Source organism: Rhizobium sp. R693 (assembly GCF_002211315.1).
GTDB lineage: Bacteria > Pseudomonadota > Alphaproteobacteria > Rhizobiales > Rhizobiaceae > Rhizobium.
The window spans coordinates 57672-173014 of the sequence record NZ_LOKY01000004.1 but is presented as its reverse complement, the minus strand read 5'-3'; the positions used below and the strand labels follow the sequence as shown (position 1 = coordinate 173014).

The following is a 115343-nucleotide window of genomic DNA, read 5'->3' as shown; positions in this document are numbered from 1 at the left end:
CAAGCATAACCACGATGGCAGCGGCCATCACGGACGAAGTGAAAACGGGTCTGATTCGAGAAGGTATTGTCATTCACTCTGCTCCAATTGATTGCCCTGAAACACCAGGACGGACGAACGGCGTCGGGTCTTGAAGACATCCCATGTCGGCGAGTCAGAGATCGGGGCTGCTTTCTCTGCGGAGTTCTCTGCCACCACTTCGGCGACGACATCAGCCTGGGGAACCTCGGTGGCAACGCCGGTCCCCTTCCCCTCCCCCGTGTCGCTGATCGTCAACTTGGTCATCGTCGGACCGAGCTGCTTGATTTCGCGGTGCACCTGATCGTCGTAGCTGACCATCGCCCCGACGGATGGATCGTCACGTCCGTAATAGGATTGCAGCATGATCTGCTCTGCCCGGGCGGGGTTCGCCCCCGCCTTGGCCGCTAGGCGGTAGTAGCCATCGAGCAAAGTCGCTGTGGCCTTGAGATTGAGGCACGGATCGAAGGCGTCTGATATCGAGAGGTTCAGTCTCTGCAGTTCTTCCAATCCAATCCCGCCGAGACCCAGCTGGATATCCGTGCGCTTTGCCGCCAACGATGTGGCGACTTCGATAGCCTCGGCCTTGGTGCCAGGCTGACGCTTGAGCGGAGCGCCGCTGTTGATCCGAATGTTGAACGGCGCGAACCGACTCTCAAGGCTGACGACGCCAGCCAGGGTTTCCGATGCAACGACGGGGGCACAGGTCTGCGCAAGATCCACGAAAGCGACGGGCATGTTCAGAACCAGACCCTCTGCTTGCCGACCCCATCGATCGTCACATCGACGTAACGTGGTTTCTCGCGCACCAAGGGACGGGCCACGTTATAGGCCATGCACTGATAGCGACCGTTTTCCCTCTGCCAGCGTGGCGATATCGCTGAGCCATCGTTTGAGCCACCGCCGTCTCGATCCCGCTGGCAAAGGCTATTGCTTACGGCCCGTAGCGACGTTGAGATGCACGTCGCCTCACTTCCCCGAGGGCCATAGCCAGCAGATAGACGGTAGCCGGCATTGCAGTAGTATGGCTCGTACCGCGGACGGGAGCTTTGAAATCCGACGCCGGTGCAAGTTGGAAACGAATGCCCTTTTGAAAGCCAGCTCCAGAACTTCTCGATCGGTGGCCTGCACTCGCCATATTGCATCGGGCCGCCCGGATTCGATAAGCATAGAATAACCTGGCAACCCCATTCTTCGGCACGAGCGCTTCGCTCCGAAATAGTGTAGAATGAGGCGAATGCTAACGCTGCTACGAATGTTTGAAAGAAAAGGCCTCGCATGCCCCCTACCCTCCGGTCCGTTCAATATTGGCTGAGACTGAAAAGCGACTCGCTTCAATTCGCTTACTATGCAAATAATAGATAGTTAAACCGATGGCAAGCAATTTGAGCGACCGATGGCAAAGCCAAGCTTTATCTGTCTTTGCGGTGCGTGAAATTCTGGAAAAGCCGATCGACGGTGAATCGGCGCAGTCCCGAATCAAACAAATCGGGATGATGAACATCCTTTACATGATGCACCAGGCCCACGAGAAGCTAACGCTCTCAAATATAATAGAAATCACCGGCATGACCCGCGGCGGCGTTATAGAAACTATGGACCTTCTGGTCGAGCGGGGCATATTACTTGAATCCCTCGGCAAGAACTCGATGGGGCGCGGCACGGCGCGACAGTTCCAGTTCGCACCAGGAGTGTTCGAGAGTCTTCGCATGGTTTCCGGAGATGAAAAACGTTGATTTTAGTAAAAAGATAATGTGCACTATCTGGTGGAGCAAGGCGGTTTGGGTGCCTGATTTCTGGGGAGGAAGGCTTCCGTGCGCCTCAAAAGGCAGGCGAGGCCGACTTCCGCCGTGCGTTTGATGCAGTCAAGCCGCTGACTGCGGACAATCAGGTGCAACAAGCAAGACTGAACGAGATCCAGGGTTGCTAAGGCGTGTAACGCGCATGCTCGCTGTGGGGATCATGATAGCGCAGTTCCCCACATAGATCGCAAGGACGAGGTAGGCGAGATGGCGGCTCCCGTCGAAGTTTTCCGGGAACACGCTATCGAGCGTGTCCGGCTGGAGCAGGCAACCGCGGCTAACCGTTCGATGAGCGACCAGGAGCGTCGTGAACGCGAGGCACAAAAAGCCAAGGAAGCGGCTGACGTGCAGTTCGCTGTCGACAATCTGGCACTTAGCCCTGTCGAAATTGTCTGACGGCGACGTATCGTACCGCATCGGTCATCCGCCTCTGTCTTCGAGGCAAAGGCGACGATCGCTTGGATCACCTTCTAATCAAATCGGTGCCGCGCCGGCATGAACAGCCAATGCACGGATGGAACGCGATACCTCTTGAAAAGATACGCCGCTGAGCCTGCTTGGGTCGAGTCGACGAACCTCACTAGAATGGCGAGGAATTGCTTTCGTCCAGCGCCTTCGTCATTCGAGGTCGAACCGGAGTAACATCGTCTGAAGTGCCCGGTTTTCGTCTCGAAGCTTGGCAATCAGGAGACGCTTGAGGTGGCGGTTTTCTGCATCGAGTGCGCTGAGGTCATCCAGGTGGTTGTCTGGTTGCAGCCTTGCCTGGCGATCATTGACAGGGGTCATCGCCGGGATTGATGCAGGCTCGGTGCGTACCGAAGCAAGCGCAGTCCGCCTCGACACAGAAGCAGTGCGCCGATTCCGAGTCGGCACGACAGACTTCTCGGTTGCCGCAGCCTCTGATGAAAGCTCCTGTTTCGCCACGCCAATTCCGTCGGGCAGGATGCCAGCAGGAGGTTCCTGCGGATTATGTTCGGGTGTGGTAAGAAGATCCGGCGACGGGACGGGTGTTTCAGCCGGTTTCGGCTCGTCGACTGTCGGCCTTGCAACCGAATGTCCGGTATCAGGCAAAATCCCGTCGGCCTCGACCTGTCGGGCCACGGCCTGCAGATCAAGGCTTCCCCAAATGGAAGAAGGGCGCGTGAGGGTTTGCCGCCTGTTTGCCTTGTATTCGACGACGAAGGGGCGTTGTGGTGTTTTCATGTCTCGTCAATTTCATCGACAGCGGCGGCGCAGTAAATCCTGTCCCGCCAGCGTCATCGTCAAAAGAGGTTGATCAGGTGATCCCGAACCGCTTGCGCAGTTCGGCGTTTTCGGCGCGGAGTTTTTCGCCGAGCAGCTTACGCAGCCGGCGATTGTCTTCCTCGAGCTGAATGAATTCGGCAAACTCGTCGTCAACGGCAACTGGGCTGGACGACGTTCCAGCCGCCGGTGCAGCGACGGCTTTCTTCCATATGTAATAGGTCTGGTCGGATATCGAGGCCGTAGCCACGGCATCTTTCAGGGTTGCCCCACCGGCGACTGCTGCCTCAATCTGCCTGATCTTTTCAAGCTTGTCCGCGTCACTCAAGCTGCGTGCCTTCGGCTTGTCGCTCTCTTGAACCCTGCTGGCAACCTTGCCGGCCGCGGCATTCTTGGGGCTCGACCGTTTACGGCGCGCAGCCACCTTAGTCTTCTCGACTCCAGCTTTGGCCTTGGTGCTGTCTGGTTGTGTCGGGACGTCGTCTTCGATCATCGTTGATCCTCGTATCGTTGCACGCGTTTTCGGTCAGGCGCGTGCAAGAGTCAACGTCGTCAGGTCCAGGGTCTCATACCCCGAATGAAATGCCTGCGACAGTGATCGTTGACAAAATCGTTGACTGATCCTATTTGTTATACAACAGGAGAAGCTCATCATGCGTAATCCCTTGTGGAACAGCTTCGATATCGTAAAAGAACTCGTCGCAAAAGATGACTTCAAAACAGTTGCCGAAAAAGTTGACTTGGCTCTGAATGCCTCGATGGAAACCGTCGCTGACGTCCTGCCGACCGCGGCGGCTCCGGTGCTAGGCGAAGGTATCAAAGCAGCGACAGGAGCGCTCAGCACGTTGCGAAGCAAGATCCGGGCTGATCGTTTGTCCTCGGATTACGCTGCCGGGCGGTTGGCAGCGGCCTTAGATATAATGGGATATGCAGCGTCAGCCACAGCCGACGAGGACGCGATCAGGAAGGCAAAGCAGCAGCCGTTCGCGCGCATTCTTGATATGCTAGCCGCAAAATCTCTACGCAATACCGAGATCGCCGCCGCACTTGGCCAAGACAAAGGATATATTTCGCGTCTTCTGGACGAATTGCGAGCGATGGAGATGGTCACCAGCCATCGACACGGACGGGACCTTTATAACGCTCTGACGCCTGTTGGCCGGCTGGTTGTCGATGAAGGTGTCGAGACCGCCCGCCGCGCGCCATTGGCGCAGAGCAAGATTGTCAATCTAGGTTTCAGCCTCGACAACCGGCCGACCCCGCCCGATGTCCGCACGGCTGAGCTCCCCAGAATAAGCGCGACTGGTTAACCATGGCAAAGTCACAGGTTACGACCTTCTACTCTTACAAGGGCGGAAGTGGACGCAGCATGACGCTGGCAAATGTCGCCTGGGCACTGGCTTCCAACGATGAAAGAGTGCTTGCGATCGACTGGGATCTGGAAGCGCCAGGATTGCACCGCTATTTTCATCCGTTCCTGAGCGACCCGGATCAGGGCGAAAGCAAGGGCTTGATCGACCGCGTCTGGGACTATATCGAGCAGCTCGGCGCGCAGCCGGATCGCAAGGACAGATTCAAGCTCGCCGACTGCAGCGACATCGTCCAGCCTCTTGATCTGCCATTGAAGGGATCAGGCTGCCTGGACTTTATCGGCGCCGGTCGCCAGGACGAGCAATACAGCCACAAGGTTGGTGGCCTCGACTGGAATGGTTTCTATCAACGCTTCGACGGTGAGGCATTCATCAATGCCATTCTGAAGTGGGCGCGAAACCGCTACACCCATGTATTGATTGACAGTAGAACGGGTGTTGCCGATACAGCCGGTATTTGCACCTCTCAACTCCCAGACGCTCTCGTTCTTTGCCTTGTCTACAACCGTCAAAGTATCGAGGGGACGGCTGCGATCGCGCGTTCGATCAAGGAGGCGCGCAAAAGTCAGAAGAAGCCGTCGCTTAAGATGGAGTTTGTGCCGAGCCGGGTCGAGGAACGCTCGACGGTAGAGGCGGCGCGACGTCACACCGCACAGCGGTTTATCGACCTTATCGAGGGTGGACCACGCAAAGTCGAGCAAAGTCTCCGGCGGGCGGAAGTGCGCAATTATCCGTGGTGCGCTTTTGAAGAAAAGCTTGCGGTATTTGAAGAGTACCCGGATGAAAGAGGGTCGCTCCTCGATGCCATGCACGATCTCGCTCGTCGCGTTACTGGCTCCAGTAAAATCGCCATTCGGCCAGTCGATGCGGACGTCTTATCGTCATACTGGCGCCGCGCGGCATTCGACGACCCCCGACTGTTCGACCTACGAGCCATCAGCGACCAACCGACTTTGGACGCCTGGAGCCGGGTTCAGGTCTGGCTAGATGATGCGGTGGCAAACGATGGCGAAAGACCCGAATGGCTGATGTCGCTCGCCGAGGCGGCAATGAGTTTTGTTCTGCGGCGCGACAACCGTCTTTCGTTGCGAACTGCGGCAACCTTCGCCGAGACAGCGGAGCACCTTGCCCGCCGCGCCTACAACGAGGAACCGACGACCTATGCCACGCGATATGCGCTGATCCTGGACGATATCGCCGGATTGCTGCAGCGCAACGGCGAGTTCGAAAGAGCACTCGGCTTGAGCCTCAATGCAGAGCGCCTATGGCAGGCAGAAAGGTCGCCGATCGCAAAATGGCGTCATGCGCGACTGCTGGACCGTCGAGCCGCCATCCTCGATACATTGGGCCGCTCGGACGAGGTTATCGAGACGTACAATCAGATAGCCGCCATCTATCGAGCAATTGGCAGACGCGGTCTGCCCGTTGGCAACGAGATCGAACCGGCGAGAACCCAGCGGCTCCTCGCCAGCAAGCTTCTCGAAAGAGGTGACGGAGGTGGTGCCGAGCGCGCGATCGTCGCGGCGGTCAAACTTCTTTCGCAAACGACCTCGACCGCCCGCGACAGGGATGTTGGCGAGATTATCGAAATCCTTATTACGCGCCTCAAGGTCGCGATGGAGATCGGGGATGAACCTTTTGAAAAAGTCGCTCGCCAGGTGTTATTGCTCGCCGACCGCCTCCTGCCGGCAGATGGCGGACGGGACCGCATCCATAACGAGCTCTTCCTGTGCCAGTCGGAACTTTACCGGCGTCACGGCCAATTTGACGAAGCGCTTTTCCGCATTGAAAGCACCTCAGCCGATTTCCAGTTGCTCGCGAGAGTAGCGCTCCAAAAAGCAGAGATCCTTCTCGATGCCGGCCGGGAACAAGAGGCGATGGAGACAATGCTAGCGAATATCCGCAGCGGCGCACCGCTGACGGAGCAAGCGCTTGGCCTTTTCCGACGAGCGATCGGAAGCTCGGAGCATGGCGGTTTGTATTTCGATGAGCTGTTGTCAACGTTGACCGAGAGCGACGAACAAGGCGCGTCGACATTCATTCCGGCCATGCGAGCGCTTACCGAAAAGATGCGACACGACGGCACAGACTTCTCGCAGCTCGTCCCCCTGCTGCAGACCTTCATCCGCAAGCCGACGCCATGAAACCGGGACAACTCTTCGCCGAATTGTGGCAAATAGTCGAACCATATGAGGCTGAGGCGACGCTCGCCCCGTGGTCCGGACGACACGCGGGAGAATTTGGTCGACTCGTCGAGCTTTTGGAGGCAGCGTCAACTGCAGACGTTCCAGCCACGGTGATGGACTATCTCGGCCGGCGGCCGGTCGCGTTCCGATGTGAGGTGGACACGCCTCAGGAACGTGCTTTCGTGGTGATGTGCGCGCTCGACCAGGCAGCAATGCGCATCCATCCCTCTATCAAGACGCGGCTCCCTGGTCGCTCATTGGCAGGCGGACAGATGTTGGCGGCGATGCGGGCCGAGCGGACGATGACAGGCGCCTATGCCGAGCTGTCTGACAAAGGCTTCGTCCTTCCCAAAGGCTTGTTGATGCCTGGTAAGGACCGGACAAAGGGCCTGGAACAAAGTGGGGTTGCGCTCGCTCATCAGTTTTCCTTTCTGAGTTTTGTACCTGCCCTGCGGAAAAATTTGAGATTGCGGCCGATGGCGCCGCCGCCAAGTCAAATCTACGTTTCGGACGACGCGGCTCAAAAAGTAGGCCTTGCTCCAATTGCCGAGGATCGTGAGGACCTCGAATTTTCCGTGTCAGCCCGGGGTCATAGAGCGTATCTGGACACGGTTCTGAACGCGGCCGTAACAGACACCCGGATCGAAAACGAAGTCTCGGCCCTTTTGGATAAAGGTGCGGGCCTCGTCGTCTTGCCTGAACTCGTCACCACCAGCTCAGCGGTTGTAGGCCTTGCCGACACACTCCGCCTGGCCGCCCGTACCGGTCACTCGGTGGTGCTGATGGGAAGCGGACCTTCCGAAGAAAGGTCGAAAGAGCTCGACAGGCCGTTCAACGAGGCCGTCGTCATGACGGGTGCCGGGGAAGTTCTGTTTCGCCAACGTAAGCTGAACGCGTTCAATATGGCCGCGCCCCGTATGAAGCAGTGCGTCCTACCCCGTGCAGATGGTCACGACGATGACTCACACATGGAAGACTGCGCCACCGGATACGAATTGGTGCTTTGCGACATCCTCGGACTTGGCCGTGTGATGGTGCTGATCTGCGAAGATCTTGAACAACAGACGCCGGGCGGAGACACTGCGCTGCAGGCCCAACCCGACTGGATCTTGAGCCCGGTCCTGGATGTCGGCCTCGCATTCGGTCGATGGGAATACCGTCGCGCCGTCGAAATCGGCCGCAAGACCGGCTCGCGTGTTGTCGTCAGTTGTTCTGCGACCCTAGAGGTTCGCAGCCTCGGCAAGAAAAACCTCACGGACACCGGACCGGGCGCCGTCCGCACCGGCTTTTGCTTTGATGGATCGGTCGAGATGCGCGCCCTGCACCTTGAAACTGGCGGTCCAGCCTCAGGCCATCATATGCTGGTCGAGTGGAACCCGATAAGCTGGAAAAAACACAAGCTGGTCGAGGAAAACTGAACGGGCTAACGTGACGGCTGCGCTTTGGTATTTCAGCGCGAGCGCCCCACTTACGATGTTCGCCCGGCAACCGGTGCTTTCGCCCGCAGAAGCGACATCAGCGTCGGCCGCCGATTTGGGACGCTTCATTGCGAATTCCCGTCAGCCGATCTGCCGGAATGTGACCGAATAACAAAACTGCGCTTCCGGCGGAATGGAATGCTCCCATTCGCTGCGGGCAGAACCGGACAGTTCATAGGCGGAACCAGGTTTGGCGATAACGGCAGCGCGCTGCCATTTCTCGCCAGCACGGCGCCTTAGTCCGAAGGTGCAGGGCGACAGCAGTGAGATGCCGACCCCTCTGCCGAACACCTTCTTATCCCGGTGCCAGCCGATCGGCGAACCAGGCGCATATACGATGAGGAGAGCCTGCTGCAGTTGCTCCGGCTCAATGCCAGCAAATGCCGCTGCAATGCTGCGCAACGGTAGGAGGATGGCGGGATATCGCCGATACGGTTTACCCGCTGGGGTGTCAAAATCATATTTCCAGCCATAGGAGATGACCCGTCGCCTACCCCCGAGCCATGAAAATCAAATGGCTCCAACGGCAGGAGCGGTATCTCCTGCAGCAGATTCGTCTGCATGGCCGCGGGAACGATTTCGGGCTCGTAGCGAAAACTATCCGGCAGTGTCTAGGGAACGGCACAACCCGTTCTAGAACGAGCCGTCGACATGTTCCACATCCTTCAGTTTCAAGTCCTGGAACGAGGTCGTCGGATTCGCTCGTACCGACGAGGCGCCCATCTGGTCATGTTCGTCAACGGGGTAGAGAAGCGCGGCGAGAAGCAGTTGATGTGCGCGCTGAACCGCACCTCGGATGAGGAAAAAGCCGACCCAGTCATTTCACCGCCCATAAATCTAAGGCTCGCGAGTGAAAGTTAAATCATTAACTTAGGTTCATTGAAACACTTTCGCCATTTTTTTGAAGGCCGCCGGATTTGTCACAACCCCAATACAAAAACAGCCCGATACTTTTCGGTACCGGGCAGGTGGCACTTGACTGTGCGGGGAAACTTGAATTGACGGCCCGGGTCGGCGGGTCATCGGCGCCCGGTATCCCGAGCGCCGTTAGAAGATCAAGCGGCTTCCTGCTTGTAGTCGAAGACGCAGTAGCTCTGGAGCCGCTCCGCATCAACCTCGGCGCCCAACCCCGGATCGGTGCTGACTTCGAGGTGGCCGTTGCGGATTCGAGCTTCTGGCGCGTTCTTCAGAACCTGAACATAACCGTTGGATTCTGGCAGGTAGGGATAGATTTCCAACGGCATTGCGTTTGCGCATGCTGCCCATACCTGGAGCGATGCCGCGGTGCAGAGCGTCGAGGCGCAGTTGTGTGGCGATACGCGCGCGTTGTAGGCTTCCGCCATCGCAGCAATCTGAACAAGCTCGAAGACGCCGCCGCAGTTCCCGACGTCGGGCATAACGACATCGATCGCGCCCGTTTCAAGAAGGTTGCGGAAGCCGTTTCGTGTATAGACGCGTTCACCAGCAGCGATCGGGAACTTGTAGCGTCCCGCAAGGTTCTTCAGTCCGGTAATATTGAAGGCGTCGAGAGGCTCTTCGACCCACATGACATTGAGTTCTTCACATAGGTCGAGAACCCGGAACAGCTGGTCATTATTGATGCCGCCGGAGAGGTCGATCATGAGTTCTGCCTGATCGCCAACCACTTTCTTGAGAAGCTTGATCCGGTCGATTGCCCTCGTTAGCTCTTCTGGCGAAAGCATCCGCCGTTGGACGTGCGTGAGCGTGCGTCCGGGCTGCTGCGTGGCGAAGGGGTAGCTCTTGAGGATCTTGTAGCCATCCTTCAATGGCCGTTCGGCCGCCTTGGCCCACTCTATGGCGTCATTGCAGTGATAGTTCCAGCCGTTGGCATATACCTGGGCCTGGCCAGCAAACTTTCCGCCTAGCAGTTCGTAGACCGGAACGCCCAGTGCTTTACCCTTGATGTCCCAAAGAGCCTGATCGATAGCGCTGACGGCTGCGAAGGCGATGGCGCCGCCGCCCTTCGTCCAGAAGGAGTTGTCATAAATCTCGTGATAAACCTGTCGCGGATAGCGCGGATCTTGGCCGATTACGCGCGGCGAGTAGTCGGCGATGGCACCAGCGGCTGCGCGGGCGCCCAGACCATAGGCTACAGCTGCTTCGCCCCAGCCCGTGACGCCTTCGTCCGTCGTGACTTCAACGAGCACCGGGCGAACACCGCCCGTTGGGATCCGGTATGCCCGGATGTTTGTAACGCGCATGGCTGCACTCCTTCGAAAGGCAAGATTTCGCTCGCCGGACTGCGCACCTTATTGTGCGAATTTCTCCGGCGGAGCGGCAATCACCTGATTGCCAACCGATAGTCGGCCAAACCGCCCAAGGTCGCAAAATCGAAGTTCTGATGACCTTATAAGATTGGCTTATGGGCTTGTGTATCGATGAGGAAATTCCCCTCTATGCGAAGGGAGTCCCGACACCCGCAGTCTGCGCGGAAGCCGTTGGGGCCTGCGAAAGGCGCGCGTGCGGGCTGGATCTATCGCGCGGTGGTCCCGCCATCGACACTGAGCATCGCACCAGTTGCGAAAGTCGCATCGACTGCCACAAACACCGTGAATTTGGCAATTTCCTCCGGCGAGGCGAACCTTTTTAGTGGAACCTGCGAGACAGCTCCCTGGCGTACGTCATCCGTCCCGCCGAACCATTTTAGTTCCGACTCCATCATGGGAGTATCGACCGGGCCGGGGCAGACGGAGTTGACGCGAACAGTAGGCGCCAGTTCAAGCGCCATTGCTTTCGTGAGGCCCGCCAGCCCGGCTTTGGATGCGCAATAGTGCGCATAGCATTCCAATCCCTTGAACGACAGGTCGGACGCGATGGCTACGATGCTTCCACTACATCTCTCTCGCATCCGGAGAGCGCATTCGCGCATGATGTAGAAGGCCCCGTTCAGGTTGACATCAATGTGTTGTCTCCACAGGCTCGGCGTTAGAGCCTCGAGCCTTGCGGGCGTTATGATGCCTGCCGCATGGACCAGATAGTCAACTCCGCCCAACTTATCCCAAGCGCCCCGAACAGCAAGCGTCGCCTCCTCTTCCTTTCCGACGTCGGCGACGAACCCAATGGCCGCGCCGCCAATCTCGGAAGCGACACTATCTAGCGCCGCTTTTCGTCGGCCGATGAGGGCCACACGGGCGCCTCGCGCCGCCAGCGCAGCAGCCGTCGCCCTTCCGATGCCAGACGACGCTCCCGTTACGATCGCGGTCTTTCCCTTCAAATCGGACAAGGAATCCTCCTAATTTCTGCTGTGCAGTCTCAATGCGCGAGTGCTTCGTGATCCCGTAGCAGCTTCCTGATCTGACCGTGGCAGTGGTCTGAAACCTTGGAACGGGGACGGAATTTTGGTCGGAGAAGGTAGTAGTGTGTCGGCGAGACGTCGGATATCGCCCTACCCTCGACGTGAAGCGTGCCGGAGGTAAGCTTCTGCATTGCCGTCCACGTTATGAAGTCGACGACAGCGACGCTACCCGTCGTGGCCGCATAGCAAGCCATCGGAAAATAGCTGGAGAACTCGACACGTGGAGGTCGGAGCTTTTCCCGTATCTCCTTTGCAGCCAGGTTGCCTTCATAGAGAGTGCATATCTGGTGCCCGATCAGGTCTTCCGTCTTCAGCGTTGACCCGCCCGCACTGAGGAGCCCCCTAGGATAGATGGCGAACGCTGGCACCTGGAATGTCTCGGTCTCAAAGAGACGCGAGTCGGTGGGAATTTCCGATGTGCCTTCGTCTGTGACCGCCAGATCGTGGCGCTGGTTGTCCATCTCGGAAACGATCGTCGCCGCCGACCCGGTCATCAGCCGGAATTCCTGATCCCTCGATGCAATTTCCGAAATAGCGGATGGGATCAGATGCATGCCGACGTTGCTGGACGAAATGATTGATATCCGGGGAACAGCGATGGATCCCAGTCGGCCGAAGCGATACCGGATATCGCCAAGCTGCTGCATCACCGAACTCACCTGCTCGAAGAGCACCTGTGCCTCAGCGCGGGGCGTTATGCGTCCCGCGCGCCTGTCGAACAGAACGGTTCCCAGCTGATCCTCAAGCGTCGCAATCGTCATGCTGACGGCAGGCTGTGTCCGACCGAGGTTCGTGGCAGCCTTTGAGATGCTTCCAGTGAGCATCACCTGATAGAACGCCTCGATCTGATGATACTTCATCTAGCCTCCCCACTCGCCAAGTAGGAGATCCCTGCACCGGAAGCGCCGAGAGGATGAGCGGCACAGCGTTCGCCACTGACGTTGAGCGTTGCTTTAGCGAGCGCCACGCGTGCGTCGGCTTCATCACGCTTCATCTGAGCGACAAGTGCTGGAAGGCCGTCGAATTTCAGCTCCGGCCTCAGGTACTTTACGAAGGTGACGGTACAAGTCTGTCCGTATAGGTCTCCCGAATAGCCGAACACATAAGTCTCGAGCAGCGGCAGACCGTCAGCCGTCACTGTCGGGCGCCTGCCGAAGCTCGCGACTCCGTCATGCTCTTGCCCAGCGCCGTCTCTGAACTTCACGGCATAAATCCCGGCGCAAAGCTTGCTGCCGCCAGCCAGTTCCATGTTGGCTGTGGGAAAGCCGAGCGTCCGTCCAAGCTTAGCGCCGTGAACAACCTTTGCTTCAACACAGTAGCGGTAGCCCAGTAGCTCCGAAGCGTGGTCGACGTCTCCCAACGACAGGGCATTCCTCACCTGCTCCGAGGTGATGGCCTCCCCCTCGCTGTCACGGGATGGATCGATGAGCTTTACAAGCGTTCCGGCTCGCTGGGCGTAATCGCGCAGATAAGAAGGCCCGCCCGCCCGTCGGTTGCCAAAGTGAAAGTCGCAGCCGACTACGACCGCACGTGGCTTGGTCGTCGCCCACAGCCATCCGCAGAACTCTTCAGGAGACATACGAGAAACCGAGGCATCGAAGGTGAGAGGGAACGTCCCGGCGGCGCCCAGCTGACGGAAATGCTTTTCCTTCTGCGGGAGAGAGGTGAGCTCGAAAAAGCCTTCCGAGGGCTGCAAGATATGTTTTGGATGCGGTGAGAAGCAGGCGACGTAGTATTCAAGTCGCATGTCGATGGCCAGATCATACGCAGCTTGGAGCAGTGCCTGGTGACCACGATGAACTCCGTCAAAATTCCCCAGCGCGATGACGTTGCCAGCCACCCTGGTCATTGACGACGCGCCGCGTTCAGCGACAATTTCCTTCATGGTCATCAGCCGTTCTCCCAGTATGGCGCCTCGCCAAAAATCTCAGCCAAGTAGTCGATGAAGATGCGGACCTTCACGGGCAGGAACTGCCTGCTGGGATAGACAGCTGCTATGGAGATGTCGCCGGACCCTTCATATTCGGGCAGAACCTGCACAAGCTGGCCGGATCGGATATCGGCACCAACCTCCCAGGTGGATCGAAGGGCAATACCGATTCCAGACAGCACCGCGGCCCTAACCACCTCGCTGGAGTTGGTCGCCAAGCTTGCGCTGGGTCGGTGCATAGCCTTGCCGCTATCGCTCGCCATCCGCCATGGTTCGCCGTTGTGCGTGGGAAGGCAGCAGTGACCATCCAAGTCTTCGAACGCTGCTGGTTCGCCGTTGTTCGCGATGTATTTCGGCGAAGCGCAAAGGATTCGTCTGACTGCCGCCAGCCGCTTAGCGACGAGTGTCGAGTCGGTAAGCTCGCCGATGCGTACGGCCATGTCGAAACCCTCGCCGACAAGATCGCTGAACTCGTCGGTCAGGATCAGGTTGAGTGAGATTGATGGGTATCGATTGAGGAAGGCAGCCATGTGTGGAGCGATGTGCAAACGGCCAAACGATGTGGGCGCTGACACCTTCAATGTGCCCTGCGCGAGGTCGACTTGTCCGGATATGAAGCCCTCGGCCTCCTGCAATCCTTCCAAAACGCTCAAGATTCTCTGATAGAAGCCTAGTCCTGCCTCTGTCATGGAAACTTTTCGGGTGGTCCTCTGGAGCAACCTCGTACCCAAGCGACTTTCAAGACGCATTATTCGCTTCGAGACCACGGCAGGCGAGTAGCCTAATGCGCGCCCAGCGACGGACATGCTGCCCGTCGCTGCAACTTTCGCAAAGATCTCGAGATCCCCAAGATTGGTCATGGCTTGCTCCAGCGCGGATCTATCAGATCGGGTCTGCCTCGATCGCGGCCAGAGCAGAGCGGCCGACCTCGATGTCCTGGTCGCCCGTGCCCGAGCCCACACCGACGGCTCCAGCGAGCTTGCCGCCGAAGCGTATAGGAAGCCCGCCCGGGAGATTGGTAACCCCGCCGTTGGAAGCAATTCCAGCAGCGACAGCGAACTCAGGTGTCATCGATCCTGTCGGGTTTCTAATCGAAGCTGCTGTTCGCGCTTTCGCGCGAGCAGTATGCATGCTGAGGTATTTCGCCCCCGTCCATCCGAAGGCTCACGATAGTTTGGCCGCTCGGATCGACAATGAAGATGCATTGCGGCACCCCCATTTCCTGAGCCTTCTCCACGGCAGCATGCAGTGCCGTAAGCGCTCCGGACTGAGAAAGCACGACGGTTTCATTGTAGGCTTTCGACACGTATCTTCTCCTGGTTTCGGTTAGTATCCGGCCGCGCCGTCCACGCGGTTTCGCAACGGGCGTCCGGCCAAGTCGTGTTCGACGTTCTCTGCAAAGATGGACAGGCAGCGGTCGACGTAACCGTCCGCGTCATCGCACGAGATATGCGGGAAGATCATGAGGTTTGGGACATCCCAAAGAGGACTTGTGGCTGGCAGCGGCTCCGGATCAAATACGTCGAGCGCAGCGCCACTCAGGTGCCCTGCCTCAAGCGCCGCGCAGAGCGCAACGTTGTCGACAACGGGACCGCGCGCGATGTTGAACAGGGATGCCCCGGCCTTCATCGCCGCGATCTGCTCCATGCCGATCAATCCGAACGTCTGCGGCGTTAACGGACAACTGACAACCAGGCAGTCTGCGATGGGGAGCACCGATTGGAGGTCGGCGACCTCAACCATCTCATTCGCGCTTGGATGAGACCTGCCACTCCGGGTGACGCCAACAATCCGCACGCCAAAATGTCGGAGCCTTGAAGCAATCGCGCTGCCCAGCTCTCCAAACCCGAGAACGACGACCGTCTTGCTGGAAATGTTCGTCGAAAGCTGGTTGTCCCAGCGACGCAAGCGTTGGTTCCGAATATGCCGCGGAACGCCCTCGCAGAGCATCATGACGGTCATCGCCCCGAACGCCCCACCCTTCTCGGCATGCACTCCACTGCTGTTGGTCAAGAATGCCCTGTTCGGCAACCAATCCAACGGCATGTATTTTTCGACGCCAGCACTGGTGCAATGCACGAAGCGCAGCGACCGGCCATGTTCCTGGAGGCGTCGCACATCGAAGCCAGAACCAACGAAATAGGACGCCGAACGCAGTACATTCAGATCCGGTTTCTGTTCGGAATGGGCGACGATCTCAGATCGACTGGCATTGGAGCCAAGTGCGCGAGAGACAGCCTCTTTCGAAACGAAATAGGGTGACTCCGGGCTATGCTTGTTCTCGATGTAAACCAGAAAATCCCGCATTTTCATCCTCATGACAGTGACACGAATGGTACCTGCAAGCTGTGTGCCAGTTGCTTGATTGAAAATTTCTGGAAGGGGATTGCCGTTTCGAACCTTCTATGCCTACCCTAAAGGCGTTCGTAAGCCTTGCAGGAGAGATGGCCCCAGGAGGGTCGCGCCGACGGAGCAACCCCCCAGGAAACTCTCAGGCAAAAAGACTGCCGGGTTTGGACAATCTGGAGAGAGACACGGCTCGCCGCGTCCACCGAAGGGGACCTTCAACAAGAAGGAAAAGCTCTCAGGTACAGAGACAGATTGGGGGCAAGGGACTGGCAAGGTCCCGCACCTACTGTTGGAGAGATTATGTCCCATATCGTGGTTTTGGGCGCCGGCATCACCGGCGTAACGACGGCGTATGCCCTTTTGAAACGCGGTCACGATGTGACCGTCATCGAACGACATCGTTATCCGGCGATGGAAACATCCTTCGCGAATGGCGGTCAACTGTCCGCGAGCAACGCAGAGGTCTGGAACAGTTGGTCGACCGTTGTGAAGGGCATGAAGTGGATGCTCAAGAAGGACGCTCCGCTTCTGATGAATCCCTCGCCAAGCTGGCACAAATACTCGTGGATGGGCGAGTTTCTCGGAAGCATTTCCGGTTACGAGGACAACACCATCGCGACCACCAAGCTTGCCATAGAGGCACGCAAGCACATGTTTGCTATGGCTGAGAGCGAAGGCATTGATTTCGATCTCGAAAAGCGCGGAATTCTCCACGTGTACTACGACCGCAAGAGCTTCGATGGAGCGCAGAAGGTCAACGAACTTCTGCAGGCCGGCGGCCTCGACCGACGAGCGGTTTCCCCCACCGAGATCAAGAGTATCGAACCAGCCCTCGTGGGCGATTTCTTCGGTGGTTTCTTCACGCCGTCGGACTCGACTGGCGACATCCATAAGTTCACTCGCGGTCTGGCCGAGGCCTGCCTTCGACGAGGTGCCAAATTCCTGTTTGACGCAGACGTCCAGAACGTAGTCGCGGGCAACCAGGTGACGGTAACGTGGAGGCCTACTGACGAAGCCGATACCGCCGTTCGCTTGCTAAACGCCGACGCGATTGTTGTCTGCGCTGGCGTAGGTAGTCGCAAATTCGCGTCCATGTTAGGTGACCGGATGAACGTCTATCCGGTGAAGGGATACTCGATCACCGTTCACCTCGATGATGCCGAAAGCCAGAACGGTGCACCCTGGGTCAGCCTGCTCGATGACCGCGCCAAGATTGTCACCAGCCGACTGGGGCCCGATCGCTTCAGGGTAGCTGGAACTGCCGAATTCAACGGTATCAATCGCGATATTCGGTCTGATCGTACGAAACCGTTAGTCGACTGGGTGCGGATGCTATTCCCCAGTGCATCGACCTCTCGCGTGGTTCCCTGGGCGGGACTACGGCCGATGATGCCAAACATGATGCCGCAGGTTCGAAAAGGCAATAGGCCTGGCGTGTTCTACAACACAGGTCATGGGCATCTCGGCTGGACGTTGTCGGCCGCCACGGCCGAACTCCTTTCCGGATTAGTGGACGAATACTCCCACGGGCAGCCGAGGAGAGTTGCCTGATCAACTTGGGCCGGAGATCTTGTCCGGCCTTTTTTTTCGTCTCAATCGCGAGTCTCAAATCACTTGAGATTGATGGACTCGAAGATTCTCACAGTTGAGACTAAACAGCGCTACTGAGATTCATCACAACAAGCCTCTAGGCTACTGTTTTTGAAAGAGTTTCCAACTGGCACGCCAGTTGCAATTCTCCTGATGAGGATCGGACAGGCCGATCTCTACAACAGAGGAGACTCTCATGGACCTCGGTCTTTTCATGATGCCGCTTCATGATCAGCGGCGCAATTTCACGGAGCTGCTGAAACAGGATCGCGAAGCCGTCATTCTCGCCGATCGTCTGAATTTCGCTGAAGTCTGGGTCGGCGAGCATATTACCTGCTCGTGCGAACCGATCGCAGATCCGCTCCAGTTTTTTGGTTCGCTGATCCATGCCACGAAGCAGATCAAGTTCGCCACGGGGGTTCTCAACCTTCCTCAGCACCATCCTGCCCGCCTCGCTGGTCAGATCGCACAGTTCGATCATCTTTCCGAAGGCCGCTTCATCATGGGCGTCGGCCCGGGCGGTCTCGTCACGGACATGGAACTGTTCGGCACCAGCGAAAAGAACCGTGCGGAGATGACGACCGAGTCCATCCGCATCATGCATGAGATCTGGTCCAGCAGCCCGCCCTACAACATCAAGGGCAAGTACTGGGATGTGGTCGTCGAGAAGACCCTGATCCCGAGCCTCGGCTTCGGCCCGATGCTGAAGCCTTATCAGCAGCCATTCCCGGAACTCGCAATCTCCGTCATGAGCCCGTCTTCGAGTAGCGCGCGCCAGGCTGGCGAAAACGGCTGGAGCATCGTGTCGGCGAACTTCACGCCGCTTGCGAACGTCAAGACGCACTGGGAACAGTATGCCGTCGGTTGCGAAAAAGCTGGTCGCCGTCCGGATCGCAACAAGTGGCGCATCGCGCGGTCGATCCTTGTCACGGACTCGGATCAGGAATCAGCTGATTACCTCGCGGACGAGACCTCGTCGTACAACTGGTACTACGAGTACATTGTCGAAGACATGAAGGCCTTCAAGCTGCTCGGCGTTCTGAAGCCATCCATGAACACCCTCGACAGCGACATCACGGTCAAGAATTGCCTCGACTGGATGGTGATGTCCGGCTCGCCGAAGACGGTCCTCGACAAGCTCGCGACATTCGTTGACGAGGTCGGTGGTCCTTTTGGTTCCCTCATGATGACGCAGAAGGATTGGGACCGCCCTGCTCTGCACAAGCGTTCGATGGAGCTTCTGGCGACCGAAGTCATGCCCAAGCTGCGCCAGCACGTTTCCACCCTTCAGGCAGCCGAATAATCAACCGTATCTGATATTGTCACGCGGGACGTCCCGCGTGACCAAAAGCAATAAAAATCGTCAAAGACGGGAATTGATCGCAAACTCAAATTAACTGGGAGCATTGCAATGAGTTCAAATTCTAAAGACCTCTCGAACGTTCCGGCAGCACGCACTGCCGATATCCTTCGCGACTTCGCGATGGACCGTCGCCATTTTATGTTCGGCACGGCTGCGATTGCAGCCGGCGCGACGCTCGGTGCTTGGGTGCCGTCCGCGGAGGCCGTGGTCGGTGGCAATCTCGAAGTAATGGCCTGGGAAGGCTACACGCTCGAGCAGGAGACGGCCGGGTGGCGGAAGGAAAATAACCTGACAATGCGTGCGGCCATCATGAGCAATCAGGATGACGTTACCGCAAAGATCGTCGGCAGCAATGCCGTCCGTCTCGACCTTGCCGAATACTCCAACGGCTACAACGCGATCTACAACGATCTGAAGGTCCTGACGGAACTGGATGTGTCCAAGATCCCCAACTACAACAAGGACGATATCTACCCGCCCTTCTATCAGGGAGAGATGTGGTTCTGGGACGGCAAGCAATGGGCGATGCCGTGGGTCTGGGGACTTGATACCATCGTCGTCAATCCGGAGATGATCAGCTTCGAGGTCAAGAGCTACGAAGACCTTCTTCGCCCTGAGTTCAAGGGCAAGCTCGCATTCCTCGACAATCCGCTCACCGTCTGGCCGCAGATCGCGAAGGTCACTGGGTACGGCGACAAATTCCCGAACCTCACGACCGACGAACTCAAGGATTGTTTCGTCAAGCTCCAACCCTACCGCGATCAGACCAAGGTGTTTGCATCGTCCAACGGCGACGTGATCTCCCTTTTCGCAAACGGTGAGATCGCGGCTTGCTTCTGCGTCTGGTCCGCTGTTCCTCTGGAAACAGCCAAACAGAACGTGAAGACAGTCTCGATCTACCCGAAGGAAGGCGGCGCGGTATGGGCCGACGCCTGGTTCATTCCTAAGACCGCCGAGAATATCGAATCGGCCCACGCGTTCATCAACGAAGCTCTGAAGCCGGATATCCAGGCTTCGATCTCCAAGACCGCGGTAGCGGCGGCCGTTTCGAAGAAGGCGCCTGCGCTCATGGACGCGCAGACCAAGGCTCTCTTCGACTACGACAACTTCGATGAGCAGTTCAAACGGCTCAAGATCTATGGCCAGCCTCCTCGCACCTCGGACAAGTACGCGACCTACGACGATTGGCTCCAGATCTGGTCGGATTTCCGAGCGGGCTTCTAAGCCAAGGCCAGCAGGCGTTATCAGCGTCAAACGCCTGCTGGCAGCCTTCGCGAGCGGTTGCATCAACCGCCGAACGTGCCATTGATTAAGAGACAGGACGAACGCCTATGGCGACCGCTGCCGATTATGTCGACAAGACACCCGAAGAAAGAACAGGGATGCGTTTCCCCACGATTCCCAAAGGCTTTGGACTGGCAACGCCACCCCTCGCCTTCCTCATCTTCTTCTTCCTGATCCCCGTCGCGCTTCTGTTCGTGACCAGCTTCTTCACCGCGCGATCGTTTGTGATCGAGCATGTCTGGAATATCGAAAACTACGCGAAGATCTTCGCAGCGGCTGGTTTTTGGCAGGCGACTTGGGTCGGAATGAAGAATGGCTTCTTCACTGCCGCGTTCTCCGTCATCCTTAGCTTTCCGGTCGCCTACTATCTTGTCTACAAGACGAGAAGCAATGTGGTGCTGTACCTGGTGCTGCTCTCCTGGTTTTCCAGCTATCTTGTTCGTGTTTACGCATGGCGAACGATCCTTGGGACAAACGGAGTGATTAACTCCTTCCTCATGGGCAGCGGGATCATCAAGGAGCCCCTTCAAGTCATCCTTTTCAGCCCATTCGCCGCCGTGCTCACGCTGATCCATATTATGCTTCCCTTCGCACTCCTGATCCTCGTTTCGTCCCTTCGGGACGTGAAGCAGGAGTACCTAGAGGCGGCACGTGATCTCGGAGCGAGCGGCCTCGGCGTGCTCTACAAAGTCATCCTGCCGATGTCCTACAAGGGTATCGTGGGATCTTTCATGTTCACCTTCATCCTGGCCGCTGGCGACTACATCACTCCGCAACTTCTCGGTGGACGCGAGGGGGTAACAAGCGGCCTGCTCATCGCAAACCAGTTCAGAAGCGCCGGAAACTGGCCTTTGGGTTCTGCGATGGCATTCGTTCTGCTCGCAACCTTTGTGGTCGTCTACGTCGTCTTCACGCAGGCCTTAAAGTTCGCAAAACTTGCGCCCGGTCGGCGCTACCACGGGTGATCGCCATGCTTAGAGCTTATCTCTCACTGTATCTGCTTTTCCTGTTCGCTCCGATCGCGATCATCGTGCTCTTCAGCTTCCACAGTTCGCCAGCCCTGACCTTCCCGGTCGAAGGCTTGAGCCTGCGTTGGTACGCACAGCTATTCGACAAGCCGGAATTCGTAACTTCGCTCTGGAACAGCCTGAAAGTCGGCTTCTACACCGCGATAGCTACCACGGTACTCGGCACGCTCGCCGCGCTGGCCCTCATTCGTCTGAAAGGCAAATACAAGCAGACTTTCGAATTGCTGAATTTCGCGCCTATCGGTCTGCCCGGCCTCTTCCTTGGGATTGCGCTCGTCACGCTCTTCGCTGCGATCAACCTGCCGCGCTCGCTTGTCACCGTCACAATCGCACATGTTCTATTCACGCTGCCATTCTTTGTCGAAACGATGCGGTCGCGGATCAACTATTTCGATCATTCGCTCGAAGAGGCAGCACGAGACCTCGGAGCTTCGCAGATCCAGACGTTCCGGCTGGTGACGATCCCCATTCTGGCACCAACGATCGTCGGCGCGGCGATCCTCACGTTCGCACTTTCCTTCGACGAGTTCATCATCACGGTCTTCGTCAGCGGAAATGACACCACGCTGCCGCTTTACATCTGGTCGATGATGCGCCGGACAGTGGATCCTTCGATCAACGCGGCAAGCGTCCTTGCACTTGCACTGTCGATCGTCGTGCTAGGCGCAGGCGGTCTGACCCTTTGGCTCCAGAGAAAAAGAGCTGTCGCCCTGCGCGACGCCATCTAACAGGGGAACATCAATGTCTCAGAACATCGTCGAACTCAGCAATATCACAAAGAAGTGGGGCATCTTCACCGCCCTGGACAACATTAGCCTCAACGTTCGGAAGGGCGAGATCCTTACCCTCCTGGGACCGAGCGGCTGCGGGAAGTCGACGCTCATGCGTATCGCCGCTGGTTTCGAGTCCGCGACCTCGGGAGAGGTCGTCATCGGCGGAAAGAACATGACCGCTGTTCCGCCAGAGAGGCGGCCTGTGAACATGGTTTTCCAGCGTTATGCTCTCTTCCCTCACCTGGACGTCTTCGACAACGTTGCCTTTGGGCTTCGCTTGAAGGGTATCGGGAAGTCGGCCGTCACCGAGCAGGTGAATGCGATGCTGAACCTGGTGCAGCTTCAGGACTTCTCGAACCGTTGGATCGGGGAAATCAGCGGCGGTCAAGCGCAGCGCGTTGCCCTGGCCCGTGCGCTTGTGAATCGTCCCTCGGTGCTACTGCTTGATGAGCCATTGGCGGCGCTCGACCTCAAGATCCGTCATCACATGCTTGAAGAACTCAAGCGTATCCATACAGAGACAGGCACCACCTTCATCTATGTTACGCACGACCAGGACGAGGCGATGATCCTGTCCGACCGCGTCGTTCTGATGAACAAGGGGACGATCGAACAGATCGGCACCCCCGACGAGATGTACGGTGCTCCAAAGACGCTGTTCTGCGCCAAGTTCTTCGGCGAGACCAACCTTCTCGATGGGCGCGTTCAGGATGCAGACGGCAGCGGCGCCGTTCTATCACTTCCCGTCGGTGCGGCGACAGTCGGAACCCGTGGCCTGCGATCCGGTTCCGCTGTGCACGTCTCCATTCGTCCGGAAGCGATCAACATCTCGGCCGCGACGGGTACCTCGGAAAGCTCCAACGAGGCGGTCGGCAAGGTCGAGGACGTGATGTTTATCGGCAGTCGCGTTGTCTACAAGGTTAGACACGCCGAGGGTACGCTCATGAAGTGTCAGGAGCCTCGCGCTGCAGCCGGTATCCGCTTTGGCGTTGGTAGCCCGGTATCTCTCACGTGGGACCCCGCATCCGTGGTTGTCCTCGCAAGTTGAGCCCAAAAAAGAAGGCGAGAAATTGATGTATGATTATATCGTATTGGGCGGCGGCTCGGCGGGTTGCACTATAGCCTCGAGACTGAGTGAGAACCCGGACTCCAAGGTACTCCTGCTTGAACAGGGTGACCGCGACTGGAGCCCCTACATCCACTTGCCCGTGACGTACTACAAAACGTCCCAAAGTGACATGCTGACGCGCTATCGCCTAGAGCCACAGGCTCACCAGGGCGGCATCACTCCGGAGTTTGTACAAGGACGCGTTCTGGGTGGAGGTAGCTCCGTCAATGCGATGGTCTACATGCGAGGCATCCCGCAAGACTACGACCGCTGGGCAGCAGAAGGGTGCGACGGCTGGGCGTACAAGGACGTACTGCCCTACTTCAAGAAGGCAGAGTCGAACGAGCGCTTCTCGGGAGCAGCCCATGGCACGGATGGACCGCTTGCGGTTTCCGACCAGCGCCATACCCACTATCTGACCAAGGCGTGGGTGCGTGCCGCGCAGGAGCTGGGGATCAATTTCAACCCCGACTTCAATTCCGGCAACCAGGCTGGTGTCGGCTTCTATCAGGTGACTATGAAGGACGGGCTGCGCTGCAGTGCCGCCAAGGCCTACCTGAAGCCCGCGCGCAAACGCAAGAACCTCACGGTTCAGACGAAAACCAAAGCCCTTCGCATTCTGATCGAGAACAACCGTGCCGTCGGCGTCGAGTACGTGCAGAACGGGAATGTCGTCAAGGCAATGGCAAGTCAGGAAGTTGTTGTGTGCTCGGGAGCGATCGGTTCTCCCCACCTTCTGCTCCTATCAGGCATCGGCCCGGCGGATCACCTTCGCGAGATCGGCGTTGACGTGAAGCATGACCTCCCGGGGGTTGGCCTGAATCTCCAGGACCATTTCGACATGTTCCTGATCTACGAACTGACCGGCGCCCATAGCTACGACAAGTACAAGAAGCTCCGGTGGCAGGCCTGGGCGGGCTTGCAGTATGCACTCTTCCGCAACGGACCCGTCACCTCCAACGTCTGCGAAGGTGGGCTTTGTTGGTACGGTGCAGAAGACGACAAGCTGCCCACCCTGCAGTATCACTTCCTACCTGGCGCAGGTGTCGAGGAAGGTTCGGATTCCACACCGAGCGGTAACGGTTGCACGACCAACGTCTACCAGTCGCGCCCGCGGTCGCGAGGGTTCGTCAAGCTTCGCAGCTCTGATCCGAACGTGTTTCCGGTCGTCAATCCAAACTATCTGGCTGAAGAATATGATGTCGAGGTACTCGCTGAGGGCGTGAGGATTGGCCAGGAGATCCTGCAGCAGCAGTCCTTGTCGAAGTACGTTTCACATCCTTATCGTCCCGGCGGCGTCCTCAAGACGAAGCAGGAGCGCATGCAGTTCGTCAGGGAGACGGGGCAAGGCGCTTTGCATCCATCGGGCGCGTGCAAAATGGGGACTGACGACATGGCTGTCGTCGATCCGCAATTGCGAGTTCGAGGCATCGATGGCCTCCGCGTTGCAGATACGTCAATCCTTCCTCGCGTTCCGTCCGGAAACCTCAACGGTCCGGCGATCATGGTGGGCGAACGCGCATCCGACTTCATCAAGGGTAACAAGATGTCCATCGAATAACGGATGGCAGGAGAATGACGTGGAACTCCTTTCGGCTGTCCCTGCGAATATTCCCAATGAATTGTCATGGTGGCAGCAGTACGTAAGGTCTGTTTTCACCATCAAGAACCTGCCTCCGTTGATGGGGGAGATCGAGGTCGACGTTCTGATCGTCGGTGGCGGCTTCACGGGCATGTGGACCGCCCTCACCCTCAAAGAGAGGGACCCGCTCTACGCATCGCTATCGTCGACGCCTATCGTTGCGGCGACGGCGCCAGCGCCCGCAACGGCGGCAATGTACACGGTTATTGGGGCGCGCTTCCTACGCTACTTCCCATGTACGGAGCGCAAAAGTCGCTCGAGGCCGCCGAGCTTGGTACGCTTGCCCAACGAAAGCTCCGACGTTTCGCCGAGAGAAATGACGTCTGGTGGACCGAAGAGGGCTACCTACGCGTCGCAACATCGGCAGCTCAACGCAGCAAGCTGGACGACTTCATCAAAGTGGCTGAAGCGCTCGGTGTGCCATCGAGCGTCAGACGGCTCTCCAAGTCCAACCTGTCGGAACTCTGCAACTCCCCAAAGTTCGAAGAGGGACTACTCTTTGAGGAGGGAGCGACCGTCGATCCGGCAAGGCTCGCGCATTTTGTGCGCGAGGACCGTCGCTTCGCGGAACGAAGCTGTGTAGCAAGTTCGATCAAGTCGATTCGCGCGAGTTAGCCTACCAGCAACGGTGCCTTCAGTACCTTGATAAGTGTTTGCCCACCAGCTTCACGAACGCTTCAGGCTCCTCGTACATCGGATAATGTCCGGCGCCTTCCAGGACCTCCACCTCGACATTCTTGTACCAAGCACCCACGGTCTCCCTCGTCTTCTCGATGGAAGATCCTGGGTCGTTGGCTCCGAGGACGACGAACAGGGGAGTTTTGTTTCCTTGAACCTCGCTAGAAAAGTCCGTTCCGGTCCATGAGGCCATGTAGGCGACCAAGGGACGTTCGGATGTACCGGCGAGGCTGGTATCGCGCAACTCTTGGAGCCACTCGTCTTTTCTCCTGTGACCGGTGTTTACATCAATCAGTGTCTTACGGACCTCTGCGTCGGAAATCGCGTCCTGGAGAAGCTTTCGCCGTTCGTCGGTTATCTTGGCGCCAGATGCCGGCAGCGCCGCAACCATAATGATCGACTGCACCTCGTCAGAAGCGTCCACCGTCAGACGCTGGACAGTCATCCCCGTCATGGAATGACCGATCACATGATATTTCCTCCATCCCAAAGATTTCGCCAACTTTCGGACGTCGCGTGCGACCTCTTCGATGGTGTATTCCCCTGTTTCGTCGAGACGCTGGCCGTAGCCGCGGCAATCCAAGAATGCGACCGTGAACTTGGTTCTGTCCCATAGCGGGAAGGTTGGTTCGTAGAGACGGTGATCGCCCATCCAGCCATGAAGAGCAACCACTTGGATCGACCCCTCCCCGATTACCCGGCTCGCCTTAACTTCAATCTCGGTCATTTCAGTAACCGCCCTTCTCATTTTTGGACTTGATCGCATCATCGCTCATTAGTGCCCGGTAGGACCCAACACTTGACGCGGCGGCAGCTGCCAGAAGTCGAACGTCGTTGGAAACCGTCACGAGATCGAAGCCCCACTTTGCAGCCCTGGCGGCATAGGCCGGCGATCCGCAATGGAGTGCAGCCTTGATGCCTGCATCGTGCGATACCCTCAGGATGCGATCGATGGCGTCGATGATTTCGGGCTCTTCGCGGTCGAAGCCGGCAGGATATTTTTTGCCAGTCAAACCGATCGTCAGGTCGGCTGGACCGATGTAGACACCGTCAAGGCCCCGCGTTGTTACAATTTCCTCGAGTTTTTCGAGGGCCTGTGCCGTTTCAATCATGGCAAAGCAGACCACCTCCTCGTCGGCCTCCCCCAGGTAGTCGCCGCCACCGGTCGAAATAATGGCGCGCGAGGGGCCATAACTGCGCACGCCCGTCGGAGGATATCGCACATAGGACACCAGTTGTTCGGCCTCCGCGCGGCTGTTGATCATTGGGCAGATCACCCCGTAGGCGCCCGCATCCAGCGCCTTCATTATATGAACCGGGTCGAGCCATGGCGGCCTCACGAGTGGTGTCGCGTTGCTGGCGCGCATGGCCTGCAGCATTCCGACCGCGTCCTGATAGTCCACGATGCCGTGTTGAAGGTCGATGCCGATGCTGTCGTAGCCCTGGGCGGCCATGATTTCGGCTGAGAACGCATTCGAGATCGACAACCAGCCGTTCAGCACGCAACCGCCCTTCGACCAGATTTCCTTGAGCTTGTTCGCCTTCATAGATTTCTACTCCCGAGGACTCGTCCGAATTTTTTCATGACATCGAGGTCCGGCTCAAAGCCTATCCCTGGTCGATCCGAGACTTTGATCATATCGCCATTCCTAATCCCCTCGACGTCAGCCAGCCATGCGTCGGGCTGAACAAAGTTGTATTCCAGTGCATCAATGCTCGGCCGCGCCGCCGCGACCTGAAGAGAGGCGAAAAAGCCCGGACCGAAGTACGGGGAATGCGGCATCAGAGAAATATCCTGTCGCGCCGCCATGTCGACGATGGAGATATATTCCGAGACGCCTCCGACCTTGGTGATGCTCGGCTGGAGGTAATCGACGGCGCCGACTTCAAGTGCCTGTCCGAACTGGAAGGACGTGCACCAGTTCTCGCCGGCCGCGATCGGCAGTCCTTTTCCACGCAGGGCCTTCAGGCTCACGAAGTCTTCGGGCGGATAGATCGGTTCTTCGAGCCAGGCGAGATCGAGCGAGCGCAATTCCGCAAGATTCATCTCGACGAAATTGTGAGACCAGGCGCAGTTAACGTCGACGCAGATGCTCGCGTCGGGCCCCGTGACGTCTCGGCATGCCCTAATGTTCGGAAGGGTGATTTCGTGCAGTTTGATCCGGTTGAAGCCGGCCTCCAGAACCTCTCTGGAGGACTGCGCGACCAAGTCAGACTCGGCGTAACGGACCAGGCTTGCGTAGAACGGAATCTCGGCTCGCGCTTGCCCCTCGTACAGCAGCTTGTGCAGCGGCTTTCGCTGTCTTTTTGCATAGAGATCCCAGAGCGCCATATCTACGCCCGAGATGGCAAAGATGGTCACACCATATCGCCCGAACATATGCAACTGACGCTGCGTATTGCGGTTCCATGTGGGAATGTCGGTGATGACCTGGCCGATCAAGGAAGGAAAAATCAACCGGTCGATGATCGACTTAGTGGCGTCTATTAGCGAATAGCCGAATCCTTCGCCCCAGCCGATGTTGCCAAGCTCGTCCTCGAGCTTGACGAGCGCGAACTCCAGCGTCTTCCATGCCGTCGGCATGATCCCGACGCCAGTCCCGCGCAGCTTGAACGGAATTTCAACGAGGATGACCTCGCCCCGAACGACTTTCACTGATTTCCTCCCCATGGCTTCGGCAGTTCGTTGACCGCAAAATGACCGCCAACGTAGGCCATCTGTTCGGGCGGCAGTTTATCGCGACCCTTGAAGTTGGCCGCACGATTGTCGCGCGCGTTGTCCTTCGGGCGATAGCCTAACGAACGCGCACGGCGATTATTGAACATCTCGGCAGGGCAGTCGGAGGATGCATACACGATGTCGCAGCGAACATTGGGATGATCCAGTCCCATCTCGACCAACGATGCCAGATCACGCGCACTCGTCCACATCCTCTCGCGCCTGGCGTCGACAACAAGGGGATCGGCATTCCCTATTCGAAGCAGCATCGTGGCGATGCCGAAGCGATGCGCATACATTGCGCACGCGGCCTCGCCAAACGCCTTGCTCAATCCGTAGAAGCTGTCAGGAACGATAGGAGCCTCCTCGTGGACATTTGCGTCTGAAGGAAGCATTCCGACCGCATGGTGGCTACTGGCGAAGACGAAGCGCTTGATGCCGTGGACTCGGCAGCTCTCGAGCAGGTTGAGGACAGCGCGGTAGTTAGGGTCGAGCGTTTGCTCGAAGCTGAATCCCGGCCCTACCAATCCGGCGAGGTGGAGGATGCCATCAACGTCGTGAGCCGCGAAATCGCAGAACTCTCGGTCCGCGAGATCGCCGCGGATGCTTGTTTCACCAGCGTTCGTTTCGAAGTCTGCGATGTCGGTCACCTTCAACGAGTACCGTTCACGCAATAGTGGCCGAAGCAACCGTCCAACGTTACCGCCAGCACCTGTGATCAGGATCGTCTTCATGTCGGTCAGTGCAGAAGTTGGCGAAGGAACGCGCGGGTGCGGGCTTCCTTGGGGTTGTCGAAGAAGTCTGCAGGAGGCGCCGTCTCAACGATCTTTCCATCGGCCATGAAGATCACCCGGTCGGCTACCTGTCGGGCAAAGCCCATTTCGTGCGTCACGCAGATCATCGTCATCCCGCTTTCGGCGAGGTTCACCATCACGTCGAGTACTTCGCGGATCATTTCCGGATCGAGCGCGGACGTGGGTTCGTCGAAAAGCATGATGCGGGGTTTCATCGCCAGTGACCTGGCGATCGCGACACGCTGCTGCTGACCGCCCGACAGTTGACCCGGATACTTGTGCGCCTGCTCCGGAATCCTCACCTTCTCAAGAAAGGACATGGCGACGTCATTGGCTTCAGTCCGCGCAAGTCCGCGGACGGTGCGAAGCGCAATCGTGCAGTTTTCGAGAATCGTTTTATGCGGGAAGAGGTTGAAGTGCTGGAACACCATGCCGACCTCGCGGCGAACAGCTTCGATCTTCTTCCGCTCGCTCGTCAGCTCGACTCCTTCTACGAGGATCTTGCCCTTCTGGTGCTCTTCGAGGTGATTGATACAACGGATCATCGTGGACTTCCCAGAACCAGATGGCCCGGCGACAACGATGCGCTCCCCCTCGCCTACCGTGAGATTGATGTCGGTGAGAACCTGGTGCGCGCCATACCATTTGGAGACGTTCTCGAATTCGACGGCGCGTTTTCTTTCTGTGGTCGCAACCATGAGACTTCCTTGGATCAAGCTTTTTGAAGTGAGGTGGAGGGCTTGTTCACTTGCGTCACTCGGCGCCTTAAATGCTTGGTGAGGTACCATTCCAGAATGCCCCAGACCCTGCGGATGGTCTCGACCATGATGAGGTAGAGCACCGCCGCCCAGATGTAGACCTGGAAGTCGAAGGACCGTGAGAACGCAAGCTTTGTGGCCTGCATCAGCTCTGGGACCGTAATGACGCTGGCCAGGGCGGATGCCTTCAGCGAAAGGATCAGTTCGTTGCCTAGGGGGCGTAGAGCCATGATTAAAGCCTGCGGGAGCATAATCTGAAACAGCGTCGTGACGCGGCTGAGGCCGAGCGAGTTTGCTGCCTCGAGCTGTCCGCGGGGCAGCGAGCTTAGAGCGCCCCGCAAGATCTCCGCCTGATAGGCAGTGGTATTGAGGGTGAAGGCGAAGAGCGCGCACAAATAGGCGTCGCGGAAGAACCACCAGACGCCAAGACTCGTCAGCTCTCCTCGGATCTGGCCGGCGCCGTAGTAGATGAGGAAGATCTGGCCGAGCAGAGGCGTTCCGCGGAAGAAGACGATGTAGGCTTTCGCGAGATGGCGAAAGAAAGCGATCGGGCCATTGCGCAGCAACGCCAGCGGTAGAGCGAACACCGCTCCGATCAAGGCCGACGTCAGCACCAGTTCGAGGGTGACGACCAAGCCCCAAAGGATTTTCGGCCCGTAGTTTGCGAGTAGCTCGGTGTTCATGTGCGCTCCCTCGCAAAGCCGCGATTGGATCGGGCTTCAAGCACGGCAACGATCGATGACGATAGCATCGAGATCACCAGGTAGATCAGACAGGTGACCGCATAGAAGAACAGCGGTTCCTTCGTGTTTGCGACCGCGAGCTGCGTCTGTCGCATAAGGTCGGCAAGCGAAATGATGGAGACGAGCGACGTATCCTTGAGGAGCACGAACCACAGATTGCCAAGGCCAGGCAGCGACAGGCGCCAAAGCTGGGGGGCAATGATGCTGATGAAGGTGCGGGCCCGCGAAAGCCCGAGCGACGCCGCAGCTTCGTGCTGCCCCACGGGGATCGCCCGCAACGCGGCAACAAAAATCTCGGATGCGAAGGCAGAGAACACAATGCCGAGCGCGATCATTCCGGCGACAAAACCGCTGAGCTCGCCGAACGGGGTCCCAAAAGCGGACAGCCAAGCCCATTGGATGAACATCCCGCCACCGTAGTAGATGATGAAGAGCGTCAGCAGTTCGGGCAGAGCGCGGAAGGTGGTAGCAAACAGGGTCGCGAGCTTGGCAAGCCAACGGTTCTTGCCGTTGATCAGAAGAGCCAGGCCGAGGCCGAGCAACAAGCCAAAGGGCAACGTCGCGAGCGCGAGCCTGATCGTGAGCCATAAGCCGTCAAGCAGGGCATGCCCCCAGCCGTCTGGGCGAAAAGAAAGTAGGTCTAGGAGTTCCACCATTCCTCCAATCCGTCGAAGAGCCCGGCCGCGACCGGCCGGGCAAACGACTGCCAGTCCTAGAAAATCGAGAACGGGAAGTACTTCGTGTTGATCTTCTCGTACGTTCCGTCGGCGCGGATGTCGTCGATCGCCTTCTGGAACTTGTTCTTCAGTTCGGTATCGTCCTTGCGGATTCCTACGCCCTTGCCTTCGCCAAAAATGGGGTCGCGAAGATCGTCGCCAACCAGCTCGCAGCAGGACCCATCGCTCGACTTCTTGAGCCACGCGTCAAGCAAGACCTTGTCCGAGAGAACGAAGTCCAGGCGGCCGGCGGCGAGGTCGGCACTGGCATCGTCCACGGTCGTGTACGTCTTGATGGTGGAGTCCTTGTATTTTGCCTCAAGGAAGTTCTGCTGGGTCGTCGATCCCTGAACGCCAATGGTCTTTCCCGCGAGAGCGGCCGGCGAGATATCGGTAACCTTGGCATCCTTGGTCGCCATGAACTTCGCGGGCGTATCGTAATACTTCGTTGTGAAATCGATCTTCTTCTTGCGCTCGGCCGTGATGTTCATCGACGCGATGATGGCGTCGTATTTGCTGGCCATGAGACCAGGGATCATGCCGTCCCATTCCTGGGTAACGATCTCGCACTTGAGCTTCGCTTTTTCGCAGAGCGCATTGGCGATGTCGACGTCAAACCCGGTGAGCTTGCCGTTTTCGACGTAGTTAAACGGAGGGTAGACGCCTTCGGTGGCGATCTTGATTGTCTTGTCTTCGGCGTGAGCCCCGGCAACGAGTGCGAGAACGAGCACCGAAGCGGATGCCAGTACGGAGAGTTTCATGATAGTCATATCCCCTTAGAGAATTGTTGATGACAGCGGAATTGTTCCGTCTTTTGTTGTTGCGTAGGCCCGAAGGCCTACGAGTTTGCAGCCAGCACTTCGTCGAGGCCCGACAAGAAGATGTCGGCGTGCTTGGCGGTGAAAGGAAGTGGCGGCCGGATTTTGAGAACGTTGCCAGATGGGCTCGCCGCGCTGATAAGAATGCGTTTCTCGCGCAGGCCGTTCACGACGTCGAGCGAGAGCTTCGCATCGGGGTTCTTGGACGTACGGTCCGTTACGAACTCCATCGCAAGGAACAGACCAGCGCCGCGTACGTCGCCAACACGCTCGTATTTCTGCTGCAGCTTCTTCATGCCGGCGACCATGTAGTCACCGATCTTGACCGAGTTTGCCATCAGCTCCTCGTCCTTGATCACGTCGAGGACGGCTTGCGCCGCTGCGATGCTTACGGTGTTCGCACCGAACGTATTGAAGTAGCGGATGTCGTTGCCGAAGCGCTCGAGCACTTCGGGTTTCGCGGCGACGCCGGCAATCGGCATCCCATTGCCCATCGGCTTGCCCATGACCACTAGGTCGGGCACGATGCCGTGACGTTGGAAGCCCCACCAATGCGTCCCCGTGCGACCGAACCCAGGCTGCACCTCGTCTGCGATGTAAAGCCCCCCGGCTGCTTGGACGACGTCAGCAGCCTTTTTCAGGAAACCGGGGGGATCGGTCAGGATCCCATCGGTAGAGAAGATACCGTCCGCGATGAACGCGGCGAGCTTGATGCCATGGCGCTCCATCTTCTTGATGGCTTCTTCGACCCGCTGAGCAAATACCTCGCCGATATCTTCGCCATTACCCCGGTAGTCGTCGGGTGCATCGACGACATAGACATGCTGCCCGATTGGAACGTTCGGACCCATCGAGGGGGAGATTTCAGCGACTGCGGTCGTGAGGCCATGGTAGGCGTTAGCAGTAACGATGATGCCGGTGCCGCCCGTGTAGTAGCGAGCGATGCGTAGTGCCAGATCGACCGCTTCGCTGCCGGTGCAGGTGTACATAACGTTGCTGATCTCGTCCGGATAGGTAGAGAGAAGGTCTTCCGAGTACTTGAGGATGTCCTCGTGCAGGTATCTGGTATGCGTATTCAGGACCTTTGACTGCCTCGCGATTGCGTCGACCACACGCGGGTGGCAATGCCCAACAGATGGGACGTTGTTGTAAACATCGAGGAAGGCGTTGCCTTCGGGATCGTAGAGCCAGACGCCCTCGGCCCGGACGACATGAACTGGATGCTCATAGAAGAGCTTGTAGGATGGACCCAACAGCTTGCGACGACGCGCAATCAGATCCTGCTCTTCCCGCGTCAGTCTGTCAGCGGTGTTTGGATCGAAGCCATTGATCATGAAGGCCGTGGCCGATGAAGCCGACATTGCTATTCTCCTATCTGTTTAGTGCTGCGGCGATCGCGGAGGTCGCCTGTTCGTTTGCAATGTCGGCCAGGCGATGAAACTGGCGCCATGCCTGGGGCGTGTTGCGGAGGATGTACTGTCGGTTTTCCGGGAACCGCACGGCGCGCCATTCGGTGATGATGATCCGCATCGCCATTCGTACGACGATGGACCGGAAGAGGAGGTCAATCTCGTCAGCCCTGAGCAGTCGAACAGCATCGAAGCCCTGAAGGAACTCGATGGCCGCCTGCAGCGGGTCGTGCGCCTCCGTCAATTGGTAGGCGGCAGCGACAGCTACGTCGAACAGCACGGGTGTTTTGACCATGTCACCGAAGTCGATGATGCCGGTAACGCGGTCAGTGTCGTGTGGATCAACGATGATGTTATCGCTGTTCAGATCGTTGTGCGCCAGTTGAGCTCGCAGCGAGGCGACATGTGGCTGGATGTCGCTTTCGTACCTCGCAAGCCACGCATAGAGCTCCTCCCTGCCGTCGGACGCGGGCAGATCGTCAACCATCGCGGTGAGCGAGAGGACGTTCTTGAGGTCCCAAGTCGAGAAATGGTCTTCTGCAGGATGCGTGAAGTCTTGAAGGGCTATCTGAAGGCGAGCGAGCATCGCTCCGATGTTCCCTCTCTGCGTCGGCGTCTGCTTCGACTTCCGCTGCAGCAACCCTTTGGAAAAGGTAACGAGGCGCACTGTGCGAACGTCATCCTCCGCCACCGCCATCTGAAATTCGGGAAGACCATCGAGCGTTTTCAGTACGCGCTGAATCGGCATTCCGGGATCCCTGTCTGCGACATGCATCAACGCCAACGTATGGAGATTAGTGACGATGGGCGCTTCACCAGGATTCACGACCTTGAGGAGATACTCCTCGCCGGCAGGCGTCTCGACACGAAAGTTGCTGTCTTTCTCACCAGACAGACGGTGAGCTTCGGCTGAGATGCCGTAGTAGTCTCTTGCGATACGAACCGCCGCCGCCTCTGAAAGAAGCTCGGAGCGCGCGGTGAGCGCGGCATTGATCGAAGCGGCTTGCGGAAGTGCCATAATTGCGGTCGCCTATATTGATATGCCGATATATTGGTATATAAATGAACAGGTCGTCAACTAATTTTTCATCGAAAGTGCGAGGAGCTTGATCATGGACCAAGGAGTTGCGCTGTTTCACCCCGAACAGATGGACACTCGTCTCTCGAAGGCGGCGCAGGTCTATGAACTGCTGCGCGACGCAATCATCTCCTTGCGACTCGCGCCGGACGCGCCAATTCTGGAGCGTGAAATCTCAATGCAGCTCGGCGTTTCCCGAACGCCTTTCCGCGAGGCGCTTCTCCAACTCGCGACCGAGAGTCTTGTCCGCATCGCGCCGAGCGACGGCACGTTTGTGAACCGAATTATCCTGAGCGAGGTTCTGCAGGGGCAACTGGTGCGAGACACGATCGAAATGCGCCTGACCCGGCTTGCTGCGAGAAACTTCAGCGAGTCGTTCGAGAAAGATTTCGAACTAGCTCTGTTCAGGCAAAGCTCGGCGGCCAAGCGGCAGGACGTAGACGAGTTCTTTACGCTCGATAACGAGTTTCACCGCCTTATCTGCAAATGCGCGGGATTTCCTGAAGCTTGGCAGACGATCCATGGGGCGACCGGTCAGCTAGACCGCTGCCGCCGGCTCGCCTTCTCTCTCGAGGCGCACTACTCGGCGGTCTATGACGAGCACGCAGCCATGTACGAGAGGCTCCGGGCTTCTGACGAGGCGGGGGTGGCAGAAATCTTCCAAGTCCAGCTCGACAGCACCTTCCCCTCCATCGACATCCTGCTCCGGGAACGACCAGACGTGGTCGTCGCCGAGGGAAAAGCGGACTTCGACGTCGCGCGCATCCGTTAGAACGCGTTGCACCAATTTTATGAGGAGGTTTTCATGACAACCCGACCACGGATCGAGCGTATCGACTGCTTCCAGGTGCGGTGGCCAATGCCCGAGCCGCTTGCCAATTCCTTAAGTGTCTTCAGGGAACGGGCGGCGTTGATCGTGTCGGTGACCGCGGGCGGAAAGACTGGGTGGGGAGAGACCTGGGCGCAACCTCTGGCCGCCGAGTCGATCATAACGAGCAGTCTAGGCCCGGCTATCCTTGGCGCTGACGCTTCGGCACCACGTGCGATCTGGGATTCGATGATGCGCCTTCTGGGGCGAGACCGCAGCGGGATCACGCATATGGCGATCTCGGCACTCGACATGGCAATTTGGGATGTAAGCGCTCGTATCGAGGACATGAGCCTCGCGCGACGTCTCGGGGGCCCAGTTCACAGCACTCTCCCCACCTATGCGAGCGGGCCGTTCCTGAAAACGGGCGACGATCAGTATCGAGACATGGTGCCCGAGATCGAAGGCTATCTCGCGCGAGGATTCAACGCGGTGAAACTGAGACTTGGCGCCGATTTGCGATCCGATCTCAGGGTACTCGAACAAATCCGTATCAAGTTCGGCGACGCGCTTCCGGTAATGGCGGACTTCAACCAGGGTCTGACTCGATTTGACGCATCCCGCATCTTGGCAGAGCTGCCAGCTTTCGGCGTGCTCTTTGCCGAGGAGCCGCTTCAGCCAGACGATACCGAAGGATATGCAGAACTAGCCTCCCGGAGCACGACCCCCATTGCCGCGGGCGAGTCCTTGGCAGGCCTCCGCCGTTTCAAGGACTTGATCGCAGCGAACGCACTTGATGTCGTCCAGCCTGACGTCGCCCTGTGCGGTGGCGTTACGGAATACATGCGGATCGCTGCGTTGGGTGAGGCCCACGGCCTGCCTGTGATTCCTCACGTGTGGAGCACGTCCGTTATCCACGCCACTTCGCTGCAGCTTGCGGCCGTTGCTCCGACCGGGCGGAGTTACGCGTTGCCTATGCCAGCCTTCGAGATCGATCCGACACCAAACGCCCTCATGGAACTAGGAGGTCCGGTATCGATCAACGCTGACGGAACCATCGACGTCTCCGACCGGCCCGGCATTGGTCTCGACCTCGACCGCGACCTCCTCGCGCCCTTCACCAAGTCCCGAAGCTCCGTCGGCCGTTGATCGCCGGTCACAATAGAGGAAAAAATGGAACTCACCGTAGACAGCGGCACTCGCATACACTTCCTGATCGGCGATCCTATCGCACAGGTCATCGGTCCAACCCTGATATCCCAGAAGATGTCCGATGCCGGCTTCAATGGAGTAATGCTTCCCTTGCACGTCTCAAAAGCGGACTTGCCTGTGGTCCTGCAAGGGTTCAACGGTATCCAGAACCTGGACAGCGTCCTGATCACGGTGCCGCATAAGATAGCCTGTGTTAGCCATTGCTCATCTCTCTCCTCCCGCGCCGAAAAGCTTGGCGTCGTCAACATTATGCGAAAGAAGTCAGACGGCACGTGGCATGGGGACAACTTTGACGGTCCAGGCTTCGTGAAGGGTCTCGAAAACCACGGCCACGTCGTGTCTGGCAAAAAGGTCTATATGGCCGGCGCAGGCGGCGCTGGATCATCGATCGCAGTCAGCCTGCTCGATTCCGGCGTGCAATCTGTCACGATACACGACAAGAACGACACTACACTAGCAACGCTGTGCGAAAGCCTCGATCGGTTCTATCCCGGCCGCGTCAAACCTTCGAGCCCTCAGATGGTCGTCGACTTTGACATCGTCGTCAACGCGACTTCGATAGGCCTCCGGGAAGGAGATCCACTCCCTATCGATCTGGACGGCGTCCGGCCAGGAACTCTTGTAGCGGATGTTATGACCAAGCCCGCAGTTACACCCTTCATGAAAGACGCTCTAAGACGAGGCTGCGTCGTGACCTCGGGTACCGACATGCTTGACGGACAGATCGACTTGCTTTTCCGCTTCGTGAGCGGTGAGGACATTCCCTGATCGGCCAACCATCATCACGGCGAGGGCGCTCACCTCATGGCACCAGCGCCCCTGCCCTCTCTGCCTCTAATATACTGGTATTTCAAATCGACCGTTTCTGACTATAAGTGGTGAGCTTAATCGACACCACCTTCAAGGGCCCGATTCGCCAATGGAACCAGTCTTCAGCCCCGACCAGCTCGACAGTCGGTTCTCCAAATCCTCGCAAGTGTACGAACTTCTGCGCAATGCAATCATCTCATTGCAACTGCTTCCGGAAAGTGCGCTTAACGAAAAAGACATCTGCGCGCAGCTCGGCATCTCACGCACGCCTCTGCGGGAGGCGATCCTGCAACTGGCGAAGGAAAATCTTATAAAAATCGTTCCGAGCGATGGAACTTTCGTCAACAGGATCGTGCTGCGGGAAGTCCTTCAGGGACAGCTTGTGCGCGACACGCTCGAAATGCGGGTGACGCGTCTTGCGGCGAGGAACTTCCAACCTCAATTCGAGAAGGAGTTCGAGCTCGCCCTATTCAAGCAGCGCGCGGCAGCGGAGCGCAAGGAAGTGGATGAGTTTTTCGCGTTGGACAACGAGTTCCACCAAATCATTTGCCGCTGCGCGGGCTTTGGTGAGATTTGGCAAACCATCCATTATTCAACTGGACAACTCGACCGCGTCCGCCGCCAGGCCTTTGCCTTGGAGCAGCAGTTTTTCATGGTCTTCGAGGAGCACCAGCAGATGTACGATCGCTTGCGTGCCGGTGATGAAGATGGTGTCGCCAGAGCTTTTCAGGTTCAGCTCGACAGTACCTTTCCTTCCATCGAAATTCTGCGCCGCGAGAGACCGGAACTGCTTCTTGGCGGAGAAGAGTTCGGGGTGAGCGACATCCGCTAACGGTCGCGGGCTCCCTTCGAGCGTTCACAACTAGGACGACGGGAGGCAAAGGGTCGCGTCTGCCTCCCCGTCTGATCAACTACGGTCGAATTCAATGAGGAGCCCGCCTTCAGCAGTCACGGTAGCGACGCTTCCGTCGGGGACGAAGTTCGACGTCAGCATGTCGGATAGCACGGCGGGTCCGTTCACCTCGAAGCCAACAGGCAGACTCGTCGTCTTGTAGAAGTCGACTTGCGTGAAGCCGCCATCCAGGTAGACGGGGCGCTTCTCCCCTCTCCCTTCGCCGACGGCTCTCATCGCCGGACCCCGCGTTGTTTCGACCAGGCCCACGGCCTGCAATCGCCACTCGAGGAACTCGACAGGCTCTGCCGGCGAGGAAACGGAGTACAGTCGCTCGTGCAGTTCGTGGAACCTGCATACGAGTGTTGCAAGCCTTTCCGGGTCAAGCTCGGGGTGGTCTAAGGGAACTGGAATCTGCCAGACCTGCCCCGCATATCGACTTTCCGCAAAGAGCAGCAGTTGACGATTGGAGGGCGCAATGTCCATTTCGTTGAGAAAACCAGTCCCTTCGGCGACTAGATCACTGAGCACCGCATTAATCTTCGCGAAGCCAAATTGATCGCTGCGGGCGAAGGCGATCTTCCCGAAATCGAATTTGATATCCCAGTGGAAATGCCGTAAGCGCTCAGTACACTGCCGGCTCGCGGAATGAGAACTTTTCGAATTCCCAGCTCCCGCGCCAGGTTAGCTGCATGCAGGCCGCCTGCGGCGCCACCCGAGACAAGAACGAAATCTCGAGGGTCGAAACCTTTCCTCATCGTCATGTCTTCAATTGCGGCGATCATGTTTTGCTCGGCTATCGCGGAGATGAGCGCCGCAGCCGCCTCCACTGTCATACCGAGTGGACCCGCAATTTCCGCCTCTATCGCCTCGCGGCTCGCCATTTCGTCGAGAGTGAGATGGCCGCCGCCGAAGTTCGTCTTATCGAGAAGTCCCCGGACGAGGTTTGCGTCGGTGAGCGTGGGTAGGCTTCCGCCGCGCGAATAACACGCTGGACCGGGCTTCGAACCGGCGCTCGTCGGACCGACATGAACCATCCCGCCGGCATCTACTCGTGCGATCGAACCTCCGCCGGCAGCAATGGTGGAAATCTCGACAGACGTGGCCCGCAATTGTTCCCTGCCTCTGCATTGAAACGTTTCCGTCAATGGCCATGCATACGTCAAGGCTTGTGCCGCCAAGATCAATGGAGATAACGTTGCTGTTCTCCAATCCAGCTTGCTCGACAAGTCGAAGAGCGGCGCCAGGGGCCGCCGATGGTCCTGAAAGGCATAGAAAAACAGGCTTCTCTACGATGACGTCGCTGGAGGTACGTCCTCCGTTCGAGCAGACGAACAATGGCTTGCGTTCGAAGCCGGCAGCGGCCAGGCGGTTCGCCAGGTTCGAGATGTTGTCCTTCATCACAGGCTTGAGGGAGGCGTCCAAGGCAGTTGCGGACGTCCTCCGGTATTCGCCCACAGTTGGATTCACTTCGTGGGACAGGCTGTAAGGTAGTCCAGGCATAACCTCCTCGATGAGACGACCCACCCGGAGTTCGTGTTCTGAGTTCATATTGACCATATGAGAGACACCGCGATCGCTTCAGGCTCAAGTTCGCGGATCCGAAGAAGCGTCCGGCGAACGTCCGTGTCATCAAGTGGAATTTCGACGCCGCCTTCCGCATTTACTCGCTCACGGACGCTAAAACTCAGGTGCCGCGGCACCAACGGCTGCGGAAAATCCTCGTAGATGTCGTAGCTGTTTTCTCTACCTCCCTCGCGAATTCGAAGCACGTCCCTGAATCCTTCAGTGTGGAGCAGCACGGTACGGGCCGTCCTGCCCTCAAGGATCGCGTTAGTCGCGGCGGACGTGCCGCAAGAAAAGGTACTGCAGGATGCCAGGAGATCTCTGACGTTGGTGGCGCGATCTTCCGCGACGTAGGCGATGCCTTCAAGGATACCTTGAGCGATGTCGTCGTGATTGGACAAGGATTTGTAGAACCGGCGGTCGCCATTCTCCTCAAGTACGATGTCTGTAAAAGTGCCCCCGGCGTCCACCGAAAGTGTCACAACCATTATCGCGCTCCCGCGCCGGCTAGGCGCTCTGTTTTGTACTCTGTTTCCGAGATGATCGGTGCACCAGCGCCGTACATCATTCTTGCTCCGGCTACTGTCAGGAGCTCGTCCTTCAGGGAACGCGCTATCAGTGCTTGATCGCGATTGGCCGGTTCTCCGAAGCCACCGCCGCCGCTTCCGTGAGATATTAGGCGTTCACCCCGCTCTAGGGTGACATCAAAGAACACCGAGTTCTGTTCGATTTCCGAAGGCATCTTCTTTCCACGTTTTCGTCGGAGCGCCGGCTACGCCTCCTGCCGCTCCTGCTGGCGGGAATTGCGCCCCACCGCTGTTTACCGAGAACGTCACTGCGTCCTCCCTCGCTCGAAAGATGCACTCGCACCCTTGGGCGCCCTCCCATTGTCCGGCGCCCCCGGAATCGGGTCTTAGTTCGAGCTTCTCGATGATGAGGGGTTGCTGCTGTTCGACAATCTCTACGGACGACTGCGACAGCATCCCCTGCGTGGTGCCGCTGCCGTAGGTCAGCCAGCCGTCGTGGCCAGCCAGGGCCGGCCCGTCGTCGCCGTCGACGAGAAGCAGTCCGATGACCTTCCGCCGTCTGTGGACTTCGTTTCGATTGATCACCGCAAGTCCATACGTGTCGCCGTGGACCATCTTGCCGGCCTCGGCCATCAATGCATCTCTTATATTGCGGATGGCCAGTCGACGACCTACAGCCGACGGTCCAAATCCGAGGGGTTTCTTGAGGCTGCCGCCGCCAACGGACTTACGCAATGCCACATCGTGATGCCGCCTGAGCCTTCTGAGCGCCCCCAATTCTCTGGCAAGGAACTTGCCGAGCTTGGTCGGCGCGCCGTCGCGACGATCATGGAGAGTTATCCGGAGACTACGGCGATCGTGACCTTCAACGATATGACCGCTCTCGGAGCTGTCGAGGCACTTAAGGATCTTCAAGTTTCGGTTCTGGATCGTATGTCCGTTGTAGGTATCGATGGGATCAGCGTCAGCGAACTGCTGACGCCGTCGATTACATCTGTGCGCCAGCCGCTCGAAATCAGCGCCAAAGAAGCGGTGAAGTGTGTTGCCGAGCAGCTCGGCGGCCGCCGTATCCGGAAGGACATATACGTCCAGCCGGAACTCATCGTCCGCCGCTCGTCCGGCCGTCGTCAGTAGGAGGTCCCCGCCGCGATGGGCTTCGACATCACCTCCGACGATGAAGCTACGATTTATGCAATCTCTGCATGGTCTACTCCTCGTCGGTCGAGCCACGCGTCTTATGGTATTATCTAAGCAACGTCCGCGTCGCCGCCACGACCAATGCGTCCGGCATCGCTTCAACTTTGGTGTGCCTGGGCGGGGACAGGGTGGATGCAGGCTCGTGCAGCTCTTCTTACCTGCGCGGCAATCCAGTCCGGGACTGAACGCAACTCTATTGCCGCATCCAGCCGGACGGGACAACAGACGGTCTAAATGGATCGGAGCCGTCGGAGAGGGCCGACGCTTACATGCCTCGTATGTAGTACGAGAGGCGCTCGGCGGCATCCGCGATCTGCGAGGGATCTCGCAGGAAGCAAGCCCTCAAAAAAGCCTGACCGCCTGGTCCGAACGCACTTCCGGGAGCGAGCCCTACTCCCGTGGCGTCGACAATGCGCCGCGCCGCCTCGCGGCTGTCCGCCACGCCATCGATCTTCAAGAACGCGTAAAGGCCGCCATCAGGCTTCAGAGTCTCGACCCGGTTGGTGGCTAGAAGCGCTTCGCACAGGATGTCCCGTGACGTTCGCGCCCGCTCCACGTTCTGCTGCACTACGTCGTCCCCATGGTCGATAGCGGCGAGCGCGCCCTTCTGCATGAACTGTGCTACACCTGAGGTCGAGTACTGGATGAGGTTCTGACTGGTCTGCCCGACGGCGCGCGGAACAGCGACCCACCCCACGCGCCAGCCTGTCATCGACCAGTTCTTCGAGAACGAGTTGGCGAAGATGATGGAGTCCTCGTCCGTCATTACGTCCAGAAAGGACGGCGCACGCCGCGCTGGGTAATAGTACTGCGCATAGATTTCGTCGGCGATGATCCATAGTCCATGCCTCCGGGCGATGTCGCAGAGTTGCCTCAGATCGTCCGAAGTCGCGGTCCAACCCGTTGGGTTCGAAGGCGTATTGACGAACAGCGCCTTCGTGCGTGGCGTGATGGACGCCTCGAGCCTGCCAACGTCGAGAGACCAGCGGCCATCCCCGAAATCCAGCGTCATCGGCACGCCCTTCGCCCCGGACACACCCATTGCGGCAACGACGTTGGGCCAGGCGGGAGAGAGGTAGACGATCTCGTCGCCCGGCGAAGTCGTGGCGTTCACGGCCAGGACAATCGCCTGCATGCCGGATCCGGTGACGAAGATGTTTTCGCGCGACATCCGGGCCGAGAAGACTCGCTCGTAGTAGCGGGTGATCGCGTCCCGGAGCTCGGGAATTCCCTGCGTCCAGGTATAGAAAGTCTCTCCCGCCAGCAGCGCATCCGAAGCGGCTCGGTTTACGAACCCCGGCGTCGGGAGGTCGCCCTCGCCGATCCACAGCGGAAGCAGATTTTCCCGACCGCGCGCGTACGCGACTATCTCGCCGATTCCGCTCGTCGGCGTCTGCATCGCGCGCTCGCTCAGTCCAGCCGGCTTCGGATTATAGGTCGAGCGAGCGCCGATCATCTGCACATCCATTCGCTTATGTGTGTTCCTAGTGGTTTAGGATCTGCCCCAGGAACGTCTTTGCACGGGCGGTCTGCGGGTTCGAGAAGAATTCGTCCGGCGGAGCGCTCTCGATGATCTGACCGCCATCCATGAAAATGACACGATGCGCCACGGCCCGAGCGAACCCCATTTCATGCGTCACGCAGATCATGGTGATGCCGTCTTGGGCAAGGGATATCATCGTATCCAGCACTTCCTTGACCATCTCCGGATCGAGAGCCGATGTCGGCTCATCGAACAGCATGATCTTCGGCCCCATGCACAGGGCTCTCGCGATGGCAACGCGCTGCTGCTGGCCGCCGGATAACTGCGCCGGATACTTGTTCGCCTGCTCGGCGATCCGGACACGCTCTAGGTAGCGCATCGCCGTCTCGCGCGCCTCCTTGTCGCTGACCTTCTTGACACGCTTCGGCGCGAGCATGCAGTTTTCCAGGACCGTCTTGTGCGGAAACAAGTTGAAGTGCTGGAAGACCATGCCGACATCGCGGCGGATGTGGTCGGCGTTGCTTCCCTTAGATCCGAGCTCAACGCCGTTCACAGAGATCTGTCCGCCCTGGGTCTCCTCCAGATAGTTGATGCATCGGATTAGGGTCGACTTGCCAGACCCCGAGGGGCCGCACAGCACGATGTGCTCGCCTGTCGACACCTCGAGGTTGACTTTCTTAAGAACGTGAAGAGGTCCATACCACTTGTCGACGTCCACCATCTTGATCGTTTTCTCAGCCATCGGCGATAGTCCTTCCGTGGTATGAACCTGTTTCAGTCTTAGTTCATCGTGAACGTTATGCCGTCCATCGATGCCGGCATATCCGGGAACGGGGTGCCGAAGTACTTCTGGTACAGCTCGCTGAGCGTCCCGTCCTTCTTGTGCTTGGACATGAACTCACCCGCCCACTTTCCGAGTTCTTCCGACTTCGGGCTCACGGCAATACCTTCATACTCCGTCGACAGAACGATCTTCTGTGCGTACTTGCCCGGAGCCGCCTTATCGACGCCACCGAACTGGTGGCTGTAGCTGCCGAGGTATTCGACCTGGCCGGAGAGAAGCGCCTGCACCGCCGACGACGCGTCGTCGAAACGCTGCACGGTTGCGTCCTTCGGAGCGGCATCGGTCACCGCCTTGTCCATCGAGCTACCCTTCTCGACGGCGATCGAATGGCCGGAGAGCTCCTCGACCTTCGTCACGCCACCTTCCTTCGGTCCGTAGATCGCAGCATTGATCTCGGCGTATGGAGCGACGTACTGCACGACTTTTGCGCGGTCAGGATAGACGCCCATGACACAAATCAGCATGTCGACCTTGCCAGTCATGAGCTGTGGAATCCGGTTCGCGCTGGTGATCGGAACATAGGCGACTTCGACGCCGAGCTCCTTCGCCATCAGCTTGCTCAGATCGATGTCGTAGCCTTCGTTCTCGCCGCTGGCGTTGATGAAGCTGAAGGGCGGTTGGTCGGTGACGATACCGAACGTGATCGTGCCCTTCTTCTTGATTTCCTCGAGCGTTGCCGCGCCAGCCTGCCGTACCTGGGCCGCACCGGTAAAGGCGACGGCGAGGGCAATGCTGCTGAGTGCGAGGAAGGTGCGACGTCCCATTGCGCTTTTTGTGTTAAACATCTGCGTTCACCTCTTTTGGTTTACTCGGCAATTCGTTGTTCATCAGCGTGCCGATGTCACTGATTTCGCTACCTTCCGAACGCCATCTTCTTTTCGAGACGACCACTCAGAAGGGAGAGCGGCCAGCACAGAGCAAAGTAGATTGCTCCGACGATCCCGAAAACGATCAGTGGCTGGAAGGTGTTGTTGGATATGACCTGTCCGGCGCGCGTCAGTTCGGTGAACCCGATGATCGCAACCAGCGACGTTCCTTTGACGAGACCGACGAGAAAGCCGATGGTCGCGGGAAGCGAGATCTTGAAGGCCTGCGGCAGGATAACGTCCGCCATGCGGTTCCGGTACGGCAGTCCGAGGGCTCGCGCAGCCTCGGTCTGACCGAGAGGAACCGCTTCGATGCCTCCCCGCCAGATCTCTCCGAGAAACGCACTGCTGTGTGCCGTAAGACCGATCGCAGCCGCCACCCAGGCGCTGACGTCGAGGCCCACAAGCGAAACCCCGTAGTAGAAGACGAAGAGCTGCATCAGGAGCGGCGTGCCTTGGAACACTTCAATGTAGAGATACGCAAGCCATCTCAGCGGCTTGATGGTGCTTGTGCGCATCAGTGCGATGAGGACGCCCATGAGGCCGCCGCCTACGAATGCGATGCCGGAAAGCAGTATGGTCCACTTCAATCCTTCGAGGAGCATCCAAAGGTCGTTTACGGAGATTTCTCTGACCATGGCCGGCGCCTCACTTAGTCGGATAGGAGAAGTAGAACCGGCCGAACAGCCGGAGGAGCGAGGAGATACACACCGACAGGGCCAGGTAGATCCCGGTGACCACGAAGTAGACTTCGAAGCTTCTGAACGACTGCGATTCAATCATCTGAGCGGAATAGGTCAGCTCCGGCGCGGAGATCGAGGCGACCACGCTCGACGTCAGCATGAGGAGCACGAACTGCGCGGAAAGACCCGGATAAACAGCACGGATGGACGGCTTCAGAACGATGTCGAAGAATATCTGACGGCGGTTCAACCCGAGGGCCTTGCCAGCCTCGATCTGCCCATGCGGCAGGCCGTCGACCCCGCCTCGGAGGACCTCGGCGATGTAGGCGGCCGTATTCACCGTCAAGGCGGTGATCGCAGCGGCTGAGACCGAGAACTTCAAGCCGAGCGACGGAAGCCCGAAAAAGATGAAGAACAACTGGACGAGAAACGGCGTATTACGAATGACCTCGATGAACACCTTCGCGCTTATGCGAACCGGAGCCACGCTGCTTCTCCGCATCACCATTACGATGATCCCAAGGACGAGCGCCAAGGCACTGGAGACAGCCGTGTAATACAAGGCCTTCAAGGTGCCGTCGAGCAGGATGGGCCAAGCGTCCCACACTGCAGAGAAGTCAAATTCATATCCCATGTTCGCGTCCGTCTTGTTCTATTTGGTTCCCCTTACGCCACCGCATTTTCAGTCTGCGATCTCGAAATCGGCATCGACCTCCACGGCGACGCCGTGCGGGAGCGAGCCCACACCGATCGCCGTTCGAGTATGACGTCCCTTCTCGCCGAAGATCTCGACGATGAGATCCGACGCCCCGTTGATTACTGCGGCGTGCCCGCCGAAGTCGGGAGCCGCGTTGACGAAGCCACGCACGCGCGAGCAGCCCGCAATCCGGTCGAGGTTGCCGTCGAGTGCCGCATAGAGTTGCGCGACGATGTTCATCGCACACACCCGCGCGCCCTCCTTAGCTTCCTCGGCAGAGATCGTCTCTCCCACCTTCCCGACGAACTTCATCTGTCCGTCGACCTTCGGAACTTGGCCGGAAACATAGAGGGTCGACCCGAAAGCCTTGGTCGGGATGTAGGTGGCCGTCGGTGCCGTTACGGAGGGCAGGACGATGCCGAGTTCTGCGAGGCGGTCGTGTACGGACTTTGTCATTTTCAGTTCCTGTAGGTTTGGCGTTTCAGCCGAAATACGTGCGTAGGGCGACCTTCACCTGGCCCAACTCGTCGAGGCCGAAGATCACGTCATGCTTGTCAATCGTCGTGCAGGGGTGCTTGACGCCGCACTCGACGACGTCGCCCACGCGAAGCTCGATAGACGGAACGTGGACGAACGCATGCTGATCGTTGAGCTTCGAAACGACTGAAGAGCTGTCGAGGTCGGCAAAGCGCTGCCCGTTTCGCCATACGGCGACGGCAACCGGGAGTCCTTGATCGTGGGCGACGTCGCGGAGACCGAACCCGCAGACGACGTCATGGGGGCCATTGGATGACAAGACTTCCGCCCAGATCCGGAGGGCAGGTTGGAACGATCCCTTGATCAAAAGGCTTGTGTCTTCGCCGAGTAGACGGCGCTCCGCCATGGCCTCAAGTCTGGAGTGAATAGGACCGTGGTCGCTGAAGAAGCATGCTCCGCTTCGGAGCAGCAACGTTGCGTTAGCGTCGCCCTCAAGCATCGGACGACACCGGTCGATAACGTAATCGAAGAGGCTGGAGCCGCCCATCGAGAGGACGAGCGGACGATCAGGTCCCACCTCCGCCCGAGTCGCCCGCCATGCCAGCGAGACGCGGCGAAACAGATCATCGAGATTGGCAAGGAGTTCGTCCTCGTCCGGGCGGTTGGCGGTTCCCTCATACGCCGCGATGCCTGCAAGCCGGATCCGGCTTGAATTGCTGCCCCCGAGGGACCGAACGAGGTGCATTGCCTCGTCCTGAGTTGCGACCCCGCCACGCCCGCACCCGATCTCGACAAGAAGGTTCAGCGGGGGAAGTTGGTCGTCGGCGGACCAGACCTCCGCAAGGGCCGAGACGACATCCGGAGAGTCCACGAACATGTGGACTTCAGCGTCGGCAAACTTACGAAGGACTCGCGCCAGACGAAAGACTGCGGACTTTCCGCCGATCTCGTTGGCGATCAGAATTCGGCCGAGTCCATGACTGAGCATCACGTCGGCCTGACGGATGTCCGCCACGGACACCCCCCAGGCGCCGCTGGCCACCAGGTCGCGGGCCAGCACCGGCGACATCGGTGTCTTGACGTGGGGAGCGATCTCGCAAGCGAAGTCCCGGCATACCCGGAACATTGTCCGCTTGTTGTCTTCGTAGGTTTGTAGATCGAGCGAAAGCAGCGGGAGGTTCATGTCTCCTCCAGCCGGATGCCAGCGTTCCTGCGCAATGTCGGAGGAACTGGCGGGTGCGTAGCCCGCCGGGATGCCACGCAGTCCCGGCGTGAGGTCGAAGACCCCTATTTCCGCAGCGATTTTCTCGATCGTGCTCATCGAAGCGCCTACTTTTCCGAAACCACGTACTGGTCGAGACGGTCGCGCTCCACAGCTTCCTGCGGGCGTTCTGCAGGCTTGCCGTAGCCGCCGCCGCCTGGGAGCTCGATGACCAGCCTCTTGCCTTCCGGGACAAACTGGCGACCCTTTGCCTTCAAAGCCGTTCCGTCGTTAAGATACGCCCGTCCGGCGACGCCGTCCTGGCCGCCCTCACGGCCACGTGCAGCATTCTCGACGCGGTCGAACATGGCGTTGAAGAAGAACTCGTGACCGTCAGTCGGGGCAATTTCGACCACTTGGCCGAGACCGCCACGCTGGCGCCCCTCGCCGCCCGAACCATTCCGCAGTTCCTTGCGCCAGACGATGATCGGACCGACGTGTTCGGTCGCTTCGACCGACATGCTGTGGACGCCGCTTGGGAAGGCCGTAGCGTTGAGTCCGTCGAGCGTCGGACGCGCGCCACTGCCGCCGGAATTGAACATCAGGATCTCTGTCCGATGCAGATCCAGGCCGTTGGCGACTCGACCCTGCGAGGGACGAGCGCTGAGATGGATGTTCCAGAGAGCGCCCGCGCCTTCTGCGGGCACTGTGTCCGGGAGCATTTTGTGAACGGCGCCGAGCACGGTGTCCGGGACGAAGTGACCCAGCACGTGTCGAACCGCGACCGGAGCCGGCCGCTGTGCGTTCAGGATGCAATTTTCAGGAGCGACGATCTTGAACGGCTTCAGCGAAGCGGCGTTGTTCGGAATCTCCGGCGCCAGCGAGCACTTCAACCCGTAGGCCGCATAGGCGGTCGTGTAGATCAGTGGGACATTGATGCCGAGCGAGCTCGGTGGCGAGGTCCCGTCGAAGTCGGCGATGATCTCGTCCTTCTTGACCTCGAGCTTCACCACCATGTCGATCGGCGACCCGTAGCCGTCGACCCGCATAGAGTTGCGATACACGCCCGCGGGCAGTTCGGCGATACGATCGACAGTCGCCTGATACGAGTGATTGAAGATGAACTTCGCAAGGTCCTCGATATCGTCGATGTCAAACTCGGCGAGCATTTCGATGAGACGCTTGTGGCCGATTTCGTTGCAGGCAGCGAGCGAGTACAAGTCACCCACGACCTGGTCGGCTTCGCGGACGTTGTTGCGCACGATGTTGATCAGGTCGCGATTAACCGCGCCGCGCTCGGCGAACTTCATGATCGGAATGAAGATGCCCTCTTCATAGACCTCGCCTGCGTCCGGTCCGAAGCCTCGACCGCCGACGTCGACGACGTGGGCCGTGCACGCAAAGAACCCGATAAGCCGTCCCCTGTTGAAGGACGGGCTGACGACGGTGAAGTCGTGAAGGTGCCCGGTTCCCTTCCAGGGATCGTTGGTGATGTAGACGTCGCCTTCGAAGATGTTCTCGCGACCAATTGTATTGATGAAGTGGCCGACCGCCTCGCCCATGGCATTCACGTGCCCCGGCGTTCCCGTGACGGCTTGGGCGACCATCTCGCCGGCGATGTTGAACACGCCAGCCGACAAGTCGCCCGCCTCGCGGACGCTGGTGCTGAAGGCCGTCCGCACAAGCGTCAGGGCCTGCTCCTCGACCACGGAAATCAGGCGGTTCCACATGATCTGGAGCCGCATCTCGGCGATTGCATCGCGTTTCTGTGTCATGGCCTTTTCCTTATGCGTTCTTTGCAGTCACAAGCAGGCAGCCGTCGGGCTGCATGATCGCTTCATAGGACGACGAGATTATCGTGGTGGTTTCGCGCTCGACGATGGCGGCTGGTCCGGAGACGTATTGCCCGACCTCCAGGGAATTGCGCTCGACGATTCCGGAAGAGAGGTACTTGCCTGCGCGGGCGTCGAACATTTCGCGGGTCGAAGGGACCTTTGCGGGCTGCGACTTCGCGGCCCGACGAACTGGCTGCGCCTCGTGGACGGGGGAGCTGGCGCGTAGGGACCAACTGATGATCTCAGCGTCGAGACCGTCGATAGCTCTGCCAAAGTAGGCCGCGTAGGAGTCTTCGAACTGCTGGCGGAGTGACGCGCCGTCGGCGTCGGAGTAGTCCTTGATGTCGACGACGACCGGGATTTCCCAGCCCTGCCCGACGTAGCGGACGTAGGCAGTGCATTCCATTTCGACCTTTGCGTCCGGGTCGGCCGCATGAACGAAGCGCTTTGCCTCTTCCTGCAATTCCTTCAGGACGGCGTTGACTTTGGACGCCTCGAAACGGGCGAAGCGGATGTAGGCGCTACGCACAGACTCGAACGCGATAGGCGCGCGAAGGAAGCCGATCGCGGAGCCCACGCCTGCTCCCGGGGGAATGAGCAATTCCTTCATTCCCAACTTCTCGCAAAGACGAGATGCATGCAGGGGAGCAGCGCCGCCGAATGCGATCATGCTGTATTCGGCGAGTTCCTTGCCGTTTTCAACAGCGTGCATACGCGCCGCGTTCGCCATGCTCTCGTCGACGACTTCGCAGACACCAAATGCGGCGGCGTTCTCGTCGATGTCGAGCTTCGCACTCACCTGCTCGGCGAAGGCGGTCTTGGAATTGTCGGCGCGGAGCTTGATGGAACCGCCAGCGAAATTGTCGCCGTCGAGGCGCCCGAGAAGCAGGTCGGCATCGGTCACCGTTGGCTTGTCGCCGCCTCGGCCGTAGCAGGCGGGACCTGGCTCCGAAGCAGCACTATGGGGACCGACCCTGATTTGTTTCATCCCGTCAACGGAAGCAATCGAGCCACCGCCGGCGCCGATCTCAATCATTTCGATGACCGGAATCGAGATGGGCATGCCGCTACCCTTCTTGAAGCGGTAGGTGCGCGCCACCTCAAACGTCTTTGCAGTCTTGGGAGTGGCGTCGTCGATGAGGCAGATCTTCGCGGTCGTCCCGCCCATGTCATAGGAAAGAACGCGACCGAGGCCATATCGCTTGGCAAACTCGGCCGCGAAGATGGCGCCTCCTGCAGGCCCAGACTCGAGGAGACGCACGGGAAATTCGGCTGCGCTTTCGACCGTGATGATACCTCCACCTGAATGGATCATGAAAACGGGGCAGCGGGCACCCTCAGCACGTAGCTTGTCTACGAGGCGATTGAGGTAGGACGCCATCAGCGGCTTCACGTAGGCGTTCGCGCAGACGGTGTTGAAGCGCTGGAACTCGCGCATTTGCGGCGAGACCTCGCTGGAGATCGAAATCGAAACGCCGGGTATCTCGGCTTCGAGGATCTCGCGGACCTTCTTTTCATGAACGTCGTTGACGTAGGAGTGCATCAAGCCGATCGCGACGCTCTCGTAGCCACCCTCCTTGATGGTTGCAGCAAGGGCAGAGATCTCGGCCGGATCCAGTGCCTTCAGCACTTCGCCATCAGCCCCCACGCGTTCGTCGACGACGAAACGGTCGCGGCGCGGAATTAGTGCCGGCGGCAGCACGATATTCAGATCATAGAGCTCGAAACGGTTCTCCGTGCGCATCTCGATCACATCACGGAAGCCGCGGGTCGTGATGAAAGCGGTCTTCGCCCCGCGACGCTCGATAAGAGAATTCGTGGCGAGCGTGGTCCCGTGGATGATAGTGCCAACTTCCGAGAATGGCAGTGAAGCGTCACGCAGCACGGACGATACACCCTCGATGATGGCGGCCTCCGGCGCCGTATAGTTCGTGAGCACCTTGGTGGAGTAGATCTTGCCTTGGTACTCCATCGCCACATCGGTGAACGTGCCGCCGATGTCCACGCCGATTCTGGCCTTTTGGTTGTCCATCTATCTAAGCCCTATCTTGGGAACCCGTTGTGTTTCACGTCTTGCCGCCCGTTCCCTGTTATCGACATGCGGCATAAGCCGGCTTGGCGGCTAAGATCGTACCTTACCCTGATAGAGATATGATCTCTTGTCAATAGTTAGTTTAAGAGATCCTGCATTATGTGGACAGACCGCCACGCCGGGACACGAAAAATGCCTTGAAATCCGGGGTTTCAACTTCGTTATGGACATCCAGGTGGCGAACAGGCAAACATGTATGCGATAAGATATGATCACTGACGTTTGGGCTGGAGACACTCACTTGACCACAACGAAGAAGAACACGCTGACCCTGAAGACTGAGCAGGCCCTCCGTGAGAGGATCCTCGACGACTCTACGAAGATCGGGGACAAGCTTCCCACCGAAAAGGCGCTGGCACTCGAGTTCGGCGTTAGCAGGACGGTCATCCGCGAGGCGGTCGCGGCTCTTCGCGCAGACGGACTACTCGAGGCAAAACACGGCGTGGGTGTGTTTGTCTCCCAGAAGGTCGAACCGGATACAAATGGTCAGCAACCAACTGGAATCCTTCATTTTTCTGCATCCATGCTCGACATTCTCGAGCTCCGCATGGCGGTGGAGGTGCACGCAGCCGGCCTTGCAGCGGCTCGTCGATCGTGGGCTCAAGAGGCGAAGATCTGGGAGGCGGCGGATCGATTCCGTGCCGCCCTCGCCGACAACCAGCCGACAGAGGAGGCGGACTGGGCCTTCCATCGCTCGATCTCCGAAGCGACGAACAACGAAGCATTCCAAGAGTTCTTCGACCGCCTGGGTCTTTCCATCCTTCCCCGGCGGGCCTTGGAAGGCGCAAAGCGTGGAACGCTCATTACTCATCAGTACCTCGAGAAATCGGTCGGTGAACACCAGGAAATCTGCGAGGCAATCGCCCATCAGAACGTCGAAGCAGCGCGCGAGGCCATGAAGAAGCACCTCGGGCGGAGCCAGATGCGGTATAGGGGCCTGATGGTCCAGGCAGGAAAAAATGCAGAAAAACCAGATAACGCGCTTGACGATACCACATAAGATATGATCTCTTTGCCGGGTGATAGGATCACAATTTGACGGCAGTTGCTCGGCGTCGCTCCTATCAGGATGCGGCCGGTAGCGCGGTCGCCAACCTCCAGCAGGCGGCCCTCGCTAGAGCCCGATGGATCGGGCGTCCGTGTTGTCTGCAAGCGCCCCGGCGTTCGGCCGGCCAAGCATGATCGGAAGCACGGCTATGTCCTCTACTGAATCTCTTATCGAAACTGATGTCGTCGTCATTGGTCTCGGCGCGATGGGAGCCGCAGCGCTCTACCAACTCGCAAAGCACGGCGAGCGCGTTCTTGGCATAGACCGTTTCGTGCCGCCGCATGCGAAAGGCTCCAGCCACGGCGGTACGCGGGTGACCCGCGAAGCCGTGGGAGAGGGTCCAGCCTATGTTCCGCTTGCCGTGCGCTCGCATCAGATTATCGCGGATCTCGAAAAGGAATTCGACAAGACCTTCCTAGTGAAGTCGGGGACCCTGATCGTGGGTTCACCGATGACCGGCGCGACCCCACTGCACGGTGCAGAGGACTTCCTTGCCAGCAGCATCGCAATGGCCGAGCAGTTCGGCATCGAGCACGAGATCATGAACGCGGACGAGTTGCGCGCACGCTATCCTCAATTCCGTAGTTTCCGAGATACGGACCGCGGATACCTGGAGCCCAACGCCGGCTATATGTTGCCGGAAGCGCTCATCGAGGCGCAGATAGAGGGTGCCGTCGCGGCCGGCGCACAAACCATGACCGATACGATCGTCGAGAAGATCGAGCAGATCGATGGCAAGGTGATCGTGCACACAAATAAAGGCACCATCCATGCCAATCGGGCGGTGGTCGCAGCCGGCGCGTGGACCCGAGGTCTGCTCGGCGCTCCTTTTGACAAGATCCTGACGGTAACACGCCAGACGATCCACTGGTACGACGCCGACGACTTCACCCCATTCGGCCCGGAAAACATGCCTGTTTTTATCTGGTTCGTGACGGACCGGCTCGAGGACTACTTCACTGGCTTCCCGGTCACCGATCCAAGCGAGGGCGTCAAGATGGTAGCGAGCCGGGACACGCCCGACACCGATCACGAAACTATCGGTCCGAAGGCCGAGCTCTGGGAGTCGCAAGACTTCTACAACAAGCACGTCGGCCCCAACATGGTCGGTGTGAAGCCCGACGTCGTGAACAACGCGACCTGCTTCTACACGAACACGCCCGACAACGGCTTCATTATCGACAACCATCCCAAGATGGATCGCGTGATCGTCGTATCTGCTTGTTCTGGGCACGGCTTCAAGCATTCGCTGGGCATTGGCGAGGCGGTCGCCGAAGTGATCCATGACGGCGAGAGCAAGATCGACCTTTCCGCATTCAATTTGGCTCGCTTCCTGTAAGGGCCATTGCCATGCAGGATTTCTCGCGACTCCATCATGATATCGAGGCGGCGGCTGGCCGCATCGGCAAGTACATAGTCCGGACACCGCTTCTCGAAAGCGCTTGGCTGAACTCGAAGCTCGGCCTGCGGCTGCTCATCAAGCCCGAGAACCTTCAGAAGACTGGCTCCTTCAAAGCGCGCGGGGCGCTGAACTTTTTGTTGCGCCGAGACGCGGGACCCACCAGCAGCTTTGCCGGCTACTCGTCTGGAAACCACGCTCAAGGACTCGCCTATGCAGCGATGGTCTGCGGGTCTGCGGCGACGGTGATCATGCCAGCGTCCGCTCCCGCCCGGAAAGTCGAGGGTGCCAAGGCACTGGGTGCCACGGTCGAGCTCATCGGCGACTTCTTTAAGAGCCGGCAGGCACGGGTGGAACAACTGGTGGCGCGTGGCGCGACCTTAGTGCCCCCGTTCGACCATGCTGACATCGTGGCCGGCCAGGGAACCGTTGGTCTTGAGATTGTTGAGGACTTGCAGGCAAGGTCCATTCAGCCGGAACTGCTGGCCGTTCCGACTAGCGGCGGGGGACTGATTGCCGGAACAGCGGCGGCACTAAAAACACGCTTCCCCGACTGCGCCGTAATGGCCGTCGAGCCGCGGGGCTTCGATGACTTCGCAAAGTCAGTCGAGGCCGGCGCTCCGAGAGGCTATGAGCCTGGAGGTAGCACGATTTGCGATGGGCTGATGTCGCCGCGGCCAGGTGCCCTCCCCTTCGAAGTGGTGCGGGAGCTGCGTCCGTCTTTCGAGACCGTCTCGGACGATCGGGTCCTTGAGGCCATCCGGTTGCTCTTCGAAAGCTTCAATATCGTCGCGGAGCCGAGCGGCGCGGCTGCCTTTGCAGCGGTGGTGGCCCGTGCGCAGTCACTCAAGGACAAGACGGTCGCCGTCGTCGTATCCGGAGGCAACGTCGACCCAGCAGTGTTCACCCGCGCCCTCAGGGGCGCAAGCGAAGACATTTTCCACGTTTGAAAGAAAGTGATCCAATGATCTACGATCGAATCCTCCTCACCGGCGCCGCCGGATTGCTCGGAACCGAGCTACGCAAGCGCCTCGCCCCTAGGGTCAAGTTTCTGCGCTCCACGGACATTGCTTCGATGACCGACGCCGCGCCGAACGAGGAACAGGTGCAGGCGGACCTCGGCGACCTGAACGCCGCCAAGGAGCTCGTCCGCGACATCGACGCCATCGTGCATTTCGGCGGCATCTCGAAGGACGCCGACTACGAAATAATCCATCGGGTAAACATCATCGGCTTCCAGAGCCTGTACGAAGCCGCCCGCATCGCAGGCGTTAAGCGCATCGTGTTTTCCAGTTCGGTGCACGCCATCGGGTTCTACGACCAGACGCAGACGATCGACGCGAGCGTTCCTACCCGCCCGGACTCCAACTACGGAGTTGCCAAGGCGTTCGGCGAGAACCTCGCCCAGCTCTTCTGGGACAAGCACGGCCTGGAAACCGTGTCCTTGCGTATCGGCTCGTCGGAACCCAAGCCCAGCACGCGCAGACACCTAATGACCTGGCTTTCGTTCGACGACATGTGGCAGCTCGTCGAGCGCTCGCTGACCGTACCGCGCGTCGGTCACACCATCGTCTACGGCGCCTCCAACAACCGCGCGTCCTTCTGGGACAACCGCCTCGCCGCCCACCTCGGCTACCATCCGAAGGACAGCGCCGACGACTACACGGACGAGATCTTTGCAGCCGATCCGCATCCGAATCGCGAGGACATTGTGAACCGCCTGCAGGGCGGTATGTTCGCGAAGTGACAGCGAGGTTTTCAAGATGCATGTAGGATTCATTGGCCTGGGGGTCATGGGCACCCCGATGGCAGCCCATCTCCTTGACGCCGGCCACGTGGTCTGTTCCTCGGTCAACCGGACCGCACCCGCTCCGGAACTTCTGAAGAAGGGCCTGCAGGTGATGGCGTCCCCAAAAGAAGTTGCGCAAACTAGCACCGTGATCATCACGATGCTTCCGAATACCGACGACGTGGAGCGCGTTCTGTTCGGACCGGGATCCGTGTCCGAGGGGCTCGGCGAAGGAGGGCTGGTGATCGATATGAGCACCATCGACCCCTCGGCAACGCGGGGCTTCGCCGAGCGCTTCCGCATGACCCGCCGCCAGTACCTCGACGCCCCGGTCTCCGGCGGCGAAGTCGGAGCGAAGGCCGCGACCCTATCGATCATGTGCGGCGGTCCGGCCGAGGCGTTTGAAATGGCGAGACCGCTCCTTGAGCGCCTCGGAAGGAACATCACTCATGTCGGCGAAGTCAACGGCAGCGGCCAGAGCTGCAAGATCGCCAACCAGATTGTCGTCGCGCTGACGATCGAGGCGGTTGGAGAGGCACTTGTATTCGCCTCCGGCGCCGGCTGCGATCCGGCGAAAGTGCGCGAGGCTTTGATGGGGGGGTTCGCCGCCTCGCGAGTCTTGGACGTCCACGGCGAACGGATGATTTCGCGGAACTTCGAGCCGGGCTTCCGCATCGCGCTCCATGCGAAGGATCTGGACTTGGCGCTCGCCGCTGCGGCACATGGCGGCGTGCCCCTTCCTGGAACCTCTCTATGCCGTCAGCTCCTCGCCGCCAACCAGGCGGCCGGCGAGTGGCAACTCGACCACTCTGCGATCGTGAAGTCGCTGGAGCGGCTTGCATCCAACACCCTGAACGAAACCAGGAAGGAAAACAATGCTGACGGGTAAGCACCTCATAGCCGGCCAGTGGAAGGACGGCGAAGGCTCGTTTAGGTCCTCAACGATCACCGGCGACGACCGGACGTACTCCTCGGGATCATCGGCCCTCGTAGCCGAAGCGGTTGTTGCTGCGGAAGCGGCCTTCCCCGTTTATAGCGCCCTGCCCCGCGGGCGACGCGCCGCCTTCCTGCGCGCAATAGCGGAAGAGATCGACGGGATCGGCGCAGAGATCACCGAGGTCGGAAGCGCCGAAACCGGGCTGCCCGAGGCCCGCCTCGAAGGAGAGCGGGCGCGCACAACCGGACAGCTCCGCCTTTTCGCCGACCATATCGAGGACGGATCCTTCCTGGACAGGCGGCACGACGTCGCCCTACCTGACAGGATGCCACTGCCGCGTCCCGACCTTCGCCTGATACAGCGGCCGATCGGTCCGGTCGCGGTGTTCGGCGCATCGAACTTCCCCCTGGCATTCTCCACAGCGGGCGGCGACACTGCCGCGGCGCTTGCAGCGGGCTGCCCGGTCGTGGTGAAGGGGCATAGCGCCCATCCAGGCACGGGCGAGCTGGTGGCCCAGGCGATCGATAAGGCGATCCGACGCTGCGATCTTCCTCTCGGCGTCTTCAGCCTCATCCAGGGTGGCAATCGCGCCGTCGGCAACGCTCTCGTCCAGCATCCCCTGATCAAGGCGGTCGGCTTCACTGGTTCCCTTGTTGGCGGGCGCGCGCTGTTCGACCTTGCCATGGCCCGGCCCGAACCGATCCCGTTCTTCGGCGAACTTGGCTCCATCAACCCGCTGTTCGTGCTGCCGGAGGCGCTACGCGCCCGCGCGGTCGAGATAGGACTAGGCTGGGCCGCATCACTGACGCTCGGAGTCGGTCAGTTCTGCACCAATCCGGGCGTCGCCATCGCGGTGGCTGGTGCCGATGCCGACCGCCTGGTGAGCGTCGCCGCCAGCGCCCTGGCGAAGGTCCAGGCGGCTCCCATGCTGACTGGCGGCATGGCGCAGTCGTATCGTGACGGAACGGCGGCGCTCGCAGGAGCCCAAGGTGTGGTCACGGAAGTCGGTCAGGCAAGCCCGGACCGTGGCGCCGCGCCCTTTCTCTTCCGAACGACGGCGAAAAACTGGCTCTCGAATCCAAAGCTGCATTCCGAGGTCTTCGGTCCATCCGGAGTGGTCGTCGAGGCTGAAGGACTCGACGAGCTGCTGGATGTCGCGCGTTCCTTCGAGGGGCAGTTGACGTTCACGATCCAGCTCGATGAGGAGGATGCAGGCCTGGCAGGCGAGCTTCTCGCCATCGCCGAACGGAGGGCAGGTCGAATCCTGTGCAATGGTTATCCGACCGGCGTGGAGGTATGCGACTCCATGGTGCATGGAGGCCCCTATCCGGCCTCGACGAACTTTGGCGCGACCTCGGTTGGAACGATGTCCATCCGCCGCTTCCTGAGGCCCGTGTCCTATCAGAACGTGCCGGTGAGCCTCCTTCCTCAAGATCTCCGATAGGTCTCCACAAAAACAACCCCCCCGGACAACAAATCCGGGCGTTTTCGCATGCCGTCTGCGCGACGCGATCAGGCTGTTTGCATCTTGAAGCGCTGAAGCGCGTCACGATTGATCTCAATGCCGAGACCTGGGCCCTCAGGAATGGAAACGACGCCGTCAACCGCCTCTATGGGCCGTTGCAGCACCGCCTGCCGGAACGGATTATGGGTACGATCGAACTCCATGATCGGCTCTACGGGACTCGCTCGGACCGGGTCCGGAACCATTGCCGCTATGAACTGAAGAGCGGCGGCGATCTGCACGCCTGTTCCCCATACGTGCGGAACAACACGAACGCCGTTCAAGGTGGCCATATCCGCAATCTTCGCGGCTTCCGAAAGCCCCCCGCAGCCGCATATGTCAGGCTGCAGGATATCGACGGCTCCCGCGCTCATCGCCTGCCACATGCCCCAGCGGCCATACCACGTCTCGCCGCCGGCAACCGGTATGGGCTGGCGCGACCTAACCTCGCAGTAGGCCGACAACTGTTCTGGAAGCACGGGTTCTTCGAACCAGTCGATGTCGTATTCGGCGGCAGCCTTGCCGAGGCGGACGGCCTCAGCGACCGTGTAGCCGTGGTTGGCGTCGATCATCAGCCGCATCTCGCTTCCGATCGCGTCGCGGACGGCCCGAATGACGCGCAGATCCTCTTCGACGCCGAAGCCGATCTTGATCTTGCAAGCATGGAAGCCCTCGGCGCGGCGCTGGGCCATTTCCGTGGCGTTATCCGACACGCGGTCGACGCCGTCCCGCTTGAAACTGCCTGTGGCATAAGCGCGAACGCCTTCGCGCCAACGGCCACCGAGCAGGACGGATACTGGTGCGTCGTAGTGCTTGCCCTTGATGTCCCAAAGGGCGATGTCGATTCCGGACAGCGCGGTCACCGTGAGGCCGCGCTGTCCCTGATCGCGAAGAAGATTGTACAGTACTGCCCAGAGCTTCGCCGTCTCACGCGGATCCTTCCCGATGAGATGCGGTGCATATGTTGCGACCACCGCGGCGTTCGCCGCAGCCGGACCCAGGCACTCTCCCCAGCCGATCGTACCATCGTCGCATTCGATTTCGACGAGGACATGAGAGCGCCGACTGAAGCGTGTGGCGGCGCTCTCGAACGCCGTTTCGAGCTCATGATCAAGCAGATGAGTACGAACGGCGACTATCTTCATCAAATGCTCCTATCGGCGGTAAGGCCCGATCAGCGATTCCATCATGCCCATCTCTTGCGACGTCAGGTCCGTGAGCGGAGCGCGGACGGCACCGGCGTCGAAGCCTTGGATACGGACCCCCGCCTTCACGGCGGAGACGGCATAGCCCTTAGCACGGTTGCGGATCTTCATAAAAGGATAGAAGAAGTCCTTGAGGATCTGTTCGCACTTAGAGCGTTCGCCAGCGCGAAGCGCGCGATAGAACTCGTTGGCAAGCCCAGGGACGAAGTTGAAGACGGCGGAAGAATAAGTGGTGAACCCGGCGCCGAGATACGCCTCGGCGAACAGCTCGGCAGTCGGCATTCCGCCAAGATACATCAGGCGATCGCCGACGGTGGCTGTGACCTGGCGTACGAGGCCGATGTCGCCGGTACCGTCCTTGAAGCCGATCAGGTTCGGGCACTCCTCGCACAACCGCGCAAGCGTGTCGGCCTGTAGAACCGAGTTGTCCCGATTGTAGACCATGACGCCGAAGCCGACGGACTGGCACACCTTCTTCACGTGGGCGTAGAGCCCTTCCTGCGGCGCATCGATTAGATAGTGCGGCAGAAGCAGGATCCCATCCGCCCCGGCCTTTTCGACGCTGCGTGCGATGTCTACAGCGATATCCGTGCCGTAACCGCAGCCAGACACGATCGCCGTTTCGCCGGCCGCTTCCTTGGCGGCAGCAACGATCGTCGGGATTTCGCCAGGCTTGAGCGAGAAGAACTCGCCCGTCCCTCCCGCCGCGAACAAAACGGGCGCCTTGTAGCTCGCGAGCCACTCTACGTGCGCCTTGTAGCTTTCAGGGGCAAACACCCCGTCCTTGTCGAAGTGGGTGACCGGGAACGAGAGAAGGCCTGAGCCGAGCGCGGCCTTGAGTTGCTGCGGGTCCATGATTGTCTCCAAGTTGATATGCCCTCACCATACCCGCGAACTGATCAATGTCAACCAGTGATAATATCACTTGCTTAACTTTCACAGAGAGATCATATTTCACGTGACGCCGACGGCTCCGTTCCTTGCCGGCTTTGATTTCAAACGCTTCGTGATGAAGTCGTAGTATGTATCGCCCACGGCAAATGGAGATCCTCATGACAGAACCAGCAACGGACTCTGCCATCCACGACGGAATGAGACTCACCACGAAAGTGGTGGAAGCCCTCAGGCGACAGATTAGGGACGGGCGTTACAAGCCTGGTGACAAACTGCCTTCTGAGACGAAGCTGACTGAAGAGTTTGGGGTCAGTCGAACGGTTATCCGCGAGTCGGTCGCATCGCTTCGTTCCGATGGCCTTCTGGAATCCCGCCAAGGGGCTGGAGTGTTCGTGCTTGCCCCGACGACCAAGGACATGCGCTCATTCAAGGGGGTCGATGCGGCCAAGGTCTCGTCACTCATAGAGATGCTTGAACTACGCACGGGAGTAGAGACTGAAGCCTCGGCGCTGGCCGCATTGCGCCATTCTCCCGCACAGGAGGCCGAGATCATTGAAGCCTTGTCCGAGTTCAGCCTTCACGCCCGACGCGGGGAACCTACCGCAGCGTCCGACTTCAACTTCCACCTCGCTATCGCCCGGGCGGCAAACAATCCGCGGTTTGTCGAATTTCTTGAAATGGTGGGAGTGGCGTTGATACCCCGCAAGGCGATCTCCGGCAGCTTCGAACAGGGTCTGGCTGACGCCGATGTCGAACGCATCATCGAGGAGCATGAAGCCATCCTGGATGCCATCCAGGCGGGCAACGAGCAGAACGCGCAGGCGGCTATGCAAACCCACCTCAGGAACAGCCAAATGCGGTATCGGGCAATCTTGAGATCTTCTCAAGGTGGCGCCGGAGGTGGATGACATACTACAACATCAGATTGAGATATGATCTTACTGACATTCACCCTACGCCTTGGGAGGTTCGCATGTGATCTCCGCGTCGAGGAGGGCTGAGGAATGTCGAAAGTAATCTCGAGGCGAAATACTGGACACGGAGGCGATGTCCTTTGCGAGCGGCGATATCGTGATCGTTCGATGGTATCATCCGGGAAACCGGCGTTAAAAATCCTCGGTTTTGGGACGCAACCACGATCGACCTCAAAGGGACAACCTGCGGTCTAGCCGTAGCTCGAGGATGCTGTGCGAGTGGCGCGGACTGCTCGCACATCAGATCGCTCTAGCCGGAGCGAAATCACCTAAGTGACAGATTGTACTGCTTCAATTTGCGATACAGGGTCGCCCTACTGATCCCTAGAGCATCAGCGCAAGCGACAGCATCCCTTCCATGACTATCCATCGCGGAGAGAATAGCTTCGCGCTCCGCATTACTGGCAGCGGTCTTCGACGAAACCGAACTTCTGTTTGGCTCTTCACCAGGGAGGCGGATAGGAGCGCGGGTGGAAGATGGTGGAGCTTCGGACACCGACCGCTGGATTGATTTGGGCGAAGATGTTTCTGTGCGCACAGGCACAGGCGTCAGCATAAGATCATCGGACCGAATTCTCCCGTTCTCTGCAAGACGAGCTGCGCGTGTCAGGACATTTCGGAGTTCGCGAATGTTACCCGGCCACGGGTGCGCGAGAAGTTGTGACATTGCCGTATCATCAACGGTAACGGGCCCTTCGTCCGAGATCTGCTCGAGCAGATTATGGATGATTGTTATAAGATCGGTGCGTTCCCGTAGAGCTGGCAGATTAACGATTGTCCCAGCGAGACGGTAGAAAAGATCCTGGCGGAATGTGCCCGCCGCGACCTTTTCGTGGAGGTTCTGGTGAGTGGCAGCCACGACTTGGACATCCACGGTCCGCACTTTACCGGAACCCAGCGGCATTACTTCCTGCGTTTCCAGGAAGCGCAGCAGCCTCGTCTGCAATTGCAGCGGCATATCCCCGACTTCATCGAGGAAAAGCGTGCCCTTGTCCGCTTCAACGATACGGCCCGCATTCCCCTCTTTGCTGGCGCCAGTGAATGCACCACCGCTGTAGCCAAAGAGTTCGCTGTCGATGAGTGTGTCCGGAACAGCCGAGCAGTTGAATGCCACAAATGGCCCGACGGCACGCACGCTCTCATAGTGAAGCGCGCGTGTGAGCGTATCTTTGCCTACACCTGTCTCGCCCAGGAGAAGAACGTGCAACCCACACCCGAAGACACGCTTCAAGATATCAATATTACGCTTCATTGCCACGTCGTCGCCGGCGCATTCGGCAAGGGTTGTGATCTTGCGAACCGTCTTTGCTTTAACCGACTTGGAAATTGACACCGAAGTTTGTGCCTGAGGCGCTGAAATCGGGCGTTTCAGAGAAACGTCGACAATTTTACTGCTCCCTAGTGGGCGCAACTCCCGCAAGGCCTCGCAGAGATAGTCGATCGTCGGGTTTCCTCGGATCTTCTCAAAAATTGCCCAGATGGACCTGGATCCGATTGCGGAATCGTCGACCTTGAAGAGATTCCTGGCATTCTTGGTTGCACCGACGATCCGGAAATCGCCATCGATCGCAAAGATGGTCGGCGACCGCTGGTCGGCGTTGACCGAGAGGGTATAGAACTTGCGATAGAAGTTTCTAAAATAGGCCGTTTCAAGCCTATCCGCCGTGATCTGCGCAATTCCAAAGACTACGCGGTGGGCGAGTTGGGGAAGGCCAGGGTTTCGCGTGGAAAGGTTGATTACTCCCAGCACTTGCCCATCGGGTCCAAAAAAAGGCGCCGCAGCGCACGCCTGGCCCGTCAGATCTGCATAAAAATGGTCAGTCAGATATACCGCGGTGGGGGCCAGGTTCTTTAGGGCAGTACCGATACCATTCGTGCCGCCTACCTCCTCGGTCCACACAGCACCGATCCTGTCGCTGCCGCAGTAGAACGTAGAATCCCGGCTCCGCCGCTCGGAGATGATGACGCCATTTCGATTGGCGATATGCGCGCTGTAACCACCGCCCTCAATCATCGTCAAGGTGGTCTCCAGCTCGCTGGTAGCCAATGCTATGTCGTTGTCGAAAAACTCGCGCTCCGTTCTCATCTCCTTGGACGACAGATCGATCAAAGTCGGCCGAAATGGATCGAGCTTGTAGTCCTGCAGACAGCGCGCCCATGATTCCGTTCGCCATGAGGCGTCAGATCGATCCGCACCGGAAAGCACGGCCTTTTCGATAAGACGGAAGTGGTCGTCCGTATCAAGCATTTAAACAAGGCTCCTTGTGCGGAAGCCAATTAACCGGGCAAAACTGACGGCTGTCAAGGAACTGTCATCAGTCTCTCGAAGTCTCATTTCTGAGACTGATCTGAGACTGGCGCCAAGAAAAACGACGAAAGCCTCAATAGCCTTTTAAAATCAAACATATGTCCGTCTGGCACGTCAGTTGCAGCTCCCTTTCCAACCTCAAAAATGCGGGAAATGAAGGAGATTTGCATGGCGTACACGGACACACAGCTATTCATCGGTGGTGAATGGTGCAGCGCGAGCGATGGCAGGACCCTCGATATCGTCAACCCCTCCAACGGAGACGTTATCGGCACTGTCGCGCACGCTTCTCGCGCTGACCTGGAAAAGGTAGTCGAGGCTGTGGTGGAAGGCTTCAAAGTGTGGAGCGCCACGTCCGCGTTCGAGCGGTACAAGATCATCCGGAAGGCAGCGTCACTGCTCCGTGATCGCCTTGAAGACATTGCCCACCTGCTCACCACCGACGAAGGAAAGCCATTGGCGGAATCCCGCCTCGAAGTGAATTCCTGCGCGGACCTGCTCGACTGGTTTGCCGAGGAAGGCCGCCGCGCCTACGGACGCGCAATCCCCTCCCGCTCGATCAGCGTCCAACAGTTCGCATTGAAGGAACCTGTGGGGCCCGCCGTCGGCTTCACCCCGTGGAACTTCCCGGTGAGCCAGATCGTCCGAAAGCTCGGCCCAGCCATCTCCGCGGGGTGCTCGATCATCATCAAGGGACCCGAGGAAGCACCCGCCGCACCCGCCGCGCTCTTCCGTTGCCTCGACGAGGCCGGAATTCCGGCGGGCGTCGTCAATCTTGTCTTCGGGACGCCCTCTGAAATCTCAGAGTTCCTTGTCCCCCATCCGGCAATACGGAAAGTATCGTTCACCGGGTCGGTCGGCGTCGGCAAACATCTCGCCTCGCTGGCAGGGCTTCACATGAAGCGGGTTACCATGGAACTCGGCGGGCACGCCCCCGTCATCATTGCGGATGATGCCAATATCGAGGCTGCCACCACCGCCCTTACCGGCTCAAAGTTCCGCAACGCCGGACAGGTCTGCATTTCCCCGACCCGGTTCCTCATCCAATCGAAGGTCCACGACCAGTTCGTCGAATCCTTCGTGGCAAAAGCCAATGCACTGAAGGTGGCCGACGGACTCGGTGACGGGTCCCAGATGGGTCCGCTGATCAACGAACGCAGGCGAGTTGCTGTCGAGGCACTCATTGAAGACGCGGTATCGAAGGGTGCAAAATTGGAGACTGGGGGCGAGCGCATCGGAAACCAAGGCTTTTTCTTCGCGCCGACAGTCCTCACTGGGGTCAACACGGACATGCGCGCGATGAACGAGGAACCTTTTGGTCCGATCGCGCTCGTTCGTTCTTTCGCCGACATTGACGAGGCCCTCGTGGAAGCAAATCGCCTCCCCTTCGGCCTGGGATCCTACGTCTGGACCACCAGCGCGACCACTGCACGCCGCCTGGCACACGGCATCCAGGCTGGCATGGTGACGATCAACCATATCGGGCTCGGCTTGCCGGAAACGCCCTACGGCGGCGTAAAGGACTCCGGTTATGGTTACGAAGGCGGCAGTGAAGCGCTGGACGCCTATCTCAACACCCGCTTCGTGACCCACGATACCCTGTAAGACGGAGGAGCCAGTCATGATCAGAGCAGACGATTTCCGCGAGGCCATGCAGCGGTTTGCGGGACCAGTCACCGCCATCACCACGATTGAGAACGGCATCCCCTCCGGGTTGATGGCGACCGCGGTCTGCAGCCTGTCCGCGGAGCCACCGTCTCTTATCGTCTGCGTCAACAAGACCGCGTCGGCTCACGACACAATACTTCGCCAGGGCTTTCTCGGAGTCTCGGTCCTGGCGGATACCCAGATGGCCTTTGCAAACCATTTCGCGCGAGCGAAGGGACCCGACCGTTTCGAGGGAGCCCTCTGGTGCATGCAGGAGACTGGAGCTCCGCTTCTAGCGGATGCGTCCGTCGCGTTTGACTGCCGTATCGCACAGACCCATGACGGCTTCAGCCACACGATCATCGTTGCGCTGATCCATGACATTCTTCTTCCTAACAGCAACGCCGACCGATGCCTTCTCTGGCATCGCAAGGGCTTCGTGAGCCTGACTGCTCAGGAAGCCGAAAACGCTACAGCCGAATAAGGAGGCTACAATGGCTTTTTCAACCATCGAAGATGCGATCGCAGCAGTGGCACGCGGTGAGATGATCATTGTCGTGGACGACGAGTCGCGAGAAAACGAAGGTGACCTGGTCATCGCGGGAGACGCAGTGGATCCAGCCGCTATAGCTTTCATGATGAACCATGCTCGTGGTCTGGTTTGCGTGTCACTTCCCGGCGAACGGCTAGACGAACTGGAAATGCCACTCATGGTCCGAAACAACTCGGAATCCATGAAGACTGCATTCACGGTCTCAGTCGACCTGATGGAAGGAATATCGACAGGCATATCGGCGGCGGACCGTGCCAGGACAATCAGAGCTCTTGTCGATCCCACGTCCAAGCCAGATGATTTCGCTCGCCCGGGCCACATCTTCCCTTTGCGTGCGAACCCGAAAGGGGTGCTAGGTCGACCGGGTCACACCGAAGCGGCCGTTGATCTGTGCAGGCTCGCTGGCCGCACGCCTTGCGGCGTGATCTGCGAAATTGCCAAGGACGACGGGACGATGGCGCGCGTGCCGGAGCTCGAGATCTTTGCAGAGGCCCATGGACTGCATCTGGTTACGATCGAGGCTCTTATCGAATACCGCCGACACGCCGAAAATGTCGTCGAGATCACTGCCAAGTCTGAAATGCCCACCCCGCATGGTAGGTTCGAGGCAATCACTTTCACGGACGCGGTGGCGGGTGTTGAACACGTGGCTCTCGTGATGGGGGACCCGTCTCGCGGGCCATTTCCTGTCCGTATCCACTCTGAATGCCTTACGGGGGAAGCGTTCGGCTCGCTCCGGTGTGACTGTGGGGACCAGCTTGAGATGGCTCTTTCGATCATTGGTGGCGAGGGCGCTGGCTGCCTCATCTACATGCGTGGGCACGAGGGTCGAGGGATCGGACTTGGCCGGAAGATCGAAGCATACGGTCTTCAAGACTCGGGCTTGGATACTGTTCAAGCAAACAAGGCGCTTGGCCTTCCGGCAGATGCGCGCGACTACACCGCTGCAGCGTCACTTCTGACGCAACTAGGCGTCAGCGAGGTCGTACTTCTAACGAACAACCCGGATAAAGTTGCCGCCATGGAGGCGAGCGGCATTGTCGTAAAGGCACGCCGCGGGCTGATTGCCGCAACGCAGGCGAACAATGTCGCCTATCTCACCGCAAAGCGAGAGAAGTTCGGGCACTTCCTCGAACCCGCTCGGGCGCTGGAGGCCGGTTGAAGGAAGATGCCTCGGCAACTTCACGTCGCGTACCGCTGCGCCGATTTCGCCCGGGCCCTACTTCAGAGCTACAAGCGATTGCTCAGATTAGTCCGAGCTTACCGATGATCGGCGGCATAAGAGATGCCGGCTCGAAACCATAATCCGGAAACAAGAATGCCACGGAATCCCGTGGCTTTTCTTTAACGTGTTGCCCGAACAGGTGGTTCGGATCAACGCCCGTACACTGCACGGCGGATGTCGCCACGCGACAAACCGATATCCTTCAGAGAGGCGTCGCTGAGCTGAGATAGCTGGCGATAGGCCTTACGCATTTGGAAGAAGTCGATAATCTTATCGCTCGTTTTCATCGCAAACCCCGTTTCGTTCTGCGTAATTATTTAGCAGAGCGCGCACGAAATGAGCAGTCGCAAGCTTGCATGGCTGGCCTACGCCAAATGATGATCTTCCCTATGCGGAGCCATCTACTTGTTGCCTAGCGCAAAGGCACTCGAGGCCGAAAGCCGCTCCCTCAGATCTCGTTAAGGACGACATCATACCGTTTAATTGTAATCGTTCCCTTTCTGTTCCTTTCCGAAATCAGGGTCAAGACGATACGCAAGAATAGGAATATCGTCTCGTCATGTCAGTGGTGAGAGAGAAAGTTTCGTTGAATCAGGGACGTAGGCCCAGCCGGCAAGTCACCGGCGTTTTTGTAAAAAGTTTGTGGATGCCGGCGGATTGCCTTCAAACTCGCAACAATCTATTGCCGCGTCCGCTATGCCAAGGAAAAGAGATTGTCAGCGAAGCCGAAGAAGCCACTAGATCTGTCGTCCACGCTCCGTCATGTACGGGCTCCCACCATCGAGGTCGAGTGCCGGGCATGCGGCCGCGCCGGCAGCTACGTCCGGGCCGAGCTCATCAAGAAGCTCGGAGCCAGCATCACGTTCGCCCGGCTTCGGCGCATGTCGGCACTCGGATGCGATCGTCTGATGGATGCAGATGGTGATCGGTGTGGCACGCGGTTCCGCCGCTTGGGGCCGAATGCAGCCATCAGCTAGGCATCTCGCCAGTCGTCATCAAATCCAGCCACGATATCCAAAACACCCACATCGGAACCGATGCACTCTGCGCAAATGCCGAATGCATCCTCGCCGAACTCTTCCCTGCTCCTACGTTGATGGCAGCAGTCGCAGAGGGTGATTCCGCGGCAGGAGAGCGTCACCGGGGGCAGGATCTCGACAAGAGAACTTTCGCCCGCGCGACTGGCAGGTTCTGGCATGATAACCTCGCTGAATTCCTATAAGTATGAGATGGGAGCGGTCATTGGCGGCGCTTTCCAGACCGCGGTGTTGGCAGCTTTATGCTGGTCAGCTAGGTTGTGCATCCCAACCGCTGGGAGGCGGCTGGATTGTGTAATCTTTACGCATGCACGACATTGATTGGGTCCGGAAATGGGCGATCGATGCCGAAAGCATGATCAACCTTATGCCCAGGTATCAAATGAACCCCGGACAGATAGGTCCGATCATCCGCAACAATGCGGTAGGCCGCAAGCAGCTCGTCCATGCACAGTGGGGCCTCCCCTCTCCGACGCGGGTGCAAGAAGAAGCTGCGGCGAGCCGGGCCGCGAAGCTCGCTGCGAAGGGGAAGCCTTTCGACATGGACGAACTCGTGCGGATGGAACCTGATCGCGGCGTGACGAACGTCCGGAAGCTCAATATCAAGCACCGGAGGCAATGGCTCGGGATCGAGCACAGATGCATCGTTACCACTTTCGCTGAACCCGATCCAGCCAGCCACGAGCCGGGAAACTGCCCAACGCTTGGTTGCCCGAGACAAAGCAAGGAACTAACGTTCTTACGTGCCGCAATGAACGAGCGTGCGGAAGGTGCTGACGACTAATGACTGATGACTGATGACATGACTTTACGGTTTCCTGAGGACGAACCGGAACGAAATCGTGAAGCCCGTGCACTTCAAGGCGATGCCTGTCCTGCTGCTGACGAAGGAACAGACGCATGTCTGGATGAGTGCCGTGGGAAGAAGCCCAGCATCTGGCGCGCTGAGCGCCGATGATGCGATCATAATCACGTTGCGCGGAGCCCTCCGGAACCAACATAATCTCGACGGAGGGCGATCCCATTCAGGCGAACTTGGTGAGACAGCACAGGTCCTGTGGGTCGATACGACAACCAAGGAAGAGGCTCGCGCACTCGACCGTGCCATATGGGATTTCTCGACCCGGGAAGAACCTGACGGCACCACCATAAAGCAGGCTCCCGGCCCGGCGCCCGAGAACGGCCAGTTCTGGTCGCACGCACTCGACCGTATCAAACACGATCCCGATCAAGCGTTATGCCATGGCTCGTCGCCACCTGCCCCTGCCCGCAGCATGGCGCGAGATGGCGATCGCTCTTTCGTATGAAGATCCCGACGGCGCGCAAGGAGCAGGTGGGATACGAGGATGTAGTCAGAGAGCTACACCATCTTGCGGCGATGGTGAGCTATGCCGGATACTGCATCATCCAGCGTGTTCCATATGCCCGCGTCGCCGCTCTCGACCTCTCGTATGACCGCATCGGTTTCGACAAACTCCTTCTCCTTGTAGCCACCGATGGAAAATGGGTGCGGGAGCTGTGGGGCGAGCCGTCGGCGCATCGTTCGGCGGCCGTACTGCATGCGGATATGCTTTCTGCCGATCTCAAGCCCGGATCGACGCCGACAACGAGCGGGAGGATGTCGAGCGCATGGATTTGCTGTTCGGCGAACTCAACTCGAACACCTATGTCGAGAGCCGCTCAGATCAACGGCCCACTCCGAAGCGCAGCGGTCTGCTCGGTTGGCTGTTTGGTCGATGAGCCCGCAGCACGCTAGCCGTTCTCGTCGACAGGTGCTGCTCTAGCTTACCTCTAGAACGCATTCGTCTTTATCACTGGCGACAAGCCGCTGGCATCCAAAACGAGCCACCCAACATGCTCTTTCGTAGCAGTCGGACGACGCTTTGCCCGCGGGAGCCACACACAGCTCGCACCACATCCGATGCCGCGCGCCCAACCCTGGAAATCGCTTTTGGGAATTAAAAGCCGTCTCTGTCTTCGTTAACCGTGAACAGAGTTGGTGGTTACGTCCGAAGCGCCGCCTGCCGGGGCTTCGGCGGCGTCTATTGGGTTAGAACCATCCGGAAGCCCAAGGTCTGGCTCCAAAAACCCGAATTTTCAGTATCTTGACGTGGTTAGTCGCAACTAACAGCCGATCACCGCACCATCTTATCCTCTCGAACCCAGAACAGAGAGTTTTAGGAGAAGAGGCGCCCTTGCCCTCATGCGCCGGCTGAAATTGCCCGCACGCGCGATACGGGACAAGACCCGCCCTGCAGAGACAGACGGCATGTCTTCCCAAGTCGTGGAACCGCGAGCACCATCAGCTAACGTCCCCACGTTTTCAGACCCTTACGTCGGTTAGTCGCGACTAACACGAATTACACCGCTTGCAGGGCCTTCTCGCCGTTGTTGCGAAGTAATGCCATGATAACGGGCCCGAGAGAAAACTCATCCCGCTCCGCTCGCCGTGTCAGGTCCCGCAGATATCCGCCTGGCGAATTGATCAAATTTGCGCGCTCCAGAATACAACCAACCGCGACCGCTGCGTTTTCCGGCCCCATGACCTCGCAGGCGTCTTGATAGGCGGACGGGCTGATCCCCAGCATTGATCTAACCACCACGGCGGCCGACATGAGGTCTCGCCAGCTTCGCACTGCTCCGCTCGGCCCGTAGTCGGCCATCTGCTGGCAGGCCTTCAGCACAATACCCAGCGGGAAGGCTTTTAGTGGCTCAACACCCGTCCTGCCGGACTTGCTCGGCTTTGCGCCCTGCTCTTTTTCAGAGCTAGGTTCAAGTTCATGGAAGGATTCGGGATTTGAATTCTGTATGTGCCGCTCAATGTGAGCATCATTGGTGCTATTAAAATTCGAATTCGACTGATTATCCAATTGATTGAGGACCTCCTCGCGGAGGAGTTCCATCTCATCGAGAATAGCTGCCACATCTGCCATGGTTGGAGAGCGCGGAATGCGGCCGACCAGCTCTACGTACATTGCTTCAACAGCTGCCCAGTTGCCGTCCGCGCCCTCCTCCATGGCCGCCGAAATAAGCTTTCGAACGTCCCGGCGGCAAATGGTCAGATTCTCCTTGGCTTTCCTGAAGGCCGAACGGGCCGCAACGACTTTCTGCGCGGCGAGGGCCAACTCTTCCGATCTGGCAAGGATTGGCGACAGGTCGAAGCCGAACGCGTTCTCGATCTCGCCAGCGCCGTTCTTCCGGGCATAACGTTTGCCGTTGGCGCTGTCTTTCCGGACGATCAATCCGCAGTCTACGAGCAATGCAAGATGGCGCCGAAGCGTCGCCCCGGCCATGCCGTGGGCGCGAAGAATCAATTGAGCGTTTGAAGGAAACACGACCAATTGTGCATCATGGCGCAATTCGTTTTCGGGGTAAAAACTCAGTAGCGCGTCAAGAACAGCGAGGCTGTTGGACTGCAGACCAAGCTCTTCCCGGGCTTCGGAAGCGTCCCGGAAAACCTTCCACTTCTCGACCGATTTGCCGGCCTTGATCTCGTTTGTCGCAACCTGCCGCTTCACAAGGGCGAGCGTCATAGGCCGCCGCCCAAAGGGCGTCGTCACACTTCCAGTCTGCATCGTCTTTCACCTTTCAGAAGGCAAAAGAAATCGGCTCACCAAATCGGTGCCAAAGACTCTTGACGAATATTCGTGGAAGTGCGATTCTCAGGCTGCTTAGATCTGAAAGAGGTTTCCACGACGGCGACGTTTTGGGGGCCTTTTTCTTTTTCCGCTTAATCTCCGTTATTCATTTGTTCTAGAGCGTCGCTGTTGGAGCGATGCTCCTCGAAAAGCGCCGGCAGTCGTTCGAGGACGAAGGCCGCGAAATCAGGCATCTCGCGTCGATCGATCGAGAGGTCTAACTTGGTTTTGCTCTTCGTCACCTGCGCCAGACGCACGCCCGTGGGCGTCGTCAAAAGCTCTGGAAGTCCACGCTTTACCGGCTCGGGCTTAAGGCGCGCGACAAGCAACTTAAACCGGTCGGGGGAGGGAAGGGCTTTCGCCTCCGCTGATTGCAAGAATGTCGAGGCCTGTTCAAGAACACTGTCGCGCGCCAGAAGATCGGCGAGACTTACCCAGCTTTTCAACCCGACCCCGGGCGCCGAGCCGACCGCGTCGATAACTTCCGCGGGAATGCGCGTCACGACCGACAGCATGTTCGACAAGTCGCTTTTGTAGACGGACAATGCGGCCATCACGACATCTCGCGAAAACTGCTCGTTTAGCCGAGAGGCGAAGCGCGCCTTTTCGATGAATGTGAGGTCCTGGCGTTCATTGTTTTCCTGTCCCTGAGCAATGACGAGTTGCTCGTCGGTGAGGTCTTTGACAACCGCCTTGACGGCACGGCTCAGTTCCCTAACGGCACGCAAACGCCGATGGCCGAAGGCAACCTGATACCGCCCCGGCGTCTCCGGGTGAGGGCGAACGAGGATCGGGATCTGTTGGCCGTGCTCGCGGATCGCCTCAACGAGGCCGGAGATATCGCCGGGCATACGGTCCTGAGCGAAGGACGGATCAATGCTATCGGTATCGAGCTCGACGACCGCCTGGCCTTCCGCAAGACGTTTTTCGATTTCTTCGGCGCGTTCGAAGCGAGCCTTGCCTTCTGCGAAGGCACCGCCAACCTGGGCAGTGAGCCGCGACGACGCAGGCGCTGGTTCCGCTGGAGCGGTGCCAAGGAGTGGGAGAATACTCCGGCTTTTGACCGGTCGCTCGACTGGCGCCGTAACCGCACCTGTTGCCCTCGGGGCGCGGAGTATATCCTTCCTGCTCATGGCTTTCTTCCCCATGCCTTCTTGATCAGCGATTCGATCTCGTCGTTGACGTTGTTCATCGCCTCCAACGCGCGGTCGTAGGTGGCGCGAGTAAATTGACCTCTTTCCACTTCGAAAAGTGTCTGGTTGGTCAATCCTGCGTCCGAAACAGCTGTCGTCTTCAGCATCGGGAAATTCAGGACATTCTCCCCGAAAATAGCCCTTAGGTAGCCGACCATCTGGTTCTGTGGCCCGTCACTGGGCTCGAAACGCGTCACGAGATAGCGCATCCAGTTGTAATCGAAGCGCGCGCCGTGAGATGAGATCTCCCGCAGCAGGTCCGATGTCATCGACAGGAATTGGTTCATCGACAGCACGTCCAGCATCTGGGGGTGCACAGTGATCAAAACAGAGGTTGCGGCGGTTAACGCAGACAGGGTGAGGTAGCCAAGCTGTGGCGGGCAATCGATCACCACGACATCGTAATTGGGAGCGACCTGTTCAAGCACCTCGCTGATGCGATGGAAGAACATTGTATCGCCTATCTTCCGCTTCATCAGCGCCCGCGGCGTGTCGTGTTCGAACTCCATCAGTTCGAGGTTCCCGGGGATTAAATGAAGGTCCGGGATATAGGTGGCGCGCACGATCTCGGCCATCGGACGGGCCTCGTCGTAGCGTATGGCACCGTATAGCGTCTCGTTTGCACCAACATCGGTCTCTGGTTGGTTACCGAAGAGCGTGGATAGGCTCGCCTGGGGGTCGAGATCGATGGCAAGGACGCGGTAGCCCCGAAGGGCGAGATACTGGGCGAGGTGAGCAGCGGTCGTCGTCTTGCCGGACCCGCCTTTAAAATTCATCACGGAGATGATCTGGAGCGCTTCGTTCTCACGGCGATGGGGGAGATAGCGGCGATTTCCGCGACCCACCTGGTCGAGATGCTTCCGGATCTTGTGCATGTCCTCGACGGAATATGACCGGCGGCCGGTCGGACTGGTGCTGACCTCAAGTCCCTCGAGCTCGTTTGCGAGCTGACGGAGATATACTTCTTTCACTCCGACAAGTTTTGCTGCTTCCGCCGGCTGAAACGTGCGAATGCCTTTTTCCGCCGTGGGAGGAAACGTCGCGAGCTGATGCTCTTGCAGTTGCGCCGACAAGGAACGAGAATGGCGCTCAATCAAGCCCATCAGGTCTTCATCTTTTGGCGGTAATTTTGCAGCGATTTTGGGCATCCCCGGACCTGATTTCTTGAAATAGCGCTTCTGAGCGGAAAATCCTAATCACTCCGCTGCTAGCAATAAGCATCGATTCTAAGAGACTGGCAAGCTATTTAGGGTTAACAAAACCTTAACGCGCTCATATGGAAAGCACACCGCGCCCCAGGTATGTCGTTTACAAACAGCGGGTTAGGGCCGCCACGCGAACAAAGCGGCTCGAATCCATCAACTGGATTCTTTGCACACCGTGCCAGAGGAAGTGACGTCCAGCACATCGACGTTGATAATTTGGCACATTTGCGCGCCCAGTCTTCGCGACTCAGTCGACGGGACCGGGAACACGCGACGTAGAGCATGTACAGCCTCATGGAGTTCGAAGGCTATCTCGATGATGCTGCGAACGCCGTCTTCTGAACCGCCGAGATCCGCGAAGCAGTGACGGCATTCCTGCTGTGGCCATGCCGGTGAGATAGACGACATCATCTTGCTTGCCTGAAGTCGTCTTGGTGCGGCCGAGATGCATGGCGAGGGAGGGAGGGGCTCCCGCCTTCGAGCGGAATGGGCGGCTCGACGGTCAACTGCTCGCGGCGCGGTCCGGCGACCTCGCTGCGCCTTCGGCCGCCGGAGGCGGAGGCGACCATCAGGATCGCCCGGTCCCGCAGTCGCGCAGCCTGCCGGTGATGCAGGCCGCCAACAGCGTTGCCAGCACGTCGCTGGTGACCGCCTTGGCGCTCTTCCGCCTCCGGGTCCGCGGAACTGCCCGCACGGCGAGGCGGATTTCGGGGCAGGGGAGGTGGACAGTGTTCTCGTCGCGGCGCACTTATAGCGAAGCACCACGAGCCAGAAAAGGAGAAGGGAGGGATGGTCAATTCTACACACCCTTATCCCTGGGATTCGATCGTCATCCTGGCTGCCGGCAAGGCAAGCCGCATGGGCGGGAAACATAAACTCCTGGCACGGTTCGAGGGAGTGCCGCTTGTGCGACGTGTCGCTGGTATCGCGACAGCAAGTTCTGCCTCATCGGTTGCGATTGTGATAGGCCATCGTTCCAGGGAGATCGAGCAGGCACTCTTTGGATTAGACGTCACCACTGTGTTCAACCCGGATTACAGCCAGGGACTGGCGACATCGTTGATAAAGGGCATATCGTGCGAGATCGTTCGCCATGCCTGTGGCGCGATGATCTTGCCGGCAGACATGCCGGCCGTCACGACAGTGGACTTGAACCGGCTGATCGAAGCCTTTCAGACGGCAGGCGGCCGCGCGATCATCCGCGCCACTGGAAACGGCCAACGGGGCAATCCTGTGATCTTGCCAAGGGCATTGCAGGGCGACGTTCTCAGGCTGAAGGGCGATGTCGGTGCCCGCGACCTCATCCAACAATCCGGATTGCAGATCGTCGACGTCGATATCGGGGAGGGCGCGCACCTTGACGTGGACACGCCAGAGGCAGTCGAAGCTGCAGGCGGAGCTTTGACGACATGAGGCCTGACTGTCGATAACAAACGCTGGATTCAGCGGTAGCCTGCGGTGGCAGCGTCAAGGCAGGTAGGCGACGGCTCTTGCAGAGGGGATGCCCGGGAGAGTTCCGGTGTTGAGGTGGCGGTTGGATCCGAACGAGATCATTCGTCTTGGCTTGACCCGGATGGCGGGCGGTGAGCCAGGCGTGCGGCCGCATGAAGGGTGGCAACCCATCGATCTCATACTGTTCGATCGAACGCAGCCGATCGTCTTCATATTGCCTGAGCAAAACCCTGAGCGGTCGCCATGGCCTCCGGCGGCATAGCTGCCTGGAGAGTCGGGCCCAGCACCTGCCTGGCGTTGCCGTCGACGCCTGAGAAACTGAAGTCGCTCTCCCAGCCGTTGATGAACACATAGGCCATGATCGCCCGACACCCTGGGGGAAGAGTCTTGCCCTTTTTCGACTGGCTGTAGAGCCATAAAATGACGTCGGTCACCTGAATTCCTGCGCTGAGGCTATCTTCCTTCGTCTCGAAGGTGCACGGTTTCGGTCCGTCGCACTCGAAGGTCCGTCGGCCCCGCCGCGGGTCGTACCGGACCGCCAGTCAGACTGCGGAGCGGGTTACCGAGTTCACTCAGCCTGCCGTCAAATGGCGAGCAGGTGGTTTAGTTGCCCCCAGTTCGCTGACCGTAGGGGCGCTTGTCTAACGAGGCGTAAAAAGGTTTCGGACAGTTCTGAGTGAACTCTGTCAAAGCATCCGAGCCGCACGCCCGCTTCGTCGTGTCGCACTGTTGTAGTAACTGGACGCCTGCTGGACCGACCGATGGCGGGACTGCTCCATTGCCTCGAGCAGTGGAATCCCGCGATTTGCCGCTTCCGTCAGATATCCCGACCTCAGCCCATGGGCAGAAAACTCCCCCCTCTCCAACCCCGCCATTTCCGCCCGCTGCTTCAGGATCGCGTTCACCGACTGCGGATCCAGCGCCCGGCGCGAGACAGTACCCCAGCGCCCGATAGCGCGGAACACGCTCCCCTTGTCGATTTTTGCCGCTGCCAACCAGGCGTTCAGCGCCTCGACCGGGCGGCCGGTGAGATAGACGACGTCGTCCTGCTCGCCGGATGTCGTCTTGGTGCGGCCAAGATGGATGGCGAGCGAGGGGAGGGGAGGGCCGTCGGGAACCTCGATCGGCGCCTCGACAGAGAGCTGTTCGACGCGCAATCCCGCGACTTCGCTGCGCCGCCGGCCACCCGAGCCAAAGGCGACCATCAGGATGGCGTGATCCCTGACATCGCGCAGACTGTCGGTGGCGCAGGTCGCGAGCAGTTTTGCCAGAACGTCGCCTGTGACCGCCTTGGCACTTTTGCGACGACGCTGTCTCGGCGCGGCGCGCACCGCCAGACGAATGGCGGACTTAAGAGCAGGGGAGGCGAAAGCGCCGTCGAGCCCGCGCCATTTCGTCAGCGTCGACCAATTTGCCAGCCGGCGGCGCACGGTCGCCGGCGCGTGCGGACCGGTGGATTTCAGAAAACCCTGGCGCCGGAGGTTGTCGTCGACCTCATCAGGCATACCGTGATCTAGGTCAGCGGACCTCTTCTCCGGATCCCAGAGGTGATGGGCCACAAACTTTAGCAGCAGCGCCTCGGGCGCCGGCCAGGAAAGAGCTTTTCCGGTCGCGGCCAGTCCCCACGCTTCGAGATAGGCGAGATCGGAGGTCAGAGCCCGCAGCGTGTTGTCGCCCATGCCCCGGTTGACGAGGTGGCGCAGCGTCTCCACGTCCTGGTCAGTCAGCAGTTCGGCGAGTTCGTCTCGTCGTTCCATCGGCAGGACGGAAGCAATCGTGTCGAGCTCTTCGGCCCGCCGCTCGACCTCAGTCTGTGATGCCTTGGCTTTAGCCACGATCGCTCCAAAATCATTAGTTTCAGACGCCTTGCGGGCCGTGATTTTCCCCCGACTCTGCGTGATTTGCGACTCCAGATCAACTACCATCGATAACCGATCATTATCGATGGTAGACAATCGAACTGCAGAGCATACGCAGTGAGGAACTGTAACTTATCAATAGAGTTCCTTTAGCAAATCATTTACTATTATTTCAATGTCTTACGATCTCGCCAGTTTGCCCATCCAGAGCCTGCTCAAGCCGATTTCCGAGGCCGGAAGCGCGCTCGCCCGTCTCGATGAGCGCATTGCCCGTTCCGAGGTCGGCGCCGGCTTCCTCGAGCGCGCCCATTTCGCCGACGCCTGTGCCTCGCTGTGGATCGACGGCGAACTCGTCCATCTCGAAGATCTCGTCCTGCACGATGCTAGCCATGACATTCGCACCCCGACCCGCGAACTGACCATCGCCCGCGACGTCCTGCGCACCCGCCGGCGGATCGCGGCGCAGACGCCCGGCTGGGCGCTCACTCCCGACGGCCTCCGCAGCCTGCGCGGGCAGGCGTGGCCTGCACCATATTCTGGCAGTTCCGGCATCGCCGAGAGTGGAGACGCCGCGGTGTATGTGGATGCGTGTGGAGAAGGGGACGGGAAGGACAACGATGACGATGCCGGCCCGATCGGTGCGGAGCTGGCCGCCATCGATGCGGTGCTGGCACGCTCGGAAGCCGTGTTGAAGAGCGCAGCCGCACCAGCAAGTCGGTCGCGGGATCGCGATCCACTCGTCTATGATCTCGACTGGGACGAGGACGCACGGTTGGAGGAATGGCGCACCGTGTTGCGTCAGGCAGATCATTTGCCGCCGGTGTTGCAGGCCGTCGTCGCACTCGATGCCTGGAACACCCTCGAAGTGCTGCAGCATGCCCCGTGGCTCGGCCGGCACCTCGCCGCATCAATACTGCGCCAGGCGGGCGTCACCACCGGCGCCCATCTCACCGCCATTAATCTTGGCCTGAAAACCATCGCCGTCGATCGGCGTCGGCATCGCAACCGCGAGGTCCGGTTGCTCGCCATTGCCGACGGGCTGATTGTGGCCGCCGAGATTGGCTTGAAGGAGCATGATCGGCTGGCGCTTGCGCGAAAAATGATGGAGCGCAAATTGTCGGGAAGACGAACGTCTTCAAAACTGCCGGAGCTCGTCGATCTCGTCACGGCGACGCCGCTTGTTCATGCCGGCATGGTCACCAAAACGCTTGGGGTCACGCCGCAGGCGGCGCGGCGCATCGTGATGGAGCTCGGGCTTCGCGAGATGACGGGGAGGGGGAAATTTCGGGCATGGGGGATAATTTAGCTCACGATAGCCTCTTTATCGACCTAAGGTTACATCTGTGGATTTCGTTCCGAAACTGCTTGAACGCTCCCATGAACGTACCGTGGTCCGTTAGTGACAACTTGTGGGAAATTCGTGGCTGTGATGGCCATCGTGCAGCCGCTCAACTACGAGTGAACAAGCAAAAATGAGGCCGAGGAACGGCATCACCTTATCAGTTTGCTAAGCCTCACGCGGATAGCATAATGCGTGCTCACAAAGGAGATGATCGTGGCTGTCAACACAGGAATTGAATGGACTGACCACACCTTCAACCCGTGGACCGGCTGTACAAATATCAGCCCAGGTTGTGACAACTGCTACGCAGAAGCGTGGTCGAAGCGTTCAGGGCACGTCAAATGGGGAAACTCGCCTAGAAAGCGAACGACCGAAAGCTATTGGAAGGCTCCTGCCATCTGGCAGTCGAAAGCCGCGCTTTTTCAAAGCCAGCATGGCCGTCGTCAGAGGGTGTTTTGTGCCTCGCTCGCGGACGTATTCGACAATCAGGTCGATCCGAGTTGGCGAGCAGACCTCTTTGCGGTCATCCGCGCCACGCCCGCGCTTGATTGGCAATTACTGACTAAAAGACCTCACAATATCAAAAAGATGCTGCCCTTGGATTGGGGCACTGAAGGTTACAACAACGTATGGCTTGGATTTACAGCGGAAGATCAAGCGCGATTTAATCAACGAAAGAAGGTCATCGAGGAAGTTCCTGCTGCCGTATGGTTCATTTCCTACGAACCCGCGATTGGCAGCCTCAGGATTTCTGAGGGTGATCCAAAGCCGGACTGGCTAATAGTTGGGGGAGAAAGCGGTCACGGTGCCAGGCCTATGGACAGTACGTGGGTCAGAGATATTATCAGTGATTGCGACGCGTTTAATATTGCACCCTTCTTCAAGCAGTGGGGGGCGTTCGGAAACAACCCGCTGGTTTCCGAGAATCGTATGGCGCTTGATGAAGTCAAAAAGATTGACTTCAACGGGAAGGGAGGAGGCCTTCTCGACGGAAAAATCGTGAGGCGGTTTCCGAACACATCACACCGTTCTCAATCCAAGGAAACGAATGCTGCCTAAAATGCCCCGCTGCCTTTCACCGAGAGCCCATGGCAAAACAAACCGAGCTGTTCCCATCCGCACCTAGACACCTCTCTCCCCTCAAGATGAGGAGAGACGCTGAACACAAAGTCTGGACCGAGAATAAGGCCCACCTTATTGCGAGATACCTGCGGTATTTTGTCTTCATTACAAAGCACGGTGCCTATATCGACGGATTTGCCGCGCCGAAGGACCCTTCGAACCCCAACAGTTGGGCCGCGAAGCTAGTGGTCGAAAGCGAGCCAAAGTTTCTGCGCCAGTTTTTCTGGTGCGAGTTAGAACCTGACCGAGCCAAGTACCTCGAAGAATTGGTGACAAGCCAGCCCCCGGTAAAGCCCAGCCGCCGATATGAAGTGTTGGTTGGCGACTTCAATAAATCCATCGATCAGATTTTGGCTAGCGGCGTAATCACTGACAAAACAGCGACCTTCTGTCTTCTCGACCAATACACCTGCGAATGTGAGTGGGCGACACTTGAGAAGTTGGCGTCACACAAGGCGCCGGGCCACAACAAGATCGAACTCTTTTATTTCTTGGCAGTAGGGTGGATGCCCCGGACGCTGTCTGGCTTCACCAAAAATGTGGACGTCCCGGAAAGGTGGTGGGGCAGGGAAGATTGGAGATCCCTACAATCCCTGGGTCCCACAAAACTCCAGCTGAAATTTGAAGAACGGTTCCGAAAAGACTTGGGCTACCGCAACGTCTACTCTTTTCCCATCTACGAGCACGATAGAGGTAGCGGGAAACAGATGTTTACCATGATACACGCGTCTGATCATGACGAGGCACCACGTCTGATGCAGCGGGCCTATCGTAATGTGATGAAACCGTTGGAGAGTGAAGAGCAGCTGGCATTTGAGTTGGGTGGAAAACCGCTCGCTATGGTATGACCTCGCCGCCTCGGCGATACCACCTTGCAAGGTTGGCGGCCGATGGTTAGGTCTTACGGCGAAGCGGAGCAGCCATGCGAAATTTTGAAGCTGACGATGAGACTTTGGAAGAACTGGATAAGCTTCGGGAATTTTACGGGCTACAAACTGCCGGGTTCACGATCCGGCGGGCACTCGCGATCGCTTCCATGTTGATGGAGTTTTCAGACGCTGACGGGACAGTAACCGTAGTGAAACCTGGAACGGGCGGCCGGGACACAGTTAAACTCAATCAACGCTATAAGCTTGCGAGAGGCCGAGAGTGAGTTCCAACGGAAAACCCGATGACACTCCTGAGGCCAGGTTACTTGCCGCAGAGGATCGCTTCAAATTTAAAGAGCAAGTCGGCCGAGCTGAAAGTGAGGCAAGGGCCCAAGTTGCCGAAAAGGTCGTCTGGATCGTTGCGTTTCTCAATCTGGCTCTCTTCGGCTTTATCGCCGCGGCGATGGCTATCGACCAATACAATGTTATAAAGGGCTACTACAGCTATAAAATGGTCACGGATAAATTGCTCGCTGGGTTCATTGCGGGCATTGTTGTCCAGAGCGCCGCTATTGCCTTTTGCTTTGGCAGGCTTCCAATCATAAAACGTCGGGCCGACAAGTCATAAGTTCACCCGGATCGCTTTTAGCCTCTCAAATACGGAAAATGAGATGAACTACCGTCACGCGTATCACGCGGGAAACCACACAGAGGTTTTCAAGCACGCGGCGCTGACCATGCTGCTCGATCACCTGCGCTTGAAATCTAAGCCGTTCGTCGTACTCGATACACATAGCGGTATTGGCTACTACGATCTTCAGTCCGCCGAGGCGCTGAAAACGCAGGAGTGGGAAGAGGGCGTTGGACGAATTTTTGAAAAGCCCCTTTCAAGCGCTCCTACGTACAGCGAGCTTCTGAAGGCCCTGAACCCCGACGGTCTGGCGCTTTACCCAGGCTCGCCAGAGATCATTTCCAGATCTTTGCGGCCAGGCGACCGGCTTATAGCAAACGAGCTACATCCTGACGATTTTGACCTTCTGAGCATTCGATACCGGCGTTTACCTGGAGTCCAGGTGCAGAATCGAGATGGCTACGAGGCAATCAATGCCACCGTGCCTCCGTCCGAACGGAGGGGGCTCGTTTTTGTGGATCCGCCTTTTGAGAAAACCGACGAAGCCAAGGCTATGTGCCGGGCTCTAGCGAAAGGGCTCAAAAAGTGGAGCACGGGCATCTTCTGCCTATGGTACCCAGTGAAGACGTCACTGATCGGAGACACTCTGGCGGAATATGCGGCGGAGCATGATTTCCCCGATACGATACGGGCTGACTTCCTAGCGTATCCCAGTGACGGAAGCTCGCTGGCAGGCGGGGGCTTACTGATCTGCAATGCACCTTGGAAGTTCGATGAAAAACTTTCGCAGCTCTGCGAGGAGTTGAAACCCGCCTTCAAAGGCAGCTCCTACTCAGTTTCCTGGGTTATTCAGCCTAAATAATCAGTGGACGCGGTCATTGGGCATGACCTCGTCCTCTTCCATCGCGTGAATAGCGATCATCAGATCCCGCAGACGATACGACATGCGTTCGTTTCCCCGTCCAAATGCGGCGAGGGCACGTCGGTCCAACTCATCGAGAGCTTTCTCGCTCCCGTATTTTTTCATGAGACGAATTGCTCGAAACCATGCCGACCTTGGAATTCCGTAGTCATGAAGGCGTGACTCGTCGTTGATCCAGATCTCGACCGAGAATTCGAGGTCTCCATCGACTGTTGTTATTTTCTCACGCTTCAAAATCACACCTAACTTATCAACCGCAAATTTCTTGGGTGGGGTCGCGAAATCCTACAAATCTGGGCTATGCTCCTTTTATCACAGAGTCGCAGCTCTGAGACATTGTAAACGAACTATGGCCAGATAACCTGCCTGACTAGAGGCTCTCCTGTCCCAGGTGGGAAAATGCTGAAAAAGGTAGACCACTCTTTCAAGATCCCGAAAGCGCTCCCCCGGCATCTGCGTGAGCAGCTAGCTCTGTGCCATGAGTACCCCCAAGACGTTCTTTTCGTTGATATCGAAACGACTGGCTTAAGTCACTACTACGATGAGATTACCATTATAGGTTGGTCTCTCGGCGGACGGGCTTCAACTGTCGTTAAGGGGGCTAGCGCTGACGATTTTCGTCGGGATGCTGCTCGCGCCAAGGTGATGGTCACCTTCAATGGCATCCGCTTCGACCAACGCTTCATTCTTCAAGAGCTGAAGGGTATCGAGCTACCCAAGCACCACATCGACCTAATGTATCTCTGCAGAAGAGTTGGACTGAAGGGTGGGCAGAAAGCAATTGAGCGCGAACTTAAACTCAGTTTCCGAGATGGCCTGGGGGATGTGGACGGATTCGCGGCCGTACTGCTTTGGCACGAGTATCTGCGTGGCGATGTGGCAGCTCTTGAGAGACTGATTCACTACAACCGCGCAGACGTTGGAGCGATGGGCGCGATCTTTGATAGTGTCTTGCAGCTATTTGCAGTTGAGCGCGATCTATTCCAGGCCTCGACAAAATTTGTTGAGTGGGCTGCACCCGCGAACTGGCTCATGCTTCCGGAAGTTTCCCCTGCTGCCTCCCACCTTACCGCCGCGCCTCACTTCGATGAGCTTCTTTCTGATACTCCGGCCGGGAACGCAACGATTGTTGGCATCGATCTGACAGGGTCCGAGGCCAAGGGAAGTGGGTGGAGCCTTCTTCAAGGCAGCGACGCTGAATGCCGCCTCGTGTTCACCGACGCCGACCTGATAGCGCAAACGCTTGCCGCAAAGCCGGATTTGGTGTCCATCGATTCACCTCTGTCGCTTCCATTCGGCCGCACTATCGTTGAGGACAGCGATCCGGGCCGCGATGAGTATGGGATCATGCGACGGTGCGAGCGGGAGTTGAAGCGCCGAGGCGTAAACGTCTATCCATGCCTTCTTCCCAGCATGCAGAAGCTGACGGCCCGCGGTATTCGGCTAGCCAACACACTGCGGCAGCTTGGAGTTCCTGTGATCGAGAGCTATCCAGGCGCGGCCCAAGATATTATGCGCATTCCTCGGAAGGGCGCTGGGATTGAGTGGTTGAAGCTCGGCCTTGGCCGTTTCGGCATACGTGGAAGCTACCTCGAAGAGAATGTATCCCACGACGAACTCGATGCCATTACGTCGGCTCTCGTTGGTTCATTCCACCTCGCCAATCTGACCGAGGCCCTCGGAGATAGCGATGAAGCTCCCCTGATAATTCCTGACCTGAATGCCAAGCCAGGTCCATTCACGGTTGGAATCAGCGGACCAATTGCGTCCGGAAAGACGTCTTTTGCTCGCGAGCTGGAAGCGCGGGGCTTCACCTATGTCCGCTTCAGCCAAGTCTTGGACGATCTCCTTCGAGAGCGAGGTCTCGAACTAACCAGGGAGAACCGGCAGAAACTGGGCAAAGAGATCAATAGCTCCGGAAAGCAGCGTTGGTTGGCAGAGCAAACCCTTAATCGGGTGGAAGGTTCTAATCGTATTGTGATTGATGGCCTGCGGTTTGGTGAAGACCACGCCTTTTTCTCTGAGCACTTTGGTGGGCGATTCAAGCATATTTACATCCAGACCGACGACGGGCTAAGGAGATCCCGTTATTCGGAAAGGGATGGAAACGACGGATTCGACGAAGTTTCATCGTCAGACGTCGAGAGCGGCGTGGCATTGTTGAAGCCGCTTGCCCACGAGACCTTTTCGAACGACGGCGGTCGAGACGCGCTTTCAAAGCGCGTCGCTGCGATTGTCCAGGAAATCGAGGAGCGTGGATGCCAGTCTCAATCGTCGTAGGCGGCCAATTCGGTTCTGAGGGCAAAGGCAAGGTTGCCCTCGAGCTGGTGCGCTATCACTCCCGATCGGCAGTAACAGTTGTTCGCGTAGGTGGCCCAAATTCCGGGCACACCGCTTATGACCGCAACGGTAAGAAGTGGGCCCTGAGGCAGATGCCCGCCGCGAGCGTCGACAAGAACGTTGACGTCGTGTTTCCTGCTGGATCATACATCGATCCGGAGCTTCTCTTCGAGGAAATCGCAGCCCTGGATTATCCGCTCGATCGTATTCGGATCAGCAAGTTTGCCAGGGTTGTCACCTCAGAGCACCGAGATTGGGAAGAAAAAGCTGGTATCACCAAGTCCATTGGCTCTACCGGATCCGGTGTCGGCGCGGCTGTACTGGCGGCGGTTGCAAGAGAATCGAGAAACCTCGCCCTCTCATCTCCATCCGCAGGCAAAACCGCTCTGCTCACTCCACTGGTCGCTGACGTCGCGGATTTGATGGACGCAAAATTGTCGAGGAATGAGCGGCTTATAGTCGAAGGCACCCAAGGATTTGGTCTTTCTCTGCTGGACGGCGGCTTCTGGCCGCAGGCGACGGCTCGCAACACCACTGCGGCTGGCGCTCTTGCAGAAGCTGGATTGAGTCCTCGAATGGTCGACGACGTAACTCTGGTCGTTCGGTCTTATCCCATCCGCGTCGCAGGCGAGTCTGGACCACTGGAAAACGAGCTGACTTGGGAAGAGGTAGGCCGACGCACTGGTAAGACTGGCCTAGAAGAATTTACGACGGTTACGAAGAGACTTCGGCGGGTTGGAGAGTTCGATCCTAATCTGGTTCGGCGAGCCATTAGCGTCAATCGGCCCGATAGAGTAGTTCTGAATCACATGGACTATGTCGGTGAGCAGCACGAGATGAACCGACCAAGTTCGCCGGTATCAGAGTTCCTTGGTAGGATTACTCCTCAGATTGGGCCTATCCATTGGCTCGGTTTCTCACCTACGACCGTGGTTGAGAACGTATGCTGTAGCGAACGAATTGCTGGAGGCATGCGACAGTGAGCGGGCAAGAGGCATCTCAGGAAAAAGAGGTTGAGATCTTCTCAACTGACGAAGGCCGACGGAAAGCGCTCGCCCTCAAGCTTGACGAAAAAGATCCCTATCCAGATATTGCTCCTTCACTATTATCTGCCGACGATATTGATCGCTACGTGCGTTACACTGGCCTTATTGCACCGTATCATAGGGGCGGGGAAAACGATCGGCTAAAGAAGGCCTCGTATGAGGGCAGAATAGGCGATTATGCCTACAAATTCGACGAGCATGGCGAGCTTGTCCCTATTCTCGCGAAGGGAAAAGGATTGGTCGTGCCAGCAAACACCATCGTCTTTGTCGAGACGAACTTGGAGTTTCGTCTGCCTTCCTACATCGCACTACGCTTCAACATGGCCATCACCCACGTTCACCGTGGATTGCTACTTGGAACGGGCCCGCTGATCGATCCGGGATTTTGGGGCAAGCTCTGTATCCCGTTGCACAATCTCACCAATGAAGACTACGAGATCCCTGCTGATCAGGGTTTGATCTGGGTGGAGTTCACCAAGACGACATCAACGCCGACATCAGGTCGCAACCCAGTCGTTACCGTTACGAAAAGCAGTGAAGATCCTAATAACCCCGGTGCTTGGAACATAACCAAGTTTATCGAAAAAGCCGCTAAACAGTATGGACCACCGGAAAATTCAGTAGCGATTCGTAGCTCGATCCCTTTGATAGCCGAGTCCGCACGCAAGCAAGCGGTGGGAGCAGCAGGCGATGCGCGACAGGCGAGAGAAGACGCAGCCAAATCGCAAAGATCATCCGACGAAGCCAAAGCGTCCGCAGAGCAAATCAAATCGAAGGTGGAAAGCTATGGCATCATCGCTCTCTTGGTTTCGATCGCGACTGCTTTCAGCATATGGGCTTCATTTTACTTTGGTTTGAGGGCGGACCTCTCAGCTCTAAGTGCCCGCGTCGACACCGCAATTGGCGCTGTAAGCAAAGTCGAGGAGTCCGAAAAAGGGAAACCGCGCCAGTTATCTGCTGAAGAGCGGCTAAGGTCCGATATCGACAATCTTAGGCGGCGGCTCGACGATATGGCGCGGGAAAATGCGACGCTCAAAGCGCAACTACAGACCTTCTCTAAAAGCCAGCATTAGACCTCGCACTATTGACTGACTGCGTATTCCGATGATGCCGGACGGCTATTCCAAACTGAAGCCGGACAGTTGCTGTGCCCCTGGGTCGTGTGTTTTTCTGACCTGAACGCATTCCGCGGTCAAGCCAGGGTTGTTTGGTCGGTGGTCACGGCTTTCTGTTTTCGCATGCTCTCGCCGCTGAGTTCGATGCGATAGGCATTGTGAACGAGGCGATCCAAGACGGCGTCGGCGATGGTTGGATTGCCAATCATCGTTCAATCACACCGATACCCTCCTGAAAACCCCACTCGATTCTCAATTCAAGTGCGATGCTCTAGTTTCGATCGTTCTGCGGTGTGGTGGCTTCAGCCCGGCCGAGGTCCAGTTCGTTTGGATATCTCGAACCAATTGAGAAATGCTTGGACGGTTTTTAGTCAGGTAGTTGCGATTTATCGATTTAGCGTGGCGCGGATGATTTCTTCTCGTCTTTGGTCGAGCATCCTGCGGCCGCCAGGGCGGCCAGGTTTCCGCTCTACCAGCACATCACCGTTCCCCCAGCTCGGAACAGCTTGATAAGGCGGAAAATGCAAAACGACAGCAGCACGTCCAGGTAACTATCCTGTGCCGCCTGCCCTGATGTTCTCGTACTTGAGACGCTCGTCGATCCTCGATTCGATCAAAAGCAATGGTTTATGCCAGCGCCGCAGATCAAATACATACCGCTGTCGGATCAATCAATGCAAGCCCTGTCCGGCAATAGCGTATGCGCTACTGGGGCTTTGCACTCGCCTCCCTCACGCTTTGGAGGCCGAGGAGCGGCAATGCTCGCTCGTATCAGACCGTGCTACGGTGGAGCTAGGGGTTGATTGATCGGTCATCAGCACCCATGCAAGTTGCTGATGTGTTTGCCGTCTCTCCAAAGACAAATTTATCATTTTCGAAATTTCGCACCACAACTTCTTTGAACGTTATCGATGTCCCGGACTTGCGGCGATCCACAACGCATGCGGACGAGGGGGAACTGCTCATACTGGGGTCAAAACCTCCGAGGATATTAAAGGGCGCCTTCGCAACTAGATCCTGATTGACGACTGTGCCGACGTCGTGACCCAAACTGGAACGAAGAACGCTACATCCGAACGGAAATCGCTCTGAAGGTGGTTCGAAATCGCATCCGGCCACCAAAGCCGACTCTCGGCCAAGCAAAACGATATTTGATGTTGGCTTAATTGCCGCTCCAAAACTAGCCTCAGAGTCGCCAACGTGTCTGTTGTATGCTTCGGCGAGAATAATTGGTCCGACACGTGCGCTGGGTTGCAAATTGTCAGCTTGATCTATCCCAAACCCGCGGAGGTGCAAGTCATCCTCCAAGCTGGTTGGCCCACTTGGGAATAGCTGAATGTCACCTTCTGGCGCCGCCGGGGCGCCCGCCAATTCAGGGCATGGTTGAAAGCACCATGCTTCGAACATCCCGCTGGAGTAGAATGGATTCTGTACGTGGTTGGAGTGATTGAAAACGTTAATGGTGGTTTTTTCCGCAATTGTGCCAGCCGTTTGACCCGGCGTCGCTAGCGTTGCTAGCAGCTCTCGGGTAAATACCGAGTTCATTGTGTTAGGAGGATCACCGTCCAAAGTGTCTTTCGACGCATAACCCTTTCTGGTTGCGTAAAAGACAAATGTACTCTCGTACTCTGCTTTGTTGTCCATGCCGCCGGATTGAACTATCGATTTTACCCCCTTGTCTTGAAACGGGTTGTCGCGGCATGCGTCCAGTATCCAGATTGTTAGTTTAGCTGACGTGTTGTTTAATTCCTTCATCATATTTGTAACAGACAACAGACGCTTCGAAAGCGCCGTCGGAGAGGCAACCGCCGGCCCGTCGAGAAAATCCCGTGGCACTATCCAATTGTTGCCGTCGAATTCGACACCGTGACCAGAATAGTAGACCACGACCTCATCGTTTGGCTTAACCGTGGCCAAGAATTTATCCCAAGCGTTAGCAAGATCCAAAAGCCCGACATCTGTTTTCGGAACTCTTGTCACGTTGAAATTGGCAGATCTGGATAGAAAAGCTTCAATGGAAGCAGCGTCGTTTCCAGGATATACCAGACGAAATTTACCTGGATAATCATTTATTCCGACAACAAATGCCAATCGCTCGGCAAACGAGGCCTCAAAAAAAATAAGAAGGTAAAAGAAAACCCATATATACAGGCGCAATTTCTTAAACGCACTCACTTATACCTCCCTCAAGAAGTTTAATGAAGGTTGTAGCGGCCATTTACAAATATGATACTTGAAATTGTAGCAGATGTCTGCGCAAAATGAAATATGTCCATTTGAGGATGGAGGGCGCTGGCATGCGGTTGTTCACTTCAGTCGTATTCGTCTTTGCGTGTCTAGTTGGAAATGTGGCTAGCTCCCAAGATGCTGGTTCGATCGACCTGGAAGCTAACACGATTCAAATTCCGGATAACAATGGCAACAAAGGGCTAGTTCTAAAGCCGCTCGACCCAAGCGGAGTATGGGAATTTAAGGACGAGGAACCGCCGCTAAATCCAGGGGACAAGGGTTTCGCTCAGCCGGATCATGTTGCTCAATCGGACTATATCGAAGAATCCCGCACGCCAGTCGCCGCGGGAAAAATTCCTGGCGTACCTGCAGGTACGCTCATTGTTTCAGAGTTAGTGGATCTCGGATGTGGTGACACTCGCTGTAAAGGACGGGTAGTGTTCCTGACTAACGATGGGAAGAAATACACCCTCCTGGACGGTGTCGATCTGGCCCAGTTTGTTACGCCCGAGACGAAAGCTGCGGCAGCGGGGAAAAATCTAACCTCCCCAATCCAACTATCACGCGATCTCCGAATGCTCACATCCACTGACGAGATGGGTTCACAGACATTCAGCTTGAACTGGGAGGTGGTAAAATGAGGTCGAGCCGAGCATTGTCGCTGGCTGTTTTTCTGTTTCTAGGGGCCGGGGTGTCCTCGGTCGCAGCGGGAGAGACGGTCGAAACCTTGATTAAAGCAGGGCTTAATCGTATTTGCGCCGATTTTGCACAAGTCGTTTCGGGATTGGAGGGCTTATTTACGGATATCAATCCATTCGGATGTGTTGGAGCGTTTCAATTTTGCCCGGCGACTTTGGCTCGGTATTTTAACGGCACGGTGAACGAATTCCTAAACGATCCGAAGGCTCAGGTAACAGCTTGGACGGCATACGAGAAGACACAATGGGCCTTGGCGACGAGAAACCATTTGACCGATCTGGTCGGGCAAACAATTGATTGGAAGGGTCATCCGTCCTTTACAGTATACCGTGCGTCAATTCTCGCAGCTTGTCAGTTTGGCTGCGGTAGTTCGGGCAAGCTGGCCAATTTTGTAAAACTGAAGGACTGCGAAGCGCGAGCGGTGAAGGACGGCAGTGGAGTGAGCGTATGCAAGTTCCTGGCAAAGCCCGGCAACAAAGCTGTAAGTTGTTTCACTGGACTCGTTGATGCCATAGATCAGCCTGAGGTAGATAAGAATGCGCCGTTCCCCCCCGCGCCTGTTGCAGCAAGTTGCGGGCCGGGTTTTGGGGCAGATGGCACACTTGAGGTTACGGTTGGCAAATACACCCTCCGATTTGGCAGCAGCGCTGGCCCCGCGGCGCTCAACAAATTCCTCGATGTGCTGGAATCGCGGAAGTAGGGAACGACGACTATTGGATTATGAAAACGCCGCAGGGCAAATGTGGTCGAGCAAAACACGGCACGGAATAAGAGGCTCTTTAGAGGGTAGTTTCTGGGGCCGCTGATTGATCGACTAATTACAGCCTATGACTGGAGCCCAGGAATTGTTCAATGGCGAAACCATGGACTGAGATACTCCGAACATTTGGCCGAAGCCTGATAGAGAGGCTTTGTAGTCTGCTGCTGACAATCTCGGTTCTAGCGGGTTTTCTAGCTCCCCTAGTCGCTAGAGCGCAGGACTATGCCCCGCCGCGCCCCAAATTTGCGCTTCTGATCGGCAACGGGGATTATGATGAAAACTCTAAGTTCACGAAGAAGATGGACACTCCAAAAGGGCGCCTTACTGACTTAAAAAACCCGTGCCATGATATCGAATTGATAGAAGCAAGGCTTCTCCAAAAAAAGTGGCTTCCTGGTAACATATTTAAGCGATGCAATGCAACGAAGTCAGATTTCCTAAGTCTTCTTGCGGATTTTAGCCAATCATACATGCAGAGTTCTAATCCATTCGGATTGATATATTATGCCGGACATGGGATACAAATCGGCCCCACCACTTACGTATTTGGGGTTGATACTCAAGCGAACCTTAACCAAGTCAAGGAGATATGGAAAAAGTTCGGCCCCGCAGGAAATCTGTTTAAAGGCGGAATTCGACTCAGAGAGGAAATTCTCTCTAGTATTGGAGCCCTGGGGGACGGTACTATTCTGATCGTACTCGACGCTTGCCGCGAAGATCCAATCATTCCAATGTTGAAGAAAGATGTGGACGCAAAGGTTGCAATATCAGGACCTAGCATAGCCCCCAGCCCTGCACCTGTGCCCGGGATTAAGTATTTGTTTTCAACTGCAGATGGGCAGCTTGCTGATGATGGGGTCGGGGACAATAGTCCCTTCGCAGAAGTATTCGCTTCGGAATTGGCAGCTCCTGGCTCGGTGAAAGTTACTGATCTTATCAGCAAAGCTGTGTTTAATGTTTACACCAACACTAAGGATAATAGCTTACCTCAGGTGCCGGAAGAGACGGGAACGCTTAGACCTCCCCCACCCGAAAATTGTTTTGGATCTTGCTAGGTTCGGAGGGTTCGATGACGTCGAGACTCATTCGGTTTTACGCATGCACGTTGGTACTCTCTCTATTGGCCCCTGCCGCGGCACAGCCTGAGGACGTAAACCGGGCCGCTTTGGGAAGGACCATATACAGTGTTGATGCAGACACGCTAGACCGCTTCCCGACGGCGGCTCCTGTAAGTGTGGAGGTGATGTGGTGCGGTGGTGATGAATTCGCTCGATCAAGAGAGGTAGTGGCCGCGGAGATAGCGTCGTCGATTGCGACGTTCGCACGCCTCAATAACCCAAATTCCGTTACTAGGGACGATAGCCTTCAGTTTCTTTATCGTACCGTGCGAGTTCGGCCAATCAATCTTCACGACTCCTCAATCTCGAAATCAGCCATTGGTTCAACAATTATTGAGGTTCCCACCCCTGACCTTCAGCGTAGCGCAGAGTTGATTGGATCCGCCACGGGCTTGAGCATACCCATTTCTATCAACGACCAGCTTTGGCCAAATTACCTGCGCGTGACCGTCTGCGAATCCGTCGATATAGACGAAGTCCCTCCGCGCATCTTTGTGCATATCTCAGCGCCCGACCAAGAACTGTCGGCCAAGCAGGCCATCAATGCCTTGCAAGCGGGCATTGAAAGCGTGATCGTTTCTCACTCAATTGAGAAAGCAGGAGAAATGTCGCCAAGCACTTCTCAGATTCGGTACTTTTATAGGCCGGATGAGGTGGTGGCGACTCGCGTTCGCGATATTGTTTCCCAAGCGATCGGCCCTAAGGCTGGGCTTGATCTTGTATATCTGCCCGACTTCGCGAAGGACTTTAATCGCGGAACTGTCGAAGTATGGTTGGGAAATAGCTTAAGACCACGACCATCTGCAACCTACTACGTCTGCGAGGGCGAGCATGGGGGAAAGTGCCCGCCAGGGTCCGAGCACATTAGCTGCTATACTCCGCTTGAAGTCTGGGCTAAGCAGAAGCCTGGCTGCAGATACTTTGAAAAAGTTCGTCTAACTGTTGTCGGGGGCAACAGGTGCGGTTATGACATCTCACGGATTACTTGCTACCCGGAATGACAGCTTCTTAGTGCCGCCGAGCCGGGGAACCCTCTTTCGGACAAAGAAGCCGGCAAACGAATGAGCGCTTCACAGCAACGAAATACCAGGTAGCCGCCCGACACACTGAAAAGATCTTGCCGAGCAAGGTAAGCGACAAGCCGAGGCCGTTCAGGCGGCGTAGTTCCAAGGCATGAGCGCGTCGATTTCACTGCTGGGCCATCCGTTCGCCAGACGCTGAAGTGTCTGGGTCAACCAAGCTTGCGGATCGACGGTATTCATCTTTGCCGTTTGCAGGAGCGTCGCGATGGTCGCCCAAGTCCGGCCGCCGCCGTCGCTTCCAGCGAATAGACTAGACTATTTTTTCTCGTGATGGCCTGGTGTCGCTTTGCACTTATTCGTAAGAATGCGGCCGTCTGGATTTCGTTTGGCATTTAATTTGAGATTTGCATCAAAGAAAGTCGCGAATGAAAAGCAGATTTTCAGCTGATCTCGGTCATCTTGCGTGGGCCGCAAGGCGTTGGAAATCCTGCAGAAAGCAATCTCCATTCTCGGCATGGTCGATCAAGAAGTCATCGAAGGCATCTCAGATTTCGTCCAGCGGCGGATTCTCACATCAAGTACCAAAATCCCTTGAGGAATCTCACATTAACTGCTCCGTCTCAAATTAAGTGCCGCCCTATCTTATTGAAAATGTTAAAGCGAGAGCCTTGTGGTTAACTGCCAAACGACAGTCGCCTAGTTGCTCGTAGAGATCTCTGAGAAGTTGATGTGCCCGTTTCGGTACTTCAAGACTGAAATGAAGCGGATTACCCATTGGCTCGTTCCCTTATGATGCATTCAACAGCGCTGTCACTTCCCTTCACCGGGCCTTGACGATGTCGATCGGGTCTTCCTTTTTTGGGTTGTTGTCGACTTGTTCAACGTCGCCGGACGCGAAACGTCGAGGACGATCACCGATATTCTTCCCCCTAGCGTCGAGGGGAGGTCGGACCGCAACATCGCCTCCAATTCCTGTGCGCTTTCCGGTCGCTTCTTCCGGTCACGCCTTGCGGGCGTCCGATACTCGTTTCCGAACCAGAACACGAGATACACGCCATAGCCAAAGGCGCCCTCATCGGCGGCATAGCCGGCAAGCTGTTCCTCGACGGCAGTCCATAGTTCAGGATTATAGTGGCGCTTCGCCTCAATCGGCAGGTTCGTTCCTGCATGGGTGATAAGCAGCACGTCTACGCGGGTGTTTTCTCTGCGACGTGCCTCGGGCATGGAGGCCGCAACGCCGTAATGTTCCAGCCGAACCCTAAACAACTCGAGCAGCCGGTCGCGGTCCTCGTTTTCGATTTGAGGTTTGTCGGCCGCGCCTTTGTGGTCGGTATTCCAATAGCGTTTCCATGGCATCTCACTACCGGTCCGCAGGGTACTCCTGTATCTCTCAATTTCCTCAAGCACGACAGCGACAAGGTCTGCCGGGCTCGCCGGCGGGCCGCCGACGAGGGCCGCTCTCAACTGAGCAGCAGATGGGGCAACGAACGAGTTGTCGCGCATAAGACGCGCGTGCTCCGCCGCTGCATGCGCCAACAGCGATCGCCAGCTGGGATCAGACGATGCAATGAGAGATTTGAGCGTTTTGCCTGCAGCGGGATCACGTGACGCGCTCAGACGATCGATCGCCGCTCGGATAATTCGGCTCATGCCATCAGGGTGGGCCCAATCCCGGTCCTCCAGCGGATACATACCAGCTAACGTGGATATCCGAAGCCGGTCGAGCCGATCAGGCTGTGAGCAGATTTCATGCAATCGACTTACAAGATCGCCATCTGGGGCCAACAGCGCCGCCCGAATTTCTTCGGAGCTGTGGGAAGCTTCGAACTTCTCTGGGTCGAGTATGAGGGCGACAGATTCCCACAGCCGCCTACTTTGATCGTCCAACTCTTCCACGAGAGCACTTTCGGTGAGATCCTCTATCTCGGTTCTGGACAATATCTTCGCTGACACCGTCAGGGCTTGCCGCAATGCCGCACGCGGTAAATTCGGGCGCTCTTGAAGCAGCCGCTTCAACACCCCAGAAACGAAGTCCCGCTCTTGCGACGACGCCAGATGGTGGATCGCATCAAGATCCTGGTCTCCGGCATCGAGCGCTGAAATCCAATAACGCAATACCTGATCTGAGCCTGAATCGGGATCACGCGCCAGGTGCCTCACTCCCCAATTGGCAAGCGATGGCTGCTCTTCGCCGCTGAAGTAGCTCTGCCGCAGAGCAACGATTCCGATAACGGGCGGGCAGTTGCCGATCTCCTCGTCCCTGCCAGCCAGGAGCGCCTGGTGAAGGCCTGCTGCGACGACATGTTCCTGGATGTAGGATCCGTTGGTCGCTTCAGCCTTACCGAGAACGCTGGCGTCGACCTTGATGTTGGTATGGATTGCGAACTGGACGAATCCTTCGGCGATCGCTGATGCAATGCGAGCGTTGGTGAAATGCTGGATCTTGGCAAGCGGATCTTCTTTTTTGGAGATCACGGCATTCCGATAGAGATCGGATCCCCATTTCAGCGCGCTAAACTCGCTCTCCCTGCCGGCCGCGATCGCGTTAAGTTTCGATCCAAGGGACGCGATATTGTGGGCTCGGGCTGCGTCGGTTTCAGCGAGTTCTTTTGCCTTTCGCTTTTCCTCTTCTTCCTTCCAGCTTTTGTTCGGATCTTTGCGCAGATCCGCTATGAAGTCCGAAAAATTCTCTTCCTTTTCGAGCGCCGAAACGATGCGTCCCTCCCACAGGGGCCATTGAGATTCACTGCGAACCGCATAGGCTGCAACCTCGAACAGTCGCCGGCGACGAGAACCATCTGGCGTTTTGCCCGCTAGATCGAGTAGGTTCTCTATAAGGGTGTCGTCGGGAACCCTCCTAGCAATCGTGATGTAGTGGTTGGTCGCCATCCAAGGCCCTTCTTCGACGGGGCTGCTATCGAGGAGGACAGTGAAAAGCTCGAGTTGGCGATTTGCTTTGTCGACGTCGATCCAGGCGCCTATCGCTTTGGCAAGCGGCTCCTCGAGCCGATCCCACTCATAATCGCGTGTGTTTCTGATCCAAGACCATAGCCGCTTCGCGCCAATGTCTAAGTTGTTGTTTATCGCGTCGGCCAGAGAAGCCTGCATGAAATGACGAACATCGAGCTTGAGCCCTTGATCTTCACTCGGTTTTCGAATGATTGGCTGGTCAAAGAGATCCGGGCGAGGTGTTTTTCTGAGCTTCGAGAGCAGTGAAAACAGGTTGCCGCTTTCCTCACTCTCCCCGTCAGCCGCCGGCGCCAGTTCGTTGAGGTCCGAAAGCAGGTCAGAGATCTCCTGGTGGGATAAATCATTCGTGGGAATGTCCGACAGGATATCTGCTCTCAGGGAGATCTGATCATAGCTCTTGGCTGTTCGCGATAGTTCCGCGATCAAAGCGCGCCTTGCCGCGTCGGGATCCGAGTTTCCCTTGACCCAAGCTTCAGCGGCTCTCTGGCGTTGCCAAAGGGGGCGAGACGGAGAAAGTGAGATATCGTGCAATTTGCTCTGCATTCCGGCTAACGGCCGCCCATCGGCGAGCGCCTGCAGGACGGTCATCTGCAGATGGCTATTGACCTCGCTATCCATGATAGCCAGGAAATCGGGGACGACGTCATCACCAGCTAGGCCACCAAATACCGTGATCGCATCACGCGAAGAGAGGAAAAACGGGTCGTCGCGGTCGAGGTTGAGGAGAATTGCCCGGCGGCCACTCGTGGTGAAGGCGGCAGCGTCACCGTATGCCAGGACGGTGGCCGCGTCGCACTCGATCAGCCTTAGGGCGGCCTTCTCATCGCTCCGTTGCGAAAGATGCGCCGCAAACCAAGCATAGAGACCTCGCAGTTCGCTCGGTGCTTTCCCATCGTTTGCGGTTATAAGTGCAATTGCCCGGCTCAAAGGAAAGAGAAGCCCGGTCGGCTGCCCAGTCACTCGCTCCGCAAGAAACCGGCCTGCGAGAAATTCTGCGATCGTTCTGTGCGACGGCTCAAAGCTCTGTCCCTCTCCGCGGAATATCGCCGTATCCAGAGAATAGGCCGCCAACGTAGGGTCAACCGGAAGCGATTGGACAATGCAAAAGTCTTGTGGACTTGAACCAGCGGCCAGCGCGTTCGAGCGCCAAAGGGCGCGCGCGCCCGTCGCGAGCAGGTAGAACGATAGCTGCGCTGCTGCATCAATGATGTCGTCGACCGGCGGGCGGCGTCGATCGGTGACGCGTTCCGGATCATGCTCGTGAACAAGCGCATTGATGGCTCGGTCGAACAGCTCGAACCGCGTGCTAGGGAATACGCCGCCAGATGCCACAACAGAGCGGAGAAGCCGCAAGCTCAAGGGGTTTTCAAGGAAGGCGCCTGCTCCGCGAGCGCGTGCATTAGCAAGGAACCGCTCTGGGTCAGTTTCCCCCAGGGCGGATAAAACAGTTTCTGCCTCGGAATCGTCCAGCGGCAGAAGGTGGGCAACTGTAACTGGCTGGTTTTTGGCGGCTCGTCGCATCGCACGCGTATCAGCGGCTTCACGCCAATCTTCCGCACGACAGGTCAGCCGCCAACGCTCGACGCCGCTTTGTGTGATCGCGTTGGCAAGTTGCAAAAGCTTGTCTTTGCCATTTTCACCGGCACGGTATTCGTCCAGGGCATCGAGATAGGCTGTCGTGGAGGCCGCGATTGGGATACCGTTCATTGCTTCGCGGCAGGTTAGAAGCTCCCCATCTTCCTGAGCTGCCTCGTACTCGAGCGCCGTCGACTTTCCGATCCCTGGCTCGCCGAGCAAGACGACATAAGGCTTTCCACGCAGCTGACTAAGGTGAAGTTCAACGACTTCACCCTCAACTACCACAGAAATACGCCTGTCTAACGGTTTAACATTCATGTATCTAGGGTAGTATTTGTTGCCGTTATCAATCAATCGATTTGGCTGCTTTCTCAACAACATTAGCTGGTTCGTTGTGGAGCGAGATTTTTGAGCCTCACGAAGGTCAGTTGATTGCTTACATGCCTCTCTTTGTTCTGTATGTCTGCAACCTATCCTAAGCAAGCCGGACAACTGCACCGATTATGACCGCAAGCATTCAAGAGAATCTGCGCTACTGGCGAACCTCACTAGCCGACGGCGCGCTGGGTGAGGGAAAATTCACGCAGTCTGACCGCAAGCGGTTTGTTGAAATTCCTGCGGGCGCGCTGAAGACTGGGTTGCTGCCGGCAGATGTCTTGGAACAGCTTTTCCGGGTACAACCTGCGGCCAAGACTGTCGCCATTCGGTTCTGGCCCTTGGTGACTGCGCGAAAGTCTTCACACGGCGCTGCGCGCGCCGGCGGGTTGCCGGAATTGGTTGCGCCGGTCGTCACCGAGGCAACAGTCGATCGGGGTGGACAAATCACGCCACTGCGCAATGCTCTCGCTCGAGATCTCTTGACGCCCCTTCCGACTGGTGAGTTTGCCATCGGTTCGGTCGATGCCTTGGATGCATTCCTAACCGAAACACCTCTTCCTGATATGTCGGGTGACGACGCCTGGGACAACTACCTCGGCCACTGCCGGAAGATGGTGGATGCCATTTCGCAGGGGTGGCCGCGCGGGGACGCAGACTATCAACCGATCGGTTCCGGGTTTCTCGAACTGTCTGAGGATGCGAACGCGACGGTGCGGGGGATCCTCGACCTCTATGACAAGCTTCTAGCCGAGCAGCCCGATATGCCATTGCTGAAGCAAATTGCGCAGCCAGCGGAAACCGCCGCGGACCTAGATCATCGGATTGAGCAGGAGTTTTCGCGGCGGCTTGGCCACTCAAACCCGAACTTCCCATTGGCTGAACAGCAAAGGCAGGTGCTTGCGTGGCTGGATGCCTCGGCGCCGGGTGAGGTGATTGCTGTTAACGGCCCGCCTGGGACCGGCAAGACCACCATGCTGCTATCGGCGGTCGCTGGCCTCTGGGTGCGTGCAGCGCTTCGCGGTGAAGACCCGCCGGTGATCGTGGCGGCGTCCTCCAACAACCAAGCAGTGACGAATATTATCGACGCTTTCGGGAAGGACTTCGACAGGGGAGTGGGTCCGTTTGCAGGGCGGTGGCTGCCTGAGGTGGAAAGCTTCGGGATGTTCCTCGCGTCGCATTCCCGGCGTCTTGAAGCAGCCCGGCGCTACCAGACCGAAGAGTTTCAAGTGGAGCGCGAGACCGTAGCCTATGTCGAGCGCGCCAAGAGCGTCTATCTCGAAGCTGCACGGGCAGCATTCCCTGAACTTGCAAACCCCGATGTAGGGACCGTGGTTGGGGCCTTGCAGAAGCGGATGGTGAGCGAGGTAGACAAGCTGGGGGATATCGATCGCGCCAACAGCGTATATCGTGCCGCGCACTCTATTCTTGAAGCAACCCTTGGCCCAGATCCGGAGGCGATGGAAGCACTGCGCGCCGAAGAGGTCGCGAGACGAACGGCTGCTGTCGAAAAGCTTCGTGCGGCAAGGACTGCGCTGGATCAGCATTTAGCGTCAGAGTCATCTTTGACGGCGGTGGTCGGTTTCCTCGCCTCAGTCAAAGAGAAACGCGCGGCGCGGGCCCGGCTTGTCGTCGGCGATCTTGTGCCAGGACTAGAGAATGCCAGGCGGGTTTCAGAGATCGACGATAAGGTTCGAGCCGACCTTCGGGCGGCCGAGGATGCTCTGAAATCCGCCGAACTGTCACTCGCAACGGCGAGAGCTCTGCGCCTTAATTTCCAGGAGGCGGACAAGAACTGGGCCAAGGCAAGGGAACTCCTGGGTGGCGCCGACGACATCGCAGAACTGGAACGTCAGGCAGATCTTGATGTTCGGTTTTCACTTTTCCTGCTGGCAACACATTACTGGGAAGGTCGCTGGCTTCTGGCGATGGAAGCTGATCTTGCTGGTATCGTCGCCTCCAAAGTGAAAAACGGCAAAGCGACAGTTATTCCCCGCTGGCACCGCCGGATGATGCTGACACCCTGCGCCGTGGCAACATTCGCCAGCCTGCCAGGCAAAATGACATACGCCCGCCGCGACGGTGGAAAATGGGCGACCGAGTATCTCTTCGATTTTATCGACCTCTTGATCGTCGACGAGGCCGGGCAGGTCTTGCCAGAAGTTTCCGGAGCGGCCTTCTCGTTGGCGAAGCGCGCTCTGGTGATCGGTGACACCCAACAGATTGAACCGATTTCGTCCATTCCTCGGCCAGTCGACGTGAGCAATCTCCGACACAGTGGCCTTTTGTCGAGCGAAGCAGGCATCGAAACACTTATCGACCGCGGGATCTCCTCGACCAATGGCAGTGCCATGCGTCTTGCACAGCAAGCCTGCCGAGTGTCGCCTTATCCGGATCTTGAGAAGGGGCTCTATCTCTTCGAACACCGGCGCTGCTACGACGAGATCATCAGCTTCAGCAATGCTCTTTGCTACAAGGGAAAGCTGCGACCGTTGCGAGGAAAGGCGCCGACAAACGCTGGTCTTCCAGCCCTTGGATATCTGCATATCGACGGCCGAGCACTTACGTCGGGCAGCAGCCGTTGCAATCCGCTCGAGGCGCAAACAATTGCTGCGTGGCTTGATGCCAACCGGGTCAGGCTGGAAACGCGCTATGGCAGGCCGTTGGAAAAGATTGTCGCTATCGTGACTCCGTTTGGCCGCCAGGTTCGCGAAATTCGAGACGCCTGCGCCGGCCGACGGATCGCGGTCGAAGGGCGCGATGCTATGACCGTTGGAACTGTGCACGCGCTACAAGGCGCCGAACGACCCATCGTCATCTTCTCGCTCGTCTATTCTAAGCACGCAGACGGCGGTTTTATCGACGCCTCGCCTAGTATGCTGAACGTCATGGTTTCGCGGGCAAAGGACAGTTGCCTGGTATTTGGCGATATGGATGTCATGGCGGCAGCGAAAGCCGGGTCACCAAGGGCGATCCTCGCGGACTTCCTGTTCGCGTCAGAGCGGAACGCGCTTGAGTTTGCCGTCGAGCCGCGCGAGGACCTGAAGCAGGGGACGGGTCAGATCCAAATGCTGCGAGATGCAGCGGGGCATGATGCTTTCCTGCTGGATGCGCTGTCCGGTGGTGGTCGCCGCTACACCATCGTCAGCCCCTGGGTGATCGCATCCACCATGGAACGAGTTGGAATCCTCGCCGCCTTCAAAGCTGCTATCCAGCGAGGCGCCGAGATCAACGTCTTCGCTGATCCCCTGCTCAACCTCGGCCCTGCTGCCGCTGGATTGAATCAAATGGAAGCGGTCGAGAGGGCTTTCTCAAGGGTCGGCGTTCGGCTGCACAAGCTGCCGAAGCTGCACAGCAAGATCGTGGCGATCGACACGGACCTTCTTTGTATCGGTTCCTACAATTGGCTCAGCGCTGATCGACATGGCCAATATGCGCGCCACGAGACGTCGTTCGTTTACCGAGGGCAGCATCTCGAGGAAGAAATCAGCACCATCGTTGGTAGCCTTCAGCGTAGAGAGGCTTAAACGTCAGCTCTTGGTAGTTCCCGCGATGGTGTCTGCGGAGATCGCGTACTTGGAGAGACCAGGTGAGGGAGGTTGATAAACGAGCAGTCCGGGCTTGCTTCGGATTGCGACCACTGAAATCACAGGCCGGGTCTGGATGTTCGGCGGCATTCAAGCGCAATCTCGTGAGCATAGGCAAACATCGCTGCGGTCAGGCCGTCAAAACCCTTGCCGCCGTCCAGCAAGGCAAGGACCTGCTCGCACCGCCCGGCCGAGTAAGCGTATGAGTGATGTGGACCCTGCGCGCCGAGCGCGGCATCTAACACATCCATCGAGCGCTGCTGTTGTGGTGTGGGCGGATGAGTTTTGAACCAGTCGTCCTGATGGCGAACGCCATTCGCAGAAGCGACGACAATTTCGCCAATCGACCTGCCACCGTAAAGCGCTCCCGTTTGTTGCCAACTTTGTCGTGTGCACTCGATATCATCCCTAAACCTACTCAAAGCGTAGCTGGCCATCAGCACAATACAGCCCGGATAAACGTCACGACCGGCTTGAGCTGTACCTTCCTCGTCAAAATGAGCTTGCCATGCCTTTTGAAAGCCGGGCTCGCGACTTATTCCTAAGGGGCCGTAACCCCTAGCTACGGCCGTCTCGGTCGCCTCCGTGACACGACGCTCGGCGTCTGCCTCGCGTTGAACCATCAGCCGTGAAAGAGAATACAACAATTGCAGATGTGGCGCCTTTAACCTCCAATCATCAAGCAACCGCCGCATAGCGTCATAAGCCTTGTCGCCAAGCATCAGCTCAAAATCGCGGGTCATAGCTAGATCACCGTCGATCAGCTGGAGATCGCCTACCTCCTGCAGAATTTCGCAGCCGAAGCGTTTGGCAAAGTCGCCGTATGTCGGACAAGCAATAACGGGACCGAAGGACGTCTCTTGCAAAGGGTTCAATTGCGGCTGCCTATCATCGTGGGGGTTTCTACTCGATGTTTTGCCACCTTTTTCCGTGAGGCCAAACTTGTCCTTCACCGTCGATATCCATATCCGTAGGTTTGCCTTGAGCGTGAGCAGCACATCAACCCATTCATAAGGATTTCCGATGTCGACAATGGATTATCACTATCAAACAATGGGTCGCATTCTGTCCTATCTGGTCGAAGCAGGTTTATCACGGGTTGATTTTGGTGGTGGCGATGCGATGGATATCATGACGCATCGTATCGGCGATGAGGACGATGTCCTCAAGACCTTCGCCGATGTACTTCACTGGTTGAATGACGAGGGTCTGATCCGGGTCAGAAGCATCCAGGAGTTTGACGGCGGCTACGCTTTCAACGGTGTTCAGCTTACGTCGAAGGGCATCGCAATCATTCAGGCTAAGCCGAAAGACCCGGAGCTGGGCGAAAGCATTGAGAAAAAATTGGCCGAACCTGGCGACACGGACGCTGCGATCTACACTAAAATCGGCGCGTTTGTGGGAGGCGCGATCGCTGCGGGTATTCAGACGCTGGCGGGTTAAGTGAGATAGCTTGGCAGCGCGGCGCCCATTGTTCTCTGGCAAAAAAGCAGACAAATAGATCATTCGATCTGTTGAGATTCAAGCGGTTAGGTCTTTGGCTGGCAGGTGCTGCAGGTTCACATCCCATCAAGGCGGGGGATTTAGCTTGGCTCAGCAGAGATATTTTATCGCATCTATGGAGTTTTATCTGCTTCCTGGACCGGTTTAAAATATTTTTATCGGCCATCAATCTCGTCGAACGCGTCGGAAGGTGCACAGCGGGTTGAGCTGTCGATGCCGGGTCCCTGCCGCGTTTAGTTTCGTGTGATGGCGTACAAAGAGGAGCATAGTGTCTCAATGGGCGCTATCGAAACCGAACTCGAGATGGTCGAGAGGCATGTGTGCCGCGGTGAGTTCATCATTGCGGAGCAGCTATCCCGAATTGAGCAGTTGTCGCAACAAAGCCTTCCGATCGGAGAAGCCGAGGACCTGCTCAGGTTGTTTCTGGAAATCCAGAGCCAGCATGTGGCGCATCGTGCCCGGCTGATCCGCAAATCAAGGTCCTAGGTGTCTATTGCCGCCACAAAAGCATGACAATCAATGGAATCTCCCCAATCGGCTTGGCCGTTTGAGATTGGAATCCGGGAGGCGGTTTCTGAATGATCGCGTTGATCGCGCTGCTAAGACCGTACCGTCTGGCCTGCGTTCGGCCGGTGATGGCCATAACCTGATGCTGCGCTCCGTCTTTTCGTCTAGGAAACGGAGAGGGGGCGATCATTCCCCCTTCCTACGAACTTCATCGTCAATGTCATCCCCGTTCGCCCGGCAAGCAGGACGAAGCCTTTCGACTGATCCAGAATGTCGTTCCAGCGTCGCCGAGCGGAAGCCGGGCTTTTTGTGGTGCAACCTTTCCAAGAACACAGACGGGTTGACTGTCGTGAACATCGAGGCAATCTCCGACCCTGGTGATGGCGATCCGGTATATCTCAAGAAGTTCCGCAAGCTCGATACTGTCTCATCCAGCGCCGTCGGCGATCTAGTGCTGCCCTAGCTAAAGCTTCCGAGAAGCAGTGGTTGTGTAGGTTCAGGAAGCCGGGCGAGATGAACTGCTTGGGCCGGTCGAATACCGCGTCTATGCCCGCTGGCAACGACCGGGTGACCGACACGATCCGGTCTCCCTCGCTCACGACCCACGTGTCTCGGATGATCTTGGGTGCGCCTTCGACGGTGGCGAGAACATATTCGCCGAAAATGGCTGTGCGCCCGCCAGCCTGCCTATAAACCGAGCGGTGGGGCGCTCCTTCAGATCAAAAAATGCGAACCGCTAATGCGCCGGAATTCAAGCGAGAGCCGAAGTTCGTGTGCATCGCCGGTCGAGGGATGTTTGTAGATATTGTCGCAGGGCTTTCTGCCAACCGAGGAGCGGCATGACAATGTCCCACTGCTCGCAAGCAAGTCAGAAGTCGCGTACTTCCTCAGCCTCTACCTTGCGGTCACGCGGCGGAAATCCCGTATACCGGGAAGTGCGTATCGACGCAGTGGCAAAGTCGGAACGTAGTCCTCCAGGCACCGGCCCGCAGGCAGCCCCATTGGGGCCAGATCGCGGTCCGGTGAGACGGATCGATCTAGTCGTTTTCGTCATAGCGCTAGGAGAAAAGTTCCCTTGGGAGAGGGCTGCATGTGTGATTTTCTAATGCGTGGAGGGCAAGTATAATAGCAGAACCTTAACAAAATAGCGGTTAACCGACTTCGGATTAGTACGTGCGCGTTACGTAATGTTCGTGATCCGGTCGTATATATTCGCGTATTGCAGGCAATACTCGGGAATAGACTTGTCTCCGTAGAACTGCATTTCAGAACATGTTGATCAACAATGGGAGGATGAGAAAACATGTCCAAGAAAGCGACGATTGCGGGAGTGCTTATTGCCTTGGCCAGTCCACTATTTGCGCAGGACTTGCCTGAGAGTATCAAGGCGTCGGGCGAGGTTGTGGTCCTCAATCAACCAGAGTACGCGCCGATGGAATACAGGGACCCGGCGACTGGAGAACTACGTGGCTTAGACGTCGACCTGCAACTGGCTCTGGCAAAAGAATTAGGCCTTAAAGTCAAATGGTCGGAATCGACATTCGAGCAACTCATTCCCTCGCTTCTTACCGGTCGGGCCAATCTGATTCACAGCGGGATGTCGGACACCGAAAAGCGGCGCGAAAATCTTGACTTCCTCGATTACATGAAATCCGGCGCGCAGTTCTACACGACCGACGCTCGAAAGGGAGAATTTCAAGCGTTGACCGACTTTTGCGGCAAGCGCGTCGGTATGCCCAAGACGACATCCTTTCCCGCCGACGTCGCAAGCTGGAGCGAGCAAAATTGCATCGCGGCGGGAAAGCCCGGCATCACCGTGATGGGCACTGAAGGTTCGGCGGACACCTTCATGCAACTAAAGCAGGGAAGAATCGACGCGGGCGTTCAAGGATCTGAGACGCTTCCCTATCTAATGTCCCAGGATCCGAAGACCTTCTCCAAGGTCGGCCCTCCTTTCACCGTGAAGAAACAAGGCATGGGGTTCTTGAAAAAGGACAACGACTTGCGGGATGCGTATGCCACCGCGCTGCGTAAACTCATGATTTCCGGCGAATACAAAGCTATATTTGCCAAGTGGAAGCAGGAGGATAACCAGTTGGACGGTATATACGTCAACGACATTGCCGTTGAGTGATGCAACAGGCCCAGTCAAACGGTGCATGGCTTGCTGCCCTAAGGCATCAGCGGATGTAGTAGGGCAGCATGCTGCTAGAATTACATAGCGGAGCAGAAGTCCTCCGAACCCTCACGTTGGCGAAGCCTCCAATGCGACGCGAGCGCTGTCGAGCTGTCTATCGGGCAGCCACCATCACCTAATCGATAATCGGGTCCGATGATGTGATATCGTTGCTAACGACTAGCTTCACTCTAGCCGCTAGGCGCCAGGTTTCGTGTTCTTTCCAGCCCCAGAACGACAGTTTGAGTTCGCGGGACCTGTGGGCAAGGACGGTTTCGATCAACATGAAAAATCAGCAACTAGAGGATGTCCGAGATGCGATACTCTGTTCGTACAGAACAGTCCGGCGGCAGGAGCACGTCACCATGGGACGCGCACAACGTCGCCACTGAGATGGTTGCCCAAGGCAACGACGCAATCCTCCTCACGGTTGGCGACACCGACTTCGCAAGCCCAAGCGTCGCTGCCGAGGAAGTGGGCAGGAGTATCGTCAATGGGAATACAAAGTATGCACCAAGCGCAGGGAAGGCCTCGTTGCGAACAGCGATAGCTGAGCGCTTTTCGCTGCAGAGCGGTCTCAGCGTGAACGCGGAGCAGGTGGTCGTGACCGCCGGAGCCCAAAATGCTCTTTTCATTGCCGCGCTTTGCGTCATCGACGCGGGCGATGAAGTTCTGGTGCCTGAACCGATGTATGTTACATACCCGGGAGTCATCAAGGCGGCGGGCGGCGTCATCATCCCTGTCCGATCGCCCGCGGAACTCAACTTTCATCCGCGGTTGGACGAACTCGAGGCAGCAGTGACTTCCCGCACTCGGGCGATATTTCTTGCGACCCCCAACAATCCGACGGGAGCGGTTTACACAGGACGGGAGCTGGAAAAAATTGCTGAGATCTGTCGCAAACACGATCTCTGGTTGGTCTCCGACGAGGTGTATCGCGACCTGATCTATCAGGGTGAGCACGTCTCGCCCGCCACTTTGCCCGACGTAGCCGATCGGACCATCACCATCGGCAGCCTGTCAAAGTCGCACGCAATGCCCGGCTGGCGCGTTGGCTGGATGATCGTTCCTGTCGAACTGGCGCGGCGTGCTACGGCCCTCATGACGAGTTCAACGTATGGCATCCCCACGTTTATTCAGGACGCGGCTACCGCAACACTCTCAGCGCTCCCGCATGGACTGCCGGACATGAAGTCGACCTATTCAGCCCGGCGCTCTCGCATTTGCGAAAGGCTGAACTCCATCGAGGGCCTAAGCTGCCTTCCTCCCGCCGGCGGAATGTTCGTCATGCTTGACGTATCGGCCACAGGCATGGCCCCCTACGACTACGCCATGGATCTAGTCAGATCGCATGGCGTAGCCGTACTTCCTGCCGAAGAGTTCGGTGAGAGCGCCTCTCGGTATGTCCGTGTGAACCTGGGAGTGGCGGACCAGCTTCTCGATGAAGCCGTCGTGAGGATTGAACGTTACACCAGTGCTTTGCATCGAGGGGAATCTTAGTCCTGGCATCAGCGGCGCACGTCCAATCATCTGCCGATCCGCTAATATCTGTCGAAAATCGACTGCATCTCGTCACTCTTCTTTCCCGAGGCGATGGCGAGGGCGGCGAGAATTCGCGCCTTCTGCGGGGTCAAGGAACCGCCGGTTATGATGCCGAATTCAGCGTCGCTGTTGAGCGGTGCGACAATGCCTTGTCCAGTCCTGCTTGAGCGGATGAACGGGATCCCGGCTTGATGCGCCAGAAATGCGCCCTGGCGCGCGCCCGCCGACAGGCTGCCATTGCCCATGCCTGCGACGACGATTGCTTTCGATCCGGCCGCGACAGAGGCCTGGTAAAGATGCTGACCCGCGCCCTGATGGTCGAACATGATGTCGACGACGGGCAGTTGCTGGATGGATGAAAGAACGAATTCGCTGTCGAGCGTATGCGGCCTGGCAGGCGTGTGCGCGAAATGAACCTCGTCACCGCAGATTTCAGCGATGACACCGTACTTTGAACCCTCGATGGCGGCGATCGCCGAGGTGTCGCGCTTCACCAGGTCACGCGCGCCATAGACATGGTTGTTCGCAACGACGAGGACGCCCTTGCCCCAGGCCGCTTCCGAAGTGGCGACCACCAGCGCGTTGTACAGGTTGAGCGGTCCATCCGCGCTGAGGGAACCTGCCGGACGCATCGCGCCGACCACGATGATGGGCTTGGCGGTCCGTATGACCAGATGCAGGAAAAAGGCCGTCTCTTCGAGCGTGTCGGTCCCATGGGTGACAACGACCGCGTCGATCTCAGGGTCCGCCGCTGCGGCTTCGACCGACCTCGCGATCTTGAGAAGGCTGGCATTGTCGATCCTGAAGCTGTCGACGTTGACGGGCTGATCGGTGACGAGCTCGGCAAGCCGACCCACCTCCGGAACGGACGACAGGATCTGTTCGACCGTGCTGCTGACCTTGTAGTTGTGATAGTCGACCGTCCCCGATCCGGACGAAGCGATGGTTCCGCCGGTGCCGACGATCATGACGTATGGTCGGTGAGGAGCGTTATTCATGGACAGTACTCTTCGGTTGAACGCGTGAGGCTTCCCAGGCAGCGAGTGAGGGGGTTTCCAGGTCGAAAAGGTTGGTGGAAAATGCGTAGGTTGCGCCCCCCATGCGTCCGACGGCGTCGAGCGCCCGCTGGTCGGTATGGAGTCGCTCGTTGATGAGGTGAGACTTCACATGCGCCGTGACAACCTCGCCGAGGATGATTTCCCGGGTGGGATCCACTGACAAGGTCACGGTCCGCCGACACTCGAAGGCTGCGGGCGCTTCAACGATCCGTGGCGCAATTACTCTGTCGCTGGCAACCGCGTGCAACTCTGCCGCCGTCAGCTCGCTGACGCCTGCGGGAAAAGGTATGCCGCAGACATTCATCGCCTGGAGCATCGCCCGTGACACCACGTTGACCACGAAGACCCCTGTGTCGCCGATGTTCTTCGCAGTGTCGCTGCGGGTCCCATCGTCGCGATGGGCGATACCGAGAACGAGCATCGCCGGATCGGAGCTGAGACAGTTGAAAAAACTGATCGGTGCCGCGTTCACTACGCCGTTCAAGTCCACTGTCGACACCAAGGCGATCGGACGTGGGACGATCGTGCCGGTCAGAATCTTGTATCGGTCCCTCGAACTCATCGCCTCAAAATTGAATGACGTCGAAGCCTCAGACATGGTCGCTCCGGACGTGGTCGGATACGACGGAGTTGGCTGTCGCAAGCACATGTGCGGAGATTTCCGCGCCGGTCGCGATCCAGACGTCGTTCTTGTTAAGGACGTGGGTAAGGAAGTCCCTGAGGATCAACGTTCGCATGGGTCTTCCCGATACCTGCGGATGAAGTACCATGCTGGTCACGCCGCCCCAGCTATGTGTCACATCGAACTCGTCGATCCAGAGCGGCAGGACGGCGTCGCGACCAAACAAGGAGCGCTGTCCCATGCGGTTCGACATGCCGAAATACCAGTCGTCAAATGCAAAGTTGATGGGGAGCTCAACCGGTCCGGCCGTGCCGCCCGGTAGCTGATGGCGATAGGGATGAACATCGTCGCAATAGGAGCTGGAATAGCGGATTCCCTTCGAATGCAGGTACTGCAGGAGTTCTGGAAAACATTCGCCGTTCGGCGCCCGGTACCCCAAGGGAGCGACACCGAGAACCTCTTTCAACGCCACAAGGCCGAGATCGATCTCCTCGAAGGCCTCGTCGAGCCGTGTAGGATCGGGAAGCTTGTGAAGGTAGCCGTGGTGGGCGATCTCGTGACCATCCTTCAGTATCCGCTCACAAGATTCCGCATGCGCGCGTACGGTCCAGCCAGGAACGAAAAATGTGGCCTTGAGCCCCACATCCTTCAGTATTTCCAGAACCTTTGGCACTCCCACCCGCGGACCATAGCCGCCGTAGGACATCGTTACGCTGGACTGGACATTCGCGTAATTGTTGCCAAACCAGACACATTCCGCGTCAAAATCGAACCCGATCATCAACGCGCTTTGCGCCTTGGCAGGCCAAGCGACGGGCCGCCCGGCGGGGGAAGGGTTGAGGGGGCGGGGAGAGACGTCAAACATAGTCATTCGCTTTCTGACGGAGGACATCTCGCAGGTCACGCGAGATGTCCGGATCCATTACTCTGTGGGTTCCCCATTGACATAGACGCCGTCGAGCGCGTTGTCCTGTTGATCCCATTTCTTAAATATCGCCGCGTATTCGCCTGAATCCATCAGCGAGTTAAGCGCGTCGGCATAAGCCTTCCGCAGTTCCGCGTCTTCCTTGCGGAACGCCATTCCTTGCATGACCGAGGTCATCGGGGTACCGACCCTTTCTAGTGCGCCCTCGTTCTGCGACATGATGTAGGGCAGTGTCTCGGAACCTTGGACTCCGCCGTCGATGCGGCCTTGCTTCAATTGCGTAAGGGTGTCGGACGCACCTTCCGTCCCGAGAACGATGATGTCGGGCTTGCCGGCGGCCGTGCAGTTCTCAGCGGACCAGCGTCGGACGTCCTCGGGAAACGAGGTGGCCTTGGGCATGCCTACCCGCTTGCCACAGAAATCCGACGTTGTGCGGAATTCGCCCCTTCGCGCCATCGACGTGAAGAACTGCGCTCCCGATTGCATATAGTCCACAAAGTCAAGCGCTCCCCTACGTTTGGGTAGATCGCTCATGCCGCTGTGGATGAGGCTTCCTCGTCCCGAGACAAGCGAGGGAATGAGTTGCTCGAAAGAGGATTCGGACCACTCAACCTCAATGTTCATCCGCTTGGCCAAGGCAAGCTGGAGATCAATGTCGAGCCCCAGCAGCTCATCGGTCGCCGGGTCTTTGTATTCCATCGGGGGGTAGCTTGGCGTGATAAGGACGGCCACCTTCTTCACGTTCCCGGTGCCTGGAAGCGCCTCCTGAGAATGAGCAACCCCGGCGGCAACTAACCCCGCAGCTCCAACTATAAAACCTTTCAACATGTCCACCCTCTTTCTAGTCTTTTTGAACGATTCTCCGACACAACGTCTTGCGCTCGGTTCACTCCCTTTGACCGTGCGACTGGAGTTTGGAGTTTGGAAAGGAGCGCCCGACCATTGGAGCCGGGCGCTAGTGGCTCAGTTCACCGCGTCCCCGTTGATGTAAACGCCGTCCAGCATGGCGCCCTCTAGGCCGTATTTCGCGAAGATCGCTTTGTATTCGCCGGAATCCATGATCGCCTTCAACGCCTTCGCGTATGCGTCACGAAGTTCCGTGTCCTTCTTGGCAAAGCCGAGACCCTGGTACACTGCAGTGATAGGCTCGCCGACGATCGCATAGGTGTCCTTCTCAAGGCCCAGGAGATAGGGCAGCGTTTCCGAGCCTTGTGCCGCCCCATCGACGCGACCTTGCTTGAGTTGCATGCGGGCGTCGGCGGAACCTTCGGTGCCGACGATCTTGATGGGAGGGAGTCCCTTAGCCACGCAGTTGGTCTCGCTCCACTTCGTGGTCTCGTCAGGGAAGGACGTCTGGCGGCTCATTCCGATCGTCTTCCCGCAGAAATCGGTCAGAGCCTTGAACTCGTCCTTTCGGGCGAAACTCGTATAGAACTGGGCGCCAGACTTCATGTAGTCGACGAAATCGAGCGCGTCGCGACGCTTCGGAAGATCGCTCATGCCGCTGTGGATGAGGTCCACGCGACCGGTCGTGACCGCCGACGGCATCTGCTCGAAGCCAATTTCAAACCACTCGGCCGACGTGCCCAGATGCTTTGCAAGCGCATTCCCGAGTTCAATGTCGAGGCCCTGGAGCTCATTCGTAGCGGGATCCTTGTATTCCATCGGCGGATAGTTCGGCTGATTGGCGACGATGACCTTTCCGGCGGATTTGATGCGCTCCGGCAGTCCGTCAGCATGGACCGCCGTTACGGTCAGGCCAGTTGCCGCAATCGCGATGAGATATTTGTTCATGGTTATTCCCCTTGTTGGAATGGTGTGATGTTTGGTGGGCTTAGATGTGCCAAGTCCAGTTCATTGCGTAATGACGCCTTCGATGCTTTCTGCCCTGTTCGGGAGCCTGGGAGCGTCTCCTATTTTCAATGGACGTTACGACATGCGACCTCCCTGTGTTCGATGTCTGTAGGCCGGTGCAGAGGGCTGAATGACCGTCTGGCTGCCTTGAAGGCTCCGGCACGAAGAAGCACAACGAAACTCCTCTTTCGCCTGCGCTAGCCGTCTGATTTTATTGCATTAACAAGGCGTCAAAGATTTCAGCTTTAGCAAACGAGAATAGATGGTAGAGCCATGACCGAACCGACTAGGCGCGCTGTTTGAACCGACCGAACCTCGCACACCAGTTATTTGGGATCCTCCGTGGTTTCGTAGTGTCGGAGGATCTCCGCCCCAGTTGCAATCCAAACGTCATCGCGCGCTGCGATTTTGGCGAGGAAGTCCCGAAGAATGCGCCAGCGCATCGGACGGCCAGAGACCTGCGGGTGGAGGACGAGCGTCGTGCATCCGCCCCATTCGTGTGTCCCGGCGAATTCTTCGTCCCAAATAGGAAGGATCGCGTCTCGACCGAACAACGAGCGCGAATCCAGACGGCCGGTCATTCCGAAATTCCAGTCGTCGAAAGCATAGTTCACCGGAATCTCGACCGGCCCGGGCCGCCCGTCGGCGAGCTTATGACGATAGGGACGGATATCGTCGCGGAAGGAACTCGAATAACAGAGACCCCGTTCCGTGAGGTAGGCGAGCAGCTCCGGGAAATTTTCGCCCGATGGCGCGCGATAGCCCACGGGCGTGACACCGAGCCGGGATTTCAAAGCCTCAAGGCCGCGGTCGATCTCCTCCTTCGCTTCGTCGAGCTTGGTCCGGTCGGGGCATTTGTGCAGATAGCCGTGGTGGGCGATTTCGTGCCCGGCCTTGACGATCGGCTCGCACGCGGCCGTATGAGCCTGGGCCGTCCAGCCGGGTATGAAGAAGGTCGCCTTGAGGCTCAATGCGTCCATCAGTTCAAGTATCTTGGCGATCCCGACCCGAGCGTCGTAGCCACCAAGGGAGGTCGTGACCATCCGGTCGACATTCGCGTGATTGTTGCCGATCCAGGCGGTTTCAGCGTCGACGTCGAATCCGATGAAAAGGGCGCTCTTCTTGCCGTCGGGCCAACGCAAATCGGGCGCTGGCGGGGCCGGGTTAAGCGGCCGGGGCGTGAGATCATAGGTCATAGAGCCTCTCCTCAGGAAAACACCGGCCGCTCTGATTCGGCCGAGGCCAGCAATTCAGGAAGGTTTCTGCAGTCGCCGCGACGTTCCAGCGCTTCGACCAGGCCCGCGATTTCTCCGGCCTGCCTGGTGGGAAGCGCCATCGAAGCCAGGGTGTCGAACTTTGCCCGGATGGCGGCGTCGGTCATCGGTCGGTCGCTGGAGCCTGTGGCGCGCGGCACCATCCCTGTCCTGCGGTCTCCGCCTCGGAATCCGACGGTCACCTCGGGTTCGGCCATTTGCGGCACGTCCGGATCGGGATGAAAGCTGATACGGCTGAGCGCGTCCTCTACGCGCAGATCGGCGCGGGCGGTCGCAGAATATTGCTCCAGATCGACGCGACCGAACACCATGAGAGATGCCAACGCGTAGCCTAGGCTCATCTGGGCCCCCGCCAGGGTTTCCAGTCGCGCCCGACCGCACATGTCCATCAGGAATAGACTCAGCCGCAAGTCGATTTTAGTGACGTCGGCGGCGCTGCGGCCTGTCTGGGCCAGGATGTCGTTAACCGCGTCGATCGCGGAATGGGCGCCGCGGCAGGCGGCGTAGGGTTTCAGCGAAGCGCGTTCGATCTTCCAGTCCGTGCCCAGCCCTGCGGAAAACTCCTCGGGGAGACCGGAGTCCCGGACATACGTGCGAAAGAATCCTCCCCAGACATCATCGAAAACCAGCGAAGGCCCGGAAAAGCCCTCAGCCGCAAGATCGGCGGCCAGCAGGCCGCCTTCCGCCGCGCGCCCAGCATGGACCTTCTTTGCCTGACTACCGTCGTGGTTGAACGCCCAAAGACCGGACGAAAAGCTGGTCGCGAGCGTCATGGCGTGGCGAAGGCGGGCCTTGTCATAGCCGCGCAGGCGGGAGACCGCCGCCGCGGCGGCGAGCGTGCCGCAGGTGCCGGTGGAGTGCCAACCGGCACCGTTGTGGGCGCCGTATCCGCCCGACGCGTCTAGCACGCGGCGTCCGACTTCATAGCCGACCGTCAGCGCGCAAAGAAATTCGCCGCCGGAAACCGGCGCAGTGCAGGAGGGAAGGGCCGCGAGCAGCGCCGGCAGCACAACGGCACCCGTGTGATCGCAGCCGCCGGAATCATCGAGTTCGAAGGCATGAGCGGCGACGCCATTGACGAGGGCCGCGTCGCGTTGGCTGGTGCGTATCGAAGACCCTAGTACTGGAGTCTGCCCGCCATGGGCGAGCGCCCGGATGTTCCGAAATTCGACGGACCGGGTTCCGGCGAGCGCGGCGCCGAGGGTGTCCAGAAGGTGGGTCTTGGTGCGGACCATGATGCGTTCTGGCAGGTCGGCGGGCGCAAGACGCGCGCAGAATTCGACCAGTGCGTCGACATGCGGCAGCGCTTGCGCGCCAATTGGGGCGGCATTGGGCATTAGCTTTTTCCTGGGTTTAAGAGAACGGGGCGGGTGGCCAGACGCAGGTGCGCCGGGCCGCCCGGGATCATTTCGCAGCTTCGCCGTCGACCATCACGTCGTCAAACTCGGGCAAGTCCTGCGCCTCTGCCGGCAAAGCGATGACGCCAGCGGAGAGCATCAAAGCCGCTTTCGCCCTCATGATACACATCCTCCCGTTTCGGTTAACGTTGCACGGCCTTGAGGAAGTCGGCGGTGCGAAGGTTGTCGGGGTGGCTCAGGACCCTTGCCGATGGCCCGTGCTCGATCAGCCGTCCACCATCCATGAACGCGACGTTGTTGCTCACGTTGCGTGCAAAGCCCATTTCGTGCGTCACGACGATCATCGTCATTCCGGAGGCAGCAAGGTCGTTCATGACATCGAGCACCTCGGCGACCAGTTCGGGATCGAGCGCGGATGTCGGCTCGTCGAACAGGATAAGCGAGGGCCGCATGCCCATAGCGCGAGCAATGGCGACGCGTTGCTGCTGGCCGCCGGAAAGCTCCGCCGGGTAGTTCCCCGCCTTATCGGCGAGTCCGACGCGCCTTAGCAGCTCTTGAGCGTGTTCTCGTGCTGCCTTAGGGCTTTCGCCCAGCACCTGCACCGGCCCTTCGATGATATTTTCCAGCGCCGTTTTGTGCGGGAACAGGTTGAAGCGCTGGAACACCATACCGATGCCGCGTCGTTGGCGGGCGATCTCGGCGTCGCTCATTTCATAGAGCTTGTTGCCGTCGCGACGGTATCCGATCAACTCTCCATTGGCCCAGATCGCGCCGGAATCGATGCGTTCGAGCAGGTTGATGCAACGCAGGAACGTACTTTTCCCGGAGCCGGAGGGGCCGATGATACAGCTCACTTCTCCCTTGCGGACCTCGAGACTGACTTCGTGGAGTGCCTTGAAAGTGCCGAAGCTCTTGCTGACGTCGACCGCTTTGACCAGGATGTCACTTGTCATGTCGTATCCTCCCTTAGATCGTCGTGCGACCGCGGGTGCCGCGGGCATAGTAGCGCTCGATCCGGGATTGGATCAAAGAGAGAACCGTAACGATCGCAAGGTACCAGAAGCTTGCAACCATCAGCAGCTCCAGTACGCGGGTATTGGCGTAGTATATGATCTGCGCGTTGTGCAGGATTTCCGAGAACTGTATGACCGAGGCGAGCGATGTCAGCTTGACCATGCCAATCACCTCGTTGCCGACGGGCGGCACCATGACGCGCATGGCCTGCGGCAACACAATTCGGCGCAGCGTCTGCAGGCCGGTCATGCCGATGGTACGAGCGGCTTCGTACTGGCCTCCGTCGACGGAGAGAAGGCCGCTGCGCACGACTTCGGAGGTGTAAGCGCCTTGCTGGATACCAAGGCCGAGCATGGCTGCGACGAACGGAGTCATCACCTCAACCGTGTTGAGTTCGAAGAGGCCGGGAATGCCGATCTTTGGAAAGATCAGCGCCAGATTGAACCAGAGCAGCAATTGCAGCAGCGCCGGCGCGCCGCGAAAGATCCAGACGTAGACAAGCCCGATCTTCTCAAGAACGGGGTTGCCGGAAATGC

At 58.0% G+C, this 115343-nt stretch carries 103 protein-coding genes, 8 pseudogenes and 2 riboswitches (2 of these 113 cut by a window edge); of the genes and pseudogenes, 51 read left to right on the top strand and 60 right to left on the bottom strand.

Annotated elements, in window-relative coordinates; all coding sequences use genetic code 11:
* The 3 genes in view from ATY79_RS06125 to ATY79_RS31310 are tightly spaced (at most 2 nt apart) and all read right to left on the bottom strand, a layout consistent with a single transcriptional unit that may run on beyond the window.
* Positions 1-73 carry the 5' portion of a TrbC/VirB2 family protein gene (locus ATY79_RS06125; protein ID WP_088703315.1) on the bottom strand. It extends 227 nt beyond the left edge of the window, so only the first 73 of its 300 coding nucleotides appear in the window; the start codon lies at positions 71-73; its stop codon lies beyond the left edge, outside the window.
* Positions 70-756 (bottom strand): lytic transglycosylase domain-containing protein, encoded by a 687-nt coding sequence (locus ATY79_RS06120; RefSeq protein ID WP_088703314.1) that lies wholly within the window; start codon positions 754-756, stop codon positions 70-72. Before ATY79_RS06120 ends, ATY79_RS06125 begins: the two co-directional genes overlap by 4 nt.
* Before the next feature lie 2 nt (positions 757-758).
* Positions 759-1298: a hypothetical protein gene (locus ATY79_RS31310; protein ID WP_088703313.1), complete on the bottom strand. Its 540-nt coding sequence runs from the start codon at positions 1296-1298 to the stop codon at positions 759-761.
* 93 nt (positions 1299-1391) lie between these two features.
* On the opposite strand from ATY79_RS31310, the gene ATY79_RS06110 reads away from it, so the two are divergent.
* A complete protein-coding gene (locus ATY79_RS06110) occupies positions 1392-1754 on the top strand; it encodes a transcriptional regulator (RefSeq protein WP_088703312.1) in 363 nt (120 codons plus the stop codon).
* Positions 1755-2000: 246 nt separating this feature from the next.
* Positions 2001-2247, top strand: a pseudogene (locus tag ATY79_RS06100) (methyl-accepting chemotaxis protein); the annotation flags it as partial.
* Positions 2248-2438: 191 nt separating this feature from the next.
* Here the strand turns inward: ATY79_RS06100 and ATY79_RS06095 are convergent.
* On the bottom strand, positions 2439-3023 hold the full coding sequence (locus ATY79_RS06095; protein WP_088703311.1) for a hypothetical protein: 585 nt from the start codon (positions 3021-3023) through the stop codon (positions 2439-2441).
* A 73-nt stretch (positions 3024-3096) separates the two neighbouring features.
* The gene (locus tag ATY79_RS06090; protein WP_088703310.1) at positions 3097-3555 is read right to left on the bottom strand and encodes a transposase; all 459 of its coding nucleotides are present in this window, start codon (positions 3553-3555) and stop codon (positions 3097-3099) included.
* A gap of 172 nt (positions 3556-3727) precedes the next feature.
* Between ATY79_RS06090 and ATY79_RS06085 the strand changes: the two genes are divergently transcribed.
* The 3 genes from ATY79_RS06085 to ATY79_RS06075 all read left to right on the top strand — a co-directional run bounded on the left by ATY79_RS06085 (position 3728) and on the right by ATY79_RS06075 (position 8036).
* Positions 3728-4372, top strand: coding sequence for a helix-turn-helix domain-containing protein (locus ATY79_RS06085; RefSeq protein ID WP_189637967.1), 645 nt, complete (start codon positions 3728-3730; stop codon positions 4370-4372).
* A 2-nt stretch (positions 4373-4374) separates the two neighbouring features.
* Entirely contained in the window at positions 4375-6576 is a 2202-nt protein-coding gene (locus ATY79_RS06080; protein ID WP_088703308.1) for a hypothetical protein, read from the top strand.
* A gap of 155 nt (positions 6577-6731) precedes the next feature.
* A complete protein-coding gene (locus tag ATY79_RS06075) occupies positions 6732-8036 on the top strand; it encodes a hypothetical protein (protein WP_088703307.1) in 1305 nt (434 codons plus the stop codon).
* Positions 8037-8177: 141 nt separating this feature from the next.
* Here ATY79_RS06075 and ATY79_RS06070 read toward each other — a convergent pair.
* From ATY79_RS06070 to ATY79_RS06030, 8 genes and pseudogenes are all read right to left on the bottom strand, one after another.
* A pseudogene (locus ATY79_RS06070) lies at positions 8178-8704 on the bottom strand (alpha-ketoglutarate-dependent dioxygenase AlkB).
* A 447-nt stretch (positions 8705-9151) separates the two neighbouring features.
* Positions 9152-10318, bottom strand: coding sequence for a mandelate racemase/muconate lactonizing enzyme family protein (locus ATY79_RS06060; RefSeq protein ID WP_088703305.1), 1167 nt, complete (start codon positions 10316-10318; stop codon positions 9152-9154).
* A gap of 272 nt (positions 10319-10590) precedes the next feature.
* Positions 10591-11340 carry an SDR family NAD(P)-dependent oxidoreductase gene (locus ATY79_RS06055; RefSeq protein WP_088703304.1) on the bottom strand — a complete coding sequence of 250 codons (750 nt, stop codon included), beginning with the start codon at positions 11338-11340 and terminating at the stop codon, positions 10591-10593.
* 29 nt (positions 11341-11369) lie between these two features.
* Positions 11370-12272 (bottom strand): LysR family transcriptional regulator, encoded by a 903-nt coding sequence (locus tag ATY79_RS06050; RefSeq protein WP_088703303.1) that lies wholly within the window; start codon positions 12270-12272, stop codon positions 11370-11372.
* Positions 12269-13303: a bifunctional riboflavin kinase/FAD synthetase gene (locus ATY79_RS06045; RefSeq protein WP_245312323.1), complete on the bottom strand. Its 1035-nt coding sequence runs from the start codon at positions 13301-13303 to the stop codon at positions 12269-12271. The genes ATY79_RS06050 and ATY79_RS06045 overlap by 4 nt, the downstream gene beginning before the upstream one ends.
* Positions 13303-14202, bottom strand: a complete 900-nt coding sequence (locus ATY79_RS06040) for a LysR family transcriptional regulator (RefSeq protein ID WP_088703302.1) — start codon at positions 14200-14202, stop codon at positions 13303-13305. Before ATY79_RS06040 ends, ATY79_RS06045 begins: the two co-directional genes overlap by 1 nt.
* A gap of 22 nt (positions 14203-14224) precedes the next feature.
* Positions 14225-14648: pseudogene (locus ATY79_RS06035) on the bottom strand (heme-binding protein).
* A 20-nt stretch (positions 14649-14668) separates the two neighbouring features.
* Entirely contained in the window at positions 14669-15649 is a 981-nt protein-coding gene (locus ATY79_RS06030) for a D-2-hydroxyacid dehydrogenase (protein WP_088703301.1), read from the bottom strand.
* A 119-nt stretch (positions 15650-15768) separates the two neighbouring features.
* Positions 15769-15859: riboswitch (glycine riboswitch) on the top strand.
* A gap of 1 nt (position 15860) precedes the next feature.
* A riboswitch (glycine riboswitch) is annotated at positions 15861-15946 on the top strand.
* Between ATY79_RS06030 and ATY79_RS06025 the strand changes: the two genes are divergently transcribed.
* The 8 genes from ATY79_RS06025 to ATY79_RS05990 all read left to right on the top strand — a co-directional run bounded on the left by ATY79_RS06025 (position 15944) and on the right by ATY79_RS05990 (position 25094).
* Complete coding sequence (locus ATY79_RS06025; RefSeq protein ID WP_348627562.1) at positions 15944-17242, top strand: D-amino acid dehydrogenase; 1299 nt, start codon at positions 15944-15946, stop codon at positions 17240-17242. It overlaps the preceding riboswitch by 3 nt.
* A gap of 235 nt (positions 17243-17477) precedes the next feature.
* Positions 17478-18584: an LLM class flavin-dependent oxidoreductase gene (locus ATY79_RS06020; protein ID WP_088703299.1), complete on the top strand. Its 1107-nt coding sequence runs from the start codon at positions 17478-17480 to the stop codon at positions 18582-18584.
* Positions 18585-18692: 108 nt separating this feature from the next.
* Positions 18693-19868 carry an ABC transporter substrate-binding protein gene (locus ATY79_RS06015; protein ID WP_088703298.1) on the top strand — a complete coding sequence of 392 codons (1176 nt, stop codon included), beginning with the start codon at positions 18693-18695 and terminating at the stop codon, positions 19866-19868.
* A gap of 107 nt (positions 19869-19975) precedes the next feature.
* Positions 19976-20893 (top strand): ABC transporter permease, encoded by a 918-nt coding sequence (locus ATY79_RS06010; protein ID WP_088703297.1) that lies wholly within the window; start codon positions 19976-19978, stop codon positions 20891-20893.
* Between the two features lie 5 nt (positions 20894-20898).
* A complete protein-coding gene (locus tag ATY79_RS06005) occupies positions 20899-21684 on the top strand; it encodes an ABC transporter permease (RefSeq protein WP_088703359.1) in 786 nt (261 codons plus the stop codon).
* 13 nt (positions 21685-21697) lie between these two features.
* Positions 21698-22777 carry an ABC transporter ATP-binding protein gene (locus tag ATY79_RS06000; RefSeq protein ID WP_088703296.1) on the top strand — a complete coding sequence of 360 codons (1080 nt, stop codon included), beginning with the start codon at positions 21698-21700 and terminating at the stop codon, positions 22775-22777.
* Between the two features lie 25 nt (positions 22778-22802).
* A complete protein-coding gene (locus ATY79_RS05995; RefSeq protein ID WP_088703295.1) occupies positions 22803-24398 on the top strand; it encodes a GMC family oxidoreductase N-terminal domain-containing protein in 1596 nt (531 codons plus the stop codon).
* A gap of 174 nt (positions 24399-24572) precedes the next feature.
* Positions 24573-25094: an FAD-dependent oxidoreductase gene (locus tag ATY79_RS05990; RefSeq protein ID WP_210421394.1), complete on the top strand. Its 522-nt coding sequence runs from the start codon at positions 24573-24575 to the stop codon at positions 25092-25094.
* A gap of 19 nt (positions 25095-25113) precedes the next feature.
* Here the strand turns inward: ATY79_RS05990 and ATY79_RS05985 are convergent, their stop codons facing one another.
* The 10 genes from ATY79_RS05985 to ATY79_RS05940 form a co-directional block, all read right to left on the bottom strand.
* Positions 25114-25884: an alpha/beta hydrolase gene (locus ATY79_RS05985; protein WP_088703294.1), complete on the bottom strand. Its 771-nt coding sequence runs from the start codon at positions 25882-25884 to the stop codon at positions 25114-25116.
* Between the two features lies 1 nt (position 25885).
* Positions 25886-26704, bottom strand: coding sequence for an aldolase/citrate lyase family protein (locus ATY79_RS05980; RefSeq protein ID WP_088703293.1), 819 nt, complete (start codon positions 26702-26704; stop codon positions 25886-25888).
* On the bottom strand, positions 26701-27813 hold the full coding sequence (locus ATY79_RS05975) for a mandelate racemase/muconate lactonizing enzyme family protein (protein WP_088703292.1): 1113 nt from the start codon (positions 27811-27813) through the stop codon (positions 26701-26703). The genes ATY79_RS05980 and ATY79_RS05975 overlap by 4 nt, the downstream gene beginning before the upstream one ends.
* Positions 27810-28610 (bottom strand): NAD(P)-dependent oxidoreductase, encoded by an 801-nt coding sequence (locus tag ATY79_RS05970; RefSeq protein ID WP_088703291.1) that lies wholly within the window; start codon positions 28608-28610, stop codon positions 27810-27812. The genes ATY79_RS05975 and ATY79_RS05970 overlap by 4 nt, the downstream gene beginning before the upstream one ends.
* Before the next feature lie 5 nt (positions 28611-28615).
* Positions 28616-29368, bottom strand: a complete 753-nt coding sequence (locus ATY79_RS05965) for an amino acid ABC transporter ATP-binding protein (RefSeq protein WP_088703290.1) — start codon at positions 29366-29368, stop codon at positions 28616-28618.
* 14 nt (positions 29369-29382) lie between these two features.
* Positions 29383-30111: an ABC transporter permease subunit gene (locus ATY79_RS05960; RefSeq protein WP_088703289.1), complete on the bottom strand. Its 729-nt coding sequence runs from the start codon at positions 30109-30111 to the stop codon at positions 29383-29385.
* Positions 30108-30827, bottom strand: a complete 720-nt coding sequence (locus ATY79_RS05955; protein ID WP_088703288.1) for an ABC transporter permease subunit — start codon at positions 30825-30827, stop codon at positions 30108-30110. The genes ATY79_RS05960 and ATY79_RS05955 overlap by 4 nt, the downstream gene beginning before the upstream one ends.
* Positions 30828-30883: 56 nt before the next feature.
* Positions 30884-31648 (bottom strand): transporter substrate-binding domain-containing protein, encoded by a 765-nt coding sequence (locus ATY79_RS05950; RefSeq protein WP_088703287.1) that lies wholly within the window; start codon positions 31646-31648, stop codon positions 30884-30886.
* Positions 31649-31725: 77 nt separating this feature from the next.
* Entirely contained in the window at positions 31726-33066 is a 1341-nt protein-coding gene (locus ATY79_RS05945; RefSeq protein WP_088703286.1) for an aminotransferase class III-fold pyridoxal phosphate-dependent enzyme, read from the bottom strand.
* Between the two features lie 10 nt (positions 33067-33076).
* A complete protein-coding gene (locus ATY79_RS05940; protein ID WP_088703285.1) occupies positions 33077-34132 on the bottom strand; it encodes a phosphotransferase in 1056 nt (351 codons plus the stop codon).
* Positions 34133-34226: 94 nt separating this feature from the next.
* Here ATY79_RS05940 and ATY79_RS05935 point away from each other — a divergent pair, with 94 nt between their 5' ends.
* The 4 genes from ATY79_RS05935 to ATY79_RS05920 all read left to right on the top strand — a co-directional run bounded on the left by ATY79_RS05935 (position 34227) and on the right by ATY79_RS05920 (position 37854).
* Positions 34227-34964 carry a GntR family transcriptional regulator gene (locus ATY79_RS05935; protein WP_088703284.1) on the top strand — a complete coding sequence of 246 codons (738 nt, stop codon included), beginning with the start codon at positions 34227-34229 and terminating at the stop codon, positions 34962-34964.
* 33 nt (positions 34965-34997) lie between these two features.
* Positions 34998-36149, top strand: a complete 1152-nt coding sequence (locus ATY79_RS05930; protein ID WP_088703283.1) for a mandelate racemase/muconate lactonizing enzyme family protein — start codon at positions 34998-35000, stop codon at positions 36147-36149.
* Positions 36150-36173: 24 nt separating this feature from the next.
* On the top strand, positions 36174-36980 hold the full coding sequence (locus ATY79_RS05925) for a shikimate dehydrogenase (RefSeq protein ID WP_088703282.1): 807 nt from the start codon (positions 36174-36176) through the stop codon (positions 36978-36980).
* 151 nt (positions 36981-37131) lie between these two features.
* On the top strand, positions 37132-37854 hold the full coding sequence (locus ATY79_RS05920) for a GntR family transcriptional regulator (RefSeq protein WP_189637966.1): 723 nt from the start codon (positions 37132-37134) through the stop codon (positions 37852-37854).
* Between the two features lie 75 nt (positions 37855-37929).
* Here ATY79_RS05920 and ATY79_RS05915 read toward each other — a convergent pair whose 3' ends face one another.
* A complete protein-coding gene (locus tag ATY79_RS05915) occupies positions 37930-38454 on the bottom strand; it encodes a hypothetical protein (protein WP_280950870.1) in 525 nt (174 codons plus the stop codon).
* Positions 38455-38606: 152 nt separating this feature from the next.
* Between ATY79_RS05915 and ATY79_RS30415 the strand changes: the two genes are divergently transcribed.
* The gene (locus tag ATY79_RS30415; RefSeq protein WP_141105703.1) at positions 38607-38882 is read left to right on the top strand and encodes a hypothetical protein; all 276 of its coding nucleotides are present in this window, start codon (positions 38607-38609) and stop codon (positions 38880-38882) included.
* A gap of 579 nt (positions 38883-39461) precedes the next feature.
* On the opposite strand, the gene ATY79_RS05900 is transcribed toward ATY79_RS30415, so the two are convergent.
* Positions 39462-39968 (bottom strand): hydantoinase/oxoprolinase N-terminal domain-containing protein, encoded by a 507-nt coding sequence (locus ATY79_RS05900; protein ID WP_088703278.1) that lies wholly within the window; start codon positions 39966-39968, stop codon positions 39462-39464.
* A 453-nt stretch (positions 39969-40421) separates the two neighbouring features.
* Here ATY79_RS05900 and ATY79_RS05885 point away from each other — a divergent pair, with 453 nt between their 5' ends.
* Positions 40422-41141, top strand: a complete 720-nt coding sequence (locus ATY79_RS05885) for a substrate-binding domain-containing protein (RefSeq protein WP_088703276.1) — start codon at positions 40422-40424, stop codon at positions 41139-41141.
* Between the two features lie 328 nt (positions 41142-41469).
* Here ATY79_RS05885 and ATY79_RS05880 read toward each other — a convergent pair whose 3' ends face one another.
* The 9 genes from ATY79_RS05880 to ATY79_RS05840 all read right to left on the bottom strand — a co-directional run bounded on the left by ATY79_RS05880 (position 41470) and on the right by ATY79_RS05840 (position 51322).
* Positions 41470-42660, bottom strand: a complete 1191-nt coding sequence (locus ATY79_RS05880) for a pyridoxal phosphate-dependent aminotransferase (RefSeq protein WP_088703356.1) — start codon at positions 42658-42660, stop codon at positions 41470-41472.
* Positions 42661-42688: 28 nt separating this feature from the next.
* Entirely contained in the window at positions 42689-43429 is a 741-nt protein-coding gene (locus ATY79_RS05875; RefSeq protein WP_088703275.1) for an amino acid ABC transporter ATP-binding protein, read from the bottom strand.
* Between the two features lie 38 nt (positions 43430-43467).
* Entirely contained in the window at positions 43468-44316 is an 849-nt protein-coding gene (locus ATY79_RS05870) for a transporter substrate-binding domain-containing protein (protein ID WP_088703274.1), read from the bottom strand.
* A gap of 68 nt (positions 44317-44384) precedes the next feature.
* Positions 44385-45035, bottom strand: coding sequence for an amino acid ABC transporter permease (locus ATY79_RS05865; protein ID WP_088703273.1), 651 nt, complete (start codon positions 45033-45035; stop codon positions 44385-44387).
* 10 nt (positions 45036-45045) lie between these two features.
* Entirely contained in the window at positions 45046-45714 is a 669-nt protein-coding gene (locus ATY79_RS05860; protein ID WP_088703272.1) for an amino acid ABC transporter permease, read from the bottom strand.
* A 48-nt stretch (positions 45715-45762) separates the two neighbouring features.
* Positions 45763-46233 (bottom strand): RidA family protein, encoded by a 471-nt coding sequence (locus ATY79_RS05855; protein ID WP_088703271.1) that lies wholly within the window; start codon positions 46231-46233, stop codon positions 45763-45765.
* Positions 46234-46258: 25 nt separating this feature from the next.
* Entirely contained in the window at positions 46259-47575 is a 1317-nt protein-coding gene (locus ATY79_RS05850; RefSeq protein WP_088703270.1) for an alanine racemase, read from the bottom strand.
* 8 nt (positions 47576-47583) lie between these two features.
* On the bottom strand, positions 47584-49230 hold the full coding sequence (locus ATY79_RS05845; protein ID WP_088703269.1) for a hydantoinase B/oxoprolinase family protein: 1647 nt from the start codon (positions 49228-49230) through the stop codon (positions 47584-47586).
* Positions 49231-49240: 10 nt separating this feature from the next.
* Positions 49241-51322, bottom strand: coding sequence for a hydantoinase/oxoprolinase family protein (locus ATY79_RS05840; RefSeq protein ID WP_088703268.1), 2082 nt, complete (start codon positions 51320-51322; stop codon positions 49241-49243).
* 301 nt (positions 51323-51623) lie between these two features.
* Between ATY79_RS05840 and ATY79_RS05835 the strand changes: the two genes are divergently transcribed.
* The 6 genes from ATY79_RS05835 to ATY79_RS05810 all read left to right on the top strand — a co-directional run bounded on the left by ATY79_RS05835 (position 51624) and on the right by ATY79_RS05810 (position 57999).
* Positions 51624-52382, top strand: a complete 759-nt coding sequence (locus tag ATY79_RS05835; RefSeq protein ID WP_245312322.1) for a FadR/GntR family transcriptional regulator — start codon at positions 51624-51626, stop codon at positions 52380-52382.
* Positions 52383-52578: 196 nt separating this feature from the next.
* Positions 52579-53769: an N-methyl-L-tryptophan oxidase gene (solA, locus tag ATY79_RS05830; protein WP_245312321.1), complete on the top strand. Its 1191-nt coding sequence runs from the start codon at positions 52579-52581 to the stop codon at positions 53767-53769.
* A gap of 11 nt (positions 53770-53780) precedes the next feature.
* Positions 53781-54779, top strand: coding sequence for a threonine/serine dehydratase (locus ATY79_RS05825; RefSeq protein ID WP_088703266.1), 999 nt, complete (start codon positions 53781-53783; stop codon positions 54777-54779).
* A gap of 14 nt (positions 54780-54793) precedes the next feature.
* Positions 54794-55576 carry an NAD(P)-dependent oxidoreductase gene (locus tag ATY79_RS05820; RefSeq protein WP_088703265.1) on the top strand — a complete coding sequence of 261 codons (783 nt, stop codon included), beginning with the start codon at positions 54794-54796 and terminating at the stop codon, positions 55574-55576.
* Positions 55577-55592: 16 nt separating this feature from the next.
* On the top strand, positions 55593-56507 hold the full coding sequence (locus ATY79_RS05815; RefSeq protein ID WP_088703264.1) for an NAD(P)-dependent oxidoreductase: 915 nt from the start codon (positions 55593-55595) through the stop codon (positions 56505-56507).
* Positions 56494-57999 (top strand): aldehyde dehydrogenase (NADP(+)), encoded by a 1506-nt coding sequence (locus tag ATY79_RS05810; protein ID WP_088703263.1) that lies wholly within the window; start codon positions 56494-56496, stop codon positions 57997-57999. The genes ATY79_RS05815 and ATY79_RS05810 overlap by 14 nt, the downstream gene beginning before the upstream one ends.
* 68 nt (positions 58000-58067) lie before the next feature.
* Here ATY79_RS05810 and ATY79_RS05805 read toward each other — a convergent pair whose 3' ends face one another.
* Together ATY79_RS05805 and kdgD are read right to left on the bottom strand one after the other, a co-directional pair.
* On the bottom strand, positions 58068-59204 hold the full coding sequence (locus ATY79_RS05805; protein ID WP_088703262.1) for a mandelate racemase/muconate lactonizing enzyme family protein: 1137 nt from the start codon (positions 59202-59204) through the stop codon (positions 58068-58070).
* Between the two features lie 9 nt (positions 59205-59213).
* Positions 59214-60119 carry a 5-dehydro-4-deoxyglucarate dehydratase gene (gene kdgD / locus ATY79_RS05800; protein ID WP_088703261.1) on the bottom strand — a complete coding sequence of 302 codons (906 nt, stop codon included), beginning with the start codon at positions 60117-60119 and terminating at the stop codon, positions 59214-59216.
* A gap of 197 nt (positions 60120-60316) precedes the next feature.
* Here kdgD and ATY79_RS05795 point away from each other — a divergent pair, with 197 nt between their 5' ends.
* The gene (locus ATY79_RS05795) at positions 60317-61066 is read left to right on the top strand and encodes a FadR/GntR family transcriptional regulator (protein ID WP_088703354.1); all 750 of its coding nucleotides are present in this window, start codon (positions 60317-60319) and stop codon (positions 61064-61066) included.
* 331 nt (positions 61067-61397) lie between these two features.
* Here the strand turns inward: ATY79_RS05795 and ATY79_RS05790 are convergent, their stop codons facing one another.
* Positions 61398-63380, bottom strand: a complete 1983-nt coding sequence (locus tag ATY79_RS05790) for a sigma-54-dependent Fis family transcriptional regulator (RefSeq protein ID WP_088703260.1) — start codon at positions 63378-63380, stop codon at positions 61398-61400.
* Positions 63381-63608: 228 nt separating this feature from the next.
* On the opposite strand from ATY79_RS05790, the gene ATY79_RS05785 reads away from it, so the two are divergent.
* From ATY79_RS05785 to ATY79_RS05775, 3 genes are read left to right on the top strand one after another with little or no spacing between them, the layout of a single operon-like run.
* A complete protein-coding gene (locus tag ATY79_RS05785) occupies positions 63609-65045 on the top strand; it encodes an NAD-dependent succinate-semialdehyde dehydrogenase (RefSeq protein WP_088703259.1) in 1437 nt (478 codons plus the stop codon).
* Between the two features lie 16 nt (positions 65046-65061).
* Positions 65062-65571 (top strand): flavin reductase family protein, encoded by a 510-nt coding sequence (locus ATY79_RS05780; protein WP_088703258.1) that lies wholly within the window; start codon positions 65062-65064, stop codon positions 65569-65571.
* 10 nt (positions 65572-65581) lie between these two features.
* Positions 65582-66802, top strand: coding sequence for a bifunctional 3,4-dihydroxy-2-butanone-4-phosphate synthase/GTP cyclohydrolase II (locus tag ATY79_RS05775; protein WP_088703257.1), 1221 nt, complete (start codon positions 65582-65584; stop codon positions 66800-66802).
* A gap of 212 nt (positions 66803-67014) precedes the next feature.
* Here the strand turns inward: ATY79_RS05775 and ATY79_RS05770 are convergent, their stop codons facing one another.
* On the bottom strand, positions 67015-67152 hold the full coding sequence (locus tag ATY79_RS05770) for a DUF1127 domain-containing protein (protein WP_088703256.1): 138 nt from the start codon (positions 67150-67152) through the stop codon (positions 67015-67017).
* Positions 67153-67578: 426 nt separating this feature from the next.
* Between ATY79_RS05770 and ATY79_RS05765 the strand changes: the two genes are divergently transcribed.
* A complete protein-coding gene (locus ATY79_RS05765) occupies positions 67579-67842 on the top strand; it encodes a hypothetical protein (protein WP_088703255.1) in 264 nt (87 codons plus the stop codon).
* On the opposite strand, the gene ATY79_RS05760 is transcribed toward ATY79_RS05765, so the two are convergent.
* A complete protein-coding gene (locus ATY79_RS05760) occupies positions 67839-68063 on the bottom strand; it encodes a hypothetical protein (protein WP_088703254.1) in 225 nt (74 codons plus the stop codon). The two genes, ATY79_RS05765 and ATY79_RS05760, sit on opposite strands and share 4 nt — an antisense overlap.
* Positions 68064-68209: 146 nt before the next feature.
* Here ATY79_RS05760 and ATY79_RS05755 point away from each other — a divergent pair.
* Positions 68210-68943, top strand: a pseudogene (locus ATY79_RS05755) (SOS response-associated peptidase); the annotation flags it as partial.
* Positions 68944-69262: 319 nt separating this feature from the next.
* Here ATY79_RS05755 and ATY79_RS30755 read toward each other — a convergent pair.
* The 5 genes and pseudogenes from ATY79_RS30755 to ATY79_RS31305 form a co-directional block, all read right to left on the bottom strand.
* The gene (locus tag ATY79_RS30755) at positions 69263-69463 is read right to left on the bottom strand and encodes a hypothetical protein (RefSeq protein WP_189637963.1); all 201 of its coding nucleotides are present in this window, start codon (positions 69461-69463) and stop codon (positions 69263-69265) included.
* Positions 69464-70262: 799 nt separating this feature from the next.
* Positions 70263-71477, bottom strand: coding sequence for a plasmid replication protein RepC (gene repC, locus ATY79_RS05745; RefSeq protein ID WP_088703253.1), 1215 nt, complete (start codon positions 71475-71477; stop codon positions 70263-70265).
* A gap of 155 nt (positions 71478-71632) precedes the next feature.
* Positions 71633-72673 carry a plasmid partitioning protein RepB gene (gene repB / locus ATY79_RS05740; protein WP_088703252.1) on the bottom strand — a complete coding sequence of 347 codons (1041 nt, stop codon included), beginning with the start codon at positions 72671-72673 and terminating at the stop codon, positions 71633-71635.
* The gene (repA, locus tag ATY79_RS05735) at positions 72670-73881 is read right to left on the bottom strand and encodes a plasmid partitioning protein RepA (RefSeq protein ID WP_088703251.1); all 1212 of its coding nucleotides are present in this window, start codon (positions 73879-73881) and stop codon (positions 72670-72672) included. Before repA ends, repB begins: the two co-directional genes overlap by 4 nt.
* A 445-nt stretch (positions 73882-74326) precedes the next feature.
* Positions 74327-74644 (bottom strand): annotated as a pseudogene (locus tag ATY79_RS31305) (integrase); the annotation flags it as partial.
* A gap of 83 nt (positions 74645-74727) precedes the next feature.
* Between ATY79_RS31305 and ATY79_RS05725 the strand changes: the two are divergent.
* On the top strand, positions 74728-75351 hold the full coding sequence (locus ATY79_RS05725) for a nucleotidyltransferase family protein (protein WP_088703250.1): 624 nt from the start codon (positions 74728-74730) through the stop codon (positions 75349-75351).
* A gap of 248 nt (positions 75352-75599) precedes the next feature.
* Here ATY79_RS05725 and ATY79_RS05720 read toward each other — a convergent pair whose 3' ends face one another.
* Together ATY79_RS05720 and ATY79_RS05715 are read right to left on the bottom strand one after the other, a co-directional pair.
* A complete protein-coding gene (locus ATY79_RS05720; protein WP_088703249.1) occupies positions 75600-75824 on the bottom strand; it encodes a hypothetical protein in 225 nt (74 codons plus the stop codon).
* 252 nt (positions 75825-76076) lie between these two features.
* Positions 76077-77225, bottom strand: coding sequence for a site-specific integrase (locus ATY79_RS05715; RefSeq protein ID WP_088703248.1), 1149 nt, complete (start codon positions 77223-77225; stop codon positions 76077-76079).
* 199 nt (positions 77226-77424) lie between these two features.
* On the opposite strand from ATY79_RS05715, the gene ATY79_RS05710 reads away from it, so the two are divergent.
* From ATY79_RS05710 to ATY79_RS05665, 9 genes are all read left to right on the top strand, one after another.
* Positions 77425-78555 (top strand): RHE_PE00001 family protein, encoded by a 1131-nt coding sequence (locus ATY79_RS05710; protein WP_088703247.1) that lies wholly within the window; start codon positions 77425-77427, stop codon positions 78553-78555.
* Between the two features lie 249 nt (positions 78556-78804).
* On the top strand, positions 78805-79650 hold the full coding sequence (locus ATY79_RS05705) for a DUF5131 family protein (protein WP_189637962.1): 846 nt from the start codon (positions 78805-78807) through the stop codon (positions 79648-79650).
* 29 nt (positions 79651-79679) lie between these two features.
* Positions 79680-80561, top strand: coding sequence for a three-Cys-motif partner protein TcmP (tcmP, locus tag ATY79_RS05700; protein WP_088703245.1), 882 nt, complete (start codon positions 79680-79682; stop codon positions 80559-80561).
* A gap of 74 nt (positions 80562-80635) precedes the next feature.
* Positions 80636-80866, top strand: coding sequence for a hypothetical protein (locus ATY79_RS05695; protein WP_088703244.1), 231 nt, complete (start codon positions 80636-80638; stop codon positions 80864-80866).
* A complete protein-coding gene (locus ATY79_RS05690) occupies positions 80863-81210 on the top strand; it encodes a hypothetical protein (RefSeq protein WP_088703243.1) in 348 nt (115 codons plus the stop codon). Before ATY79_RS05695 ends, ATY79_RS05690 begins: the two co-directional genes overlap by 4 nt.
* 43 nt (positions 81211-81253) lie before the next feature.
* On the top strand, positions 81254-82075 hold the full coding sequence (gene rlmJ, locus ATY79_RS05685) for a 23S rRNA (adenine(2030)-N(6))-methyltransferase RlmJ (RefSeq protein ID WP_088703242.1): 822 nt from the start codon (positions 81254-81256) through the stop codon (positions 82073-82075).
* A gap of 459 nt (positions 82076-82534) precedes the next feature.
* Positions 82535-84415, top strand: coding sequence for a ribonuclease H-like domain-containing protein (locus ATY79_RS05675; RefSeq protein ID WP_088703240.1), 1881 nt, complete (start codon positions 82535-82537; stop codon positions 84413-84415).
* Complete coding sequence (locus ATY79_RS05670) at positions 84394-85458, top strand: adenylosuccinate synthetase (RefSeq protein WP_088703239.1); 1065 nt, start codon at positions 84394-84396, stop codon at positions 85456-85458. Before ATY79_RS05675 ends, ATY79_RS05670 begins: the two co-directional genes overlap by 22 nt.
* Entirely contained in the window at positions 85455-86594 is a 1140-nt protein-coding gene (locus ATY79_RS05665) for a hypothetical protein (RefSeq protein WP_088703238.1), read from the top strand. The genes ATY79_RS05670 and ATY79_RS05665 overlap by 4 nt, the downstream gene beginning before the upstream one ends.
* A 119-nt stretch (positions 86595-86713) precedes the next feature.
* Here the strand turns inward: ATY79_RS05665 and ATY79_RS31125 are convergent.
* Both ATY79_RS31125 and ATY79_RS05655 read right to left on the bottom strand, forming a co-directional pair.
* A pseudogene (locus ATY79_RS31125) lies at positions 86714-86845 on the bottom strand (ATP-binding protein); the annotation flags it as partial.
* A gap of 583 nt (positions 86846-87428) precedes the next feature.
* Positions 87429-88811: a caspase family protein gene (locus ATY79_RS05655; protein ID WP_088703237.1), complete on the bottom strand. Its 1383-nt coding sequence runs from the start codon at positions 88809-88811 to the stop codon at positions 87429-87431.
* A gap of 122 nt (positions 88812-88933) precedes the next feature.
* On the opposite strand from ATY79_RS05655, the gene ATY79_RS05650 reads away from it, so the two are divergent.
* From ATY79_RS05650 to ATY79_RS05635, 4 genes are all read left to right on the top strand, one after another.
* A complete protein-coding gene (locus ATY79_RS05650; RefSeq protein ID WP_141105701.1) occupies positions 88934-89506 on the top strand; it encodes a hypothetical protein in 573 nt (190 codons plus the stop codon).
* The gene (locus ATY79_RS05645) at positions 89503-90264 is read left to right on the top strand and encodes an acyltransferase (RefSeq protein ID WP_088703235.1); all 762 of its coding nucleotides are present in this window, start codon (positions 89503-89505) and stop codon (positions 90262-90264) included. The genes ATY79_RS05650 and ATY79_RS05645 overlap by 4 nt, the downstream gene beginning before the upstream one ends.
* Before the next feature lie 152 nt (positions 90265-90416).
* A complete protein-coding gene (locus tag ATY79_RS05640) occupies positions 90417-91379 on the top strand; it encodes a caspase family protein (RefSeq protein ID WP_088703234.1) in 963 nt (320 codons plus the stop codon).
* Positions 91380-91393: 14 nt separating this feature from the next.
* A complete protein-coding gene (locus ATY79_RS05635) occupies positions 91394-92443 on the top strand; it encodes a hypothetical protein (RefSeq protein ID WP_088703233.1) in 1050 nt (349 codons plus the stop codon).
* Between the two features lie 150 nt (positions 92444-92593).
* Here ATY79_RS05635 and ATY79_RS05630 read toward each other — a convergent pair.
* Positions 92594-92779: pseudogene (locus ATY79_RS05630) on the bottom strand (transposase domain-containing protein); the annotation flags it as partial.
* A 495-nt stretch (positions 92780-93274) separates the two neighbouring features.
* The gene (locus ATY79_RS05625; RefSeq protein ID WP_141105700.1) at positions 93275-97510 is read right to left on the bottom strand and encodes a hypothetical protein; all 4236 of its coding nucleotides are present in this window, start codon (positions 97508-97510) and stop codon (positions 93275-93277) included.
* A gap of 5 nt (positions 97511-97515) precedes the next feature.
* Between ATY79_RS05625 and ATY79_RS05620 the strand changes: the two genes are divergently transcribed.
* Positions 97516-100914, top strand: coding sequence for an AAA domain-containing protein (locus ATY79_RS05620; RefSeq protein WP_088703231.1), 3399 nt, complete (start codon positions 97516-97518; stop codon positions 100912-100914).
* Between the two features lie 119 nt (positions 100915-101033).
* Here the strand turns inward: ATY79_RS05620 and ATY79_RS05615 are convergent, their stop codons facing one another.
* Positions 101034-101927, bottom strand: coding sequence for a hypothetical protein (locus ATY79_RS05615; RefSeq protein WP_141105699.1), 894 nt, complete (start codon positions 101925-101927; stop codon positions 101034-101036).
* 70 nt (positions 101928-101997) lie between these two features.
* On the opposite strand from ATY79_RS05615, the gene ATY79_RS05610 reads away from it, so the two are divergent.
* The 5 genes and pseudogenes from ATY79_RS05610 to ATY79_RS05585 all read left to right on the top strand — a co-directional run bounded on the left by ATY79_RS05610 (position 101998) and on the right by ATY79_RS05585 (position 106660).
* Positions 101998-102417, top strand: coding sequence for a hypothetical protein (locus ATY79_RS05610; protein ID WP_088703229.1), 420 nt, complete (start codon positions 101998-102000; stop codon positions 102415-102417).
* Positions 102418-102753: 336 nt separating this feature from the next.
* The gene (locus tag ATY79_RS05605; protein WP_088703228.1) at positions 102754-102963 is read left to right on the top strand and encodes a hypothetical protein; all 210 of its coding nucleotides are present in this window, start codon (positions 102754-102756) and stop codon (positions 102961-102963) included.
* A 231-nt stretch (positions 102964-103194) separates the two neighbouring features.
* A pseudogene (locus ATY79_RS05595) lies at positions 103195-103447 on the top strand (antibiotic biosynthesis monooxygenase).
* Positions 103448-104287: 840 nt separating this feature from the next.
* Entirely contained in the window at positions 104288-105118 is an 831-nt protein-coding gene (locus ATY79_RS05590) for an ABC transporter substrate-binding protein (RefSeq protein ID WP_088703226.1), read from the top strand.
* A gap of 348 nt (positions 105119-105466) precedes the next feature.
* Positions 105467-106660, top strand: a complete 1194-nt coding sequence (locus tag ATY79_RS05585; RefSeq protein ID WP_088703225.1) for a pyridoxal phosphate-dependent aminotransferase — start codon at positions 105467-105469, stop codon at positions 106658-106660.
* A gap of 41 nt (positions 106661-106701) precedes the next feature.
* Here ATY79_RS05585 and ATY79_RS05580 read toward each other — a convergent pair whose 3' ends face one another.
* The 9 genes from ATY79_RS05580 to ATY79_RS05540 form a co-directional block, all read right to left on the bottom strand.
* Positions 106702-107700, bottom strand: coding sequence for an asparaginase (locus ATY79_RS05580; protein WP_088703224.1), 999 nt, complete (start codon positions 107698-107700; stop codon positions 106702-106704).
* Entirely contained in the window at positions 107693-108358 is a 666-nt protein-coding gene (locus ATY79_RS05575; protein WP_088703223.1) for a flavin reductase family protein, read from the bottom strand. The genes ATY79_RS05580 and ATY79_RS05575 overlap by 8 nt, the downstream gene beginning before the upstream one ends.
* Positions 108351-109253 carry a polysaccharide deacetylase gene (locus ATY79_RS05570; RefSeq protein ID WP_088703222.1) on the bottom strand — a complete coding sequence of 301 codons (903 nt, stop codon included), beginning with the start codon at positions 109251-109253 and terminating at the stop codon, positions 108351-108353. The genes ATY79_RS05575 and ATY79_RS05570 overlap by 8 nt, the downstream gene beginning before the upstream one ends.
* 51 nt (positions 109254-109304) lie before the next feature.
* Entirely contained in the window at positions 109305-110132 is an 828-nt protein-coding gene (locus tag ATY79_RS05565; RefSeq protein ID WP_348627563.1) for an ABC transporter substrate-binding protein, read from the bottom strand.
* 138 nt (positions 110133-110270) lie between these two features.
* Positions 110271-111101, bottom strand: coding sequence for an ABC transporter substrate-binding protein (locus tag ATY79_RS05560; RefSeq protein WP_088703220.1), 831 nt, complete (start codon positions 111099-111101; stop codon positions 110271-110273).
* Positions 111102-111487: 386 nt separating this feature from the next.
* Positions 111488-112357 (bottom strand): polysaccharide deacetylase, encoded by an 870-nt coding sequence (locus ATY79_RS05555; RefSeq protein ID WP_088703219.1) that lies wholly within the window; start codon positions 112355-112357, stop codon positions 111488-111490.
* 11 nt (positions 112358-112368) lie between these two features.
* Positions 112369-113772: an MmgE/PrpD family protein gene (locus tag ATY79_RS05550; RefSeq protein ID WP_088703218.1), complete on the bottom strand. Its 1404-nt coding sequence runs from the start codon at positions 113770-113772 to the stop codon at positions 112369-112371.
* Positions 113773-113975: 203 nt separating this feature from the next.
* Entirely contained in the window at positions 113976-114746 is a 771-nt protein-coding gene (locus ATY79_RS05545) for an amino acid ABC transporter ATP-binding protein (RefSeq protein ID WP_088703217.1), read from the bottom strand.
* Positions 114747-114759: 13 nt separating this feature from the next.
* Positions 114760-115343, bottom strand: the 3' portion of a protein-coding gene (locus ATY79_RS05540) for an amino acid ABC transporter permease (RefSeq protein ID WP_088703216.1). Its footprint extends 283 nt past the window's final position; only the last 584 of its 867 coding nucleotides appear in the window; its start codon lies beyond the right edge, outside the window; its stop codon occupies positions 114760-114762.

Coding starts and splice junctions, on each gene's coding strand:
- ATY79_RS05945 (WP_088703286.1), bottom strand. CDS start 33,066: ATGTCGGCTTCATCGGCCACGGCCTTCATGATCAATGGCTTCGATCCA.
- ATY79_RS05870 (WP_088703274.1), bottom strand. CDS start 44,316: ATGTTTAACACAAAAAGCGCAATGGGACGTCGCACCTTCCTCGCACTC.
- ATY79_RS05795 (WP_088703354.1), top strand. CDS start 60,317: ATGACAGAACCAGCAACGGACTCTGCCATCCACGACGGAATGAGACTC.
- ATY79_RS05545 (WP_088703217.1), bottom strand. CDS start 114,746: ATGACAAGTGACATCCTGGTCAAAGCGGTCGACGTCAGCAAGAGCTTC.
- ATY79_RS05670 (WP_088703239.1), top strand. CDS start 84,394: ATGCCAGTCTCAATCGTCGTAGGCGGCCAATTCGGTTCTGAGGGCAAA.
- ATY79_RS05790 (WP_088703260.1), bottom strand. CDS start 63,380: ATGCTTGATACGGACGACCACTTCCGTCTTATCGAAAAGGCCGTGCTT.
- ATY79_RS06005 (WP_088703359.1), top strand. CDS start 20,899: ATGCTTAGAGCTTATCTCTCACTGTATCTGCTTTTCCTGTTCGCTCCG.
- ATY79_RS05570 (WP_088703222.1), bottom strand. CDS start 109,253: ATGACTATGTTTGACGTCTCTCCCCGCCCCCTCAACCCTTCCCCCGCC.
- ATY79_RS06045 (WP_245312323.1), bottom strand. CDS start 13,303: ATGACCATGAAGGAAATTGTCGCTGAACGCGGCGCGTCGTCAATGACC.
- ATY79_RS05855 (WP_088703271.1), bottom strand. CDS start 46,233: ATGACAAAGTCCGTACACGACCGCCTCGCAGAACTCGGCATCGTCCTG.
- ATY79_RS05640 (WP_088703234.1), top strand. CDS start 90,417: ATGGCGAAACCATGGACTGAGATACTCCGAACATTTGGCCGAAGCCTG.
- rlmJ (WP_088703242.1), top strand. CDS start 81,254: ATGAACTACCGTCACGCGTATCACGCGGGAAACCACACAGAGGTTTTC.
- ATY79_RS05810 (WP_088703263.1), top strand. CDS start 56,494: ATGCTGACGGGTAAGCACCTCATAGCCGGCCAGTGGAAGGACGGCGAA.
- ATY79_RS05645 (WP_088703235.1), top strand. CDS start 89,503: ATGAGGTCGAGCCGAGCATTGTCGCTGGCTGTTTTTCTGTTTCTAGGG.
- ATY79_RS05785 (WP_088703259.1), top strand. CDS start 63,609: ATGGCGTACACGGACACACAGCTATTCATCGGTGGTGAATGGTGCAGC.
- ATY79_RS06000 (WP_088703296.1), top strand. CDS start 21,698: ATGTCTCAGAACATCGTCGAACTCAGCAATATCACAAAGAAGTGGGGC.
- ATY79_RS05805 (WP_088703262.1), bottom strand. CDS start 59,204: ATGAAGATAGTCGCCGTTCGTACTCATCTGCTTGATCATGAGCTCGAA.
- ATY79_RS05925 (WP_088703282.1), top strand. CDS start 36,174: ATGGAACTCACCGTAGACAGCGGCACTCGCATACACTTCCTGATCGGC.
- tcmP (WP_088703245.1), top strand. CDS start 79,680: ATGGCAAAACAAACCGAGCTGTTCCCATCCGCACCTAGACACCTCTCT.
- ATY79_RS05635 (WP_088703233.1), top strand. CDS start 91,394: ATGACGTCGAGACTCATTCGGTTTTACGCATGCACGTTGGTACTCTCT.
- ATY79_RS05575 (WP_088703223.1), bottom strand. CDS start 108,358: ATGTCTGAGGCTTCGACGTCATTCAATTTTGAGGCGATGAGTTCGAGG.
- ATY79_RS05845 (WP_088703269.1), bottom strand. CDS start 49,230: ATGACACAGAAACGCGATGCAATCGCCGAGATGCGGCTCCAGATCATG.
- ATY79_RS05760 (WP_088703254.1), bottom strand. CDS start 68,063: ATGCCAGAACCTGCCAGTCGCGCGGGCGAAAGTTCTCTTGTCGAGATC.
- ATY79_RS05875 (WP_088703275.1), bottom strand. CDS start 43,429: ATGGCTGAGAAAACGATCAAGATGGTGGACGTCGACAAGTGGTATGGA.
- ATY79_RS05970 (WP_088703291.1), bottom strand. CDS start 28,610: ATGAAGACGATCCTGATCACAGGTGCTGGCGGTAACGTTGGACGGTTG.
- ATY79_RS05770 (WP_088703256.1), bottom strand. CDS start 67,152: ATGAAAACGAGCGATAAGATTATCGACTTCTTCCAAATGCGTAAGGCC.
- ATY79_RS05590 (WP_088703226.1), top strand. CDS start 104,288: ATGTCCAAGAAAGCGACGATTGCGGGAGTGCTTATTGCCTTGGCCAGT.
- ATY79_RS05825 (WP_088703266.1), top strand. CDS start 53,781: ATGCAGGATTTCTCGCGACTCCATCATGATATCGAGGCGGCGGCTGGC.
- ATY79_RS31310 (WP_088703313.1), bottom strand. CDS start 1,298: ATGCGAGGCCTTTTCTTTCAAACATTCGTAGCAGCGTTAGCATTCGCC.
- ATY79_RS06020 (WP_088703299.1), top strand. CDS start 17,478: ATGGACCTCGGTCTTTTCATGATGCCGCTTCATGATCAGCGGCGCAAT.
- ATY79_RS05940 (WP_088703285.1), bottom strand. CDS start 34,132: ATGGCACTTCCGCAAGCCGCTTCGATCAATGCCGCGCTCACCGCGCGC.
- ATY79_RS05960 (WP_088703289.1), bottom strand. CDS start 30,111: ATGAACACCGAGCTACTCGCAAACTACGGGCCGAAAATCCTTTGGGGC.
- ATY79_RS05710 (WP_088703247.1), top strand. CDS start 77,425: ATGTCTTACGATCTCGCCAGTTTGCCCATCCAGAGCCTGCTCAAGCCG.
- ATY79_RS05775 (WP_088703257.1), top strand. CDS start 65,582: ATGGCTTTTTCAACCATCGAAGATGCGATCGCAGCAGTGGCACGCGGT.
- ATY79_RS06090 (WP_088703310.1), bottom strand. CDS start 3,555: ATGATCGAAGACGACGTCCCGACACAACCAGACAGCACCAAGGCCAAA.
- ATY79_RS05725 (WP_088703250.1), top strand. CDS start 74,728: ATGGTCAATTCTACACACCCTTATCCCTGGGATTCGATCGTCATCCTG.
- ATY79_RS05585 (WP_088703225.1), top strand. CDS start 105,467: ATGTCCGAGATGCGATACTCTGTTCGTACAGAACAGTCCGGCGGCAGG.
- ATY79_RS06010 (WP_088703297.1), top strand. CDS start 19,976: ATGGCGACCGCTGCCGATTATGTCGACAAGACACCCGAAGAAAGAACA.
- ATY79_RS05580 (WP_088703224.1), bottom strand. CDS start 107,700: ATGAATAACGCTCCTCACCGACCATACGTCATGATCGTCGGCACCGGC.
- ATY79_RS06030 (WP_088703301.1), bottom strand. CDS start 15,649: ATGCGGGATTTTCTGGTTTACATCGAGAACAAGCATAGCCCGGAGTCA.
- repA (WP_088703251.1), bottom strand. CDS start 73,881: ATGCCCAAAATCGCTGCAAAATTACCGCCAAAAGATGAAGACCTGATG.
- repB (WP_088703252.1), bottom strand. CDS start 72,673: ATGAGCAGGAAGGATATACTCCGCGCCCCGAGGGCAACAGGTGCGGTT.
- ATY79_RS05955 (WP_088703288.1), bottom strand. CDS start 30,827: ATGGTGGAACTCCTAGACCTACTTTCTTTTCGCCCAGACGGCTGGGGG.
- ATY79_RS05820 (WP_088703265.1), top strand. CDS start 54,794: ATGATCTACGATCGAATCCTCCTCACCGGCGCCGCCGGATTGCTCGGA.
- ATY79_RS05850 (WP_088703270.1), bottom strand. CDS start 47,575: ATGAGCACGATCGAGAAAATCGCTGCGGAAATAGGGGTCTTCGACCTC.
- ATY79_RS05695 (WP_088703244.1), top strand. CDS start 80,636: ATGCGAAATTTTGAAGCTGACGATGAGACTTTGGAAGAACTGGATAAG.
- ATY79_RS05650 (WP_141105701.1), top strand. CDS start 88,934: ATGCGGTTGTTCACTTCAGTCGTATTCGTCTTTGCGTGTCTAGTTGGA.
- ATY79_RS05865 (WP_088703273.1), bottom strand. CDS start 45,035: ATGGTCAGAGAAATCTCCGTAAACGACCTTTGGATGCTCCTCGAAGGA.
- ATY79_RS05675 (WP_088703240.1), top strand. CDS start 82,535: ATGCTGAAAAAGGTAGACCACTCTTTCAAGATCCCGAAAGCGCTCCCC.
- ATY79_RS06040 (WP_088703302.1), bottom strand. CDS start 14,202: ATGACCAATCTTGGGGATCTCGAGATCTTTGCGAAAGTTGCAGCGACG.
- ATY79_RS06015 (WP_088703298.1), top strand. CDS start 18,693: ATGAGTTCAAATTCTAAAGACCTCTCGAACGTTCCGGCAGCACGCACT.
- ATY79_RS06060 (WP_088703305.1), bottom strand. CDS start 10,318: ATGCGCGTTACAAACATCCGGGCATACCGGATCCCAACGGGCGGTGTT.
- ATY79_RS05860 (WP_088703272.1), bottom strand. CDS start 45,714: ATGGGATATGAATTTGACTTCTCTGCAGTGTGGGACGCTTGGCCCATC.
- ATY79_RS05550 (WP_088703218.1), bottom strand. CDS start 113,772: ATGCCCAATGCCGCCCCAATTGGCGCGCAAGCGCTGCCGCATGTCGAC.
- ATY79_RS05965 (WP_088703290.1), bottom strand. CDS start 29,368: ATGGTTGCGACCACAGAAAGAAAACGCGCCGTCGAATTCGAGAACGTC.
- ATY79_RS06120 (WP_088703314.1), bottom strand. CDS start 756: ATGCCCGTCGCTTTCGTGGATCTTGCGCAGACCTGTGCCCCCGTCGTT.
- ATY79_RS06080 (WP_088703308.1), top strand. CDS start 4,375: ATGGCAAAGTCACAGGTTACGACCTTCTACTCTTACAAGGGCGGAAGT.
- ATY79_RS05840 (WP_088703268.1), bottom strand. CDS start 51,322: ATGGACAACCAAAAGGCCAGAATCGGCGTGGACATCGGCGGCACGTTC.
- ATY79_RS06050 (WP_088703303.1), bottom strand. CDS start 12,272: ATGAAGTATCATCAGATCGAGGCGTTCTATCAGGTGATGCTCACTGGA.
- repC (WP_088703253.1), bottom strand. CDS start 71,477: ATGCAGACTGGAAGTGTGACGACGCCCTTTGGGCGGCGGCCTATGACG.
- ATY79_RS30415 (WP_141105703.1), top strand. CDS start 38,607: ATGCAGGCCGCCTGCGGCGCCACCCGAGACAAGAACGAAATCTCGAGG.
- kdgD (WP_088703261.1), bottom strand. CDS start 60,119: ATGGACCCGCAGCAACTCAAGGCCGCGCTCGGCTCAGGCCTTCTCTCG.
- ATY79_RS05610 (WP_088703229.1), top strand. CDS start 101,998: ATGTCGACAATGGATTATCACTATCAAACAATGGGTCGCATTCTGTCC.
- ATY79_RS05780 (WP_088703258.1), top strand. CDS start 65,062: ATGATCAGAGCAGACGATTTCCGCGAGGCCATGCAGCGGTTTGCGGGA.
- ATY79_RS05980 (WP_088703293.1), bottom strand. CDS start 26,704: ATGAAGGCGAACAAGCTCAAGGAAATCTGGTCGAAGGGCGGTTGCGTG.
- ATY79_RS05815 (WP_088703264.1), top strand. CDS start 55,593: ATGCATGTAGGATTCATTGGCCTGGGGGTCATGGGCACCCCGATGGCA.
- ATY79_RS06075 (WP_088703307.1), top strand. CDS start 6,732: ATGGACTATCTCGGCCGGCGGCCGGTCGCGTTCCGATGTGAGGTGGAC.
- ATY79_RS05950 (WP_088703287.1), bottom strand. CDS start 31,648: ATGAAACTCTCCGTACTGGCATCCGCTTCGGTGCTCGTTCTCGCACTC.
- ATY79_RS30755 (WP_189637963.1), bottom strand. CDS start 69,463: ATGCAGTACGGCCGCCGAACGATGCGCCGACGGCTCGCCCCACAGCTC.
- ATY79_RS05930 (WP_088703283.1), top strand. CDS start 34,998: ATGACAACCCGACCACGGATCGAGCGTATCGACTGCTTCCAGGTGCGG.
- ATY79_RS06095 (WP_088703311.1), bottom strand. CDS start 3,023: ATGAAAACACCACAACGCCCCTTCGTCGTCGAATACAAGGCAAACAGG.
- ATY79_RS05880 (WP_088703356.1), bottom strand. CDS start 42,660: ATGATCGGCGCTCGCTCGACCTATAATCCGAAGCCGGCTGGACTGAGC.
- ATY79_RS06110 (WP_088703312.1), top strand. CDS start 1,392: ATGGCAAGCAATTTGAGCGACCGATGGCAAAGCCAAGCTTTATCTGTC.
- ATY79_RS05920 (WP_189637966.1), top strand. CDS start 37,132: ATGGAACCAGTCTTCAGCCCCGACCAGCTCGACAGTCGGTTCTCCAAA.
- ATY79_RS05985 (WP_088703294.1), bottom strand. CDS start 25,884: ATGACCGAGATTGAAGTTAAGGCGAGCCGGGTAATCGGGGAGGGGTCG.
- solA (WP_245312321.1), top strand. CDS start 52,579: ATGTCCTCTACTGAATCTCTTATCGAAACTGATGTCGTCGTCATTGGT.
- ATY79_RS05605 (WP_088703228.1), top strand. CDS start 102,754: ATGGGCGCTATCGAAACCGAACTCGAGATGGTCGAGAGGCATGTGTGC.
- ATY79_RS05555 (WP_088703219.1), bottom strand. CDS start 112,357: ATGACCTATGATCTCACGCCCCGGCCGCTTAACCCGGCCCCGCCAGCG.
- ATY79_RS05620 (WP_088703231.1), top strand. CDS start 97,516: ATGACCGCAAGCATTCAAGAGAATCTGCGCTACTGGCGAACCTCACTA.
- ATY79_RS05935 (WP_088703284.1), top strand. CDS start 34,227: ATGGACCAAGGAGTTGCGCTGTTTCACCCCGAACAGATGGACACTCGT.
- ATY79_RS05560 (WP_088703220.1), bottom strand. CDS start 111,101: ATGAACAAATATCTCATCGCGATTGCGGCAACTGGCCTGACCGTAACG.
- ATY79_RS05900 (WP_088703278.1), bottom strand. CDS start 39,968: ATGGTTGTGACACTTTCGGTGGACGCCGGGGGCACTTTTACAGACATC.
- ATY79_RS05995 (WP_088703295.1), top strand. CDS start 22,803: ATGTATGATTATATCGTATTGGGCGGCGGCTCGGCGGGTTGCACTATA.